The organism is Spirosoma profusum, from assembly GCF_014699005.1.
GTDB lineage: Bacteria > Bacteroidota > Bacteroidia > Cytophagales > Spirosomataceae > Spirosoma > Spirosoma profusum.
In genome coordinates, this window is the sequence record NZ_JACWZY010000007.1 from 173,015 (window position 1) to 288,357 (window position 115,343).

The window sequence follows — 115,343 nt, forward strand, 5'->3', positions numbered from 1 at the left end:
TGCCGTTCGGACAGCGCACGGTCCTGTAAACGGACTAACTGTTACGATAGCTGTCATGGATTTCAACTTTATCGGCGGCTCGATGGGTTCGGTAGTTGGTGAAAAGATTGCCCGCGCTATCGATCACGCTATTCAGAACAAAACGCCGTTTCTGATGATTTCGCGATCTGGTGGTGCCCGGATGATGGAAGCTGGTTTCTCGCTGATGCAAATGGCCAAAACATCGGCCAAACTGGCCCTGCTCGACAAAGCCAAATTGCCTTACATTTCGCTCTTGACTGATCCGACAACAGGTGGCGTAACAGCTTCCTACGCTATGTTGGGTGATTTCAATATCGCGGAACCAGAAGCCCTGATTGGTTTTGCCGGTCCACGTGTTATCCGCGAAACGATTGGAAAAGATTTGCCAAAAGGCTTCCAAAGCGCCGAATTCGTCCTCGATCATGGGTTCCTTGACTTCATTGTCGATCGGAAAGATTTGAAAGACAAAGTATTAAGTTTGTTTAAAATGCTCCTGTAGCATTGGGTAGAGGGGTAAGGGCATGGGGTACCCACTTCTGCCCAATGCCCAATGCCCAATGCCCTCTGCCTTATGCGTCTCGTATCCCACCCGGTGCTCTGCAATTACTACGTGACGTATCGCTGCAATGCGAGCTGTAGTTTTTGCGACATCTGGGAGCGGCCTTCGCCATACGTTACGTTAGAAAGTGCCCGACAGAACTTCCGCGACCTCAAAAAACTAGGCGTCAGGGTTATTGATTTTACAGGCGGGGAACCTTTACTGCACCGCCAACTGCCCGAATTGCTTCAGGAAGCCAAGCAACTGGGCTTCATCACGACCGTTACAACCAATGCCCTGCTTTACCCCAAACAGGCGGAACGACTCCGGGGGCTGGTCGATATGCTTCATTTCTCGCTCGATTCGCCGGTGGCAGAAGAACACGACCGCTCTCGTGGCGTTACGTGTTTCGATAAAGTGATGGAATCGATTGCGATTGCCCGGCAATTGGGCGAACGCCCTGATATTCTATTTACGGTTTTCGAACGTAACGCGCACCAAATCAGGCAGATGCACGAAGAGATTTGCCTGCCCAACGATTTGGTCCTGATTCTCAACCCTGTTTTCGAGTACAATACGGTTGAGACCGGCGAACGTTTTACTGATACTACGTTACGTCAATTGTCGGGATGGGGGAAACAGAAAAATGTGTATCTGAACGAAGGATTTATTCAATTACGTCGGGATGGTGGCAATAAAGTCGATGACCCCGTTTGTCGGGCAGCCAGTACTACTATCGTTATTTCGCCCGAAAATAAAATTGTGCTGCCCTGCTACCATCTAGGTCTGAAAGATTTTCCAATCGACAATAATCTGTTTAACCTGTATCGTTCTGAGGAAGTTCAGAAACTGGTAGCGTTGGAAGGACGACTACCCGGTTGTGAAAGCTGCGCGATTAATTGTTACATGCAGCCTTCTTTTGCCGTGGAAGTGAACAAATATTTCTGGCAGGCGCTCCCCAGTACATTAAAATATAACTGGGTCAAAGGTACCTGGAAACAGCTTTTTTAACCTTTTTGTCATTCTGAGGTACGAAGAATCTTAAAGCGTCTTTACACTCAGGTAAGGATACTTTAAGATTTTTCGTACCTCAGAATGACAAAAAGGTTAAAAAAGACTTGAATAGACTTCTCACTTTTTCACAATTTTCCGCACAACCGACCGCCCAGCTACATCGGCACGTAGCACGTACTGACCCGGTGATAAGCTATCCATACTAATAACCTGTTCATGTTGCCGGGATGCTTTTTTGAAGCTTAACTCATGAAGATTTCGACCGCTGTTATCAAACAGTTGCAAACTGGCGACACCGGGCCGACTGGTTTGAATTACCACCTGTAACCGGTCATCTACTGGATTCGGAAAGACGGTAAGTGTTACGTCAGCGTCAGAAAATTCTGAAATGGCGGTGATAATGGCTCCTTCCATAGCAGGCTCATACGTCGGAATAGTGCTGGGCGTACCGGCTTTGTCTTCAACAATTAGTGAAATTTCCTGCGTCGTCTGACTGATGAGAACACCGTTCCGGTATTCAAATATGACGATGGCAACGCTATAGTTTCCCTGTTGCGTCGGGGCGTCCCAGGTTAACTCGCCGGAGCGATTATTGAGTTTGAAAATTCCTCTTCTTGTTACGTCGTTAGGAAATTTATAAGAAGGCACCAACTGATACGTACAGGCATCTTTGAACGTACTGGTCAGCACTTTAGCCAGCCCATATACCAAACTATCGCCATCCGGATCGGTCGCTTTTAAGGAAAGAACTGCCTGCTGATTCACACCGATCCTAAAAGCTTCGGGTAAGTTCGGTGTTGGCGTTTGATTTGGAGTTGCTACGTTGGTCGAAAACGTTGTACTGAGTGTAAATAGCTGATTATTAGCGTCTGTAATATTGTTGTTCACTGTCCGATTGGCAAGGGCGACGGTCAGGTTATAGTTGCTTGGACCGGGGTAAGTGTGAATAATGCGATAGATATTTATGCTTGTTAATTTATCCGCCGATGAAACTCGGCTTTGGCGTATCACTTCACTAACGGTCCCATCGCCAAAACAAAGACTTATCGACGTAGCTGCGTCCGAAGCTAATCGTCCGGCGATATCATCCATACTGATCGTCACTATAATCTCGTACGTAAGTGCTGAGCCGGAAACCGGTTTGACCTGAATATGGCCACCTTGTAAATGCGTAGCCTGAACGGTCTGAATACTCAATAGGAGTATGAGCAGGGATAGAACGATTTTCATGAAGTTAAGGGGAATGTCAGTTTTATCCTGATAACTCAAAATGGACACATAGCCATATAAAAGTTTTCAACTATTTTGTAAATGGTATTTGTGTACCTTTCTGACCATGTTATACACTGCCGAACAAGTCGCTCAATTGCCTGCCGAAGGATTCCGCTACGTGCTTACCACACTCAATGACAACGTACTAACCGTTACGTTAAATCGCCCTGAAAAAAAGAATGCGCTCCACCAACCAATGCTTGCGGAACTGGCGTTTGCACTGGCGTATGCCCACTACGTTCCCGACGTTTGGATGGTAGTGTTGGCCGCTGCGGGCGATACGTTCTGTGCGGGCATGGACCTGAGAAGCCTATCTATTGACGATTTTGAAAGGAAAACAGTGCCCGAACCGGCTGGTCCTGTTCGGCTTGGTGAGTTGATGGCTGGTCTGCATAAGCCGTGCATCGCGCGTGTGCAGGGACCAGTTTATGCGGGTGGATTTTTGCTGGTGGGCGGTAGTACGTACGTAGTAGCGGCAGATTCTGCTACGTTCAGTTTGCCAGAAGCGAAACGGGGGCTTTTTCCGTTTCAGGTGCTGGCGGTGCTACTTGAACTTATGCCTGCACATACAGCTCTCGACCTATGTCTGCGGGCTAAAACGCTTACAGCGGAGAAGGCCCACCAGGTTGGTTTGGTGAGCAACGTAGTGGCTAAAGATGAGCTAGATGAGGCCATTACGTCGTTGATTGACGAATTAAAACAGTTTTCGCCGACCGCATTGCAGTTTGGCTTACGGGCTTACCAGCAATTAAAAAACCTGCCATCGGGTGAACAGCAGGCTTATTTGTACGAGCAATTTCAACAACTTCAGCAGACGCCCGATGCCAAAGAAGGTATGGCTGCTTTTCTGGAAAAACGCCCCCCGAAGTGGCGAGGACGCTAATTATTGTTTCGGCAAATCCGGGCAATTTTCTTTTCGACGTGTGTCGATAATGGTCTGAATTTTCCAGTTTCCGCCCATTTTTACCAATGTAAAGGCATTGACGCCACAGTGGCTCTTATTACCCTGATAATAAAATACATAGGGTGTCCAGGCTGTTGCCATCTCAGCGTCGATTTTGATTTCCATGCCCGAAAGTCGTTCATCGAGGGCACCCGCTTTCGCCTTGCCAATGGAATTGATAAACCCGGCAATCGCTTCGTCACGTACTGATACGTCGCCTTGTTTGTTGACTACAGTTTGGAGCCGGGCGCTGGGCGTAAATAACGGTTTCAGCATCGATGAATCGGCTTTTTGCATGGCCTGAAACATGGTGTTGATGGTTGTTTTAACCGCAGTTTCGTCGGTAGACTGGGCGAATAATGCTGGACTAGCAAGCAGGCTGATGAAGAGCAGCGACGTTTTCAAGGCAGTAGCGGGTTTATGGAAAAGCCATTTTTGTTATGCTGAGGAACGAAGCATCTTAACGTTTCCTTACTTACTTGTTTAGAAACGTTAAGATGCTTCGTTCCTCAGCATGACAAAAATAATGCTCTTATTTTAACCTAAATATACTGATTTAGAATCATTTCGTACAACTCCTGCTTACCGCTAAGCTGCTTGGGCTCACCGTTGCTCAGGGCATATTCGCGCAAATCTTCAAGCGTAAGTTCGCCTTTTTCGAATCGAGCGCCTTCGCCGGAATCGTAGCTGGCGTAGCGTTCCGAGCGTAGTGATTTGTATTTCGATTTTCCCAGAATGGCTTCGGCGGCAATAGCGGCACGGGCGAACGTATCCATACCACCGATGTGGGCAATGAAGATATCTTCGAGGTCGGTAGAGTTCCGGCGGGTTTTGGCGTCGAAGTTGACACCGCCTGATTTTAGACCGCCCGCTTCCAGAATAACCAGCATCGCTTCAGTTAACTCGTAAACATCCACAGGAAACTGGTCGGTGTCCCAACCGTTCTGATAATCACCCCGGTTGGCATCGATGCTACCCAGCATGTTGTTGTCGGCGGCAACCTGTAATTCATGGGCAAACGTATGGCTGGCCAACGTAGCGTGGTTCGTCTCTACGTTCAACTCAAAATCATCCTGTAGGCCGAAACGGTTCAGAAAACCAACCACCGTAGCCGCGTCGAAATCATATTGGTGTTTGGTTGGCTCCATCGGTTTCGGTTCAATGTAGAACGATCCCTTGAAACCTTGTTTGCGCGCATAATCGCGGCTGATTTGCAGGAATTTACCAAGATGCTCCTGTTCGCGCTTCATGTTCGTATTCAGCAGCGACATATAGCCTTCCCGACCTCCCCAGAAGGTGTAGCCCCGCCCGCCCAATTCGATGGTAGCGTCGATGGCGTTTTTAACCTGCCAGCCGCCGTGAGCCAGTACGTGGAAGTCTGGATTGGTAGAAGCACCGTTCATGTAGCGCTCGTGCGAGAACAGATTTGCTGTTCCCCAGAGCAGCTTTACGCCACTGGCAGCCTGTTTCTGCTTGGCGTAATCGACAATTTTGCGGAAGTTGTTTTCGAAGTCGGCGTTGGAGTTGCCTTCGGGTGCTACGTCGACATCGTGGAAGCAGTAGTATTCCATGCCGATTTTGGTAATGAACTCAAAAGCAGCATCCATCTTGTCGTGGGCAGCGGCCAATGCATCTTTATTGGCATCCCACGGGAAGTGCTTTACGCCCGGCCCAAACGGGTCGGCGCCGGTGCCGCAGAAGGTGTGCCAGTAAGCCGTAGCGAACCGGAACAAATCTTTCATGGGTGTGCCCAGAATGGGACGATTCGCATCGTAGAATTTGAATGCCAGCGGGTTATCAGATTCGCGACCTTCGTATTGAACCGGTTTATCCAGAAAAGAGAAATACGTTTTTTCGCCGAGGGTTAACGTAGTACCAGACATGTGAAAAAAAGTTGAGGTAGTAATTGCTTGAGAAAAGCCAAAGGTAAGTAGTCCTTACTGTCCTGGCAAAGTTACGGATTTTGTGTATCAGTAACTTTGTTTGATACGTTCGATAAGGCTGGAAGTAGAATATCCCGGCACCAGTGCTACTGTTTCAACACGACCTCCACGAGCCAGCACCAGATCGGAACCTACGATGGTAGCCACCGTATAATCATTACCTTTCACCAGTACGTCGGGCTGAACAGCCTGAATGAGTTCGAGTGGAGTGTCTTCGCCAAACAACGTAACGGCATCCACAAATTCAAGCGCGGCCATGAGTCGGGCGCGGGCATATTCATTGACTACTGGACGTAGCGGCCCTTTAATGCAGCTTACCGACGTATCGGTATTAAGCCCAAGAATAAGCTTGTCGCCCAGGTTCCGGGCTTTTTCTAGATAGTCGATATGGCCGAGGTGAACGATGTCGAAACAGCCGTTAGTAAACACAATCTGCTGGCCTTCAGCCCGCCATTGGTTGGCCTGCTCAATAGCCTGTTCACGCGTAAGAATCTTGGATTCGGTCATTGGAATAAATCAAAACTCGATGTTGAGCCGTTCAAGAATGATAGCTGGATCCTGTTTTTGATGAAGTACAGCGATAATTAACACAAGGGTATTGATTTCATCGACTACGTAGTAAATGGTGTACGGAAATCGGCGAAGATGCGCCCGTCGGACAAACAGCAAATGTTCCTGATATAGATAAGGGTTGCTGGTGAATAGTGATTCCGTGAATTCATAAGCGTCGAGCCACTGGAGTCCTGATTCGGGATTACGCTTTATCAATTCATCAATGATTCTATCGCGGTCAAGGTCAGCTTGTTCTGTAAAGACAACTCTAAATTTATTTGGGCCATCCATACTTTAAGCGAATACGACGCGAAGCCTCTTCTGCGGAAATTCCGGTTTCAGGATGGGCTTTATAATGTTCATAACGTTTTAGCAGAAGTTTACTCAATAATGACTGATAGTCAGGGCTATTGGAGTCTGTTTCTGATTGCTCCTGTAAAAACAGACGAACTGTTTCCAGCAATTGTTGTTGCTGGTCTTCAGTCAGTTCATCAATTGATTTATGCAATTCTTCTGCGACGCTCATAGTCGTTCATCTTTTTACAAATATAGCGACTACTGTTCCAATTTAATGGCTTTCGGGTCGTCTAGTACGTCGGGTAACGTAGTGGTTTTGTTACGTCGAAGGAGAACGACGAGCAGCGCCAGAATACCCAAAATGATAATCATGATGCTCGAAACGCCGTGAATGAACGTAGCCAGAATCTGCCCATCCTGAGCGGTGAGATTATACAACAGGGCGACCTGACCTACCAGTAAGTGAAACGAACCAATACCGCCCGGTGTAGGTGCCGCCATGCCCAACGTACCAACTACAAGGATGGTGAGGCCGGCCAGCGCACCCAGATTCTCTGTGGAGGGCAGGGCAAAGAATAGCGTATATGACATCAAGTAATACATCGTCCAGATAAGCACCGTGTGGAAAATAAACGTACCGGGGCGACGTAGTTTGCGAACACTTAGCAGCCCGTCGAGCAAACCTTTCAGAAAACCACTTACTTTCTGATAGAGTGGATGCTTGCCCAGCGCTTCACGATAACGGTTGAAAAGAAACCAAACTAATACGCCTAGTCCCAGCACCACGGCTGCACCCAGGATCAGCAAGTTTGATCCACTTGAACCCTTGGGTAGTTTGCCGCCCAGAAACTCCATGAAAAACTGGCTCAATCGGTCAAACTCCAGCACGAACGTAGCACCCAGCAGTAAAATCAGCATGAGTAAATCGAACAAGCGTTCGGCCACAACGGTACCAAAACTCACGTTAACCGGAACCGGAGCGCCGGACCGTCCCGACAAGCGATACAACGTACCACAACGAGCCACTTCACCCGCACGGGGCAGAGCCATATTCGCTAAATAACCAGTCAGTACGCTCACCGTAGCTTCCAGCGAAGTAGGACGTTGAGGCACAACCGGTTCCAGCAGAGTACGCCAACGCTCTGCGCGGCTCCAGTGCGCTACGATGGTCAGCACAGCCGACAAGAGTACCCAGCGGTAATCGGCGGCCTGTATTTTTTGCCATAAATCTCCCGCGTCGAGATGACTTTGCTGAAACGTAAAATAAAGTAGTCCCCCGGCGATGGCCAGTGAAATGAGGTATTTTAGGATATTTTTGAGATTCATACCGAACGTAACGCGGCATCAAAGCAGCGTGTATAAAAAAACTCCGTTGCAAAGTAACGGAGTTTCAGCCAAAAGGATGGTATTATTAACGTAAAGGCTTACCGAGCGGCTCTTAAAAAGAGCTGTAAAGTTTCTATGAATGCGTCAGCTAACCATACAACCCTATAACCCTACAATTTACAACTTTCTAATAAACCGCCATTTCAGGCTCAATTTCCCGCGCCCAGGCGTGAATGCCGCCTTCTAGATTGTATAAATTGTTGAAACCATCCTGTGCGTACAAATACTGCGCTACGTTGTCCGAGCGGATACCATGATGACAATACACCACAACAGGTCGATCTGTAGGAATACGCTTGCGATTGTTTGGAATCATGCTCACCGGAATCAGTACAGCTCCATCTAAATGGCACATATCATATTCAGGTCGTTCGCGTACATCCAGTAAGAAAATATCTTCGTTCAGTGCCAGTCGATCGGCTAATTCTTGTACCGACATTTTTTGAGGGCCCAATTCACCCGGACTGGATTGCGAACTGGTCGAAATTAATCCTTGTCGGGCTAGTTCGACGGCATCGCTACGTCGTTTGGTTTTGATTTTCTGTTGATTCATCGTCAGCAAATCAATCATGAACAGGTGTTCGCTCAGGGTTTGGCCAATACCAGTAATAAGTTTGATGGCTTCGCTGGCCTGATACGTACCAATCACGCCCGGTAAAACACCCAATACGCCTGTAACGCTGCAATTCGGGATTTCAATCTCGTTAGGATATTCCGGAAACAGGCACCGATACGTTGGCCCCAGGCGTCCGTCGCCCAGGTCGGCGTTCAGGACGGCAACCTGACCTTCGAAGCGATGAATGGCCCCATACACAAACGGTTTCCCGAACGTAACGCAGACGTCATTGACCAGGTAACGTACCTTGAAATTATCGGTGCAGTCGATCACTACGTCGTACCCTTCGATGATAGCGCGGGCGTTGCTGATGTCGAGTACCATGGTATACGTATCGAAGTGAAGCGTAGGATTCAGCCGCTTTAAATGGCTCACGGCCACTTTGGCTTTGGGTTTACCGACTTCATCGGTTGTGTACAGCACTTGCCGCTGTAAATTGCTCAGGTCTACTACATCGGGGTCGATAACTCCGATGGTTCCTACGCCAGCCGCCGTCAGATACAGCAACACTGGGCACCCCAGACCTCCCGCTCCAACCACCAGCACACGAGCATTTTTGAGCTTCAATTGACCAGCAGGACCGATTTCGGGTAGATTGAGGTGTTTCTGATAGCGTTGCTTTTCAGCGGGTACTAACGACGTCGCTTCCATGGGAGTAGAAAATAGAGTCAATGCACGGAAAAGGTGCATAAAACAAACAGTTTTAAGGGAGCAAAAATTGCATACGGAAAGGCGTAAACGCAAATAATTGTAGGTCGACGATAATCAGATTTTAGTATGCGGTCGTATTCACTTTTCCGTAAAATACTACAATAAAGTCTATTCCTTAACGGAACGTAGTATTGATGTGTTCTATTTTTTAGTACTATTGCCCCGACAAAATCCAAACGATTCTTAACTATGAACCATGTGCGTTTTTCGGCAGCAGGTAGTATCGGATCTGCCCTGCTGGCCCTTACGTTAACACTCAACGCGAATCCCACTCCTCAGCCGCAAAAAGCAGTAAAAGATGGCCCCTGGGAGAACATTTTCGACGGAAAAACCCTGAAAGGATGGCATAACTACCTGAAACCCGGAGAGCCGATATCCGACAAATGGACGGTTGACAATGGAGCCATTCACCTGACTGCCGGTAGAGCTGGTGACCTGGTTTCTGACAAGGAATACGGTGATTTTGAGTTGGAACTGGAGTGGAAAATTGCTGAAGCTGGCAACAGTGGAATCATCTACCACGTTCATGAAGACCCTAAATTCAAAGCTACGTATCAGACCGGCCCCGAAATGCAGGTGCTTGATAACGAAAAGCATCCAGACGCTAAACAAGGTCGCGATGGTAACCGTACGGCCGGTGCACTGTATGACATGCAGAAACCTATTACGCCTAATGCCGCTAAGCCAGTTGGCGAATGGAACAAGGCTCGGTTGGTTGTTAAAAAAGGCCATGCTGAGCAATACCTGAACGGCAAAAAAACGGCCGACTATCCAACCAGCGGTCCTGAGTGGGATAAAATGGTAGAGGAGAGTAAATTCAAAGGTTGGGAAGGCTTTGGGAAGTATTCATCCGGTCATATTGCGCTTCAGGATCACGGTAACAAAGTCTGGTTCCGCAACATCCGGGTTCGTGAATTGTAACAACGGTAGAGACAAGGCATGCCTTGTCTCCTGACCGGATGGTTTTTGCTGACGCACAGGAGACAGGGCATACCCCCGCAACGGCGGACCGGTCTCTACAAAACACAAACATTATGCAACGCCGAACGGCCCTCAAAACCCTAACTGGTACGGCGCTTACCTTGCCCGCCCTGACCAATTCGTTTGCAAGCTCCATGACCTCATCTGAATCAACTGCCCCGCTGCTGAAAGGACGTATCAACCACGCGGTTTGCCGCTGGTGTTACAGCAAAATTCCGCTCGATGATCTTTGCAAAGCTGCGAAGGATATGGGCATTGTCGGTATCGATCTAACCGGTCCCAAAGAATGGCCTACACTGAAAAAATACGGCCTGACCTGCTCCATGCCGCAGGGCGCTGGAAAGGGTATTTTAGAAGGATTTAATGACCTGAAACTACATGACGAACTGGTAGCCAGCTACGAAGCAATTTTTCCGCAACTGAAAGAGGCTGGTTTGAAATCGGTAATCTGCTTTTCGGGCAACCGCCGGGGTATGAGCGATGAGCAGGGCATGGAAAACTGCGCTGTTGGCCTGAAACGTCTGATGTCCAGCGCTGAAAAGCATGGTGTTACGATGATTATGGAATTGCTCAACAGCAAAGTTGACCATAAAGATTACATGTGTGATCACAGTGCCTGGGGCGTTGAACTTTGTAAGAAAGTTGGTTCGGAGAATTTCAAACTGCTGTACGATATCTACCACATGCAGATCATGGAAGGCGATATCATACGTACCATTCGAAATAATTACCAGTATTTCGGGCACTACCATACCGGTGGCAATCCCGGACGTAACGAAATCGATGAGACGCAGGAATTGTACTATCCAGCGATCATGAAAGCCATTGTCGATACGGGCTACAAAGGCTTCGTGGCGCAGGAGTTCATCCCCAAACGCGACCCACTCACCAGCCTGAAAGAATCAATTGCGATTTGTGATGTGTAGCATAGTGTATGGAGTGGAGGGCATAGGGTAAAATCAATTCTTCACCTTTACCCTCTGCCCTATGCCATTTTATAATTCTTGTATTCTCCTATTCGCCAGCCGGTTAGTTTCTCGATGAAAGTCAGGAAACGGACGCGGGGCGAATATTTTTTTTGGCGGGTGTCGAATGAAAACTGCCAGTTCTGACGGTCGACGCGGGGCTGCATTACCGCGGGGTGCTTGCCTGTAAACGGAGCCAGTGAGTCGATGCCGCTATAATCGAACGTTTCAAGTGATTGGTGAGCCTGCTCGATGGTGTCGGCCCGGTGCCAGAATCGGTTAGCGTACCGAAGTCGTTTTTTCTGCGTTTCAGGCGGTTTGACCCAACCGTAGTGATAAATGTAGGCGTCGATTAGTTTGATCTTTAGCTTCTGATTATCGCGGGTGCGGAAACCCTGCGCGTCTTTATACGACGCTACGTTGCCCGTGTTCCGAATCACCCGAATTTCGCGCCGATACCACCGCCGGGAATCACCAACGTAGCTGTACGAGCCATAAAAATGAACGTAGTTAAACAGCAATCCTTCTACGTTTTTGTCATTCTGATACGTTTGCATCGCTTCCCGAACAACAGGTATTGAATCTTCATGCAGTACTTCGTCGCCCTGAATATAAAAGGCCCAATCGGCGTCGGCCGAAACGGCTGCGAGGGCTTTGTCGGTTTCCTGCGCCAGTACGCGTCCGCCCGCGTGTGACTGAGCACTTTGATCCCAGACGGTGTGAATGATACGTATCTTGTCGGACGGGATGGATTGAATCAGTTGCAACGTATCATCGTCGGATTCGCCAACGGCAACAACAAATTCGTCGCAAAGGGGCAGAACCGACGTAATGGCTTCTACAATCGGGTAATCAAATAAAACGGCATTACGGATAAAACTGAATCCGGCTACTTTCATACAAACGAGCGGGTTGACTTCGACCCGGTAAAGATACGTTCGTTTTCTGTTGCCGTGGACCAGATTGATGAGCGATCTTCCATAGGAGGGAAGCGGGTTCCGGTTATAGAATCAAGTTGTGGCGAATAATCTAGAATTACCCTATTTTTTGGGGTTCTGTAAGTTTTCACTTCATGACGAGTACTAATGGGTAAATGTCTGGTAGCATGAGTGAGCTGGAACAGAACCTTATATTTAACAAGTGGCTTGCCCAGCATAAGGCACTACTCTTTAAAGTAGTACGGTCTTACGCTCGAACGTCCATGGATCAGGATGACCTTTTCCAGGAGATCATCATTCAGGTCTGGCATTCTATTCCAAGCTTCAGGCAAGAGTCTTCCAATACCACCTGGATTTATCGTATTGCCCTGAATACGGCTATTAAATGGGTCAATAAAGAGCGTAAACATACCCATACCAATCAACCGCTTGAGCACCTACAGCCTATCTTATTTGAGTCAGTCAGCCAGATTGATGAACGACTCACCTGGCTCTATGAGGAAATCTATAAACTCGACGAAATTGATAAATCCCTTTCCTTACTGTTACTGGATGGGTTTAGCTATAAAGAAATGGCCACTATTCTTGGTATTTCGGAATCAAATGTTGGGGTAAAAATCAATCGAATCAAGAAACAGCTAATCACTAAGTCTAAACAGCAGGATTATCATGGAATTTGACGAATTGCAAAAAATCTGGGATTCTCAGACCAAGGAGCCACTCTGGGTTATTAATGAAGAGGCATTAAACAGGCATATTCTAGCCCAAAAAAGCCAGGTTCATCATATTACCAATAAAAGTGAACTGGTTTTAACGTACGTATATATAGTGGCTGGTTTTTCTTTGTTTGGAGTCAATATAGTTAACAATTCAGCGAATTTGTTCATGTATCTGCTGGCTGGCTGGACGTTGGCGACTGGCTTGTATAGTTTAATCAGTCGAATTCAGCGATTAAAAAGGGAACATGAATTTATTGATCGTTCCATGCTTGGCGAGTTAAAACATGCGCTCTCAATAGCCACCTACCAGGTTCGTCTTTCCCGCCTGATGCGCTGGAATATGCTGCCTATTATCACTTTTTGCCTAATAGGTGTTTGGGAGAGCGGGAAATCAGTCTGGCAGGTGCTGGGTCTATTACTCCTTTTTGGGGCAGCCTACTTTGTGAGCGGCTGGGAACACAGCATTTACAAAGGTAAAAAACGAGAACTGGAGAAGCTGCAAAAAAAACTTCAGGAAGAAGTGGTCACTCAATAAATCACTCGCCGAATTACGACAACCAAAACGGATTACACCAACTAAAACTAGTAAAACGACTATGGCAGACTATCAGGCAAAATCAACCAACGCATTATCGTTCGTTTTGACACAAGACGACAAATTAATTGGAAAACTTTCCTACAGAAGTTGGTTCAAGTTTAATGCATTACTCGAACTGGCAAACAACTCGGTTTATCAAGTTGAACCTAAAGGGTTTTGGGGAACAACGATTGAACTAAAAGAAGCCAGCAAAGTGCTACTAAAATTCAATATGAATTGGCATGGTGAGATTGTTGTTCAAACTTATTTTAATGGCCTTGAGAAAGGTTATCTTTTTAAGCACCAGGGTGTTTTTAAAGAATCATTTACACTAGTGGACCCAGAAGGAATTGAGCTTTTAGTCATGAAGCCCCATCTGAAATGGAACCTGATGAATTATGAATACCAGCTAACAACGTCGGATAGTTTTGAATCTTTTCCGAATAAAGAAATAATTCTGCTGGCTTCGTTACACTGTGCAAACTATTATATGTCAATGATGTCCGCGATGGTTGTAACAGCGTGAAATAGCCTGTTACGGTTTACTGGGCTTTCAATACGTATTGTGCCAGTACGGGGAAGTGGTCGGAGAAGGAAATACCTGATAAGGTCTGGCACGTTTTAATCTGCCAGTGGTGGCTAACAAATTGCTGGTCGATGCGGGCACAGTAGGGGTGCCGATTCAGGGTGAAACCAAGTCCCTGACCCGCTTCCTCAAAAGCATTTTGGAAATTCTGACTCAACTTTCCATACGAATAACCAATGGGCAATTCGTTGAAATCACCACATATCAGAACCGGATAACGACTGCCTACTACATAGGATTCGACTTCTGATAGCTGCTCATTCCGGTTTTCGAAACCTTCTTTCAAGCGGCTGAAAATATCCGCAAAAGCCAAAAAAGACTGGCCAATATTTCCGGCTTTTAGCGATTTTATCAACTGGTCCGTTCGAACACCCATCGACCACAAATGCACATTCACGACCCGAATTGTATCGTTTCCATAAGCTATATCAGCGCAAAGGAAACCATTGATTTCCGGGCCGTTAGGTCGATTCCAGATGCGGCTGTATTTTCTAACAATCGGGTAACTGGAGAACAAAGCCAGTCCAACTTGCCGATCTTTTTCGAAGCAGCTTAATTTCTCAAGCTTATTGACGTATTGACGCTCGATGAGCACATTCGGCGAATACTCCTGAAAGCAGGCAATATCGGCTTTCAGCGCCGTTGGGTCGAAGCCGCGCCCATGTGGGTTGAGCAAAAAGGTTTCGCTGTTGAAACTCAGTACGTTCAGCGGTTGCCCGTTTCCCGTATTCAGTTCGCCATCGCTGTTTCCAACCAGGCGTTTCGCCACGACAAACGAAAACAAGACCCAGATTAAACCAGCTGTGGCAACCAGCGACTGTTTTTTGTAGAATAGATAAAGGCAGGCTGCGAATCCGCCAACTACCGCCAGGGGCAAACTCATCATAATGAACCCTGTCAGCCAATGGTCGATCATCGGATAATAGCAGAAAGCCATCGTGAAAAATAGATAGCTCAACAGGGTATAGGCAACCGGAAACTGCTTGTATTTGCTGACAACGTAGTGTACAACTTCCTGTAACCCACTTCCCGAACGTAGTATGGCTGGACGTAGCAAATCCCGAAATTCAGTAGACGTAGTCATGGTTGTATTTGTTGAGAGGAAGAAAATGGAACCGAGAAGCCAGTACTTATTTCACTTCGAAATGGGCGTCACCTATTTTGAAGCCTTCAGTAAATAACTCTACATTATAAGTTCCTGGTTTATAAGGAGCTTCACGCCGGAGAAGGATGTCAACCCGTTGGTCGTTATTTTCGAACGGCACCGACTGGCGGATGCTGTAACCGAGTTCTTGACCGTCGAATGTCAGGATGCCTCCAAAGCCGCTTTCACTTACGACGGCTCCATTGGCATCGGTCAGGCGGACGTAGATATCTTTGTTCGTTTTCGAAGCTACCGGATTCGACGGCATGATGAACGTAAATTTCAGCCGGTCGATGCGCGACGATTTATACGAACCACCCCGGCGCTCTTTTCCGTTAGCCGCCACGGCCAGCACTTCCAGATTGACCGCTTTCATGGCTGACGCTAACGTCATTTTGTCATGTAAATCAGCGTTTTCCTGCGAGTAATCGACCAGCGTTTTGGAGAGAGCGGCCTTTTCCTGTTTTAAGCCTGCGTTCTCATTGAGAATCGTTTCTTTCTCCTGTTCGAGCGTTTTAGTTCGACTGAGCAACGTACCGTTTTCGGCTTTCAGCGCACGCACATTGCTCTCATTCTGAGCCAGAAAATTCTTGTAATCCCTGATTTTGAAGTTGTACTGCTGAATCGAAAAGCTTAAATCGTACTTCAGTTTCTTCTTGTCGGCCTCCAAGTGCCGTTTGATACGTTCCAGTTCAACCACGCTGCCACCCAACTGCCGCGCTTCGATGATTTTCTTATCCAGTACGGTCGAAATGGAGTCAAGGCGGGCTTGTGTAACGGCGAATTGCTCGACTTTAGTCGTCAGAAGTTTCTGAACTTCAAGCGTTTCGTTGCGGGAGCCGAGAAACAGGTAAGCCAGCAAGGCCAGTATACCCAGCAATGCGCCAAGTATCATATTTGTGGCGCCCGAACGATTCGTTGCGGCCTGCATTTCCATAAAATCTTTTCAGGTTGTATGCCACAAAGCAACAACATCAAACTTAAGCTCGACTTAAGCTGACTTTAAAATGACCTTAAAATGTCTCAGAACAGGAAAGGATAAAGGTAAACGTAGTGCCTTTTGGTCCAGAATTCACTTGAATAGACCCTTTATGAATTTGAGTAACCTGCCACACTACGGCGAGACCTACGCCGTGTCCTTTGCTCGATTGAGCCGTTGAATTACTTCGGAAAAAAGGTTGGAAAACATGAGGCAAATCAGCTTCCGGTATCTGCGGGCCTTCATTAAAAACCGACACTGTTATCCTTCCTCCTTTCGAACGGAAATCGACGTTGGCGGTGCTGGTTGGCGAAAATTTGCAGGCATTGTCGATCAAATTCATGAGCAAAACCTTCAACGACGCCCGGTTTCCTGAAACAATCAAGGCTTCTTCTTCGTCCGGAAAATCGGGAAAAGTGAGGTTAATTCGATACGTATCGTGCCATTCCTGTACCTGCGTTTTGGCTTCCCAAAGCAACTCATCGACTCGAACCGACTCAAACGGCAACGTATCAACCCGAATCGACGTATTGGCCAGCTCCAGCAACGTATTGGTTAACTGTGTCAACGTACGCGTGTCTTCCTGTAGTGAACGTAACGTTCGTTCATAAACGTCGGGGTTGCGTTTCTGGATCAGTGCTACGTCGATTTGCGAATTGATTTTCGTGAGTGGGTTTTTCAGTTCGTGTGATACGTTGGCAATGAACATTTTCTGCGTAGTCAGCGCCTGATCAATGCGGTCGAGCAGTTGATTGAACGTAGCGACGAGCAACCCGATTTCGTCGGAGCGGTTCGGGTGTTCGACGCGCTTTTCCAGATTGGCCGGATAAATCGTATTGACCTGCTGAATAATTCCCGACATAGGCGCCAGTGCGCGGTCGGCAAAGACCCATCCCGAAACACCCAGTAGCAGAATAGCGACCAATATCATGACCAGCAAAATCTTTTTGAGATCATCGAGAGCTTCTCTTCCAGCCTGATCAATGCCACTGATAATCACCCAATTACTGGCTTTATTGGAAGTCAAATGAATGGCTACGATCTGATACTCATTTTTACGCAGATATAACGTCTGTTGGGCCGAGTCGAGTTGCGGAATAAACTGCTCGTGAAACTGCGTGTTGGCCGGATTGCTGCTAAACAGAACCTGTTTGGTTTTCTGGTTATAGACCGTAATGTTCTCTGATAATAAAGGCTCTTTGTCGGATGCGTCGATAACACGTAGTACCGTTCTATCGGTTTGCTGGAGATCGAAGAGGAGAGTAGTCGTGGTAACGGCGCGGTCCTGAAGGCGTTTGAAGAACCGTTTTTCGAGGTAAAGTTTACTGAAGAAATAAACGCCAAGTGAGAAAAACAGCAACACCAGCGTTACAAGAGCGATGAATTGGTATGTAAGTCGGGTCCGAATATTTACCATTACGCCACAACTTTTACGACGTAGCCCATACCGATCTGTGTATGAAGCAATTTAGGCTCGAAATCCTTATCAACCTTTTTACGAAGGAAATTGATGTACACTTCAATGATATTCGTGCCCGTATCGAACGTCAAATCCCACAACCGTTCGGCCAACTCCACTTTGGAAATAACCCGTCCCTGATTTCGCAGGAAGTATTCGAGAAGCTGAAACTCCTTGGCTGTCAGCGTAATTTCTTTACCGGCACGTATCACCTGTTTGGTATCAGGATTTAATTCCAGATCGGCAATTTTCAGCAGATTGGTCGATTGTACCAAACCACTGCTACGTCGCGTGAGAGCTCTGACTCTGGCCATCAACTCTCCAAACTCGAACGGTTTCACTAGATAATCATCGGCACCGGCATCGAGTCCCACGATTTTGTCGTCAGTAGTACTTAGTGCTGTCAGCATCAAAATAGGCGTTGCTACGTTCGCTTCCCGCAGTTTTCGGCAAAGCTCGAGACCGTTAAGTCCGGGCAGAATAATGTCGCTGATAATCAGGGCATAGCTAGAGCGGGTAGCCAACTGAAAACCCATGTTTCCGTCGTACGCAATATCGACGTCCCACTGATGTTCTTCTAGTCCCTGTCTAATGCTCTGAAGCGTTTTAACTTCATCTTCGATCAGCAGAATTTTCATAATACCGCTATTTCCCCGCCCGAAAGTAGGTAAATAACGTAATAAACAGGTGTTTTAGGATGTTTATCGATGGATCGGTGCAGTTAATCCGGTCGCTTTTTTGTCATCCTGACGATAGGAAGGACCTTAAAGCATCCAAACTTGAGCGCATTGAAAACTTAAGTTGCTTCCGGCTTCATCAGCATGACAAAAAAGTCCTAGAAACGTACCATTTTCCGGCTGATGGGCTTGCCATCGGCATTGAGCTGGAGCATGTACGTACCGGGCGCCGTAGGTAGTGAGCTGACGGGAAGCGTTTCCTGATGCTCACCGGGTGGTTGATTCGGCCAGATCAGCCGTTGCACGCTACGTCCGGCAGCATCGGTAATCAACAGTTGAACGGTGGCACGTTGGGCCAGTTGGTAACGTAGCGTTACGTTATCGGATGAAGGATTGGGGCTTACTGTTACAGTAAATTCATTTTCTGGTTCTGCCGCCAAAGCCAGTGCGCCGATACCCAGAATCTCATTATCCATCCATTCCAGACGGTTTTTGACCCAGGTTTTTAGAAAATCAATTTCCTCCTGATATGTCCCACCGACGAAACCATTCGGCCAGACGTAAACGCCGATAACTGGCCACTTTTCGAAATTGCGCGTACGTGCTTCGGTCAGTACGTTGGCTACCGAATCGATATAGGTGTGAATACGATCTGTTCGGAGTACACTTTTACGTAGCGTCTGGTATTTAGTTCGCACTTTCGTAACGAATACTTTATCACTCAGGAGCTTATCCCACCAGAAGGGTGGCTGAAAACCATCCTGTGGGCAGGCGCGCGTGAAGTCGAAAATCCAGCCTTTGTAGACGCTGCCCGGACAATAATTGACGTTTCCGTAGGTTAGGTTGTAATCCCAGATTGGCCCCATGATCAGCTTGCCGCCCCTGCTGTTCCGGTCTTTGTAAAAGAACGTACTGATTCGATAGCCATCAACGTTTTTGCAGAGTTCTGTGAGCAGCAAATAATCGACGAAAGAATCGTCGTTGATGTATTTTCGATAACCCGTTAGCGAATCCTGAAACTGAGCCCCATTCAGCGCATTTTCAAAATCAGTTATAAACTGCTTCGCATATTGAAACTGCTCCTCGGCCAGGTCTTCCGGTTTCGGACGGTCGATCAGCATTGAAATCGGTTTTCCACTGCCACTAAGGTAAGAGGATGTCCAGGAGCGGGACGCAGAGCCTTCCGTTTTATCAATCTTGAAAATGTACCCACCTGTCAGCGCATCTCCTGTTATATCCGTTTTTTTGATGTTACTAACGTCGACTCGATTTTTATCGCGCTTTATCTTCTCGAACAGGATATAAATTCCGGTATAATTCCCGTTTAAGATCACTTCACAATAGCGATAACGGGGTGTATAAAACTTGCTCAGTTGGCGATTCAGATCGTAGGTAAGCGTTTCCCGGATGAGCGTTTTATCATTATACGTAGCGTTGAGCACCCAGTCGGCCTCAGCAGGCATGCCCAGCACCGAAGCATTCACTGAATTCAGGCCCGTCGAATCGCGTAATTCAATACCATAAGGCTTCTTGGGAAACAGCGTTTGTGACGTAGAGCCGCGCAGTTCAATACCAATTTTACTGGTGAAAGAAGGCTTGTCTGTTACGTTGTTACGTTTCCCCGCACCATTGTCGATGATACGTAGGTCAGCAACGATTTTTGGTTCATTATAAATCGTCTGGCCGTTCGTATTGATAAGCAGTATCGGTAGATTCGATGATGTAAGTGTTTGAGCAGCAGTCGTAAACTTAAGAAATACGGAGCTAATTAATAGAATCAGTAAACGAGGTCGCATAACGTCGGTGCGAAATTTAGTCTATAAACTTACAACTATTTTCTTGGATAAATTGGGTTAGTAATAAAGCTCTTTAAACTTTAATCCGAGCGTTTTTTTTGTCATTCTGACGAAGGAAGAATGACAAAAAAATGAAACTGGGAGTTTGTAATTGAAAGCTTAAACAACCCTAACTTTAAAACCGCACCATTTTCCGGCTGATGGGTTTGCCGTCGGCATTTAATTGAAGAATGTACGTACCAGGTGCCGTGGGCAGCGAATGCGCAGGAAGTGTTTCTTCGTGATCTCCCGCAGCCTGGTTGGGCCAGGTCATCCGCTGCACGCTACGTCCGGCGGCATCGGTAATCAGCAGTTGAACCGTAGCGCGTTGCGACAAATTGTACCGTAGTGTTACGTTATCGGTAGATGGATTGGGGCTGAGTGTTACGTTGAAATCTGGAATCAGTTCGGTACCCAGCACCGACGAGCCAAAGGGAACGATGGCCTTGTCCATCCACTCCAATCGCTTCTTAACCCAGCTTTTCAGGAAGTTGATCTCTTCCTGATACGTTTGCCCGAGCAAATGCGTTGGTCCAATGGGGACGCCAATAATGTCCCACCGCTGGAAATTGCGGGTGCGGGCTTCGGTCAATACGTTGGCTACCGAGTCAATGTAAGCGTGAATACGTTCGGTTTTCAGTACGTTGGTACGTAGCCCCTGATACCTGCTACGTACGCTGTTGGCAAACCGTTTGTCGGTCAGGAGCCGGTCCCACCAGAAAGGCATTTCGAAAACATCGTCACCGCAGATTCGGGTGAAATCGAACGACCAGCCTTCGGGCAAATCGGCCTGGCAATAGCCGACGTTACCAAAAGCGAGATTATAGTCCCAGATTGGGCCCATGACTAACCGCCCATCTTTCGAATCGCGATCTTTGTAAAAGAACGTGCTGAGTCGATACGCGTCGATGTTGTGGCAGATTTCGTTTATCAGCAGGTAGTCGACAAATGAGTCTTCTTTGATGTATTTCGGATATCCTACCGTCGCATCCTGATACTTAGGACCTGCCAGCGCGTTTTCGAATTCAGTTACGAATTTTTTAGCGTACAGAAACTGCTCTTCAGTCAGGTCTTCAATTTTGGGTCGTTCAATCTGGATATCGACGTCGATACCATTCGTTTGCTTCGTCGACGTCCACATTCTCGATTCTTCGCCCGTGTATTTGTCAATTTTGAAAATATAGCCGCCCGTTACGGCATCGCCCGAAATGTCGGTTTTCTTGATACTACTGACGTCGACCCGGTTTTTGTTCCGCTTTATTTTTTCAAACAGAATATAAAGACCTTCGTATTTGCCATTCAGTATCAGTTCGCAGTAGCGATAGCGAGGTACGTAATATTTGCTGATCTGGCGGCCTAAGTCGTAAATGAGTGGTTCGCGAATCAGGGTTTTATCGACATACGTAGCATTGAGCACCCAATCGGCTTCGGAGGGCATACCCAATATGGATGCATCGACAGAGTTCGCGCCCGACGCGTCGCGCAGTTCGAAACCGTAGGGCTTTTTCGGAAAATCCTGCGACGTAGAACCGCGCAGTTCAATACCGATTTTACTGGTGAAAGAAGGCTTGTCTGTTACGTTGTTACGTTTGCCCGCGCCGTTGTCGATGATACGTAAATCACAGACAAGTTTGGGGTCGTCGGGAATGGATTGCCCATTGGTATTGATAAGTACTATGGGCAGATTCGACGTAGTGAGCGTTTGGGCATACGTAGTAAGTTGTAATCCAACGCTGAGTGTGAAAAGAAAGGAAAAGAACCGCATATATGCCTGTTTCGGTTTTTTCCTATAAAAGTAAGTCTATTTTACCAGATAAGTGGAACGTAGAAGTGTACGAATGAATAGCAAATAGCGGAAAATGAGTTCATAATTAACTCTTTATAGATTTCGCTTCATTTTTTAAGTACATCAAACGCAGCTGTAGCCAGCACATTATCCCAGTGAAACGTCAACTCGCCACCGGCTGCGGTTTCCTGAATACTAATTGTAAACTGTTCGCTGCGATTTGTTGTCGTCTTTACCGGAATAACAACCTGAGCGAAATCTTTGCTTCGGTTTGGATCAGTTGGCCAGGATTTAAGATCGGTGCTGAAAATGAGCAACCATTTGTCTTTTTGAGGGATCGAATAGAGGCTGTACTGGCCTTTGGAAATAACTGTTGTGCCAATTCGGATTTGATTGTCAAGGCTTAGTCGCGTTGGGCTACCGGCGCCTGTTCGCCAGATCGAATCATAAGGAACGACTCCGCCAAATATCACGCGCCCTCGTTTATAGGGCCGTCCGTAAGACAATTCAATGTTCGCCTGTTTAACCGTAGCCCGAATGGTTTCAGTAGGTGAAGGAATCCCAATACCGGGCGTTTTTGCCATCCGTTTTGCCAACGGTTCAATGTCAATTGGTGGGTGCTTCGTTACCAAATAATTCCAGGGTGTTCCGATGCCATTTACCTGCGAAATTCGACCTTCCTGATTAACATTAAGTTTAGTGTATTCGAGAAAAGGGCCACCGAAAATGATGGTATCTTTAGCCGAGAAGTGAACACCAATGTCGTAAACGCCAATCCGGTGATTGATCATTTTTAACGGTATTTTTGATTTCCCGGATTTTGCTAATCGCAGGCAATTCCACTCCATCAATGAAATAAAAGGCACCCAGCCTCCTACAAAATCGACCGTTTTTGTGGCATGTCGGAAAATTGTTTCGGCTTTTCCTCCCCGCTCTGAATTGTAATACGTACACGTATCGTTTCGGCAGTTCATGTTTAACCGATATTCGAATGCGCCTGATTTTGCCTGATAAGGAACAGAGCTGTTCACCGGATTCATGGCGTTGACATTGAATTCCCGTATGGAGCCGTCCGGATGAAAATGGATGCTGAACTCACCAATGTAATCTTCAGGTACTCGAATAAACGCTTTTCCGTACAGGTGATTATTGATCATGGTATACGTCTCCACCAGAACCGTGTCGACACCCATACGCCCAATAAAAGAAGCTGTATACGGCTGATTGCCCTGGCTGATTGCATCGGCAGAGATCAATAAGGAAATGCTGAATAGTATGGCAATGGAACGCATCTTTAAAAAGAATTTGTAAAAAACGATTCAAAGTTGCGGTTCAGTCGATACGTATCATTGTACAAATGCGACATTCTTAAGCCATACTACTTCTGTGTGTTTAACAAAAGAGGCTGCCTAAAAGACAGCCTCTTCCCAATTGTACATAACTAACTTTCACTACGCGTGTTGACGCTCGTGTTTTCCTTCCCGGATTTCTTCAATCATCTTCCGGTTAAACGCTGGAATATCGTCGGGCTTTCGACTCGTGACCAGGCCCTGATCGGTCACTACTTCTTCGTCAACCCAGTTGGCACCGGCATTTTTCAGGTCGGTCTGGATAGACGGGTAGGAGGTAAGCTTACGGCCTTTCACTACGTCGGCTTCGATGAGCAAAATTGGCGCATGACAGATCGCGGCCACTGGTTTCTTATTTTCGAAAAAGTGCCGGACAAACTGAACGGCTTTAGGATCAGTACGTAGTTTGTCAGGGTTCATTACGCCACCGGGTAGCAGTAATGCATCATACTGACTGGGATCGGCACCGGCCAGCGGTAGATCGACGGGGAACGTATCACCCCATTCTTTTTCGTCCCATCCTTTCACTTCGCCACCTTTCGGTGCAATAAGGTGTGTGGTTGCTCCGGCGTCCTGTAAAGCCTGCCGGGGTTCGGTCATTTCAACCTGTTCAAATCCATCGGTCAGCAGAATCGCCACCTTCTTTCCCTTCAATTGTTGCTGCGTTTCCATACTACGTTGAAAAATATGATTACATAATAACAACTCATTGGAATGGAGAAGGTTGGCAAAAAGTACGATATTGTTTTATCAGGAGACGCTTATTTAGAGCCAGTCAAAGGCAGAACAGCCGCTTATTTTCTCTTGTTTTGTGTATATTTGGCTAAACAATAACTACTATGGTACAGGCTTCTGCTTCTGCCCTTCCTCAAACATTCGATGAGTTCCTGAACTGGGAGCCCACCGACGGCTATAAATGTGAATGGAACGATGGGGAACTAATCCAGTCTTCGGGCAAGAAGAAAAAGCAGTACTTTATTTACGGTATTCTCAATAAGTTGTTTTTTAAAACAGGGTATATTGTAAAAGGTATGTTAATGGCCGAACCCGATGTTATGCTCACGTCGATTCAAATGCGTCGACCTGACATAGCTTACTTTACTTACGAACAAACAGAACGTGGTCGTCAGGGTGAAGATGTGATTCCGGCTTTTGTGATTGAGATTTTATCAGAAACGGATCAGGCTTATCGAATCGAAGAGAAAATCGCTGAATATTTCAAAGCGGGCGTGCAGGTTGTCTGGAATATCAACCCTGAACATGAGGTAGTTTACGTATATACCTCCCGTAAGAACGTAATGATATGCCTGGAAAATGACGTTTGTTCAGCGGCTCCGGTTCTTCCTGATTTTTCGCTTACTGTCAACGAATTATTTGCACCCTCCGTAAGCTAATCGGCTTTATTGCAGTCAGCTTACACATCGTACAAATTACCCGCCAGATACTTCATCCCCGAATCGCAGGCTACTGTTACGACTGTTTTGCCCGGCCCAAGTTCCTGAGCGAGCTGCACCGCAGCCGTGATGTTCAGCCCACTCGACGTACCGGCAAAAATACCTTCTTCCCGCGCTAATCGACGGGCCATCTGGCGGGCATCGGCTTCTTCAATCGGGCGTACTTCATTGTAAAAGTCAGGTGTGAGTAGGGGAGGCACCATCCCAACGCCAATTCCTTCGACATGGTGCGTGCCCGGTTGTCCTTTGGAGAGTAAAGGTGCTGATGCGGGCTCAAGAGCCACTACGTTCGTAGCCTGACCAGCTTCACGTAACGCCATCGAAACGCCCATAATCATACCCGCCGTACCGACCCCACCGCAGAACGCATCAATTGGGCGATTCAACTGCACCAGTATCTCGTCGCCAATGTGTTTGTACCCCTTTTTTGAATCCGCATTGTTGAACTGATCGGTGAAGTAGGCATCGGGACGCTGAGCCATCTCACGTGCTCGTTCGCGCATGGACGGGATCAGATCGGGCGTGATTTTTCCGCCTTTGCTCGGCATGATAACCAGGTGCGCACCAAACGCCCGCATGGTCTGTAGTTTTTCTTTCGCAAACGCATCCGACGTAACAACCTCAAATCGATACCCCTTCACCGCGCACACGAAAGCCAGCGACGTACCAGTGCTGCCGCCGGTGCACTCAACGACGGTCATTCCGGGACGTAGCGCTCCACTACGTTCGGCTTCTTCAATCATGGCCAGCGCCATGCGATCTTTGTAGGAGCCGGTAGGGTTGTAGTATTCCAGTTTAACAAATACGTCGGCGCTTCCCGGACTTACTACGTTATTAAGCTTTACGAGCGGTGTGTGGCCAATGGCCTGAAGTGTATTGGCTGCAATTGGAGGGGATGAATGCATTATACTAGTCGGTTGGCTGGCAAGGTACGTAGTACATCATGAAATGGACAACTAAATTTTTCGAGCGGACAGAAATCGTCTCTGTGCCGTTACGTCTAGTATCCAGCCTGAAAATTTAGCCTATTTTAATCTGGATGACCGCTCCCTCAAAAGTAAGACGCAACGCTAAGTAAAAGGTTGACTAACAGCAGGAAGTGAATAACTTGTGTACACGCCAATACAGTTTTAACCTGACTGCTTTATGAACAAACGCTATTTTTCTCAGTCGCTTTTGCTGAGTGCCCTGTACGGTTTGCCAATTTGCGCTTTAGCGCAGGCTAACTACGTAGTGAATAACTTCGGCGGCAATAATACTACGTTGGGTACTTTCAATACGTTACTCGGGCCATCGGCGGGTGGTACCACCATTACCGGCGACCGAAGTACGATTGTGGGCTATAACGCGGGCCGTTCCATGACATCAGGAGCCAGAAATAGCTTTTACGGCGTGGATGCTGGTCAGCAGAATAATACGGGAAGCGATAACGTGTTTATTGGTCACGAAGCTGGTCGGCAAAATACAACGGGCTATTATAATACGTTCATTGGCCGGGGAGCGGGCTTATCTACCAATACAGGATATAACAATACGTTTTTAGGAGGCCTTGCCGGACGGTCGAATACAACAGGGACTAGCAATGTTTTTATAGGCTATTTTACCGGATACACCAATACCTCAGGCTCGCAAAATGCATTCGTAGGGAATGGTGCAGGCGAATATAATACAACAGGTTCCGGCAATACCTTCACTGGTTATGCTGCTGGCTTTAAGAATACGATTGGCAGCAATAATGCCTTTGTGGGATACGGCACAGGTCAGAGTAACACGACGGGCAATTTCAATACGTTCATGGGAAGTGGAACTGGTATTTCTAATACGACTGGTGTCAAAAATACCTATATGGGTTTTCAAGCTGGCTATTTCAACAGTACAGGTAGCCAAAATACGTTTGTAGGCCATAATGCAGGCAATTATACTACAGTAGGCAACAATACTTTTGTTGGGTATCGATCAGGTTACAATAATACTACCGGTCAGAACAATACATTTTTTGGTATCCAGGCTGGCTACAACAATACCACAGGTAGCAACAATATTCTAATCGGGCCGAACTCAGGCAGCGCTGTGACGACGGGCAACGATAACGTACTGATTGGTGGGGAGGCCCAGGCAGGCGATGGCGTTGGAGCACATCACGTAATAATCGGTGGAGAAGCTGGCGGGGGGCTTTGGGCGGGTAATAGCAATACGTTCATCGGGCATCAGACAGGTGCTGAATCGGCGGAACTTCACCACGCTACGGCCATTGGTGCGGGTGCTAAAGTGCTGATTAGTAATGCGGTGGTGCTGGGCAATCACGCCAATGTGGGTATTGGTACGTCGGCGCCTACCGCCCGACTGCATGTACGTAGCGAACAGGCGAATGAGTCAGGTATGCGTTTTGAAAACTTAACTAGTCAGAGTCCGGCGCAGGTGCAAACCGACCAGTTTCTGACGGTGAATGAGCATGGCGACGTAATGAAAGGGCATTATCAGCTACGTATCAATAACGCGAATGAATGGAGCGACAACGTTTTTTCGTCAACGTATCCGCTACGTTCGCTACCTGCCGTATCCGCTTATATCGACCAATACGGTCATTTGCCGGATGTTCCCTCGGCTGGTCAGATGGTGAAAGAAGGTGTAGATTTAGTTAAGATGAATGCTACGTTGTTGGCCAAAATTGAAGAATTGACGCTTTATAGTATTCAACTAGAAAAGTCTAATCAACGGCTGGACGATCACGATAAGCAGCAGCAGACCCGGATTGATACGTTGGAGAAGCTGGTGAAGCAGTTGCTGGAAAAGAAATAATGAGGTAGCCTGGACGGCCACGTCCGGGCGAGGTATTAGAGCAAAAATCATACTACCCGGACGTGGCCGTCCAGGCTACACTACGTTACTTCCCCTGATTCAGCAGCGCTTTCTCGACTTCTTCCTTATAATTTCGCCCAAGTGGAATTTGCTGATTATCAGTCAAGATGAGCCGGTTTCGTTCAATACGTGTTACGCGGGATATAGCTACAATGAACGACTTATGCACACGGATGAATCGACTTTCCGGGAAAATATCATGCATGGCTTTGATCGAACCCTTGATGACGATTTTGCCGCTTGACGTATGGATAATAGCGTAGTCTTTTAGCCCCTGAATGTATGTTACGTAGCTGAAATTCAATTTGATACGTTGTACACCACTTTTTACAAAAACCGAATCGTCTTTCGATGAATCGGAACTTGTTTCAGAGCTGTTTTCAAGCTTCGTGTTTTGTTCTTTCAGCGATAAAAAGTCGCGGATTTTTTCGATGGCTTGCAGGAAGCGAGGGTAAGCAATCGGCTTGAGCAGGAAGTCAATAACGCCCAACTCAAAACCCTCGAAAGCATAATCCCGGTAGGCCGTTGTGAAAACCGTGATAGGTGGCTGCGTGAGCGATTTTAGAAAATCAATACCATTCATGCCGGGCATCTCAATGTCTAGAAACAAGACGTCGGCGTCATTATTTTCCAGATAGGTCAACGCTTCGCGGGCATTACCAAACTGGCGTAACGATTCCACAAAATCCAGACGACCTAAATAACCTTCCAGCACTTCCCGCGCCAGTGATTCATCGTCAATAACTACGCATTTTAACATCATTATCCGATTGTTTTGTCATGCTGAGGAACGAAGCATCTTAATGTGTCTTTACACTCAGGTTCAGATGCTCTAAGATGCTTCGTTCCTCAGCATGACAAAATTGCTCTTCTAATTCACAATCCGATTCAGCGTATAACTTAAATAATCATCACCAACGCGCATCTTTCGTTGCTGGTCGAGGATGAACAATACGTTGTCATCGCCTTTCAACAGATAGACTGATACGTCGGGTTTGTCGGGATCGAGTTGATAGACAATGGCTTCCGGTTCTGTTTTTGTGCCTTTGACGATGGACCATTTTCCTTCGCGGGCGGCCTGTCGATTCAGTGTTCCCAACAGGTGATATGTTGTCGGCTGATGCGTAACGGAATCCTGAAAAAATGTTATGGCCCATTTCACTTTCGTGCACTCCGGCCGCTCAGGATATTTCCAGTCTTTAGCAATTTCGGAGCAGGGAAAACGGCCAGCAAATACGCCCACTACCAACGGTCCACTGGCAATTGGCTTGCGCGAATTTGATTTCGACGGTACGTTCGCCAGTCGGGCCTCCTGCGCGTGGATGCTGTTCGCCAGCGTGAAGAAAAAACCCAGCAACAAAAAAGATAATGTCGGCTTCATAAGTCTGGTGATTACTTCCGATTCAACGTATAACTCCAGCCAGCATGGCCGACCATCAGTCTGCCTTGTGGGTCCAGCAAATGAAGCAAATTATCGTCCAGCCGGGCGAATGATAAACTGGTTTCAGGTGTATTTGAATTGAGTTGATACGTCTCTTTATTGGTCGCATCTTTTCGACTTATCCAGTTTCCTTCTTTGGTCAGACTGGTCCCGCCATTCCGGAATCCGGTCGTACCAGGCTGGGTCATGCCATATGTATAGCTTAGCTTATAAAATGTAGGATTTTGATTGCGAGGGTCGCGCCGAAGTGCGAGATTCCACTTAATAAACTCGCAATCGGCGTTGGCCGGTATCGACAGCATCGTTCGCGGAATCATGTCGCAGGGAGTGCTGGCTACAAACGTAGTAGGATCGGGTGATGTTCTGCTTGCCTGTACAAAACAGGCTGCCAATAAAATGAACGTGCTGATTTTAAGCGTTTTCATAGAATTATCATTGTTTTTCTAAAGTCCATAAATCATTGCTGTACACAAATTCAGGATGGCTGATATCCTGACCACCATACTTACCACCAGTCATATAAATTTTGCCCCGATGTACACAGGCCGCAATCCCCCCACGCGGTGACCAGGGCGCGAGGTGCTCCCGCCAGTTACGCCCGTCCGAACTGACCAGCACTTGACTGCTGAACTGTCCGTTCCGGTTGCAGCCCAGCAGCCAAATCTGGTTGTCGAGCACAACGGGTTCATAGCCGAAAATCTGTTTTCCTTTCACAATCTCCCTTGTTTCCAACTTCCAGTTCAAGCCATCTGTCGATGACCAGACATCGTTATTGAGCAGGTAAAGTTTGTTACGTAGTGTGACAATGCGGCTGTTGCTACGTTTGCCAAATGGAAGATTGTCTTTCGCTTTCTGCCAGTACACGCCATCGCCCGAATTCCAGATGTCGGCAAATTGTGTCTGGCTGTTTTCGCCACCGATGATCCAGATTTTGTTCTGGAACACAAACGGATGATAGAAAAACCGCTTGGGTAGATTGCTTTGTAAAGCCATTGTACTCCAGCGTTTTAAGTCGTATGTCTGGTAAATCTCAGACCGAAAGACGTAGCGTTCGATGTTTCCTTCAAAATGCCCGAGACCCAGAATCGATTGGTTGAACTGAACGTAGTCCAGAAAAGCCAGATTATTAAGAGCGTTCGGAAGCGACGATTTTTGCCAGTCTTTACCATCCGCTGAAAACCAGTTTCCGTCGGGATGAAACACCCACAACGTATCACGGTGACTGAACATCTGGAAGTTGTAATTCTTTTTCCAGGGGCCTTCTTCGAGCGTTTTTTTCCAGGTATACGTAGCGTGATTTGATACGTTCACTACGTCGGTTCGCTGGAGAAGGGTTGCAGCATTAAGAAATCCAGCCACCATCAGAAAAGCCAGTAATACGTTCATTGGCGTTTTCATAATCCATTGATAGTTAAATTGTCGAAACTTCTCACTCTGCAAATTGAATCGACAGGGCCGCCCGATACGTATCAGTCTTGTCTTCCGTCTGGAGCGTATAGCGTCCGGGATAAAGTAATTCCAGGCGTTTGCGCAGGTTGGTCAGGCCAATTCCACCTTTCTGATCTCTCACTTTTGTTGTCGGTTTGTTGTTTTCAACCGTCATTTCAACTCGGGTTGGATTCAGGGTCAGCGTGCTACGTAGCCACGAATGTTCGGCCTGTTTACCTACTCCGTGTTTGAACGCATTTTCAATAAGTGGCAGCAATAGTAACGGGGCTATGGCCTGCCCATTTGGTTGCCCGTTGATTTGCAACGCAATGTCGGAATGGTCGCCACAGCGTATTTTTTCCAGTTCGATGTAGTTCTGTAAGTACCCGATTTCCTTTTCGAGCGGCACCTTTTCGTCATCGCTGTCGTAGAGCATATATTCCATCATTTCCGACAGTTTCAGGACCATATCCGGGGCCAGATCCGATTTTTTGAGTGTCAGAGCGTACAGGTTATTCAGTATGTTGAACAGAAAATGCGGATTCACCTGTGAGCGCAGGAAATTCACTTCGGCCTGCAACTGTTCCACCGCGATTTTTTGCAGCATCCGTTGTTGTTCGTACCAGTCGATGCTCAATTTCAGTGGCACCATCAATCCCAGATACCACAACGTACTGAAGAAATTATACGATAGCGTTTCAATCCAGTTCTGGCTCCGAAAGGGGTTAATGACGAAACCATAAATGATGTAATCGTAAAAAGCCTGGACGAGCAGATAGCCCAGAATTGAGAGCAGCACCAGCCCAAAATAACGCCAGTAGCGCCCCGTCAGCAGGTAACGCGGCAAAAAGTAATGCAGGTTGAGGTACGCAATGGCAATGAGCAACACGATGCGCACAATCACACAGGCCGCAAAATAAGGTAGCCCAGCTTTATAGATCAGGTATCGTTTCTCGTACAGAAAGAAACCGGTAATCAGCACCCAGTAGGCCGTGTGAACGAGCGCGTACTTTACGGTCGTCGTCCGGTTCGAAAGCGGGATTTTTACAGTTCGGTCTAGGAAGTCCATAGTATCTTTTCGTACGTAGTAGCCTGGACGTCCAGGCTACAAATGCACTGTAAATGAACGTAAAAGAAAAACGTACTAAAAATTATATCGACCAACGGCACAAAAAGTAGAGGAACGAAAAAAGCCGCTGTCACTCGTCTATTTTTCTGACCGTTGGTCTACTATTTTTTGCGATGAAATTTCACCTTCGTTGCTTTGCTTACACTATTTACTGATGGACATACATCTCAAAACCAGTTCGCTATGAAAACCCAACGATTTATACTGATTCTCGCTACGTTGTTTGTTACGTTGCCGGGATTTGGGCAGGACAAAAAAGTAGGTGGTCCCTGCGAAGGCTGCGAAGCGATTCACGAAAGTTCGGTTCCGTTCGCTAACCTGCAAGCCGTTGTTAAACTACCAGATGCTACATGGGAAGGGAAAAAGCCGCTGGGTATCAACGGCGTTGTCTATAAGGCAGATGGTAAAACACCTGCGCCCGACGTTGTTATTTACATCTATCATACCGACGAAACCGGCCATTATACGGCGAAAACGGGCGCTCAGGGTTGGGAGAAGCGACACGGCTCCATTCGGGGATGGATGAAAACGAATGAAAAGGGTGAGTATAAATTCGTTACGTTACGTCCCGCTCCTTATCCCGGCCATTCCGATCCGGCACATATTCACGTCACAATAAAAGAACCGGGTTTGAATGAATATTACATCGACGAATACCTGTTCGACGATGACCCGCGTCTCACGGCTGACCAGCGACAGAAGCTGGAAAATCGGGCTGGCAGTGGGATTTTAAAACTCAAGGACGTCGGTACTATGTACAAAGCTGAACGTAATATCTACCTCGGCAAAAATATCCCGAACTACCCGACGAACCAGTAATTGATCAGCCTGTAGAGACAGGGCATGCCCTGTCTCATGACCGGAAGGTTTTGCGATTGCTGACGCACATAAGACAGGGTATGCCCTGTCTCTACGGATACGTATTGCCTAAAATATCTCCTCACTCATGAGACGCTACGGTCTTCTCCTGCTTTTGATAATTCTCAGAATTTCAGCCGCCAAAGCGCAGTATGCTGATAGCCTGCGGGTTGTGCAGGGTGTCGTAACGGATTCACTGACGGGCAAATCCGTTCCTTTTGCAACGGTTTCGGCGTTTGCGCAAGGCAAATTGATCAATGGTACGTTGACCGATAGTTTGGGGCGATTCCGGATCGAAAATCTGCCGAATGATACGTATCACGCTACGTTTAGCGCTGTGGGTTATCGAACCGTTCAAACACCCATTTGGGTACTAAATTCTGAACACGCGACGGTTGACCTGGGTACTGTTACGTTACGCCAGGATGCGCAAAATCTGAAAGCGGTGACGGTTAGGGGGCAGAAACCGTTGATCGAAAATCGAGTCGACGGCATTACGTTCAATGTCGAAAGCCTGCCGTCGATTGCCGGGAGCAGCGCGTCGGATATATTGCGCAAAGTGCCGTTGCTGTCGGTCGATGCCAATGGCGGTCTGTCCATGCGTGGGAGTTCGCATATCCGGTTGTTTATCGACGGAAAACCGTCTGAGATTTATGGTTCGTCGGTAGCTGACGTACTGAAAACCATTCCGGGTGAAAGTATTATTAAAGTTGACGTAATTACCCATCCGTCGGCGCGTTATGATGCCGAAGGAACCGACGGCGTAGTAAACGTTATTACGCGCAAGCTGCGAAATAATGCTACCAACGGTAACATCAGCGGAGTGCTGGGCAATCGGAGTGACGTAGTGATGGCCGATATGCAGAGTAAGCGCAACAAATGGCTGGTAAAGATGGACGGTTACTACCAGACGTACTGGAATCAGAATGGTTCTGTGCTGACTCGCGAAACGAATCAACTTCGAGTTGTTCAGCAGAACGAAACGCGCAATACCGGTACGTTCGCCGTGGGTGGAATTAACGTATTGTACAGTCTCGATTCTACAAAAACGCTCAACGCTGGGTATCGAATTCGCTACATGCCCAACCAGACAAGCCTGGTTTCAGACAATTTTCAGTCGGAAAAGGGAATGCTTTTACCAACATTTCAGCGCCAGATTTATACGCCTTCCGATGTCAGTGGGAATATTTTTACATCGGGATATACCGGTACGTCGAAAGATAAACGAAAAGAATTTTCGATACTGGGTACCTATTTCGTTGCGAATAACGACAACCGCTACGTCCTCTCTCAAACTGACAACGACGTATTACCGTATGGAGAAAATTTCGACAGCCATACGCTGAACCGCGAACTGATTCTTCAAACCGATTATAGTCAGACGTTTACCAACAAATTGAAGTGGGAAACCGGCGGAAAATTTTATGGGAAATACATCGACAGCGACAGCCGATTCGGGATTTATGACAGTCAGAACGTAACGTATCGGAATGATCCGTTACGTTCGAATGTGTTTACGTATCGAAGTGGCGTGTATGCAGCTTACACAAATCTGAATTTCCAGGTAAAGAATTGGCAGTTCATGACCGGACTTCGGTATGAAGTGACGGCGCTAAGTGCTACGTTCAAAGAGGTACCGCTACGTATCCCGCCGTTTCAGAATCTGATGCCTAACGTATTGATTAGCAAAAGTCTGGATAAGAAATCCACGCTAAAACTGGGGTATTCGACAAAACTGGTACGTCCCTACTTTCAATTCCTGAATCCAACGGTCAACAACAGTGATTCGCTCAATGTTCAGTCAGGGAATCCATATCTGCAACCCGAACTTACCCGGCGGTATCAAATCAGTTATTCCCGAAATGATCCGATGTTATTTTCAGACGTAGCGCTGTTTTTCAACAATAATCAGAACAGCATCGAATCGATACGTACTGCCCGGGCCGACGGCGTTTTTTATACGACGTGGCAAAACGTCGGGCGTAACCAACGGCTGGGAATGTCAGTGAATCTGAACTGGAAACCCACTCCGAAAATTTCGCTGGGCACTACGTTGACTGTTCAGTACGTAAAGCTGGAGAGTCCGGTGATGCTGCTACGTAACACCGGACTGATGCGTCAGTTGGTTCTGAATTACAGCCACAAACTGCCCAGAAACTTCAGCATTGATTTTTACGGCTTCTTCGATGGCAACAACCTGATGTTGCAGGGTTATCGTTCTGGCTGGAAATATTATAGCCTGACATTCAGCAAGAAATCGGCGAACGAGCGGTTCAACGTAAGTCTTCGGATGGATACGCCACTCACTACGTATACGTTCATCGACGAAGAAATCCGAACCGAATCATTCCGGCAATTAACTTCGAATCGTTACCAGAATCAGAATATCCGGCTTACGTTTTCGTACAAACTCGGCAAAAAGGAAATCAAAGGCCCACGCGTGCGGCAGGCCGAAAACCCTGATTAATACGTAGTTGTTTTGTTACACAAAGCGTCGCTTTTGGGCCTAAAAACGGTCTTTAAAGCGACGTTTTTTCATTATGCGACATCCGTACTAATCTGTGCGACGAAATCACTAACACGTTCCTGACGTTTCAAGAGACCTTTGTCCCATTCCTTTTAACGCCTAGACAAAGGCTTTTCTAACAATCAATTTTCATGAAAAAATTAGTTCTATTCATCAGCGTTGTAGCTGCTACGTTGCCCCACACACTTCAGGCACAAACTAAACCAACCAACCGAAAACCAGTTAGTTCAGTCTCGCCTACTAACTCCACGCAGCCAGTACCTACCCGTACTACAACGGCTGCGACCCCTGCAAAACCTGCTACGTATTCGGCACCTGCGACCCCGTTACGTACAAGCACTACGTATCAAACAACCGCCCAACGACCAATCGCGTCAACCAGCACAAACGAAAGCCGTTTTCGATTGGGTTTTCGGTTAGGCGTTAACTCGACGAGTATCAGCGGTTTCGATTTTTCGTCGGTTGGTACGGGGCTTCAGGCCGAACGCGTAACGGGTTTTCATGCCGGTATCATTTTTAACATGGGTGGCCCTAATTTCTCCGTGCAGCCCGAAATTCTGTTCAGTCAATACGGTATCCGGATGACGGCAAAGCCTGATTATCTGCAAGTAAAGTACAACATAGTGGAAGTTCCTGTGATGCTGAAAGCCACTTTTGGACAGTCGGATCTACGGGTTTTTGTGAACGCCGGGCCGGTTGTTACGTACACCCTGGGCGGAACGGTTTCATTTGTGAATGGTAGCCAATCGGGTTCGCAGGAAATCGATATGACGGGTTCGGGTCGATTGTCGTATGGCGCAGCGGCTGGTACGGGCATTGCGTTGAAAGCTGGTCCTGGCTCGTTTATCGTGGAAGGACGCTTCACATACCTATTCTCGACCAATGAGAATAAAGACAAACTTAATCCCCAGAGTCTCATGGGTTCCGTCGGGTATCTGATTCCGTTGGGAGGCCGGTGATTCGTTTGTTTCCGCTATCTGCTACGTTATGTTTCCCTGGAGAACCTTTTTTCAATATCCCTGGGCGGTGTTTTTGCTTATCGTGTCCGCTTTTCTGCTGGTAACCTCAAAATGGCTCTGGACGCATTTGCATTAAGTATTACGTAGGGTAGGCTTCGACCGGCTACGTAGTAACAACTGGGTTAGTCGCTGGCGCAACTCCGACAGCTAGAGCCTGTTGAGGCCTACTAATGCGACATGTGTGCTACGTTATGCGACGAAATCGCTAACCCCTAGCTGACCGTTTTTCGAACATTTGTATATGAATCTAACCGCCCCAACGCGGGCAATGCAATTCTCATTTTCATGAAAAAACTAATCACCTTATTCATCTGTATCATGACCGCAACAATCACCCAAACCCCCGACGCACAAGCTCAGTCTACGGATGAGCAACCATTTCAGGACATCCTTTCGACCATGCAAAAAGGCTGGAACGCCAAAAGTGGTCAGACGTTTGCCTCCGTTTTCGACAGCAAACACGACTACGTGGTTGTCAATGGAATTTATCTGTCAGGTATTACGCCTGAAGCCAATGCACACGGCCACCAGCAGCTTTTCAATACGGTATACCGAACGAACGTTTTAATCCTCAAACTTGACAAAATACGGTTCGTCCGGCCCGATTTAGTGCTGATGCACGTACTGGGTGCTACGTATGAACAGGGGAAGACCGTTCCGGTTGATCCTGCGGTGGTTATCAGTATGTTAGTCGAAAAGAAAAACGATATTTGGAAAGTAGTTTCATTTCATAACTGCAATATTGAAGTGTCGAATGAGCCAGATGCCCCGAACAAAAGTCCGATTCCGTTCCAGGCTATGTACGCTACGTGGTATAAGCATTGAGGAATTCTGGGTATGAACGGGCTGAAAATTCTCATGCTTCTCGTCGGTCTGCTGCCCTCCTTAACCTACGCTCAGGTTAAGGAGGGAGCCGTTTATGTTGTCGATACCAATCGTCAGGTGCACGATCTGGCAGCCAACACGACGCTGTTTATCGACTCATTGGGTACAAAAACGGTAGATCAACTGGCTGATAGTCAATTCGACAGACTGTTTCAACGATTTGCAGGACCTCAAAAAACGTTTTCTAAAAAAATCAATTACTGGCTCCGTATTCCCATCAAAGCATCGGCTCCAGTGCAGGGCTGGTGGCTGCTGATCAAAACATCACCGAACATCTACGGGTACTATGCCCAGTGGGAATATATGGATGTTTATTCCGTTGATTCCATTGGGAAGATCTCACTAGTAGGCGTTGGGGGAGTGTTACGTCCACGGTCCCAAAAAACCGCCAAAGTGGGCGCTGGTCTGTCGGCAGTGCAGTTATCACTACCAGCGGCTAAAACGCAAACGCTTCTAATTCGATTACGAAACGATTTTTCCAATGGGCTTTCGCCACTCCCCGAACTCCGCAATCCGGTTGTTGGCATCCCCGCAAACCCGTATGTACAGCTCGGCTACGGCCTCAGTGCCATAGCGGCCATCATGAGTTTGCTTTCGTTCTTCTTCCTGATTTTTATCCGCGAGAAATCGTATTTGTTTTTTGGAATTTATCTGTTTCTGCTGTCCTTTCATTACCTGATTATCGATCCCAGTCTATCATTTATTAACACGTTCATTCCTGAACATCCACAACTTGTTTTTTACTTTTTTCATCTGTTTACCACCAGTGACGTTTTCTTTTTTCTCCTGTTTGGTCGATACTTTATCAATCTGCCCCAACTGTCGACCCGTGTCGATTTATTTCTGAAATGGCTTATTTGGATATGGGGTGTGGTATCAGTGGCCGAGTTAGTTCTGATGATGGTATACAGGGAAGGCGTGCTATTTCCAATCGGCTTTTCGGTTTTATTGATTTTGATACTAGGCTTATTAATTCGGATAGCCTTCTTCAATAGCATATTGGCCCGATTCTACGTGGCTGGTGCTTTGTGGCTGCTCGTGTTTTCGGTAATGGGGTATTGGTGGGAAAACGGATATATCAATCCGGGCTTTAATCCGTGGCCCGTGGCGCAGGTTGGCCAGATGATTATCTATTTGATTGGCCTGGCTTATAAAATCCGGCTGAATGAACGGGCCCGCGCCGAAGCCGAACGTATTAAAGAAATCGACGCCATCAAATCGCGCTTTTTCGCTAATATCTCGCACGAGTTCCGAACTCCGCTGACGCTCATTCAGGGGCCGTTAAAAAAACTGGAAGTAACCACAAAATCGGGCGCTACGTTCCCGACGGACGTAGTAACCCGGCAATTGAAAACCATGCGACGTAATACCGACCGTCTGCTGGAACTGGTCAATCAGTTGCTCGATTTGTCAAAACTCGATAGCGGAGCCATGCAGCTTCGGATGGTTCGGGGCGATGTGATTCAACTGATAAAAGTCATTGCGGGATCGTTCGATTCGATGGCCGAACGTAAACGTATACACTACTACGTTACTTACCCCGAAACAACCATGTTAGGCTACCTGGACCGGGATAAACTGGAGAAGATTGTCACGAATTTGCTGAGTAACGCCTTCAAATACACACCCGAAGGCGGTACGGTAGCGGTACGTGCCGAGATTGATGAAAAGCGGTTTCGACTATCGATTGAAGATTCGGGACCGGGTATTGCCCAGAAAGAACTGGAGCAGATTTTCGACCGATTCTACCGCGTCGAAGCCGTTGAAAGTGTTGGGAGTGGCATTGGTCTGGCGCTGGTAAAAGAATTGATGGATTTATACCGGGGGCAGATCAGCGTCAGCAGCGAACCGGGCCGGGGCAGTCGTTTTAAAATTAGTCTGGCTATAGACGCAGCCTCTTTTCGTCCCGATGAAATCATGGCCGACGTAGCGCTGAACGCAAATCGGGACGTAGCATCTATCGACCTGTACGATGAAGAGGAAAGTACCGGGGTTGCTCCAACAATTCCGTCAACACCAAATCTTCCAGTGGCGCTGATTGTTGAAGATAATACCGATTTACGTCAGTTTATTGCCGAAAGTATTGCCGGACACTACGTAGTACTCGAAGAAAAGTCAGGCACAGAAGGCTGGGAATCAGCGCTTTCATCCATTCCCGACATCATCATCAGCGACGTAATGATGCCAGTCCTGGCCGGGCCAGAAATGAATGGGTTTCAGTTGACCGAAAAACTCAAGAAAGACGAACGTACCAGCCACATTCCGGTTATTCTGCTAACGGCCAAAGCGGGCCACCAACACAAGCTCGAAGGGCTGAAAACCGGCGCCGATGATTACCTCACCAAACCGTTCGACGCATCGGAACTGCTGATACGTATGGAGAACCTGATTGCTCAGCGACGACTGCTACGTAAGAAATTCGCTGGACAGATAGTATTGAAACCCAGTGACATAACCGCCGAAAGTACGGATGATCGTTTCCTGCAGAAAGTAATGTGCACGATTGAAAAACACCTGGCCAACGAAGATTTCAACGTAGAGAAACTGGCCGACAGCGTAGCGATGAGCCGCAGTCAGCTCCACCGTAAATTACAGGCGCTGGTCGATAAATCGCCCAGTGATTTACTACGTCAAACACGACTATTTCGGGCGAAAGAACTGCTCCAGAAAAAAGCGGGTGTCCCCTCCGAAGTGGCGCATCAGGTAGGTTTCAGTAGTCACACCTACTTTTCCAGAGCCTTCCGCGATGAGTTCGGCATGAGTCCCAGCGAAGTTTGACTACGTAAGGTGAATTATGGATATTTTAAAGAATATATGGTTGATCAATAAGGTATTATAGAAATTTTTGTCATCCTGACGAAGGATGGATCTTGAAGTTTCCTTATTCGAGGGCAAAGAAACCTTAAGATCCATCCTTCGTCAGGATGACAAAAAGTAACTACCTATTATTTACATTACGTAGTGATCGGCTGGCAAAAACGTAACGTATTACCATCGGAATCCGTTACGTAGAACTCGCGTGTTCCCCAACTCTGATCGATTGGTCCCTGATGAACTGGCGAATTTTCTTTACTCGACGTATCGAGTCCGCGCGCAACGTAGTACTGAAATAACGCATCGACATCCAGCACGCGAATGTTCGCTACGCTGCCAAATAACGTATCGCTTTCCAGCACAGTCAGTTGTAGTTCGGCCACTCCGTTGACTAAATCGATCACCCAATCGTTGGCCGTCGCTTGTGGGTATTTGACCGAAAAGTCAAGAATGCGTGTGTAGAACGTAACGGCTTCGGGCATATCCCGGCATTTGAACAACGGTATCAGTTTCATTGACTTTAATCAAACCAGAACGATTTCCAATGGGGCTGTTGCAGTTTATACGTTCTGAAATAACCTCTCTGCATAGTTAGGTCGGCGGATGATAATATGAGTAAATCCTGGTTATGGCTTGTCATTTCCTGAGCATCGAGCGGGTTGTACATAACGATTTCTTTTACAGTCAATTCGCTCGAAAACTGTTCGAAATACAAATTATAAGCCTGGCCATATGGTTCATAATAGTACCGTTTTACGCTACGTATGCCAGGCTTATAATCCTCCCAGACAGAAATCAGCGAGGTCGGATAATGCCCTGTTCTGATGCGGAACCCTTCGATATCGTCAATGAGTTTTTTACTTTGGCTGATGATGTAATTTCTACTGAAATCGGTGGCTGGTTTCAGTAAACTAAAGCGGACTAAAAACAGTATAACGGGTATAAAGACCAGATAAAGTGGTACGTAACGGAACGTAGTGTTACCATCCAGCTGCTGAATTCGGGCGATTGCTTTTCGTGCAGAATACCCGAACGCAACGAACAGGATAATACCCAGCGAAAGGCTGCCACTGATAAAAGCACCGGTAGCCGCTCCCAGCGTAACAAAACACGAAATAACCAGCGCAATGAACGCATAGGTTTTGATTTCGTGCGGTTGCTTTCGGCGATTAATACGTTGGGAAATCCCCCAAAACAGCCCAACCGGAATGAATAGCAAGCCGACTATTGAGGCTAGCTGAGTCATGACGGAAAGGCTCACGGAAAAACCGTCGTATTCACCAGGAAAGCAAGGCAAAAAGATGAATAACGCAGCTAATAGAATGATACCAGCAATTCGAACCAGATGCTTATTCATTGGGCGAACCGTCTTTCAACTCAATAATTGACGTAATTCTACATCCTGTTCATTCAGAAACCTAATCGGTAATGTGCCTTCTTTGTTAGGTGTATTTTTATCGGCACCGGCCGCCAGCAACAATCGAACACATTCGATTTGATTATGCCGGTTTTCGGGACCACCAAACTTAAAACCATGAACGGCCCAAAGCAGCGGTGTGCTGTCAAACTCAATACAACGTCTGTTGATTTCAGCGCCCGCTTCAATCAGTCGCTGCACGAGTTTATCCCGCCCCGTCCACGCTGCCCAGTGCAAAGGTATTCCGCCGTAACAGCCCGGATGATTGATCGCAGCACCTTTTTCGATGTACAAAATGCCTACTTTCTCCGCATGTAGGCTGGCTGCTGCAACCAGTGGCGTGTCTCTATTGTCAACCTGCTCATCCCCATTGACGTTAGCACCATATTTCAGGAAGATTTTGGCCATCTCTACGGCTTCCTCATCCGAATACGTACCGCTCATCACGCCATCGCAGATTCGGTGCAGTGGGTGCGCGTTTGCGGTATTTTGGTCATCATAAGGAATCCCTTCGTTGGCGAGTTCCGGGTTTTGCTCGAGCGCTTGCTGGATAGCGCCCAACTCCTTGTTAGCGATAAGATTACGTAACGTCATGATTAGTTGTTGTTTACTGTCAAGCAGCGAGCTTGCCATTAGTAGAAGCAATACTACGTCCTATAAAACGTAACCTTTTTACGTTGTAAATTTTTATATCAGCCAGTCTGTAGACGCCATCCGGCAAAGCTCAAATCCGTATGTAAATCGCCGGATTTTTGAGAAGCTGGATTTCAGCGATACGTTCCTTTGATACCAACTACATCCAGACTGTTTTGCGAAACGTATTCGCTACGTGCCGATCTTCAACGGGATAAATCTGTTCGTCAATGATCAAATTGAGATTCGCCATTTGACTGATTTTCTGCGCTATCCTGGCCATCGTAGCTCATTCATTTGGTTCGCAATCAAGACGATGGCCGAAACTAAGAAGATTGCCATCGGGATCTTTGACGTACATTTCCCGAATATTCCAGGATTGGCTCTGTGGCGGTGCTATGATAATTGCGCCTTTAGACACAATGGTTTTATAATAGGCATCAACATCATCGACAATCAGGCAAACCCATGATCTGGAATGCCCGTCTGAACTGAAGAAAATTTCAACTCCATCTTTCTCCACGCCACCAAAAGTAGGTGGAGACTCCCACTCCCATTTTTCGTCAAAGCCCAGAATGTGGGTGTAGTAAGAAAGGCTGCGGCTTATATCTGATACGTAGAGAACAGGCGTCGTTTTTTCCAGTTTCATAGCTTATGCCGTTTAGTACGCCCAATACTAAACGGCTAAGTACATAACCTTTTTACGTTCTGGGAAAAAGGTACGTAGCACGCACGGTAAACAATCCCTACTACGTACTAAGTACCCAAGTACTACTAGTTTAGCGTATTTTGTGTCAGATTTTTTTGTCATGCTGACGCAGGAAACAGCTTAATGCTGGAAACAGTAAGATGCTTCCTGCGTCAGCATGACAAAAAATATTCTAATATATTTTCACCGACCTACTTAACCCCACTACGTCAGATTCACGTATCTGATTTTACTGTTACGTTAAATCAGAAACCCTTACAGTTCCGAAAATTTAGAATCGGAACTGTAAGGGTTTCACTGGTCGAGAAATGCCACCTTTAGATATATACACCAAACTCTTCACCTATCGTTTTGAGCGCCGTAATACGTTCTGGTGAAGGTGGCCCTTGCGGTGCTGGCGGCAACATCATCATATAGGCTGGTTTTGCCAGGCTTGGGTGAATGAAAAATTGCTCGAAACCAGCGGGTGCAATTGTTAGTACTACTTTTGCCGTAGCTGTCAACACGTTGAAACCATGTGGAATGTTTTTGGGCATCAGTACGTAGTCGCCGGGTTTAGCCGTAAACTCATGATTGCCGATATTGAACTGGATGGAACCATCGAGCACGTAATACGTCTCGTCTTCGCGAGTATGGGTATGGGTCGGTGGTTCGATACCGGGCTGAAGCGTCATTTCGAGCTGGGCATAGCGACCGTCGGTCTGCTCACCATCGACTAATACGTTTACCAGAGCGCAGCCGTACCAAAAAGTGTTTTGTAATGTGTTGGCCTGCCTGGTGACGGGCGACATAATTTGTTGTTCAGTCATGCGTATTTGTTGGTTAAAAGAGAAGCGCGCCAACAGCGTTTTCCTAAGTCTGTTGCGACGTAACAAAAGTAGGCCGCTACCGGTCGGGCGAGGAACGTGTATGTCGATGAAACGGAAAAAGCTGCCCCTGAACTGACGCGAGAATAAATTATAAAAGCCAGGCCAACGTATTGCTGCCACCGATGGTTGATGTAGAGCCTGATCGAACTTTTGGAATTAATCCCAAAATGAGTGTTTCTGTCATGCTGAGGAACGAAGCATCTTAATGTTTCCTGACGATCTAGTTAGGGAGTTTTAAGATGCTTCGTTCCTCAGCATGACAAAAAAAGCTTCTCAACAAAAGTTTAAACAGGTTCGTAATTAAGCCGTTTCGCTAGTCGAGCGTTACAGATTGGCTTTGGTATTAATGGCATTCATGACCATTTCGATTGCTTTCGCCACAATTTCCGGATTATCATAATGAATCATGTGACCGCTTTGCGGATCAAGAATAAATTTCGAGTTGCCGGATAACGTAGTAAGTGACTGTAGTTGACTTCCCTTTTCGGTACGTATCGTCTTCCATTGCTCATCGGGCGTTCCCGGCGGTTCGCTAAAGACTGAGGATTTTTGGCGGTGGTCAGGTAGATTGTTGCAAAAAACGACGTAGCGATATTGCCTGGTTTTCCTTATTCCGTTTGTAAGGATTTCAGCGGGTTCATCGAAGCGGCTTTGAGGGCCTGATAACTAACCGTCAGTAAAGCAATAGTGATGGCCAACACGCCTGCGACCGCAAACATCCACCATTTGATTTCGATGTGGTAGGCATATTCCTGTAGCCAGTTGTCGGTGGCCCACCAGGCGATTGGAAAGGCGATGCCGTTGGCAATCAGCACCAGTTTCAGGAAGTCTTTGGAAAGCAACGTAGCGAGATTTACTACGCTGGCTCCCAGTACTTTCCGTACGCCAATTTCCTTGATACGTTGTTCGGCCGAGTAAGTTGCCAGGCCGAAAAGACCCAGACAGGCGATGAAAATGGTAGCCAGCGCCACCCAGATCAGCAGGGTTTGCCGACGGGCATCTTCCAGGTAAAACCGCGCTAGTTGCTGATCCAGAAAATGATATTCAAACGGATCATCCTGATCGGCGTTTACCATAACGGTCTTCAGTTTTTCCAGCGTTTCGGGAATGTTATTGGCGTCGATACGCGCCGTGTAATAATCGATATGATGGATTGGGTTATTAATATGAGCCAGTATGAGTGGCTCAATCCGGTCATGTAGCGACTGAAAATGAAAGTCTTTCACAATCCCGATCACCCGCGCTTTGAAGGGCGTATTGTCTTTGTTAACAGGTTCAAATCCGCCCCCTCGTTCCGACACGAGCGGAATCTCCACCGGTTGGTCCGAAGGCTCGTTGATGTTCAGCAATTTAGCCGCCGTTTCGTTCAGAAGTACGGTTGATGAATCGGCTGGATTGGCAAAGTTTCGTCCCTTCAGCAGTTTGACGTCATACGTTTTGGTAAAGTCTTTATCAGCTCCAAACAGGTATGATACGTTCGTATTATCCGTATGACCTTGCGGATTGATTTTAACCATCCGAATCGTTTTCCATTCGCCGGGTACACGAGACGTAGCAGATACGTTTTTTACTGACGGAATTTTCTCCATTTCTGTTTTGATGGTTTCAAACCGGTCGCGGGCGGCACGGGTGTTGACATCGATGACTACCATCAAATCTTTATTGAAGCCAAGATTGGTCGTATTCATAAAACGAACCTGCTGAAAAAGGACGATGGTACCGACAATGAGGACCGTCGATAAGGTGAACTGGAAAACAACTAGCCCTTTTCGCAAACTCAGGCTACCACTATGCTTTATTTTTAGCCCTTTCAGCAACAAAACCGGCTTAAAACCTGACAGAAGAAATGCTGGGTAACTTCCTGATAATAAACCGATAATTGCAGTGGCGGCAATGGCCATACCCCAGATTCGATAGTTGGTTCCAAAACCCAGCGAAAGCTGCTTGTTGGTGAACTGATTGAAAGAAGGCAGCAGTACATTGACAACCAGTAACGACAACGCAAACGAAAAACTGGTAACCAGTAGCGCTTCAAACAAAAACTGTTTCACCAGATTGCTACGTTCGGCACCAATCGACTTTCGGACGCCAATTTCCTTTAACCGATTAGAAGCTCTGGCGGTCGATAAATTCATGTAATTGATACCGGCAATGCATAAAACAAACAGAGCAATAAACGAGAAGATATTGATGTAGAGTAGATTACCCTGAGGGATAGCCTCTACGTTGGAATTTCGTGCCCCATCCAGGATGCCTTCCGAACGCAGGTGAATATCTTTCAATGGCTGTAGGCTATACGACAGGCTGGTGCCTATTTCTGGTTTGTAATTGGCGAGAATTAGATTCGTCATCTTGGCCGAAACAGATTCCGAATTTGTATTGGGTTTTAAGAGAACAAAGACTGAAAAGGACGAAGACGACCAGTCGCTTGCCATCGTTTGCTTGTAATAATCAGCATTGTAAAAGGAAGCATCCGAAATGACCGAATTGAAATCGAAACTTGAATTGCGCGGGTGATTTTTTAAAATACCAGTTACTTTCAATGGGGAATCCATAAAGCCAAACTTGAGCGTTTTGCCCATCACCTGCGTTTTGTCAAATAGACGCATCGCCAGATCTTCATTGAGAATGATCGAGTTTGGCTCTTTTAAAGCCGTATTTTTATCGCCTTCCAGCAAAGGGAAATCAAACAGTTGCAGGAGATTTTCATCGGCAATCGTAACGGTTTCCTGAAAATTTACCGGATTTTCGGGATTGATCAGATTGGCTCGTCCGGTTCGTCGAATGCGGGCTGTTTTTTCGACTTCAGCAATGTTTTTCTTTGATTCCTCGGCCAGTTTATAGCTTCCTGCCGCAACAGTTGTGCCCTCGCCTTTTACGTTTTTATGCTCGATAACCCGGTACATGCGGCTGGCATTCCGGTGTTGCTGATCGAAGGTGAGTTCATCGAACAGATAAAGTCCAATGAGCAAAAAACAGGAAATGCCGAACGTAAGACCCGCTACGTTAAGGGCAGTGTAGAGTTTGTTCCGGCTAAGGGTTCGGAGGCTGATTTTGAGATAATTACGTAGCATAACAGGATGTAGGGCTGAGGTTCGACACTTCGATTGATAATAATCTTCACTACGTTGCCGCCGTCGCACAAAAGGCGGCATCACCGATACTACGTCGAGCAGGTAACGTAGCGTGGCCTGAGTTGGCCCTGCCCGCTCATACCAGTACGTATACAGTTCGTCTAAATCGCCTTCCACCTCCTCCAATGTATCGTCGGGATGGAATTGGGCCAGCAGCCAGCGGGCAAAACGGGGCGGGGTGGGTTGCATAGGGCAGGGAGTAAGAGCAGGAGGGGGGGGCGGGTTTACCCAATGCCCCTAACCCTCTGCACTAAGCTATTCACTACGTAGTGATTTCACCGGATTTACCAGGGCGGCTTTGATGCTTTGGTAGCTGACTGTCAGTAACGTAATGATCAATGTTCCCATACCAGACATGGCAAAAATCCACCACGATACGTTCGTATGATATTCGTATTTCTGTAGCCAGTTCGACAGGAAATAATAAGCGGTAGGCGTTGCAATGGCGAAGGCGATAAGCACTAACAAAACAAACTCCTGAGAGAGCAACCGCCAGATTGTCAGAGCCGATGCGCCGAGTACTTTGCGAACACCGATTTCTTTGGTACGTCGTTCGGCCATGAACGAGGCCAGGCCAAACAAGCCCAGACACGAAATGAATATGGCCAGACTGGCGAAAAAAGAAGCCAGCTTACCAATACGTTCTTCAGCTGTAAACTTGAGCGCGTATTCTTCGTCGGCAAATTTGTAGTCGAACGGTACGTCGGGTACTACAGCTTTAAAGGTTGCTTCCAGTTTTGGTAAAGCCGTATGAAGACTGACTTGAGGATTAATTTTGACCAACATCCATCGCTTTGTCCCCTGAATCGAGAAAATGGTAGGACGAACCCGCTCAAACGGGGAGGCCATTACCATATCTTTCACAACGCCAAGAATGGTGAAAGTGCCTTTTTGCCAGTGTTCGGAACGGACTTGTTCGCCAACTGCATGTTGAATTCCCATTACCTTCATCGCCGATTCGTTAATGATCAGCCCCGATGAATCGCTTCGGAATCTTCTGGAGAAATCCCGCCCGGCTATAAATTGCCAACCCACTGCTTTCCCGTATTCAGCAGAAATCCGGATTGTACCAAAATCATCGCTCATCGTGGGTGTTTTTCCCCGCCAGTCAAAGCCCGTATTGTTTGATCCTTCGTTGGTAAGTGGGTACGCGGATTCCGCTACCTCGGCCGCGACACCGGTACGTAGCAACTCGTCGCGAAGCACGTTTTCCTTTCCCAGAAACCCGTTTTTAGGAAAACTCAACAAGCCTTTTCTATCGTAACCAACCGGTCGATTTTTAGCCAGTTGAATCTGCTGGTACACGCTGGCGGTACCAATAATCAGGGCAATCGAGATGGTAAACTGAAATACTACCAATATTTTGCGGGAAGCAATCGCCGAGTGCCATCCCGACGGAGAGCCCGAACTGTATAATCCTTTAAGCGTTTTAACTGGCTGGAGTGACGACAGGTAAAAAGCCGGATAACTCCCTGCTAATAAGGCGGTAAACAGAGTAAACGTAATGCAGGCCAGCCAGAAAATGGGATTGACCCACAAAATCACGATCTGTTTGTCAGCCACTCGATTAAACCAGGGTAATGCGAGCTGAACCAGAACCAGACAAAGGCCAAAGGCAACCATGGATACCAGTACAGACTCACTTAAAAACTGACTTGTTAATTGGGCACGTACCGAACCAATCGCCTTGCGGATTCCTACTTCTTTAGCTCGTTTTTCGGAGCGGGCGGTCGATAGATTTGTAAAATTGATGCAGGCTAACAACAGGACAAATAGACCAATTACGCCATAAAATAAGACGTATTTCATGGGCTCGCTCGTTACGTTTGCCCCATTTTCAAAGGCTGAAAACAGGTGCCAATTCGACATCGGATGCAGAAATACTTCGGGTTTGGAAGCCGCGTTCTCTGCCTTCAAATGAGGAAGCATAACTCCTTTTATACGGGCCGATACCTGTTCGAATGTCTTGTTAGGTGCGATCTGGACATAGATCGGGAATGATTTGTCGCCCCAGTTATCTCTGGCGTCTTTCACCCATGTATTCAGCGAGCCATACAAGTCAAACGGAGCAATATAGGAGGTTCCCCGAAATTCAGAATTGGTGGGCAAATCTTCATATACGCCAGTTACTTTTACGTTCACCTGCGTATCGATGGTAACAATCCTGTTTATCGGATTTTCGTCGCCAAAGAGTTTTTTAGCAAGCGTTTCCGTGAGTAAAATCGTATTCAGCTCGTGAAGCCCAGCTCGACTTCCCTGTACCATTCTCAGTGTAAGTAGTTCAGGAGCACCGGCCTCCATGAATCGCCCCGACTGATTGAACTTTGCGTCGCCACTGGCAATAATGTAATTCACTGGTTTTGTTGACAGTACGACGTACGAAAACTCATCACCAAAAGCAGTTTGAAGCTCCGTTCCAAGAGGAATAGGGCTCGACTGTCCGCCCGTTTCTTTTCTGCCGTCGAACCACTCATGACGCATTACCTGGGCAACGCGGCTATAGTTTTGGTGATACTGATTGAACGTCAGTTCGTCGTAGATCCATAATCCAATTAACATCGCCACGGCCATGCCGACAGCTAACCCACCAATGTTGATGGCAGAATACACCTTGTTTTTTGCGAGATTTCGCCAGGCGATTTTTAAATAATTTCGAATCATTATAGGATGTAGACTGGATGCGTTTTGATGGTAAAGTTCTCGTTTTCGTCGCCTTACAAAGGGCGGCAGCACCGATACTACGTTGAGCAGGTAACGTAGCGTCGCCTGCGTTCGGCCTGCCCGCTCATGCCAGTACGTATACAGTTCGTCCAGATCACCCTCCACCTCCTCCAACGTATCGTTGGGGTGGAGCCGGGTCAGCAGCCAGTGTGCAAATCGGGGTGGGCCATTGGATACGTTCATCGCTTATTCGCTACGTAAAGACTTGACCGGGTTCATCAAAGCGGCTTTGATACTCTGGAAACTCACCGTCAGTAAGGCGATGCCAATAGCTAGTAAGCCCGCTATGGCAAAGACCCACCACTCAATACCGATTTTGTAGCTGAAATTCTGTAACCAGCGATTCATTACGTACCAGGCCATGGGCGATGAAATGACAATGGCAATGAGCACCAGCTTGAGAAAATCCTGCGAGAGAAGTCCAACAATATTACTCACGCTGGCTCCCAGCACCTTCCGGACGCCAATTTCTTTGGTACGTTGTTCGGCCGTAAACGCTGCTAATCCGAATAGCCCCAGGCAGGAAATGAAAATGGCCAGAAACGCAAAGTAATTCGCCAGCTCTCCCACCATAGATTCGCTCTTGTATAAATTCTCGTACTCGGCATCCGCAAATTGATAGGAGAACGGGAATTTCGGGTTCATGCGCTTCGCCAGTGACTCCAGACTGGCCATCGCCTGACTGGTTTGACCAGACTGAGTACGTACCAGAATATTCGTTTGTGTCGCATTTGGAGCCAGACGAAGAATTAGCGGCTGAATGGGGTCATGCAATGACTGAAAATGAAAATCCTCAATTACGCCGACAATCTTACCGGGCCGTTGCCACATGGTGAGCGGTTGCCCAATAGGATCTTTGTAGCCAATGCGTTGCAGGGCGGCTTCGTTGATGAGGTAGTTGGTTGTATCCGTACTGAAATCTTTTGAGAAATCGCGGCCTTTTACCTTTACCTTCAGCGTTTTGACAAAATCGTAGCCAACGCTGGTTTGCGTAAACTGGATGTTTACATTCGGGTCTTTACCGGTCCACGTCACCCCTCCGGTGCTACTACCTAAGTTGATCGGTAACTCGCCCATATACGACACGGCCTGAATGCCCGGCATTTGCTGAAGTTCGGCCTTAAAAGTTTCATACTTCGTACCTAATTCGCCATCGGCGGGTACGTAAATCAGGTTTTCGCGGTCAAATCCAAGGTTTTTGGTCTGTATATAGTTTACCTGTCTATAGACCACAATCGTCCCCACAATGAGCAGCATGGATAGCCCGAACTGGAACACCACCAGCCCCTGCCGGAACAACCTGGCACCTGACCCAAATTTAAGCGAGCCCTTCAGCACCCGCACCGGATTGAGCGACGATAGGAACAGGGCCGGATAACTGCCTGCTACAATGCCTGTGAGAAATGTCATACCCAGTAAAATAAGCCAGAATGTGTTGTCCGTCAGGTTGAGGCTAACGTGCTTGCCAGTCAGCAAGTTAAAGGCGGGAAGTAGCAGGAAAACCAGCGCCAGTGCAATCCCGAGCGCCAGCACTGTTAGCAGCAATGCTTCGCCCACAAACTGCCCGATAAGCAGCCCACGCCTGGCACCTATCACTTTTCGAACGCCCACTTCCCGCGCCCGCCGAGCTGAACGGGCGGTGGCTAAATTCATGAAGTTGATGCAGGCAATCAGTAACAGAAATACCGCCACGATACCGAACAGCCGCACATATTCGATACGTCCGCCTGATTGCTGTCCGTTCTCGAAGTTGGAATACAGGTAAGCTTCCTGATACGGTTGCAGAAACAGTTGAATATCGAACTGCTTAGGATTCAGTTTCTTATCAAGCTTTCGCATCAGGAATCGCATTTTAGCTTCCAGATTCGCTACGTTGGCGTCGGGTCGGAGCATAATACGCGTACGAGGCCCGTTATTTCCCCATTCTTTCATCCAGGAATTCCGCTCCAGACAGTCCTGCCAGTTGAGCAGAAAATCGTATTTCGTTGATGCATGATCTGGTAAATCTTCGAAAACGGCTGTTACCTGATAATCCCTGTTGTTGTCAATCCGAATCGATTTACCGATGGCTTGCTGGGGCGTATCAAAATACGTAGCAGCCACTTTACGAGAAATGGCCAGATTGTTAGGTGCGTTCAGGGCCGTTTCTGCGGTTCCGGCCAACAACGGAATACTGTACATGTTAAACCAATCGGCTCCCGCCCAGCGACCGGTTTCTTTGACCGCTTTATCACCCACAGCAAAAGTGAGTTGGGCGTCTGAGCCAGTAAAACCTGCGGCATACACGATTTCGGGAAATAGCTTCTTCAATTCATCGGGTAAGAGGCCAGGCGTACCTTTGCCCGTTCTGATTTTACCGTCGTAAAATTGCCGCTCCAGCACATTGTATAGCTGCGGACCGTTGGCATGGTAGTTATCCACACGCAACTCATCCTGTATCCACAGGAAAATCAGCAGACTACAAGCCATTCCAAGGGCCAGACCCAAGATATTGATGGTCGAAAAAGCTTTGTTGAGAACAATGTTTCGCCAGGCAATTTTCAGGTAATTGGACAGCATAGCCATATTTGTTGGTTGTTCGTATTGTTGTTTATTGTTGCTGCGACGTAGTACGAACGGCGGTAACACCGATACTACGTTGAGCAGGTAACGTAGCGCGGCTTGTGTTGGGCCCGCCCGCCGATACCAGTACGTATACAGTTCGTCCAGATCGCCTTCCACCTCCTCCAACGTATTGTCGGGATGGAGCTGCGTTAAGAGCCAATGGGCCCAGCGAGGTGGGGTTTGTTGCATAGGGTTCGGGTTGGGCATTGGTAGAGACAAGGCATGCCTTGTCTCTATAGGGTTCCTCGCTATTCACTACGTAAACTTTTGATCGGGTTCATCAACGCAGCTTTCATACTTTGGAAACTGACGGTTAGTAGCGCAATTCCTACTGCCAAAAGGGTAGCTAGGGCGAATACCCACCAATCCAGTGAAATCCGGTATGGGAAATCGTTCAGCCAACTATTCATTGTCCACCAGGCTACGGGTATAGCGATAACGGAAGCGATGAAAACCAGCATGATAAAATTCCGCGAAAGCAGCCCCACGATCGTAAGAGTGCTGGCTCCCAGTACTTTTCGGATACCTATTTCTTTGATCCGTTGCTCCACACTGAATGCGGCAAGCCCAAACAATCCCATGCAGCCCACAATGATGGCCAGGACCGCAAATAGCCAGAGCAAATCGCTCAGCTTTTCTTCGGTGCTGTACATTTTTCCGTAGGTTTCGTCCATGAACTTATAATCCAGGGGGAAATTAGGTGAGAATTTGTTCCAAACTGTATTGATATAGGCTATCGTTTTCGGCATATCGGCCTCTCTTACCTTGATAGCCACTTTAAACAGTTCCTGTGGCACCATGTGAATCACAGCTGCTGTGACTTTCTCATGAAGGCTTTTGTAGTGAAAATCCTTAATCACCCCTATTATTTTCCCCTTTTTAATCGGGTCAGTAGTGTCGGCTGGCGTCCATTCATTCCAGTTTATTCGCTGACCCAACGCTTTCGCGGGAGAGCTAAAGCCAAACTCCTTCACCGCCGTTTCGTTGATGATAAAGGCTTCCCGCACATCTGTCGACATATCTTTAGAAAAGTCTCTGCCTGCAATGAGTTGAAGGCCAACTGTTTTCAGGTAGTCATGGTCGCCGACAAACATGTTTACCGAATAATCTTTTCCTGCATTCTTGCCCGGAAGCGTAACGCCATCGCCAGCAAACTGGTCGCCCGGAAGTCCATAACCTGATGTAACCGCAATCACATTGGGGGAACGTCTGAGTTCGTTTTTAAAGGCTTCCAATCCTTTCCCAGCTACATCACCCTGCGCTTGGAAATAAATGAGTTGTTCCTTGCTGAACCCCAGATCCTTATTGTTCATATACCGGGTTTGCCGGAACACAACAAGGGTCGAAATAATAAGCAGTGAAGAAAGTGTGAACTGTACAACGACCAGTGCCTGGCGGAGCCAGGGTGTGCCATTACGGGAGAACTGTATGTTTTTCAACACCTTCACCGGCTGAAAACCGGATACAATAATGGCTGGATAGCTACCCGCTAATATGCCCACCAACAGCGTTGCCCCGAGCAGCAACAAGCCCAACTGCGAATTGGTGAATGGGTTAAAAACTATTGCTTTGTCGGTGAACCTATTCAAGGCCGGAACGACGATAAACAAGGCGATCACCGCAATAACCATAGCGATCAGTGATACCAATATCGTTTCGCCCAGAAATTGGAAAACAAGTTGCCGACGTTCTGCGCCAATTACTTTTCGTACACCAATTTCTCGGGCTCTCCTGAACGAGACGGCTGTAGCCAGGTTGATAAAATTGAAACAGGCAATGACCAGCACAAACAGCGCAACGATCATCAATGCATTGACATAGCTTTCATTGCCACGGATGGCATTGTCGAATGTAAAATCAGCCGAACCAAGATGGATATCATGGAGCCGCTGGAAAAAAGGCAGCATGACCGCATCGCCGGGTTTGATGATATTGGCTTTTACATGCGTCTGTAACTTGTTCTGCAATTGCTCAATATTGGTTCCCGGTTTTACTTTCACATACGTATAAAACTGGTTCCAGGTCCACCTCTCCATTCGACTCGGTGGTATACCCACGCTGGAGAATGACATCAGGTACTGAAAATTCAGATGAAAATGATCTGGTAAAGGCGCCAGTACACCTTTTACGGTGTAATCAAACGTATTGATTTTAATGGTTTTACCAACGGGGTTCTCCTTGCCGAAATACTTTTTTGCTAGTTCGCTGGTAAGAAGAATTGTTCTTGGAATATCAAGAATACCAGCGGCCGTCCCACTTTCCAGGGGCAGCGCGAACACCTGAAGAAACGACGATTCTACAAACCAGCCTTTGTCTTCATAGTTTTTTTGGTTGCCCAGTTCCATCAGAAATCGGTCGGGAGACATCAATATCCGGGTAGTTGTATCGACTTCAGGATATTGTTGCTGCAGGAACGTAGCGTAAGCCGGAGCAACTACCGCTGCCTTCGTAGTTGTATTGTCTTTGGTACGTTCGGTATAAATGCGGTAAATCTTCTCGCTGTCAGGAATCGATTTGTCGAACTTCCACTCATCCCAAACAAACAGACCGATTGCCAGACAGCCAACCATACCGATAGCCAGCCCAGCAATATTAATGGCCGAATACGCTTTATTGAGCAGCAGGTTTCTAAAAGCGATTTTAAAATAATTCCGGATCATAAAAGGGCTAAAAGTTGAGGGTTCGTATTGTTGATTATTTGTTTTCCTGCTCCGCACAAAGGGCGGTAGCACCGATGCTACGTTGAGCAAATAACGTAGCGTGGCCTGGGTGGGGCCTGTTCGCTCGTACCAATACGTGTACAGCTCGTCCAGATCCCCTTCCACTTCCTCCAACGTATCGTCGGGGTGAAATTGAGTCAAGAACCAACGGGCCCAGCGAGGTGGACGAATGCCTGATTTCATACACCACCCAATCGAAGGGTATTAGGCGGTAGCAATTGCCAGAGGTCCTGGCGTAGTTGCTGGATTTCCTGCAAGGCCCGACTTCCCAGTGCCGTCACACGAAACAGTCGTTTTCGGCGGCCACCCCGTTCGGTCGTTGCTCCACCCAATTCAGATCGAACAAATCCTTTCTCTTCCAGCCGAATGAGCGTGTTATGGACGGTTCCGAACGTAACGATACGTCCTGTGTGCTCTTCCAGCGCCTGGCTGACCGTAACGCCATAGCCTTCGCCATCCAGAATGGCGACCATCAGTAAAACAACCTCTTCAAATTCACCCAAATACGTCCGACGCATAAGCTTAGGTCATTAGTCTATATTTTATCGTACAAATCTATTGCCAGATTTCAGAACTCCTATAAAACGACTGGAAAGGCCATTTTGCTACGTAGTAGTGATGATTTGTATGTCCGTAAATGGACAAAAGTTGTCCGTGGCAGGACAACTTTTGTCGAGATTTTTGAAAAAATTTTCGACCTCTTCAAACAAACGCTGGCGCTACGTGTTCTATCTATGTGAGTCGCTGATAGACGGAGATGCTGTGAAAGGCACCTGCTTTTTTCAAATGAACCGATCTACCAAGCGAACCAAAAAGCCAGGTGACTTCGCGTCGTCTGGCTTTAGTTTTTTGCGGAGGGCATGGGGGTAAGGGCATAGGGTGACGTTGATTTTACCCTATGCCCTTACCCCCATGCCCTATGCTATTCACTACGTAAACTTTTGATCGGATTGGAAATGGCCGCGCGAATCGACTGGAAACTGACGGTGAAAAAGGCAATGAGAGTTGCTAGTGAAGCCGTTGCAATGAACATCCAGAGGCTGATGTCGATCCGATACGGGTAGTTCTCAAGCCATTTGTCGATGGCGTAATAGGCAATTGGGAAAGCAAACAGGAAGGAGAAGCCGACCAGTCGTAAGAAGTCAGAGGAAAGCAATTGGACGATGCTGCTCACCGAGGCTCCCAGGACTTTACGAATACCGATTTCCTTGGTACGTCGCTCGGCGGATAGGGTAGCAAGCCCGAACAATCCGATGCAGGAAATGAAGATCGTCAGGATGGCACCGAAAAGCATAATCTGTTTCCACTTAGCTATCGATTCGTATTTTTTCAGGTTGTCTTCATCAAGAAAACTATACGAATACGGACTGATCGGAAACAATTTTTTAAACGTCCGTTCGATTGCCTGGAGACTTTCTGTTTCGGTATTAGGTTTTATTTTGATAAATGCTTTCCCGAAATCGTTTTTCGGTTTCATGGTGAATAGCTGCGACTTAATCTTTTGATTAATAGGCACGTAGTGGTAATCTTTCACCACGCCGACAACCGTATATTTTTCGGGTTTTTCTCCCGCGAAGAAATTGACTGCCTGACCAAGCGGGTTTTTCCAGCCCGCTTCTTTCACAAAGCTTTCGTTTACCAGCACCGAATGCGTTGAATCGCCAGGGAAATCGGCTGAGAAATTACGACCCGCCAAAATTGGAATTTTAAACAGTGGCAGGTACGTTTCATCGACGGTTTCATATGCGAAAGAAAGTTGTTTTTCATCGCTGCCTACTTTGGCAATCGTTCCCCAGAACCCTCCATTTTTCGGTGCTACTTCGACAATGGACGGAAATTGTTGCAACTCATCTTTCAATAAACGTGCTTCACTACGTGTCAGACCCGATTTGCCCACTACCACCATATGGCTGTCGTCATAGCCTAAGCTTTTTGTAGTCAGAAAATTAAACTGGGAATAGATCGTCAACGTAGCAACAATAAGAACTGACGCCAGCGTAAACTGTAGCACAACGAGACTGCGTTGCAGGTAATTCTTGCCCGTAAATTTGAATCGACTGTACAAACTCTGAACCGGGTTGTATCCCGATAACACGATTGCTGGATAAAATCCCGCCAGTAAGCCAGTGATAATGAATAATGCTACGTATCCGATAATCAGTTTTATATCAAGCAGATACGAGAAGGTTAGTGCTTTATTCGAAAGCTGATTGAACGTAGGTAATACGAGAATCACCAATAGAACCGCCAGGGCAAAAGCGATGAAACACAGCAGAAATGATTCGCCCAGAAACTGAATAATCAACTGGCTACGTCCTCCGCCAACCACTTTCCGAACGCCGATTTCTTTTGCCCGTTTCAGCGATCTAGCCACGGTCAGATTGACGAAATTGATACAGGCAATGATCAGTACGAACAGCGCAATGCCCGACAGAATATAGGAAAATGTGGGGTTACTTTCATCGGCAAGACCGTTCGTAGCGGGCAGGTCCGTACTTAAGTGCATGTCTGTGAATGACTGAAGCGAATAGACTGCATTGCTCTTCATGTCAAACTTTTTGCGCATTTCCACAATCGTGTTTTTGGCGTCAGCCTGATAAATCTGGTTCATTTTAGCCTCAACAGCTTTGATATTCGCATTGGGTGTCAGCAACACAAACGTATTGAGGAAGACGCTGAACCAGTTCTCGTTATCGGCAAATTCTTCACTCGGAACGATTTTGGGAAGCAGTACGTCGAATTTTATGGATGAGTTCTGCGGGCACTTAGCCGCCACACCCGTTACGGTAAACGGCTCAAACTGATCGTTCTCCTTGATGAGTACTAGTTTCCCAAGCGCATCGGTCGTACCAAACTGTTTTTCGGCCATATCTTCCGAAATAACCACTGTTTTCGGGCGTTGCAAGGCTGTTTTTGGATCACCACTCAACAAGGGGAAGCTAAACAGTTGAAAAAAATCGGGATCGGTAAAGAACACCTCCTGACTCTTGACGTCATTACCCTGCTTCAGGTCTTTCCGATTGGATTCGAAACGGACAAACGATTTAATTTCAGGTACACCAGCCGCGAACTTAGGCCCCTGAAAAATGCCGGTGTTAGATTGGAAATTTTCCGGTTTACCAGCCGGCGTGTAGTCACGACTTGTAATACGATACAGATTTGGATTATTGGCATGAAATCGGTCGTAGCTCACCTCGTCTTTGGTGTAAAGCATGATCAGCATAGCGGCTGCCAGACCAATACTGAGGCCCACTACGTTGATGATGGAATACGCTTTGTTAAGTGTCAGAGTACGTAGGGCGATGGTCAGATAATTACGTAGCATAGCAGGATGTAAGAATGAGGGTGATGGGTATTCAGAGGATTTGTTGGTACGTTGGCGCGCTTTGAAAAAATAAGGATTAACGTAGTGAAGTACCGCCCAGACAAACTCGCGACGAGCTTTACCCGCACCAACTTCCATAGTACGTTTGTCAAACACTTCGTGCAAGTCTCCCTGTACATCCTCCAGAATATGTGGAGACAGGCACGTTTCCAGGAGCCAATCGGCCCAGCGGGGCGGAGTAGTTTGTTTTTTCATGCCTTATCCACCTATCAATTGAAATTTCCCCGGCGGAATAGCCTGCCAAAGTCGGCTGCGCATTTCCTGAATGTCGTTCAACGCCCGGACACTTAATGCTGTGAGTGTGAAAAAACGCTTTCGACGACCACCACGCTCGGCGGTAGCTCCGCCCATAGTTGAGGATAGGAATCCTTTTTCCTCAAGCCGGTACAGCGTAGCGTGAACGGCACTCATGGTAATAGACCGCCCCGTCTGTTGCTGAATCTCTTCCCAGATCGTGACCCCGTAAGCATCGGTAGTACAGGCGGCTACTACCAGCAAGACAAGCTCTTCAAATTCACCTAAAAAAGCCCTGCGCATACGTATCCGTTCGTTAAGGATGATTAGTTGTAATTTTGCAAAACAAATCTCCTGCCAGAAATAAAAAAGCCTTTTTAAAACAAACAGAGGTATGTTCACTCCGAAACCATTGTCCGAAATCGTACAATGGCTGTTCAATGACGGACAAGTTTAGATGGCTAGTTTGGGGAAAGAAGAAATACAGAATCCAGAGCGCTGGCGAACGGGATATATAGTCGCTCACTACTTCTTCCAAAGCTGAGGCTTTTACACGTATTGACCTGGCATCGGTTCGTGAATCGGTCAAAGCCGTGCAGATGGCTGGGGTGATCACTTCGTCTACGTGAGCGTAGCGCAGGAGCCTACACATATCATGCGGACGTATCAACAGGTACGTAGCATCGGCGAAAGTCTGGTTCGGCAAAGCGGCCTGAAGGGAAGTTTTCTTCGGCCCTGGTATGTAGTGGGACCTGGTCACTGGTGGCCGATTCTGCTATTGCCGCTTTATTGGCTGAACTTTTCCCACTGTTCGTTAGAAAACCCGCGCTTTAGGTTTGGTTACATTACCTCAAATGCTACGTTCCCTGATAGACGCCATCGAAACGACGCCCCATTCATTGATGATTTACGAACTTGAGGCCATACGTAGCGCCCAGCCCGACAACGTAGCAACGATGCCGCAAACGATGTAAGCGCATCGTTTTTATCAACTCACCTGATAGAGCTGAATATTGTTGCCGCAGGTGTCGTTCAATACCGCCAACGTAACCGTGCCCATCGGCGTTGGTTTCATGCTGAACGTAACGCCCAGATCGACTAATCGCTTGTACTCACTCTCGACATTATCGACCTGAAAAGCGGCCAACGGAATTCCTGCGTCAAATAAGGCTTTCTGATACGTCTGGGCAGGCGTAAATTCCATGGGTTCCAGTACAATTTCGGTACCGTCCTGCTCTTCTCTGGAAACAACCGTCAGCCAGCTGTGTTTGCCCATCGGTATTTCCGTTTTTTTAATGAACCCCAATACGTTCGTGTAAAACGTCAGGGCTTTTTGCTGGTCATCGACCAATACGCTCAGCAGCTTGATTTTCATGAAGAATTTGTTCGTTAGCTGAGGCAAAGGTCAGGCTAAATGTCGAAGGAAGGCTCTTCAAAATTGCTTTTTTGGGCGTAAGCGGTCGGCGTAAAACCCGTGTATTTTTTGAATAGGCCGATGAACGTAGTGATGCTACTAAAGTTGAGAGCGTAACAGATTTCAGTTGTCGATAATCCGCTCTTTACCAATTCTCTAGCTTTGATGAGCCGTTGTTCGGTGCGGTACTGATGAGGTGTACGTCCATAGCATTTTCTGAACAATCGAATAAAGTGAAATTTCGACAACGATGCTTCATGGGCAATAACTGACAGATTGATAGGAGCGCTTAAATTGCTGTCAATGAATCGTTTAGCTTTCACGATCCGCCGGACTTGGTATGCCTGCGGAAAATGTTGTTTCCGAATACTCAGAACCTGCTGTTCGTAAAAAGTCATGGTGCATATTACTTCAAATAATACGTTCGGACAAGTCGCATAGCCTCTTTCTCATCCTGGGCGCAAACGTTGCAGAACGTACCAATACCATTGACAGGACCTTCATACTGCCAGGAAAATGTTTTCTGATACGTTGCCTTATCGTCGACTACTTTTAATCGGTCGCCCATCGGTATTACGTTCAGAACGAGCTTGTTGGGGAACTGCACTCGAAAACCATTGCCAATGGAAGGCATTGTTTTGCTCAGGAAAGTAAGCCTGGTTTCTGTTCGGTTTTTGCCGTAGACGTAATAAATATCACCACGTTGGCCGTCTTTAGCCCAAAAGCTTACTTGTTCATAGGTGTCGGTGCCGGGTTCGCCAAAGGAGAAATTAGCTACTTTCATCTGAGCGTTCGCCAGGGTTCCGACAAGCGTACTGAAAAGAAAAATTAACGTTGATTTCTTCATGTACATGATTCGTATTACGTGATGGTTGCTATAAGAAGTAACTAACGTAGCGACACTGTGTTTTGGAATACCGCCTGATAACTGGATTCGCCGGGTTGCCGACAAAAGCGATAGATTAGCAACGTAACGGCCGTAATCTAATAACGACATGCCTAAATTAGTACTCATTTTCAGCGTATTACTACGTATATTATTCCTGCCTGAATACCCCGCTACGCCGAACGCTACGTTGCCTGCGGACAAACCTCTGCAAGCCAGTGACATCGTTTACGTACACGCTCCAAACGGACTGACGCTACGTAAAACGGCAGCGAAAGATGGCGCTAAAGTAGCGCTGGTGCCTTTCGATGGATCACCACTTACCGTACTTTCTCCGCCCGAACCAGGTGTACTGTATACAGCCGAAACAATAGGTGCTTTCGCGGTGAAAGGTGGCTGGGTAAACGTAAAAACGAAGACAGGCCAGGAAGGCTATCTATTCGAAGGGTATCTGTCGCGGTATAAACCACTAAACACGGAAAAAATAGATGGCGAGGTTTCAATGATCGATGCGTTTTACCGGACGATTTCGCCAGTAAAAGGCAAACGCACTACGTTGCCGAAAAAGGAGGGAACCATCGAGCGGTATCAATACGTCTACACCGACGGAGCGCGTTTTGAAGAACAACAGTATGAAGGGGGCATTACGCAGTTTCTGGAACTGCCCAAAGAGAAATTTACCATGCCCGAAGTGCTGGTGCTTTTCCGAGCCTTGTGGTTTCAAAAAGAAAAAACGACTGCTACGTTCGATGCTGCCAAACAACGGCTGACGCTTGATTCGGAAGGTGGTTATTCGCAGCTAATTATCCAGCCAAAAGGAAATCTGTGGAGCCTTCAGTTTTCTACGGCGGACTGATCGAAATGCCCGGACAGCAAGATGCTGTCTGGGACATCGGGTGCTGCAACCGACAGGCTCTGGCTGTCGGGGCCTTTCAATTCACCTCAATTTCATCAACCGCCAATTGCGCTGTTCTGCCGGGATTCCGTAGTCCCGCCGGTACGCGCCCGACTGAGTGGGCAATGATACGTACGTAGCGTGCGGTGGTCTGTTCAAAAGAAAATGGAATTCGGACAATGCCCCGTTTGCCTCCTTCAGCGGCATTGGTTTTGGTAGTCAGCACTGGTCGATACGTTTTTCCATCTTCCGATACGGAAACGTCGACCTGTTTGGGCAGGCAGATGTTCCGAGCCGTGTACTTCAGAAAACCAACCCGTACGGTTTCGACAGACTGTGGCTGCCCCAGGTCGATAACAGCATTTAGGTCGTTCGAAAACGCGACAATGCCCGCTACTTCGTAACCGCCCATGCCGCAGGTCGTGCCGTCGGTAAGGCTGTAGTTTCGGTCGGGACGTCCGGCAGTCGGGGCATTTAATAGCGTGTAGGGTTTGCCGGTGGCTTTCGAGACGATAAATTCTTTCTGCACCTTGGCCGGTTGGCTCAGCGGTTGTCCTTCCTGAAACGAGGCCACACGTAGCGTTGTCGATTTCTGGAGCAGAATCGGTTTCTCGTACCGTGGCGATTCACCCGTTGGAATGCTACCATCGAGACTATAGCGAATATCAGTTATAAATTTTCCGGCCGATAATGACACCTCTACGTTACCTTCTGCCGTGGGTTTTCCGGCCAGTGCTACGTCGTAGAGGGTTCGGGAATAGTTCGTATTGAGATTAGTTAATCGGTTAAAATGGACAGCGAGTCGGCGGGTGAAATCATCGTAATTTTTCTGCGCTAACGGCGTCCAGGCGACTTCGGCCAGGGCAGCAGCGCGCGGCCAGAGCATATACTCAAGTTGCGTGTGTGTGCTGATGTATTCTGTCCAGATGTTTCCCTGTACACCCAGAATGTAAGCGGCTTCGGCAGGCGCTAACTCGGCAGGCGTTGGATTATAGTTGTAGACTTTGTCCAGCGGTAAATAACTGCCGAAGCCGGTTGGTTCCTGAGCGGGATCGCCCTGAAAATGATCGAAATAGCAAAACTGACCAGGTGTCATGATTACGTCGTGGTGTTGTCGGGCGGCTTCGATGCCTCCCCGAATACTACGCCAGCTCATGACTGTAGCATTGGGCGATAAACCACCCTGCAAAATTTCGTCCCAGCCAATGATACGTCGCCCTTTCGACGTAACGAATTTGTCGATACGTTTGACGAAATAGCTTTGCAGACCATTTTCGTTACGTAGTCGTAGGCGTTTGATAAGTTGCTGGCAAAAGGCGCTTTTTCGCCAGACCACCTTTGGGCACTCGTCGCCCCCGATATGGATGTACTTCCCTGGAAATAAATCGATTACTTCTGTTAATACGTCTCCCAGAAACGAAAACGTTTTTTCGGTTGGACAGAATACGTCATCGAATACGCCCCATTTTGTTGAGACTGTGTAAGGGCCGGGTGTACAGCCCAATTCTGGATAAGATGCCAGAGCTGCCAGCGCGTGACCGGGCAGTTCAATTTCCGGCACTACGTTAATGTATTTGGTAGCCGCATAACGTACCACTTCCCGAATTTCGTCCTGCGTATAGAAGCCGCTGTAGGGTTTTCCATCAAAAACCTGCGGGTCATGATCGTCATAATGTCCGACAATGGTTTCGCGTCGGTGCGCGCCTACCTGCGTCAGTTTGGGATATTTTTTTATCTCGATACGCCATCCCTGATCATCGGTTAGGTGCCAATGAAACTGATTGAGTTTATGCAAGGCCATCAAATCGAGATACTTTTTGATGTACGTTACCGAAAAAAAATGCCGACTCACATCAAGGTGAAGCCCTCGATAGCCATAGCGCGGACTGTCCTGTATGCGGCAGGCGGGAATGGGTAGGGCAAGGAGCATGGAACGTAGCGCGGGAGAAGAATTTGGTGGTAATGATTCCCTGCGCCGTGCCCCTTGCTCACTGCTCAACACTACCGGCGGCAACAACTGATAAAGCGTCTGGACAGCGTAAAAGAACCCTTTGGAACTGCGCGCTTCGATCATGGCCAGCCGATCTGTTACGTTGATTCGATAACCCTCTTCGTGGAGTGTAGTGTCGGTTGAGGGCGAAAATTCAATTATGTTGCCGCTGGAAATCAGCTTATTCGTATTTCGAACTGGTACGTTCAGACCAGTACTCCGGTTAAGTTGCGTGGCGAACGTATCGGCAATGGCCTTCAGTTCGGTTTGGGCAAACGGTACCATAATGACGGTCGAACGGTCGATAATGAATTCACCCGTGCGGGGATCGAGTTGGGCTGGACGAGGAATAATAGTATAACGGTCGACGGATTGGCAGTACGTAGCGGATAGAGTAGTAAAAAAGAAGAGTACTAGCAAAAGGGCACGCATAATTCACTGGGGAATTTATTGTCATTAACGGCCAGGAAGGGGCAAGAGTTATCAGGAATAGTACGTAATGAACGACCAATCTTGGCAAAACCTGACCATACCTGACTGTAAATGAAAACGTTTACGCTCATCCACAAAATCTACCGCTGATGTAGTTTGACAAATAAAATTCATTTCACTACTGTATATTGCATAGTTCCTTGTAAAACACTAATGCTATGAAACAAATAATCACTATGCTGCTTCTATCCGCTACGGTGCTGGCTTGTTCGGACGGAGATCTTAAAATTGCTGTTACGGATTCAGATGATACGTATGAGTTTTCCGCCAAATACGATAAAAAGAAAACCCAGCGTGTGCAGGATTTTATCAATCAAAAAATGGCTCCCGGCAGCAATGTGACGGGTGATCATGTGGATATTACCACTACGCTGGATGATAACACGCGGTTCGAACTGGAAGAATATCCGGGAAAAGTGCGGATTAAACTTGATAAAGAAGATAATACCGAAGCGTCCTATCGACGTGTCAAGGCCATGTGTGAGGGCGTTAAACGTATCGTTGGTGGAAAATGAATAAAACCCCTAAACCCCCTTCAGGGGATTTAGGGGTTTTGACGCCCACTCACAACATTTTCGCACCTACAACCTGTCCAGTATCCATCCGCTGTACGTAGACAAGAACGGCACTTTGCTCAGGAGATAAGTCAGGTGGAGCAACCAGTGTTACGTTGCCCGTTACGCTGGTTACGTCGAGAGTTTTGAACTGCCTGACAATGTTGGTGTTGACCAGTGTTTTGCCACCGTTTTCTCCATTTCGTACAGCCGTCCGGGCTTCCTTCTGCACTAATGCTACGTTGACGCGATATGGCCCCGCAGCAGACAACGTATACCGAACGGACACCTGATTATCTTTTCGGCTAAGGTTTCCAACGACGCCGATAAACGCTGATGGCGGTTGCTGTTGGATGGTTTTAATGGCTTGTTCAATACGTCCCCGCTGACCGCCTACGATGTTCTGCTGCCCGTTTACAACGAGTTGGGGAGTATAGGTTTGTGTTTTTAGAGTGCGATCATACTGCCGTTGTCGGGCGGTGTAGTCTTTTGAGCTAAACGGGTCTTGCCAACCCAGTCGATTCCAGTAATCGACGTGGAACGAAAGGCCATAAACCGCTTTTCCTGTTCGTGCGGCCTCCTGAGTGATGTCTTGCAGCGCTTTATCGGCAGCCGGACAACTGGAGCAACCCTGTGAAGTGAACAACTCCAGAACGACCACCGGCTGAGCGGTTGGCTTTACCGGCTTAGCAAGCGTAACGTAAGTCAGTAATCCGAGCAGAGTCAGAAGGTTGAATTTGATGTACATAATTGATTGTCTGATTTATAAACCAACGTAGTAATCGTAGCCACGTTCGGCCCAGAAGTCGCGGGGACGCGTATCGGCGAAGAACATCCGACCGATACGTTTCAGATTTTTAACGCCGTATTTGACCGGAATAATCAACCGCAAAGGCGCTCCGTGTGGGGCTGTAATCGGCTGGCCATTCAGTTCGTAAGCCAGTAAGGTTTGTGGGTGTAAGGCGCTTTCTATATCAATACCAACGTAGTACTCTTTATCGGGCGTTTCAAGACCGACGTATTTGAAAAGATCATTGGTATTGTCTGGGTTAGGCACGTTGCCACTGTGCGTACCAAGTTTGTATTTTTCCATGAAATCCGATAGCCGTGCTCCCGCCCAGTGCTGCACCTGACTCCAGCCTTCGATGCACTTGAATTCATAGACAATTTCGTGTTTAGGCAGTGCTTTTACATCGTCAACTGTAAGTAGGAGAGGGGTAGCATTTGCCCGGTCGATTTGCAGTTTCCAGCCTTCAGGGATGGGCGATTTTATACCATCATAACCATTGATACGTGCCTGTTTCGCGGCTGCCTCCACCGGAAATGTGGGTATCAGATGCGTATCACTGAAATACGTTCGGGCAATAGCTTCGTTTACGTTTAATACGTTACGTAGCGGTCGTTTTATGCCCTGCGCACCCACACTGTTTTTAACCCATTCATACACCCCAAACGGTACAGCAGACGCCAGTGCAAACCAGCCAAATGCCTTGATCATTCGCCGACGAGCGATCGATTCCGGGATATTATCTTCCGGTAATTGGGGTTCGGCGGATTTAGGTTTTGCAGACTGACTCATGATAAGGCGGGTTTAATTGGTGGCGCAACTGGCTCGACTGGCGAATCGATTGGTTTCGTTGGCGTATCAGGTTGATCATCAACAGGTTTGTTCATGAGTGGGCGGTCAGGGTCGTTCGGCTTTACGATTTCAAATCCGGTGACCATCGACTGAAAATTGCTCCAACCGGCGCGGATTACCTGCACAATATGTATAACGAAAAAAACAACGTAACCGAGCGTTAAAATGAAGTGTTCCAGTCGGGCTGCCTCATACCCACCAAGAAGACTCGTAAGCCAAGAAAATTGGGTTGGTTTATAGATGGCATAGCCCGTAAATACTGACCCGACGCCCATGATCATAATGGAAAAGTAAGTAATTTTTTGCGCACCGTTGTACTTGATAAACGGAGGTTGTGTTTTACGCAGACCCAGATCGTAAAGCGTTACCTGAATGGCCTCCCTGAATGAATTCCGGTCGGGTACCAGATGACGCCATTCGCCAGAAATGAAGGTATATCCAACGTAGAGAACACCGTTCAGGATGAAGAGCCACTGGAACACAAAATGCCAGGCCATACCTTCGGCCAGCCGACGTTGTACACCTAAAAATTTATAGAATCCGTCAGGAAAAAATGAAATCAACGTATAGTCGCCAATTTGGATTTTATAGGGATCATAAGCCCAGTAGATTAACAATCCGCTCCAGATCATAACGAACAGAACCGGGAAGTTTATCCAGTGAAACCACCGAATGGCCAGGGGATGTTTATGAACGATACGTTTCATGCAAAAGGAGGGTAAGTAATAATGTATATACTAAATAAGCACGGCAACTGGATTGGATAACCTTATTGAGTTTTTAGAATCGGAATACTTCATGAGCATCATAACAGCAGTAAGATATAGCTAAGTGCTGATTATCAATTTGTTCATGTATTTTAGCGCAATTGACCTCAACAGGCGATATGGCTTTTCTGCGAATAATATTTTTCCTTTGGAATAGCCTTCGCTATAGGACAACCGGTTGCGCACCCGCAGGCTGAAAAACTGGTGGAGTTAGGCCCGAAAGCGTTTATTCTGGAAGACCCGACACTTCAACTGACCTTTGCACAGGTCGCTTCGAAGCCCGATTCGGCTTTCCGGCTTAGTCAGCAACAGAAACTTAATTTTGGCCATACCACCTCGCGAATATGGCTAAAATTCCATGTTGAAAATACGTTGATCGATCCGCTTTTCCTACTCTTCATGACGCAGGATGCTGACGTTGTGGATCAATACGTTATCAACGAAAATGGAGCGATAACCGAACATCATTCAGGTGTGCTACGTCCGTTCGAAAGTCGTTATTTTTTGACCAACACGGTGGTTTTACCGCTTGGACAGCGTCCTCGAACGGTGTTTCTGGCCCTTCGCGACGACAATATTCTTCATTTTTCAGTACTGCTGGCCCCCATTCGGCCAATTGTGAGCCATCTCCAGAAAGAAACGCTCTTTAACGGGGCCGTTATGGGACTGATGCTGGTGATGGTCATTATCAATCTGTTCGTGTATGGTCTCGTTCGCGACCGGGTATACCTGCTTTACGCCGTTTACGTAACGCTCTCGTGCATGACCTTTATGTCGTATGAAGGGCTACTGTACGATTTGTTATGGCGGTCGATTCCGGCACTGAATAATGGACGGTTGTATCTGCTGATCACCGCTATAACGTTTGCAGCGGCTATCTGGTTTTCAATGAATTTCCTGCGTACCCGCGAATTCCTGCCCGGATTTTACCGCTATTTCATGGGGTTACTGAGTCTGGTTGGGCTCATGACGCTGCTACGTCTCCTCGACGTGCCCGGCCTGGAACGTATCTTTTATGGGCTTACGTTGCTGGGGTTTGTGTCGTTATTTGTGCTGGGAATACGAACGTATCGTCAGGGGTATAAACCCGCACGATACTACCTGCTGGCCTGGAGTTTTTACATTGCCGGAGCCATGACCAGCGTGCTTGGCCTGCTCGACGTACTGAAATTTACTAATCTTTGGGTAGTGTATGGTTATCAGGTAGGAGCGGCTATGGAAGCTATTCTGCTGACGCTGGCCCTGGCCGATCGGCTGCAAACGTATCAGGCCGAATATCAGGCCGCTCAGCAACTGGCGCTTCAGCGAGCGAGTGAAAATGAAGAACTGTTTGCCCGAAATAACGAACTGTTAGCCCAAAAACTAAATGAAGAACATCGGCAGGAGCCCATGCCCGATGACATGCGGAGTCTGTTGCGAATCATGAAAGAAGATCGGGAGCGGATTCGTAAGATTGCCATTCCAACACTCGACGGTATGCTGCTTTTTCCGATGAGCGATATCACCCGACTCGAAGCTGCCGGAAGTTATACCAACATTCATTTATCGAATCAGAAAACGGTGCTGGCTTCACGAGGGCTGGCAGATTTCGAGCACTTATGCGCAGATGGAGAGCCTTTTTTCCGAACCCATAAGTCGCACATTGTGAACCTGAATCACGTAGTGAAATACCTGCGTGGCGATGGTGGTCAGGTTGTTCTGGATAATGGGCATATCATAGACGTTTCCCGGCGTTCGAAGCCTGAACTGATAAAACGGCTTACAGGAGAAGAATAAACGCTACGTTCCTTGTCTGGCCAAACCCGGTTTATTCTGTAGAAGACTGCGTTTCAGGCAGTCTTTTTTAGCCTGTCATTGACAAAATCCCTCCGTTACTAAAGTCAATCCCTCCGTTGCTCAAATCTGACTGGTTATTCGGGAAAGGTAAAAGCAATTTTGATACGTTTTCAGGCGCTACGCGATCAGAATCACGATACGTAGGCCTGGTTTCTATCCACACCAAATACACAAGTAGTCAACCGATCAATCAAAACAAAATGTATCCGCTATGAGAGCCATTCTACTGATGAGTTTACTTGGGCTAACATTACTCACGAGCTGCACCAGATCGCTCTACCATGTATCATCGGTCCAATCGGAACAGGTCAAGCTGATGGATAAGGATTTTACTTCCGACAATGAGCATTTGAACGTAGTATACGACCTGTGGGAAGAAGGCGGAAGGATGCGATTCCTGCTGTTAAACAAAACCGACAAGCCAATATATATTGACTGGTCGAAAAGCTTTGTGATTCGGAACGATACCAAAATCGTTTACAGCCCGCTGGCGCTGGTCTCCAAAAAAGCTTATGTAGATACGGTTCGATATACGTATCAAAATGCCCACGTTGAACCCCTCAGAGTAACGGCACGAGGTGTAAAACAGATGGTAATTCCAGCTAAAACGTTGTATGCCATCGCTGATTTGCCGCTTGGCCAAGCCGTGCAGTACCCGAAAACAGATAAGAAGGTTTTCAATTTTACAAAGGAAAATTCACCCCTGCGCCTGACTCACCAAATAGCCTATACGTTCGATCCGACACTGGCGAATGAGCAATCTGTTGAACATTCGTTCTGGTTAAGCAGCCTTGCTGTCGTTCGGAATGGCGAGCTGATTCGTCAATATGGTTCGCTGGAGAAAGGTCAACCCAACGCATTTTATGTCGTTGAAAAACGCCCTTCTACTCCGAAAACAATTGTGCTGGCAGTTACTACTATCGCTGCCGGTACTGGTATTATGCTTTTGATTTTGGATAACATGCTCAAGTCCTTAACACTTTAACCAGGAAGCCAGACGTAGTGCGGAGAAAATCCTAACTTGCCGAAAAACGCAAGTATGTCTCTTCAAACCCTCGATACAGGCTTTTTTAAATTAGATGGCGGGGCTATGTTCGGCGTAGTGCCGAAACCACTCTGGCAACGATTAAATCCTGCTGATGAGCAGAATCGGTGTACCTGGGCCATGCGCTGCCTACTCTATGAAGCCGGCAATCGGTTGCTGGTGGTCGATACGGGTATCGGCGATAAGCAGGACGCTAAATTTTTCGGTCATTACGATCTTCACCGTGGCGACGGACCGGGCGATGCTACGTTGCTCGGTTCCATTCGGGAAGCCGGTTATTCAGAAAAGGACGTAACGGACGTATTGCTCACGCACCTGCACTTCGACCATGTGGGTGGCGCCGTTAAACGTAGCAATGAAGCGCTATTACCTGTTTTTGCCAACGCTACGTACTGGGTTCACCCGGCGCACTGGCAATGGGCAGTCAACCCGAATCCGCGCGAAAAAGCGTCGTTTCTCCGCGAAAATATTCTGCCATTGCAGGAAAGCGGTCAACTTACTTTTCTAACTGAAAAGCCGTTTCCTTTCGCGGATATCGAACTGCTTTACGTTGATGGGCATACTGAGAAAATGGCCCTCCCGATTTTTCATATCAATGGACGTACCGTTGCCTACATGGCTGACCTGATTCCATCGTCGGGACATATTCCGTTGCCTTATATTATGAGTTATGATATGCGCCCGCTGCTGACGATGGAGGAGAAAACGCAGGTGCTGCAAAAAGCCGCTGCCGAAAACTGGATTCTGGTTTTTGAACACGATCCCGTAGTTGAAGCTGCTACTGTTGAGATGACTGAACGAGGTGCTCGGTTGAAGGAGACGGGGAAATTAAAGGAATTGCTGTAGATCAATAAGCCGAAATTGTCTGGCCCAAGCTGGAGCTGAGCCCAGATACAAACCAACCATTGATACGTAACGTTATCAGATCAAAGATAGCTGCGTTTATGAAAATTGGTTTGGTGTTATCGGGAGGTGGTGCGCGGGGAATTGCACATCTGGGTGTTATTAAAGCCCTTCAGGAAATTGGTATTCAGTTCAATCAAATTGCCGGTACAAGTGCTGGGGCTATCACGGGAGCTTTTGTTGCCCAGGGTTACTCGCCCGACGAAAGCCTGAAAATAATTGAATCGTCTTCGTTTGTCCGGCACATCCGGCCCGCCTGGAATCGGATGGGGTTGCTACGTATCGACACGATTATTGAGATGTATAAAAAATACATCCCGCACGATACGTTCGAGGAGTTACAGATTCCTTTGCACGTAGTAGCCGTTGATCTAAATGCTGGTGAGCAGGTCGTTTTCGATCAGGGCGAGCTCATCCGGCCGGTGCTGGCGTCCTGCTGTCTTCCGGGTATTTTTGAGCCGCTGCTCATCAACAAGCGGCAATTTGTGGATGGGGGTGTTTTGAACAATTTACCCGTCGATACCATTGAAAACAAGGTTGATTTACTGATTGGGTCGCATTGCAACGTACTGGGACCACGAAAGCCCATTCGGTCCATGCGGGGTGTTATCGAGCGAAGTCTGGTATTAGCTATCCAGAGTAAAACGAAAGATCGATTTGCCAAATGCCAGGTGTTAATTGAACCCCCATCGCTGGCTGAGTACAGCACCACGGATATTAGCAAAGCGCGTGAGTTGTTCCGGATAGGTTATCAGTACACGCGTTCTATGGCAACCGAAATCGAAAAAGCGCTCGGTCGCCCATCTATTGAACTAACGTAGCACCAACGCGTATTCAATATCACACTACGTAGTAACTGAGCCGGGATGTCCGGCTCAGTTATTTTTTTATCCGGCTATCGAGAAAATCGGCCTGCCCAGACACTCAGCTACGTTTGTAACTCAGCTATGAGATGGTAAATCTGGTTTGTATTACGTTAGGTAGCGCCGAATGTAACTCCGTCAGGCGCTGGCTGTCGGGGCCTATCAGTGTTTAAATCAAGTATATACGAATACTCCCAAACGTTCAGATGGATTTTCGACCGCTTATATAAAAAAATGATTCGCAGTGCAACGTATTGTTCAGAGAAGTTGTCTTTACCTTCTTGCCTAAAAATAGGTGTTGTACTATTCTAATTTCTGGTCATTTGTGCAGAAATTACTTATGAGTATTTTATTCTGTCTTTTTGTATCCTACGATTTGCGATAATTCGAAAAGAGTGAAAAAACTGTGTTTTACGGAATAATATTCTAATTTATTGCATATATGGGATATTACTGTTTGGAAAATAAATTGTACGAAAAATTTGTGTTATCTTTTTTTACTTATAGTTTTGTAGATAGAAAATTATTTTCCAACCTAATTTTTGATGTACTATGAGTAGAATTCTATCAGTAAGTTTCCTGCTGGTATGCTTGCTCTGGTCGACTGCATGGGCGCAGGACCGACGCATAACAGGTAAGGTTACATCTGCCGAAGACAACCTGCCTCTGCCAGGAGTTTCAGTCGTGCTAAAAGGCACAACAAGGGGCGCCAACACCGACGCTGCGGGCGCTTACAGCATTGATATCCCTTCTTCTGGGGCCGCTACGCTCGTATATAGCTTTGTGGGCGTCGCTACTCAGGAAGTTGCCGTGGGTAACCAGTCGGTAATCGATGTAAAACTGGTTTCGGACAATCGTCAGCTTTCCGAGGTCGTTGTAACAGGAGTTGGCGTAGCAACCGACAAACGCAAACTAGGCATCGCCGTTGAGTCCGTTTCATCAAAAAACTTACCCCAAACGCCAACTGCCTCTATTGATCAGGCACTTGTTGGAAAGATTGCCGGCGCACAGATTTCCAGTGGCAACGGTACGCCCGGTGCTCCGGTAAATATTGTGTTGCGCGGGATTAACACCATTAACCGGGGTACGGCGCCCATTCTGCTGATCGACGGCGTGCAGGTCGACGCGACTAGCTACGACTCGAACGGGAATCTTAACAACAACCCAACAGCCCTGTTGAGCAGCATTGATCCCAACACTATCGACCGAGTCGAGATTGTGCAGGGAGCGGCAGCCGCTACGTTGTATGGCGCCCAAGGAGCTAATGGCGTTATTCAGGTATTCACCAAGAAAGGAAAATCAGGTAAGCTGAATATCGACGTATCATCGAGCATCACACGTAGTGAGTATCTGAATATAGGTGGTCTGGCCAAAGCGCAATCGCATGGTTTCATTGTAGATGGCAGCAATAACGTGATTGGTACGTCGGGTAAACCACTGGCGCTCGATCCAAACACCCTGCTTTGGAGTGAAAACGTGCAGTATAACCCGCTCGATGTCAATAACAAAGCTGATAAGCCTTATACGGCCAATCTGAAATATTACGATCACTTTAATTATTTCTTCCGCCCGTCTAATACGTATAATAACAGCATCGCGCTGACCGGCGGAAGCGATAAAATTGACTTTGCCATTTCAGCTTCGAATAACCAACAGGAAAGTAACGTCATCGACAACGGAAATTATCAGCGTAGTAATTTAATGGCAAACCTTGGCCTCCAACTGGCTAAAGGGTTGACATTCCGAACTATTACGCAATTGGTGTACACCAAAAGTAGCATCAAAACCAATGACCGATTGATTCTGTATGCTATCAATAACGCTCGTCCATTTGCTGATTTTTCGGCCCTCGATACCGATGGAAATCCGGCCGTTTATTACGGTGATGCGGTTGGCGTGAACCACAACAGCCCAAGTTTCTGGCAGAAGTACACCCGAAATGATGATAACAAAGTTGACGTGATTCAGAACTTCAACCTGAATTACGTCGTCAATAAGTTTTTGACGCTGGATGCTAAGTATGGGATCAACTACTCCAAACAGGATGTTGTAACAACCTATCTGAATCAGACCCAGAATCGTAACGTTCGGGCGTTGACCAATACTCAGTATCAGGGGGGGAATTTTGCTACGGATCCTGCCGGTGAAATTGATAACAATAGCCTGACAACCAGCTATCAGAACTTCCTGGCCAGCGCATTTTTCAGCACTGATTTTCAGAACGACTTTAAGCTGAATATTCCAATTCGGACGTCTACCCAGGTTTCGTTCGATTATCGGAAACGGAACTTCCGGCAGTTTTACACCTACATTCTGGGGCTGCCTGCCTATGAGCCATTCACGGCCTCGCATGGATCGACGTTTAAGGTCCCAGGACCTACGCCGGCCGCAGCAGGATTTGCCGGACTTCCCGGTGGCGGTGACTACACAGAGCCATTTATTACGTACGGGTATGTAGTGAACCAGCGGATTGATTTTGGTGACCTCGCTGGTATTTCAGGCGGTTTCCGCACGGATTACTCGTCGGCCTTCGGTAGCGGTTCCAAGCCGTTTACGTTTCCACGGGGCGATGCCTATTTCCGGTTTTCGGCGCTGAAATTCTGGGAAAACAGTTCGATTGCCGGATTTTTCCCCGAGTTTAAGTTACGGGCCGCTTATGGACAGGCTGGTATTCAACCCAGGCCCTTCGACCGCTATCTGATACTGAACACGACGACGCTCGGTTCGACCAGTTCGTTCTATACGCCAGCTAATCAGCCAAACCCGGCGCTGGACGTAGAAGTATCGTCAGAATTGGAAGTAGGTGCTGATTTGGCCCTTACACCGTCGAAAACCTCAAACTGGCTGAGCAGCCTTCGCCTGTCGGCAACGTACTGGAGCCGCTCAACCGACAACGCTATTTTCGACGTGAGCGCGGCTCCGTCGTCGGGAGTCAACTCGATTAAGGACAACGCGTTCTCGCTGGCCTCGAACGGCTTCCAGGCTTCGTTGAATGCTACCGTGGTTCGCACGAAAGATTTCTCCTGGAATCTGACCACAAATTTCGGTAAGCAGACATCGAAAATTACGGCGGTTAAAAACAATGCCGAAGTGGTGGTGCTGTCGAGTGCAGGTAGCTCGAACTACGTACTGAAAGCTGGTGAGAAAATTGGCCAGCTCTATGGATACGTATCTATTAATCGGGTCGATGCTACCGACGTAAACGGCAAATTGTACATTCCTGCCGATCAGCAGTCGCAATATACAGTAGCCAGCAATGGCATGGTAGTTAATAAAGCGACCAAACAGCCGTTCTTCTCGGCCGACAAATATAGCTTTGGCGACCCGAACCCAGCTTTCAATATGTCGTTTATTAACGAGTTCACGTTCAAGAACTTCCTGACGTTTGGCTTCCAGTTCGACTGGGTACAGAGTAGCCACATTTACAACCAGACGAAAGAATGGATGTATCGCGACGGTATCCACGCTGATTACGCCAATCCATTGACGATTGATGGGCAAACCGGTGCCTGGACGGCCTTCTACCGGGGCGTGTATGCGCAGCGCGCTGCCAACGGCACGAAGGATTATTTCTACGAAGATGCGTCGTTCGTGCGGCTGCGTAACGTGCAGGTTGGCTTCGACCTGAGCCGGGTTGTGAATCTGCCGGTGCTACGTCGGGCACAGTTGGTGCTGTCGGGTCGGAATCTGCTGACCTTCACCAAGTACACCGGCTTTGATCCCGAAATCAGTTCGGGTACGGGTAGTTCGGCCTGGGATCGTGGTACTGATCACAACACGATGCCGAACCTACGTTCGTATCAGGCTACGCTCAATATTGGGCTCTAATTTGTCTAATCTTCAATGACTTATCAATGAAAAAGATACATATTTTAGTTGCCACGCTGGTGCTGGGCTTTGCTACGTCCTGCAAAGAGCAGTTAGACGTGAAAAACCCAAACCAGCCTACAGTTAGCAGCGCTAATACCGAACAGGGTGTTATTAACCTGGCGCAGGGCGGAGTCTACATCAATGGTTCAAGGGAAATTCAGCAAAGCCTGTACGACGGTGTGCCTGGTTATTTCTGGTCGGGAGCGATGGGCGTTCATGAACTCATGGGCGACATCATCGGCGAGGAAGCCGCCAATCAGTTTGGTAATCAGATCGGCGCACCCGATTATGTCATTCTGGACGATGGTTCTAAAGTACTCAATCCGAACGCACCAAATACGCAAATCGCGCTGATTCGTCAGGTAAACGTGAATTCTAACCAGGGCGCCAATCCGCTATTCCATGAATGGTGGTACATGTATTCGCTCAATAGTCAGATGAATAAGGTGCTGGAACTGGCTGATCAGGTGTCGTTTACAGGCGACGCGGCCGCCAAAAAAGCCACTATTCAGGCGTGGGCTTATTGGTGGAAAGGCTTTGCCTACTCGCACCTGGGGTCGATTTACTACGCAGGTATCATCAACAGTGCGAGCAACGGTACCAATGGCAACTACGTCAGCAAGGAGAAGCTGATTGAAGAAGCCAATACCAACCTGGACAAAGCCGCTGCGTTACTGGCAACTACTTCAACGGATTATACGGCGCTGATGGGCCGCCTGATTCCGAGCTTCAATCAGGTTGGCAAAGGGGGCGTTCCAACACCCGATATGTGGAAGCGGAACATCAGCACCCTGAAAGCGCGTAACCTGCTGGTTAACACGACAACCAAAGCTATGACGGCGGCTCAGTGGAACCAAGTGTTGACATTAGCTAACAATGGCATCACGGCTACAGATAATGTCTTTACTGGGCGATCAAACCAGAGTGGCGACTTCCTGGCACCCCAAACAGGTACGGTGGCCGCTAAAGCGACGGGCGATCCGTCGGGCGGTGCTACGTATAAAATCAGTGAGCGTTTAATTCAGGATTTCAAAACCGGCGATCAGCGACTGGCCAACAACTTCACCCAACGGGCCTCTCCCTGGATTGGCGAAAGCAGCCGGGGCCATACCTTCAACACGCGCTGGGCGTTAGTTGATGGTGGTAAGAAAACGGCTGGAGTGTATACCTACAGCGATCGGGCTCCAGGAGGTACCGAACTATATCTGGCCGGGAGCTATGAAGAGAACGAACTGATGAAAGCCGAAGCGTTAATCAACACCGGTAAAATCGAAGATGGTCTGAAGTCAATCGACGCCGTTCGGAAAGCCCAGGGCGCTGGTATAGCCGCGGTGGCTGGTACGAACCTGACGCTCGATCAGGCGAAAGAAGAACTCCGTCGGGAGCGTCGGGTGGCGCTGGCCTTCCGGAGCCTGTCGTTCTACGATGCCCGTCGCTGGGGCGTTATCGAAGACGTCTCAAAAGGAGGTGGCCGTAAGGGCGCTGTAATTATCGATAAAGCCGGTAAGCTCAATACCAATAGCACGTTGAACTATAACTTTCTGGATTACTGGGATGTACCGGATAACGAGTTGAAGTACAATGCGCCAGCTGCGAACAGTGCTCCAACCACGAATCCAAAGCAATAGATTTAATTAATTCATTCACTTTTGAGGCTCTCCAACGTAATGGAGAGCCTCATTTTTTGCTACTATAAATTTGCATTACGAATAATCAATTTTTGTCATTTAGTTGCATCAAATGAATGCCTACTGACGTAACATTAAAAGGAAGTTTAGACCGAATCAGATAAAACAAAATACTATTTGCATAATACAGCCTAAATCGATAACAGGATATGGGTATATTGTTACCGGGCTTATACAATCGTGATTATTTTTTTCGTTTGAGAGAATACCAGCTTACTTCGCTTTTTTAGTATATTGTTTGGCCTAAATGGACTAACTCAACTCTAACGTCTTTACTTGAACTGAATATCTTTACATGAGAAAATTTTACAGCCTTATTTGCTGGTCAGTTTTATTAGCCATACTACCGGGCTGGCTGCTGGCGCAAGGGGTACGTATAACAGGTAGAGTTACGTCTACGCAGGATGGTCAGCCAATTCCCGGCGTAAACATCGTGGTGAAAGGCACCACAAACGGTGTCAGTACCGACGCTAATGGGAATTACACCATCAACGTACCGGACAATTCTGCCATTTTGCTGCTCACGTCCATTGGCCTGGTAACGCAGGAGGTAACGGTAGGCAACCGGACGGTCATTAACGTCCAGATGCAGGAGTCTATCAATGAACTGGCTCAGGTGGTCGTTACCGGTTATAACACGACTCAGAAGAAAGATATCACCGGTTCCATTGCATCAGTTTCTCCCGAAAAATTCAAGGACATTCCCATAGCCAGCTTCGATCAGGCGTTACAGGGGCAGGCCGCCGGTGTGCAGGTTTCGCAATCGTCGGGTACGCCCGGTGGTGGATTGATGGTACGTATTCGAGGTAATACGTCGATTTCAGCCAGTAATCGCCCTTTATTTATCGTCGATGGGGTGCCCGTTGAGGACGGTGCATTGACCGGACGCGATTTTGGTGGCCAGACTGACAATGCCTTCTCGATGTTCAATGCCAACGACATTGAGTCGATGGAAGTGTTGAAAGATGCATCGGCCAAAGCGATTTACGGTTCGCGGGCTGCCAATGGCGTAGTGGTCATAACCACCAAGCGCGGTAAAGCTCAGAAAACTTCGTTTACGATTGATGTGCAACGCGGCCTGTCGGAAATTATCCGTCGGCCCGATCTGATGAATTCGTCTGAACTGCTGGAGCTTCAGCGGGAAGCCGTAGTCAACGCCGGGCAAGATCCTGATAAGTTTGGTTTGATAAAAGGTGTAACTGATGGGCAGAATACCGATTGGATAAATTCCGTTCTACGCCGTGGGGTTTTCCAGCAATACCAGTTATCGACACGAGGAGGTAACGACCGCACGCAATTTTACATCAGTGGCAGCTATCGCGACGAAGAAGGTGTTCAGCTAAACAGCCAGTTTACACGCTACACCGGTCAAATCAAACTTGACCACAAAGCTACGTCGCAGCTTTCGTTCGGGACGAACATAACTATCTCGCATGTGAAGAACAAGCGGGTGAAAGGTGACAATTTTCTGGACGGTGTGTATTCGGGAGCTATCAAGAGTCTTCCGTATTATTCACCCTATAACGAACAAGGTCGGCTTTATGGCCCCAATGACCCCGAATATGCTGGTTTCCCGAATTTTAACCCGGTAGCGCAGGCTTTGCTGCCTCGTTTCAATACGTATACGGACAAACTACTGGCGGGCGTGTATGCCGAGTATGAATTCATTCAGAACCTGCGTTTTCGTTCGAAACTTAGTATCGATTATAACAACGTAATAGAAGACCAGTACGAGTCTTCCCAGACGGCTATTGGGGGGTACCTCGAAAACGTAGGTGGGCAGGGATATGGTGTTTTTAGCACTATTACACTGGCTACATTGATCAACACCAATACGTTAACCTATAATTTTCAGACGGCTGAGAAGCATCACTTTAATACGTTACTTGGTTTTGAGGTGCTGCAACGTACCGAACGTGGTGGAAATGTACAGGGACGTTTGTTCGCCAGTGATGATTTTACTTACATCAATTCGGCAGGTATTGTCGATCAGGGTGGATCAGGTGTTGCGAACAGCGGCCTTTTGTCCACGTTTGGCGAGCTTCGTTACGATTATAACGACCGATATCTGGCTACGTTGACTGCCCGCTACGACGGCTCATCCCGTTTTGGTCAGAGTCGTCGCTTCGGTGTGTTCCCATCGGCATCGGTGGCCTGGCGACTGTCGGGTGAGCCATTCATGGAACAGTTCCGTTTCCTGAACGAACTGAAACTGCGTGCGAGTTACGGCTTCACCGGAAATGAACGCATCGGCGATTTCCAGTTTCTGGGTACCTGGGCGTCTAATACGTATAGTGGCGCTACGGGCGTAGGACCAGCTGCGCTGGCAAACCCAACGCTTCAGTGGGAACGGACCCGCGAAGCCAATATTGGCTTTGATGCGTCTTTTTTCAACGGTCGATTTAGTGTTACGGTCGATGCTTATGACAACCTGACCGACAAACTCCTGTTTGCACAGCCCATTCCTCAGACTACCGGATTTGGCGCGGTTCAGGGCAACATTGGTAAAGTATCAAATCGGGGTGTTGAACTTACTATTTCAACCGTCAACACAAATAGCGCTGTTCGCTGGACTACCGATTTGAACCTATCCCATAATGAGAACAAAGTTGTGGAACTAGCCAGTAAGGAACCCGTTTTCCGTGGCTACCAGGGGAATGGCGTTTCAAACACAAACGTAATTCTACCCGGCCAACCACTCGGTACGTTCTGGGGTCTTAAGTTTTTAGGCGTTGACCCGGCTACTGGGAATGCGATTTATGATGATAAAAACGGCGACGGACGTATCTCACCCGATGATGGACAGGTAATTGGCAATGCACAGCCCAAGTTATATGGTGGATTGACGAACAAAGTTTCCTGGAAAGGCATTGATCTGAGCGTATTTTTTCAGGGTTCCTACGGCAACAGTGTACTCAATTTTACGAACGTAACACTACTTAATACCGGAACTGATTTGCAGAACAATCAGTCGCGGCAGGCGCTGAAACGCTGGCGAAAAGAAGGTGATATTACGAGCGTACCGAAGTATGTTTATCAGGATACGTACAACAACTACCTGAGCAGCCGCTTTCTGGAAGATGGTTCATTTATACGACTGAAGAACGTAACACTGGGCTACAACCTGCCGAAAAAGTGGGTAAATAAAGCTAAAATTACCAATACCCGGATTTTCGCGTCGGCTACTAATATCTGGACATTGACCCGCTATTCGGGGCCTGATCCGGAAGTGAGCACACTCGATGGATCAACGACAGCACAGGGCATCGACTTTTTTACGTTACCGCAGGTTAAAACCGTGATCGTGGGCCTGTCTTTAATTTTTTAATTCGCGTTGTGAGCGAAATCTGAACATGACTCAATTCATTCGATATAGTCTTGCCATACTGCTGATTAGCCTGGCTTCCTGTCAGCAGGTACTGGAACCACAACCCACTACGTTGCTGGTCGACAATCTGGTTCTGAACGAACCCAATGACGTACAGCCCGTTCGTATTGGGCTTTACAGCGCCTTAAGAGGTATGTCGGCTCCCAACATCATGGCTGGCGATTTTACGGCTGATTACGTTCAGGCCAACGGTACGTTTACAGACAATATTGAATTTGGGACCAAACGTATCACCGCAACCAATGGCATTGTTAACGCGCTATGGGGGAGCATTTATAATACTGTATACGTAGCCAATTTTATTCTGGAGAAATTGCCCGCCATTACTAATATATCGGATGCTACCCGCAAAACGGTAACGGCCGAAGCTCGTTTCCTGAGAGGCTGGGCCAACTTTATCGGGGCGTATACGTATGGCGACATTCCGAGAGTAACAACGACTGATCCGGTAACGAACCGGACAGTGCCGCGTGTAGCAAAGGCTACGATTCTGGCGTCGGTACTCGAAGATTATCAGGCTGCTTTGGCCGACCTGCCCAACGTAACGTCGGCCTCGACAAATGCTACGAATAACGCTACGTATCTGAACAAAGTAAACTGTCGGGCGGCAATGGCGCGGTATTATTTATACCTGAAAAACTGGGTACAGGCAGAAGATTTATCGACGCAGGTAATTAATTCAAATGTTTACAAGATTGAACCGGAGTATGCCAACGTCATCACGAAAGATTTTATCAGCGAGTCAATTCTTGAGGTTGGATATAATCTTTCTGATGACCCGGGTACGAGCGCCACTAGCCTGAATAACATACTGGTTGGTCGTCGGGAAATTATTCCCTCGAATCAGTATGTTAGCCTGATGATTTCGGCTGAATCTGGTACGCGTCGGGAAACCATTACGTTCGATGCGCAGCAGCAGCGCGGGAACGACAATGGCTGGACTGTTCGGAAATACGGAACGGCTTCTGAAGATAATAATAATATTGTGTTGATGCGCCTTGCCGAAATGTACCTGATTCGGGCTGAAGCCAGAGCGCAGCAGAATAAAATAACAGGCGCCAACGGAGCCGTTGCCGACCTTAACGCACTGCGAGCCAGGGCGAAAGCTCCCGTTGTTGCATTGACGGCCCAGGGCGACGTACTATTAGCGGTTGAGCGCGAACGTATCTACGAACTGTCATTTGAAGGACATCGGTGGTATGATTTGGTACGTACAGGACGGGCGCAGGCCGTCCTGTCGGCGTTTTCGCCCAACTGGAACAACCGATTCGAGCTCTGGCCCATCCCTCAACCGGAAATTCAGCAAAATTCGGCCCTGACGCAGAATCCGGGCTATTAACAATCAGAACCAAGCGTAGCGCATTTAGTCGATTTGACGAGTATGAAACATATAGACAAACAGCATTTTTCGTTTTCCTCTGGCCGCTGGCTGCTGGTGCTGCTTACTGTTACGTTGGCAGGATGGGGAATCAGTGGTTGCGAGAAACAGGATCTCGACAAGACATTCGATGGGCCTTACTTCGTCCGCTTTACAGACACGACCCTAACCTATAAAGAAAGCTATAGCAAACCCATCACTATCCAGGTGCATAATGTCGGTCCACAACTGACGGAGGCAATTACCATCAATTATACGGTGAGTGGAACCGCCCGCGAAGGCAAAGATTACACCATCGTAGGCACGAAAGGGAAAGTGGTCATTCCGGCCAATAAGAGTACGGGAACTATCAGTGTGAAATTGATTAATAACGCCAACAACATTCTGGAGTCGCATTCGCTGAACTTTACGTTGACTAGCGTCTCGCCGGCTTCGTTGCAAGTTGGCTTTGGGAAAGGTGAAGTGCCAATAGGTAAAGTCTTTAAACTGATTATTCAGGACGACTGCCTGTTTGGAGGATCTTATACAGGAACAAGTCGGCTAGGTAACCAGAACTACACGGTTTCAGACGCAGAAATTACCAGCACCGATTGCAAGACCTATACCTTGAAAAACTGGAACATCGCTCTCCTGGATTTTAATGCCATCAAGCCAACGCTCACCTTTGTCGACAATGGCGATAATTCACTGACGATACCATCCCAGACAAACACAGAATTAAGCTCAACCGACCGAATTTCAGGAACAGGGGCCTGGAATCCGATTGACCGCAAAATCACGCTGAATCTTCAGCTTACGGTTCGACAGACTAATGGTAGAGATACTACGCTAACGTTCCCGCAAACCTATACACCCCAGTAAACTTGTAGAATCGATACAATCGATTCGCTAAATGAATCTGAACCATGCGACAACTACTACGTCTTCTCATCATTCCAGGTATTGTGTGGGTGCTGGGCGGTTGTACCGAAAAACTGGAACCCAAGCCTGCTACGTATTCGCAGATTCTGACCGGTACTGACAAGAAAACCTGGCGGACGGTTTCGTTTCAGATTATTGATGATGGACAGGCTTCGCCGGTGACTCCGATCACGCAAAGTGGTGTAGATAATTGTATCACAGACGACCTGCTCACGTTCTACGCGAACGCAGAGCATAAGCTGGAGGCCAGTGAAGGGGCATCGAAGTGTACCTCAACCGATCCTGATATTTATGTGACAGATTCGTGGGCACTGGTTAATGCCAACGCTACAGTGGAATTTTACCTGCCTGTACTGAACGGTAAATATCCCTGGACCATTAAAAACCTGACGGCTAGCTCGTTGACTGTCGAATATTATTTTCAGGATATCAACGCCAGTTACCGATTTACCTTAAACTCAACTACAAAATAACGCTGCTACATCCGCAGCTAAACGTTTATCGACAAAGCGCACAGGTGCTACGTCATACATGTTCCTCAACTAACCAGGCGTATGTTACGATTATTACTCAGTTTGCTAGTGTGTGCGTTTTTGTCCACCAGCGTAAAGGCGCAGACGCCCGTTCGTCAGCAGTGCGTAACCATGGAAATGGACAGCCTGTTACGTGCCAAACACCCGGAACTCGGTACTCTAAACGATTTTGAGCGGGATTTGCAGTTGAAAATGCTCGAAATCAAAAAGAAAATGCAGGCTGGGCGGTTAGCCGCTACAGTCATTACTATCCCGATTATCGTACACGTTGTTCACAATGGCGAAGCCATTGGCTCCGGACGTAACATCAGTTTGTCGCAGGTGCAATCGCAGTTGGCAACGCTGAATGAAGATTTTCGTCGGAAAGTAAATACACGTGGATTCAACAGCAATCCAGTCGGGGCTGATATAGAGATTGAGTTTTGTCCTGCAATCGTGAACCAGCAGGGTCAGACGATAGCCGAACCCGGCGTCGACCGCATTAATGGCAACCGGGCCAACTGGAATCGGAACGATATTGAAGGTGTACTGAAACCCAGTTCGTATTGGGACCCGGATAAATACTACAATGTTTGGGTGGTCGATCTGAACGAACCTGTTGCGGGCGGTGGCTCGGTATTGGGGTATGCACAGTTTCCCACCCAGTCGAATCTGCCGGGGATTCCAACCTCGGCTCCGGGTAGTACCGACGGGGTTGTTATCGATTATCGCTCGTTCGGGAATTCCGAAAAAGGCAACTTCGCAACCATGCGTGCTACGTATAATTTAGGGCGTACGCTTACGCACGAAACTGGTCACTGGCTGGGACTTCGCCACATCTGGGGTGATACCAACTGTGGTGATGATTTTTGTGCTGATACCCCGCCACAAGCGTCGGAAAGCCGGGGTTGCCAACCTGATCGGGTTACGTGTGGGAATCGTAACATGGTGCAGAATTACATGGATTATTCCGACGATGCGTGTATGAACATTTTCACACTTGACCAGAAAGCCCGTATTCGTGCTGTGATGGATGTCAGCCCGCGCCGGAGTAGCCTTCTTTCGTCGAATGTATGTGGTACGCAGGTAGCAACGAAACCAGTCTCAAATTTTCGTACCGAAACACGCCGGGTCCTGTTAGGTGGGCAGGTTCGCTTTACTGATTTGTCGGGTGGTTTCCCGACGAGCTGGAGCTGGACGTTTGAAGGAGGAACACCATCAACCTCTAACCAGCAGAATCCGGTTGTTACGTATAACCAGCCCGGAAAGTTCAAAGTGACGCTTGTTACGTCGAATGCGGCTGGTCAGTCGGACCCGCTTGAGCGAGTCGAATACATTGAAGTGCTGAATCAAGGCCTTTGCGCAGAAATAACCAATTTCAACGGTACGCCAACTGTGCTGGCCGAGCCCAACGGACGCGGCTACGTAGCAGGGCAGAACAGCAAGCAAAGTCAGGCCGTTTCCGAGTTTTTTGATAACTCACTCGGATACAGCAATCTGGCTGGAACCGCAATACGTTTCGGAGTGGCAAAAGCTGCCAAAGGCGCAGCCACAGAAGCAGTGGTGACGGTAACTGTATGGAACGGGCGTGGCTTCCAGAACGGGCCGGGTGCTATTCTAGAGCAGAAAGATGTTCCACTGAAAGACATCCTAAACGACGTAGCAGCTAACCGCCCCACCGTCGTTACGTTCGACCGGAACGTACCGTTGAGCGGACTACCTTTCCACATCGGTGTTACGTTGCCCTACGTAGCGGGCGATACCGTTGCGTTAGTGACGACCAAAAATGGTGAATCGCTCTTTGCCACCGCCTGGCGGCAGAACAGACAGGGTAACTGGCTTCGTTATGCCGATAGTCTCGGCCTGAACGTAGCACACAACGTAACGGCGCGCATCGGTATGAAAACGTCGGTACAGGTAGCCGCATCAGCCATATTTATAAACCCCGGCGAAACTGTTACGTTAAATGCCCGTGGAGCCGGAATTTATAACTGGTCAGGAGCAGGCCTGAACACGAACTTGGGTCCGCAGGTAGTGGCCAGCCCCACACAAACGACGTCTTATACCGTTTCGGGTTCCGGTTCGGATTTGTGTAGTACATCGGCAGTAGTCACCGTCAATGTCCGAGCGGGTACCGTTACGTCCAACACACCCCCGTCGGAGCAAGCGTTACTAGTAACGCCCAACCCCAGCGATGGTCAGATGATGGTGTCGTTCACCAGCCCGCTACGTGGCGCCCTGACGCTCGGTGTCAGAAACGTAAACGGAGCCGAACTAGTACGTCAGAATCATCAGAAAACGGCCGATACGTTCCAGCAAGCCCTTGATATACGAAACGTAGCAGGCGGCTTCTATTTTGTCGAAATCAGGATTGGGGAGCAGGTATTCCGAAAACGAGTTGTGAAACACTAAACGTAGCGGGGCCGGATTTCTAAAATCCGGCCCCGCTACGTTTAGTGCTTAAAGAATGAAGCTTTACAAAGATTTGAAGCTAATCTTTACGTTCCCAGATTCTACCATCACCCAACGCAAAGCGTTCTTCCTCGATGGAAATTAATCCGAAACTAATCGCCAGACGTAATCTGTTCTCGGGGTTGTCAGAAGCCGGAGGCATACTACTTTCCCATCGGCCACAAGCATAAGGGTAGTCGCCTTTTCTACAGGAAGCTTGCCTTAAAGAAATAAAGACACCGGGGCTAGGGCTTGCTGCAAAAACTGGATAAGCAGAATAATACAGAAATTCCTTGTTAAGGTTTAGATGCTGCACTTGTAATGGGTTCATCTCTATCTTGTATTGATCTTCGATAACCTGCCTTACAGAATCAATTGAGTGCGCTTTGTTATTGAAATAGAAGCTTACCCCATAAATAGGTGCCTGTTTCGGAATATTTCTAACGCTTGGACTCTCCCAGCCTAGACTATCCCAATTTACCATATGCCAATCAAAATACCAGATAGTACGAGCAGTAGCCGCACTATCTATATATTGCCCGTCGGTAACGTATTGAGCGTGTTTTGTACTAAGAAGTTCTCCTAAACTAAGTGGAAAGCTTACTTCCTGCCCTATCAAAGTTGCCTTGAAGGGAGATGTTTTGAACAATTGCTTTTCCTGTGTGCAACTTGCCAAAAGCATAAGTAAAAATGCGACCTTCTTCATTGATTGGTTGGGCCTATCTTTTCCGTCAGTATGGAAAGATTAAAACTTTCCATACTGACGGTTTTTGATTACCCAATTCCCATTTTCGTTTTTCAAGTTGAAACGAGCAGTAGCGTTACCAGCGTGAAAAATGAAGAAAATGGTTGCAGAATCATTAGTAAAGAATTTTATAGAAGGTATACTTACATAAAATTCTTTGGGATGTTGTTCATGTATTTGATATACATCTCCTGCCACTGATACAACTTGCGCTGGCTTACCGGCAAACGTGAATTGCTGATTGTGTTTAACAGCAATACCAGTGATTAACTTGAGTTGCTGATTGCCAAAGTCTTTTATCAGTTCCGCTTCTAATGGTTTGTCTGCCAAAACACTCTGAACCACATTGACTGTATCTTCAAGATTGAGTTCACGACTATCTTCAGTTTTTTTTGTGCAACAGATTGATGCCAAAACCATTAAACCCAAAATGAATTTTCTCCCGAAAAACTTCATTATCATTGCGATGGTCTTAATTCGGTTTTTGAAATCAATAAGTAATTGATCCGATATTTATGATCGCTTGCATTGGTCGGAATTTCATAAAACTTATTTGTTATATTCTGCCAAATTGCCGGTGAATTATTGCCCAACCAACTTGACCTCTTTGTAATTCAAAAAGACCTGTTAATCCACTACCTCGAAAAACTATTGAAACTTTAACATTCCCTTCTGGCATCACTTTGAACATAGGCACTTGCCCAAAAAATTTGCCTGGAAACTTGGCTCTTATTTCATCCGTAGTCGAATCATAAGATACTATACTCACGACTTGGTTATTAAACAATAACTGAGAGTTAGGGTGTATATTCTCTCCAACAACCAGCTTTAATTGTTTTTCTTTAAACTCATTTTTTAATTTACTGACTAAAGGTGGATCATCCAACACTTTTTGAATTATTTGAACAGAATCAGATTGACTGATTGAATCATTGTTTTTTTGTTCATGAGAACACGAAAGAATAAATAGGCTCAAAAGTGGTAGGATAATTGATTTCCAAAACCTAAGCGGTTGGTCTATGTTACTTCTCAAAGAATCTGTAGTCATAATTGCCAGCGTTATTTTTGGTGATTATAGTTCCAAATGCCATAATTTCCATACTATCTCCAAACTCATAACCAGCTTCAGAGATGTTATTTTGGGCTGCTCCCCAATGAGTAAATTCGTGAAGCAAGGTTACAGCAAGTAAAAAAGCTGTAGCTTGTTGAGTACTCTTTAGATTTGCCTGTTCTAGCCCTCTCACAAAAGATATTTCGATTTCCACTGTCCATTCGGGAAAACCTGGACAAGTGCAATGGCCTTTTGCTTTATTACCATATTGAGATTTTACATCTTGGATGAGAATACGAGGACCTCGACCGACTGTTAATAAATCTAATACCTTACCAGCAGAATAGCCGGTAAAATGCATAATGGCTTCTCTGACTTTTGTATCATTAGCTACAATCGTTGGTAGACTGCGGACGAGATTTGCAAATCTCGGATATCTTTGTTGATCTTCCAGACTCATTATAAAAGCATTACTACCATCTGGTTTGGTACCGTACCGGTCAACATGGTTCCGTACATTAGCTCTGGCATTTGGGAATTCATTAAGTACCGCTATTTCCTCGGCAGTGAAAGTAATGCCTCTATAAGCCATATCCCGGTAAAACTTTATTCTAGAGGCTTCTTCTGCCGATTGACCAATAGGGAGTCTGAAATTTGGGCGTCCAGAAGTTGTCGGTCCGCCTGGCATTCCTATACCGCCACCTCCTCCAGTAGGCGATCCTGTGCCACCTCCTCCGCTACCACCGCCCCCATCTCCTCCGCCACCACCCCCGCTTCCTCCATTACCATTACTTGCTGGACCGCAGCTGTAGAAAACCAGATCTACTATTTTTCCAGTGTTGCAATCAAGAACATAATCTATGCAGGGAGTCACATAAACACACTGTACACCACTGCTAGAAGAACCTGTTGGATCACTTGACGGTGCTCTTAGATTGGTATATAATCGGCAACTTGGTACGATTTGCATACCTTGCCCAGGATATTCCCAATAGAGTTGCATCTGTGCTCCGCCCGAATATTCAACGTAGTCAATGGTAATATCATATTTCTGACCCGCATTCAGGTAAATACTACCCTGCATCCAAGTGGGTCCATGCCCGTTCCAGTCATCTATTAAGAGCTGGTCATTTATCCAGAGTCGCGTACCGTCGTCGTTATTAATTTTAAAGGTATAATTACCACTGACGGGTGCTTCGACCTGTCCAAACCAGCGTACTGAAAAACCATCTTCGTTGACTACTCCCGGTACTGGTGAGCCACCCCAAGTGAAATTAAGTTGTGCATCGGTGCGAACGGTTACCGGATTCTGAGCGAGGTCCGTACTGTTTGTGTAGAAGCCTAATAATCCGTTGCCTGTACCACAGCCACTTGATGGCGGGTTCGGATTTGAAGGCGGATTAGATTGGCCAGAGCTTAAGTTGCAGCTGGTGGTGAAATTGATAGATATTTGATTTCCACCCTGTGTTGCCGTTCCGGTCATGCTACGTCCTGTTCGTGCATCGCCGGGAAACGTATAGGTGGCTAGGTTGTTAGCATTTACTGTGCCGGCGAATATGCCCGGCATGACTACGTCAATCGGTGAACCATTGCCACCCGTAAACTGATATTGCAAGACGCCAGAGTTGCAATCGTAGCCCATAATCTGGAAGGCCAGGCTTCCACCTGAAGCTGGTGGATTGGGAGTACTGGGCGGATTTGGGTTGTTGGGCGGATTGGGATTGCCAGAACTGAGGTTGCAACTGGTCGTGAAACTAATTGAAACCTGGCTGCCCGACTGATTGGCATATCCGTTAACACTACGTCCCTGACGCGCATCGCTGGGGAACGTGTGCGTCGATACGTTGTTGGCGTTTATCGTACCGGCGAATATGCCCGGTAACGTCAGGTTGATGGGAGAACCATTACCGCCTGTCATTTGGTATTGTAATACGCCGGAGTTACAGTCATAGCCTACAATTTGGAAAGCCAGACTCCCGCCCGACGGTGGATTGGGATTGCCAGGTGGATTAGGCGAAGTGGGCGGATTGCCACCCCCAGAACTCAGATTACAACTCGTGGTGAAATTGACAGAAATCTGGTTGCCTGATTGATTAGCATTCCCACTCACGCTACGTCCTGTCCGGGCATCACCGGGGAAGGTGTGCGTTGATACGTTGTCGGAGTACATCGTACCGGCGAAGATACCGGGCAGTACTACGTTGATGGGCGAACCGTCGCCCCCGGTGAATTGGTATTGCAACACGCCCGAGTTGCAGTCGTAACTCACAATCTGGAAGGCTAACGCCCCGGCGCTACGTGCACCTTTATTTGAGTGTGCTATGTTGTTGCCGGTCACCGTTACGTTCAGACGCGACTTATCGACAAACAGGCTGTTGGCATCGGCTAATCCATGACCACGTAGCAGACGGAATTCGTTTTTAGAGCCAGCTTTCGTGAAATAACCCTTTAGTATATACGTAGCGGTTGGTTTTTCAGCTGAGAGCTCTGTGCCGACATAGTCGACGTAATCGCCACCGGTTTGAACAAAGCCTTCTGGGAGCAGTACTTTCAGCCGAAACGCATTGGAGCCGGCCGTTGTAAATAATAGCGCAGGGCTGATGTTAAGATAGTGCGCGACAACAGTAATCGTGAGTGGTTCGCCTACAGCTATCTGCTGCTTGTCTGCTTTCAGGGTGAAACGAATGGGGTCATTCGTTTGTGGACGGCCTGGGAATTTTGGAGTGAGTGCGGACTTTACAGCTTCTCTGGGGTGCTCTGGCTTTTTAGGATAATCACCACTGTGAGTAAATGACAAAAGGAAAAAGGTGAGCACCGGAAGTATTCTAAAAAGGAATACGGTTTGTACGCGCAGCAAGTACTTGTTTCATCATGGAATAAATGGGCAGGTTTTAAGAAGAGTAAAGGTAAATTTTATGAGCTATTAGGATATTATTAATTACTATAAAATGATATATATGATTACTTAAATGTCTCCAAGATGATGATACGAACTATGAAATGAATCATGCCTATCTATTTTGACTCAGATTGTATGTTGCTTCTTTATTGTATTATTTGATTATTTAGAAACTATAAAGCCGTTTTAACCTTCAATTGTAAATTGAAAAATGGTTTTTTTGTCATTCTGACGAAGGAAGAATCCTGAGGTTTCTTTGCTCTTAAATGAGGACACTTTAAGATTCTTCCTTCGTCAGAATGACAAAAAAGCCTACTCATGAAAATTTCAAATACGTAAATAATTCCAAAAGCAAAACGGCACTGAAAGACTTCGGTGCCGTTTGTTTTGAGAGAATACTATGTGTCTTTGTCAGACTAAAACAATCAGCCAAACATATTTTTAGCCTTAATACCCCGCGTTTTGAACCAACTTCTTGTTCGTGTCAATTTCTCGTTGTGGGATAGGAAGTACTAAATTATTGGCGTTAGCAGGAGCTGTACCAACGGCTGTACCGTTCCGTTTGAGTTCTGGTAAGAGCTGTCCTTCAAAGGCTAGTTCCAGTCTACGTTCACGCGCAATCGCATCCAGGTTGAGTTGGGCTGCGGTTAATGGCGTCGCTTTGGCCCGGCTTCGAATCAGGTTTATATCGGCCAGCGGAGCTGCGCCAACGCTGGTGTTCAGACGGAGATTGGCTTCTGCCCGAATTAAGTACATTTCGGCCAGCCGAACTACTGGAACGTCGCCAAACTGGTCGTTAAATTTGCTGGTGAATGTATTGATACTGGCCTTATTAATAAATTGACCACGTACGTCATTGGCTTCATACAACTGTAAAAAAGCCTGTTGCAACCGAATATCACCCCGTCCCTGGTTCAGCGTAGAGGCAAAAAAGGTGTTGAGATCGTTAACGCCGTCCTGTTCCGATACAACCAACTTGAAAATTACTTCAGATTGGTTTGTTGCATCGGCGAATGCATCCCCAAAATTACTGGTCAGTTGGTACGTTCCCGACGTGATTACCCGATTGGCTGCATCTCGAGCAGAAGCATAGTTTTTCTGCTGGAGATAAACCCGTGCCAGCATAGCCTGGGCCAATCCTTTTGTAGCAAAACCAGTTCCGTTTTCCTGCTTCTCCGGTAACATCGATTCGGCCTTCGTCAAATCGTCCAATACTTGCGTATACACTTCGGCAACCGTATTGCGTGCCCGATAATCGGCATCAGATATGGCTTGTGTTGGCGTAAGCACTAACGGCACACCTGGATTCTGAGCCGGAGTGCCATCGTTCCAGTCCTTCGCATATGCTTTGACTAGTTCAAAATATAACGCGCCCCGAATAAAACGGGCCTGTCCTTCAATATTCCCACGAGTTGCTTCCCGTACTTTACTTAATGCAGATAGTACGTTATTTGACATATTAATGGTGTTATAACCAAATAGCCAAAAATCGCGCACGACGGTGTTCGACGTAGTAACTGCTTTCTGCGACAACTCAGACATGGCAGAGTACGTACCGGCAAAAACAACATCCCGATTATTCCCTAGTAATTCGCTGATGTATTGAATACCACCACCGTACAGATTGATGTCGCTCAGGCCATCATACGTACCGGTTAGGGTTATAATAACATCCTGTTCCGTATTAAGTGCCTGCGATGCTTCAATACTTTGCGTGGGTGCAACATCCAGACGTCCGGCGCAGGCTGTGACAAGCGCAGTTGTCAGCCCCGCGTAAAACCAATTTTTTATGTATCTGTTCATGACTGAAAAATGCATAGTGGAGTATGTGGACTAAAAACCAATGTTGATACCGCCCGTAATGGTACGTGCCTGTGGAGACGAGTAGAAATCGTATCCCTGAGCAATGTTCGTCACCGTGTCATCAGCATTCACCTCAGGGTCCCAGCCGGTGTATTTAGTGAACGTAAACAAGTTTTGGCCCGTCAGAAAGAGACGTACCGAGTTTAATTTGACCCGGTTAATCAGCGATTTAGGCAGGTTGTAGGCTAACGTAGCGGTACGTAGCCGCACAAAACTTCCGTCCTGAATGTAGCGGCTGGAAGCTTGTGAACCGTTGGCCCGATAGAACCGTGCTTCTGGTACGTTCGTGTTGGGGTTTGCTGAAGTCCACGCGGCTAACTGATCGGCAGTTTGGTTGTCCTCGTAAATCCCGTTAGCCGATGAGTATTGACCCACGCCAAAGAAATTGATTTTGTTACCAAAAATACCGTTGAAAAATACGGTCAGGCTAAGCCCTTTATAACTGAACGTATTGGTGATGCCACCCGTCCATTTGGGCAATGCATTGCCAATAATAACACGCTCGGCCTGATTATACGTATTCGTAGTAGTCCGATCTACGGTTCCATCAGCAGCAGTTGTATTCTTATACCATAGCGCATCGCCATTGGCTGGATTCACCCCTGCATATTCGCGCGTGAAGAATACACCCAGCGGCTGACCTTCTACAGCCCGACTCATGGCCTGAAAACCACCTTCAATAACCTGCCCTTGCAGGTTGGTAATTTTGTTTCTGTTCGTAGCAAAATTCAGACTCGTTGTCCACCGGAATGCACCTACCAGGTTTTCGGTGTTGAGCACAAATTCAAAACCCTTATTTTCCAGATTACCTACGTTGCGAAATTGTGTAGCAAAGCCACTCGTACCCGGTACGTTCACGCTCAGTAACAACCCAGAGGTAAGTTTCTGGTAATAATCGATTTCGCCATTGATTCGATTATTGAGGAAACCAAAGTCGATACCCACATCGACCTGATCCGTTGTTTCCCATTTCAGATCGGGGTTAGCTAATTGAGAAGGGCGTTGACCGGGCAAACCAGCGTACTTGGCGTCGCCGGTAAACAAACCCAATTGCGGGAAATTCTCAACCGATAGATTCCCAGCCGTTAGAATTTCAGCATTCCCCGTCCGACCGTAGCTGGCCCGTAATTTCAGGAAGCTAATCGAGTTATTGTTCTTCAGGAATTCTTCTTCTGTTAGCACCCAACCTGCCGAAACCGCCGGAAAAAACCCATAGCGACTGTTACGTCCAAATCGGGATGAGCCATCGATACGTGCACTAAGACCAACTAAGTAACGGTCGGAAAGCTTGTAATTCGCCCGTGCAAAATAAGACAGGAACCGATAGTTCGACTGGGTAGACGTACCGTCGCTTTTTACGGCTGCACTGGCAATCTGCTGATACGCATCCGACGGGAAATCCCGGCCTTCGATGAAGTTGACGTTACGTTCCGATTGCTGGTACGACATTCCTAACGTAGCATCGATGACATTACGTCCCAGTTGGGTCGTGTAGGTAAAGAAATTATTCGTGTTGTAATTATCGACGCGGTTGTAACGATTCTGCCCAAGCCCTTGCGGAGCGCTGGAGTTACGTGCCGTTTTGCTGTTCCAGTACCGTTCTTCCTGCTGATTCAGAACATCGAGTCCAAATTCTGAACGGAACGTAAGCCCTTTCATAATCTGCAACTGACCATAAATGCTGCTAATACTCCGATAAACCGTTGTATTGAACTTCGTGTTGCCGAGATTAATACGTGGATTGTAATAAAGCGGTATAGTTGCATCGCCCGGCGGGGTTCCGGTTTCCAGGCCCGTTTCTGGGTCTGTAGATGGCGTGAGCGGAACCAACGCATTGAGTTGCAGTGGATTGTCGAACTGACGGTCGCCTGCAATGCGTTTATTGAGCGTGCGGGATATACTCGTATTAACGCCTACTTTAATCCGACTGGAAACCTGGTGATCAATATTTATACGGCCTGTATACCGATTTAGCGCGTTTCCAATCAGAACGCCTTTCTGATCCAGCAGTTGCCCCGAAATGTAGAATGATGTTTTTTCATTGCCTCCATTCAGGTTTAAATCATACTGCTGGAAAGGGGCATCCTGAAAAGCCAGATCTCCCCATTTAGTATCGACCTGATTTTGCGTACCGAACGTACCAAGCGATTGCGCGTTAAAGAAATCTTCAATATAGGTTGAATATGAATCGGGATCTGCCGGATCGATTTGGCTGATACGGTCGCGATTGGCTGCCGCCCGACGGTAAAAGCCTACATATTCTTCAGCATTCATGAACCGAACGTTATTCGTTGGCGTACTGGCGCCGTATTGAGCGCCAAAATTGACGTTTGTGCGACCGGCCTTTCCTTTCTTGGTCGTAATAAGAATAACGCCATTGGCCGCCCGCGAACCATAAATAGCCGCTGCTGAGGCATCTTTCAGAATATCAATCGACTCAATATCCAGTGGATTAATATCTGCCAACGGGTTCGTCTGAGCACTGTTGATGCTGAGGTTTTCGGTGGTAATGGGAATGCCATCAACAACATACAACGGCTGGTTCGATGCCGATACCGAAGATTGACCACGTATGTTGATTCGAACAGCCTGTCCTAGCTTACCTGATCCTGCATTTACCTGAACGCCAGCGGCTTTTCCCTGAATAGCTTGGTCAAACGTAGTGACGGGCTGGTCCTGGATATCAGCAGGACGAACCTTGGCGATGTTGCCGGTCAGGTCCCGTTTAATTTGTTGACCATAACCTGTCACGACCACTTCATTCAGGTTGCGTACGTCGGTTGCTAGCTTTACGTTGATCGTTGAGCGATCGCCGACCCGTTCTTCAATGGTCGAAAAACCAATAAAGCTGTAAACCAACGTAGCATCGTTATCAACGCTGATGCTATAATCACCACTGGCGTTGGTTAACGTACCAACTGTTCGGCCTTTTACTGTGATCGATACGCCCGGCAAGCCCGAGTTGTCGTCCGACGTTGAGACCCGGCCCGTAACCGTCCGGGTTTGTGCGTAGCTCACCTGCGTAACCAGAAAAAGCAACGGCAGAATGATACGTAGTAGTTTACTCATAAGTTTGAGTTGGTTAAATTGAATGTGTGCGCAAAATAATCAATATTGGCAGATATTAAATTGACATTAATTGCGGAATTTACTGTAAAGAAGTGACATATTAGAACGATACAGGAATATATTAGGAATTTGCAAAATAATGAAAGGTAAAATGCCTGTTAGACGTAATACATCAATAAAGTAACAGCTTAATCCTTGGAGCTATGTTATTTTTTATTTCCCTGAAAAATTGAATCTACAACACAAAAATCACCAATTAATAATCAGAAAGTTAAACCTTAAACTACTCGGCACAGTCAAACGTTTATAAGGCAAATGCCTTCCCGAACAACGACAATGAACCGCCTGTTATCTCTCTCTTTGTTACTTATGCTGCTGGCGACTGGGGTGTACGCCCAGGTGCAGTATACAACCGAATCGCCCCGCGTGGATGATGTTAACGATCCCGACGTAACGATTAAGCGCGTCGAGCTCACCGAGCAGTATACCATTATCTACATGAAATTTGAAAAGGTAGGAAGTAAACCTTCTCAAAATCGTCAATGGCCATTTCCAATCCCACTTCCTAACGGTGGAAGCTTGGGTGGGAATACCGATCCTGATAATATTGGCTTCCAATCGTCATCTCGCCTGTATGTAAATCAGGGTGAGCGCTCCTATAAACTCATTCGGGCTGAAAATATTCCTTCGGAAATGCGTCGGCAAGTTCCGCCCGGACAACGGGTTGATTTTGTAGCTTATTTTGAACGAATAGACCCGGGTTATACTACGTTTGACCTGTTTGAATGTAAGGATTATCAAACTAAGACGAGTAAAGTTGTCTGCTTCAATTTCTGGGGGGTGCATATTATCAATCCCAAAAAGAAGGAACCATATGCACAGCGCACACCGAAAACACCTGCGCCAGTTCCGCCAAAAGAGCAGCCCCGGTATACGCCCCGCACCAAACCGGGTGTAGGTACCGATACGCCTACAGACACACCTAAACCGTCTCAACCAGAAGAGAAACCCGCTCCAACGGCGGTTGCTATCAATGGTGTGACACGTAGCGCCAAGACGAAAGAGCCGATTGTAGCCACCGTTACGTATCGGCTTATTTCGGGTGCTGAAGCCGCTGGCGATGATCCGGCTGACTCGGTCGAAAGTGTCAGTCCGACGGGTAAATACCGCATTCCTATTGAGCGTCGGGGTGTTTACGCCGTAACCGCTTCGGCGAAAGGGTATTTCAGCCAGAGTGATACGTTGGCAACGAACCGCGTGGACGTAGCACGCGATTTTAATCTCGTTCCAATCGAAGCTGGAGCAAAGATTACGTTGAAAAACATCTATTTCAACGTATCGAAATTCGACCTGATGCCGGAGTCGTACCCTGAACTGGATCGACTGGCTGGTGTGATGCAGTCGAATCCAAGCATGAGTATTAAGCTTGAAGGGCATACGGATACGGTGGGAGATTTCGATTCAAACGTAGAACTATCGCGCAACCGGGTCAATGAAGTAAAGCGGTATCTGGTCAGTAAAGGAATTAGTGCTTCCCGAATCGAAACGATAGGGTATGGCCCTTCGCGGCCCATCAACACCAACAAAAGCCTGAAAGAACGCCCCGAAAATCGCCGGGTCGAAATGGTAATCGTGAAAGCATAAACATAAAGGGTTGTTTGTTGTTCCAAATACGCGAAGCAGTTTTTGTCATGCTGACCAGGGAAGCATCTTAAAGATTCCACACTATTCAGTAAGGAAAACTTAAGATGCTTCCCTGGTCAGCATGACAAAAATGACTTTCGCTGGAACAAGAAATATGATGAAACAACCCTTTGATCTTGACGTAATGCTGGCCCGAATTGAGGAGGCCATCCGTCCATACCCGAAGGCCGCCATGTTCGATTTAGTTGAACGGGGTTATGATACATTGTTCGAGCAGTTGATTTCGTGCATTATTTCCATTCGTACACTCGATGAAACGACTATTCCGGTATCGCTGCGTTTGTTCGAGAAGGCTCGTACGCCAGAGCAACTTCTGACACTCGATATACCAACACTAACACAAATTCTTTACGGCACAACGTATCCCGACCAGAAAGCCTACACCATGCGCGGCATCGCCGAACGTATCATGAATGAGTTTGGAGGAACCTTACCCGCCGATTTCGATACGTTGATTTCGTTGAAAGGAGTAGGACCGAAGTGCGCTAATCTGGCGCTGGGTGTAGCTACCGGACAGGCCGCCATCAGTGTTGATATCCACGTGCATCGGGTGGTGAACCGCTGGGGTTTTGTTCAAACCAAACAACCCGAGCAGACGCTGAAAGTGCTGGAAACCAAAGTGCCACATGAGCAATGGGTAAATATCAATCGGCTGTTGATGCCCTTTGGCAAACACATCTGCACCGGTACGTTGCCTCACTGCTCGACCTGCCCGGTACTGGATTGGTGCGAGCAGGTTGGTGTCGAACGCCATCGCTGAACGTAGCACTATTGTTCACCCTCTGTCAGGGCTTCGCGGAGGCTGGCTAACGTAGCGCGGCAAGCCTGGTCGAGTTGCTCGTATAATGTAGTCTGTTGCTCAACAGCCTGTTCGGCTACAGTTTGCGTACTTCCCGATTTGGTTAAATCGCTAACCGTAGGGCTCTTCGGCTGAATGGGGACGAACATCCCTCCGTTGTCGGCGATTAAATCGGTTAACGTAGCGCGATAACGCCCGTATTTCGGTTCAATCGTCAATGTATACCGGACGCTCTGCTTACCAAGTGGATAAGACGCTTTTACGAACAGAATGTTATGTTCCTGATCGAAATGTACTTCCGTGTTTGAGGTATTACCGTATTGATCATCAGCCCATATCCGGGCATGTTCCATAATTTTCTTCGCCGGTCGCTTGCTGTCCTGTAGCTTGATAATTTCCTGATACTGAACCTGTCCGGCTTCATTGGCTGGAAGCTGAACCTGGGCGAAAAGAGTTGCCGAATAGCAAACTAGTAAAGCAAAAAATATAGCCTTCATATACGTAGTAACAAATCTGAGATCACCACCCGAGCAAAGTTGACACCTATCTTCCAGTTCCGAAAGAATTGCAAAAATAGCCAGACATCACCAGAAATGCTTACCGAGTTTCGGCTCCGACAGGCTCTGGCTGTCGGAGCCGCGTTAAACAAATATCCGACCCGGCGGTTGTTTTTGATACGTATCAATCCTGACTTGTATGCCAAAACTGATTTATGACGTAGCGGCTTCGCTCGATAATTTCATTTCCCATTCCGACGGCTCGATTGACGGTTTTCTAATTGACGGTGAGTTTGTTAACGACTTTCTGGAACGTATCAAATCGTACGGTGTAGCACTGATGGGCCGCAGAACGTATCAGTGGGGTTACGCATATGGTTTGCAGGAAGGCGAACCGGCCTATACGCAGGTCAATCCCGATCTGAAGAACTACATTTTCTCCAAAACCCTTACGTTCGAGCCGGGCCAGTTGGTTGAGGTAATTAGCCACGATGAGATTGATTTCGTCCAAAAACTGAAAGCTGGCGATGGTGGAACAATCTGGCTTTGCGGAGGTGGCGAACTGGCCGCTACGTTGCTGGATGCGAAACTAATTGACGAGTTGGTTATTAAACTCAATCCGGTCGTTTTGGGCGAAGGTGTACGCCTTTTTGGCTCAAGTACTACCAACGTTACGTTGCAATTGATTGAGTCGAAGGCATACGAGAACGGCTTGATGTTGCTACGTTATCAGATTACTTATTAGTGAACAAATTAGTGAACAAAACCGCTTTTAATCATGAATAATCAGGAACTGAGTAACGAACTCAATTTGCAGTTTACAGAATTGCTACGTATGCTTTCGTCCTTGAGCGAAGAAGAATTGAATCAGGTACCGTTCGAGGGAAGCTGGACAGCCGCGCAAGTTGGGGATCATCTGTCGAAAGGGTACAATATATTACCAATTCTGAGCGGAAATACTGAGCCGGCAAACCGACCTATTGATGAAAAACTAGATGGAATACGAGCGGTGTTCCTTGATTTTTCGACCAAATTGGAGTCGCCCGAAGAAATTGTGCCCGATGGTGGCCCATTTGAAAAAGCTGAACTAATCGGTCGATTGACCACACAAACGCAGTTACTGACTTCTTTCGCGCAACACAATGATCTGACACTGGTCTGTCTGGACAGCGAATTGCCGCAAATTGGTACGTTGACGCGGTATGAGTGGCTTTCTTTTATGGGAATTCACACGCAGCGGCATATTCACCAGTTGCAAAAGATCATTCAGCATCTGAACAATGCACTATTGGCCACGCGCTGAGGGAATAGGCATTGAGGCTGGCGAAACGACCATTTTCGTGCGTAGGCTAGGGGCTGGATCTCCTTGGCCAAAAAGGAGTCTCTTGATACAATGAACCAGACAATTAAGCCGGTAAATAAAGACTTAACCCGCTTTTAACCAGAGCATCGCTATATTCGTGTAGACTAGGGTTAGGTATGGATAATCTGGCAAAAGGGCAGTTTTTCGGCGTATCAAGAGACGAACTTTCTATTAATGGATTGACCCTCGTGCAATCGGCATACCATAACCTGCAAGGTTGCCCCTGGCACTACCACGAAAATGCTTACTTCGCGTTTACCACCAGTGGCACCCTGCTCGAAACCTATAAGCAGAAGGAAATTGCCCTGAGCGCGGGTTCACTAACCTATCATCATAGCCAGGAACCTCATTACAATAGCCGCTACTCCTCTTTTGTATCGGCCTTGCATGTCGATATTGACGATAGCTGGTTTAATCGTTTGGACATCCCGAAATCCCGGCCCGAAGGCTTGCTGGAATTAGGCTCTCCCGATCTGAAAATTCTGTTTGCACGCCTGCTGGCCGAAACCCGTCAAAACGGAACCGAGAAAAAGCTCAGTGCGGAAAGTCTGGTCGTGATGGCTTTTAGTCAGCTGAGCCGGTCGAGAGAATATACCGACCGCAAGCCCGCCTGGCAATCCAGAATTCAGGAAATGTTGTACGCCCACTACGACGAAAACCTCAGCCTGACCCACCTTGCCGCTCAATTGCAACTCCATCCGGTTTACCTCTGTCAGCAATTTCCGAAACTGTTTCAATGCACATTGGGTGAATACGTACGCAAAATCAAAATTGAGAAGGCGACGCAGCACATGATGGCCAAAGAACCGGTATCGCTTACGGAACTGGCTTATGCGTGTGGATTTTCCGATCAGAGCCATTTTACCCGCGTTTTTAGGCAGCAAACCGGGCTTACACCCATGAATTTCCGCCGACTGATCCGGTAAATTCGACTACACCTTAATTCTATTCTATTTTTTCGTTGATGACCGGGGCAATTTCGAGCCGAAAAGCACTGGATTTACAAACCTGTTAACACCATGAACAGAAATCGATTTATGACGGCGCTACTCACCCTGGCGGCTACGCCGTCTCTGGCCAGAATTAAGAACATATTCCAACGTTCCAAAGGATTTAAAATTAATGCGGGTGAGGGTCGAAAACACGGGCATATCAAGCTCAAAGGCGTCAATGTCAACGTACTGGATGTGAAAATTTCGGGTAGTGATACCAATGGTGACCTGGCCATATTTGAGCAAACCTCGCTCTCGCCCGGACGCGGGACGCCGTTGCACATGCATCCGGCACAGGATGAAATCTTTTACGTATTGGAGGGAAACTACGCTTTCCAGGTTGGCGATGAGAAATATCGGCTAACGGCGGGCGACAGTATTTTCTTGCCCCGACAAGTCCCCCACGCCTGGACACAGATTGCTGAAAAAGGAAAGATGATGGTGATTCTGCAACCGGCCGGAAAGCTGGAAGATTTCTTCGTAACGATGGCCGCGATGGATCACGAACCGACTAAAGAGGAAGTTGCTACCGTATTCAGTAACAATGAAATGAAGGTGGTAGGACCGCCATTAAAGATCGAGTAACGTAACGACTATTTATTGAGATACGCTGATAAACGTAGTACAATAAGATGACTCAAATTTAGCGCTGGTAAGCTCGAATAGCATAAAAGCAATGGTTATTTGCTCAACCCGTGTTTGTTAGGCAGCCCAAAACAGATCCAGTGCGGTCTTTACGAGTTCGGGTTGGTCTTCAATGGCGACGTGACTGGCAAACGGTACGTTAAAAAATGCTGAATCAGCGATATGATCGGCCAACTCGGCAGCGCTTTTTCTTGGGAAGAAATCATCTTTGTCACCACGGATTATCAGCGTCGGACAACGGATTTGTTTCACCATCTCGCCTGGATAACCAGTGGCAGGCGACGTATCAAGCCACATTTCACGGATTGCTTTTGCCGTTACGCTGAAATCAATGGCAGGATTAAGCCGTTGATAATCGTTGTACGAATCCGGCAGTCGTTCACGCCAGCTTTCGGGCGAAACTTTTTCAAAACGCTCTTTTGACGCAAGTACATCGGCCTCACTCCAGGTGCCGCCAATCGTAATCAATTTGTCAATTGGGGTAGTGCCGGAAGCCGCCATCCGATAGCCGACAATACCGCCATCGCTAAAACCTAAAATACTTACTTTTTCGATGCCTAACGATTGGATGAGTGCTTCTGCATCGCGTTGCATCTGGGCATACGTCAGCTTGGCCGTACCCAACGTAGATTTTCCCTGACCACGACCATCAATGGCGATCAGCGAAAATTTGTCGGCCAAATAAGGCGTTATCGGATTGAAGTATTCGAGATGGCCAAATCCGCCGTGTAATAACAGCAGATAAGGTTTTTCGGGATTTTTGATCTCCTCGTAATAGATGTTGGCTCCCTCGATTTCAAAAAACTGTCCAGATTCGTGATCAAATTTCTTCATGAGTCATTTACTGATTATTACGTTCAGGCTGGTACGTAACGTAGCAAAACCAGGCCTGCTTTGTATGTTTTCGTCGCTACGTGTTTCAGTTGAGGGAGGGAAAAGCTGTTGGGGAAAAGTGCTTTACCTTCGCCCAATACCACCGGACAAACGCGAAGATGATACTCATCAATCAGCCCGGCTTTCATCAGCGATTGTGCCAGCGAAATACTGCCCCACAACACCATATCTTTTCCCGATTGCTCTTTGAGCGAACGTATCGTTTCGACGGCGTCTTCGCTGATTACCGTAGCCGGTTTCCACTTTCCCCAGGGCGCTTGAGTTAGCGTTTTTGAAAAAATGAGTTTAGGCGTCTCGTTTAAGCGATCGGCAATAATCTCGGTATCCGTTTTCGCTTCCGGCCAGTAATCGACGAACATCTGATACGTATTCGCACCCAGCAGAATTGTATCAATACTGTCCATGAAGTCGAAAAGGTCCTGATCGGAATCCTGACTCAACTCCGGGGCCGAAAAAAAATCAATTTCGCCTTTGGGGCCACCTGCATATCCATCGATGGTTACCCATTCCTGAAGAATCACTTTTCGCATAAGCTTATGGAACCGCTCCGGCGGATTGGCAGATTTTTATGATGGTTATGATATAAACTGAACCTGTTCAATTTTTTGTCATGCTGAGGCACGAAGCATCTTAAAGTATCCAGACCTGAGAATAAGGAGACATTAAGATGCTTCGTACCTCAGCATGACAAAAACACGCATTTTGAACTCCTATTTAGTTTATTTCTTATCGAGAAGCGGGCGCGGGTCGAACAGGACTTTGATCGATTTTACCTTTCCGGCTTCGGTGACGTACCAGCCGCTGCTGAAGATTTTCGGGCCGCCCATGTCGATGTTATACCATAGACAAACATCATCGCCATCGACGAAAACTTTCTCTATGTCGTATTTGAACTTCATTTTCTGCATGTCCTGAATGTAAACGTCGCCCCCATTGCGGGTGCCCATTACGCCCACGAACGACATGTCATCGGCGAGTAAATCGCGGGCGGCTTCGAAATCTTCGTCATTCAGTGCTTCAATAAATGCCAGCACAGTTTCCTTCGCCTGGGTTATGGTTGTCATGAGTAAGCTGATTGGTACTACGTTAAAGTATAATAGATACGCCGGCTTTTTGTTTTCGATGCTACGTAAACCGATCTGACTGTGAAGCGTTTATAGTAGATATCGAAACAATTGTAATATGGCTAGAACGGGCACGATAGTATGGCAGGCAATACAATGGACAGGATTGGAACATTTCAATCTTACTACGTTGACAGATGGCTTTCTGGCCGAAGGGCGATTAGTTGGAGTCGATGAGGACGTAGCGTATACGTTTCAGTATCAGATTCGTACGGATAGCCAGTGGCGAGTTCTGGAGGTAATTATCTATACGGACGTAGTGAATCAGGTACTGTTTCACCTGACTGCCGATGGAAAAGGCCACTGGTATGATGAGTCAGGTGCTACGTTGCCGGAGTTGACGGGCTGTATCGATGTCGACCTGACGTTAACGCCTTTCACCAATACGTTACCCATCCGACGACTACAATTTTTGCCCGAAAAGTCGGAGCCAATTAAGGTCGTTTATATTGAATTGCCAGCTGGAAAAATTAGCCCGGTCGAGCAGTTTTATACGCAACTAGCTGCCGGTACGTATCGATTCGAACAGCCCGCTATTGACTTCGTTGCTGAACTGGCCGTCGATGCAGATGGGCTAATTCTTGACTACCCGGATTTGTTTCGACGTATTACGTAGTGCCAACAATCAGCGTATTGGCTGGTTACTAATGAACAGGATTCGAACAAAAACGTAGGTAGACTATGGTTAATGCACATCCATTCCAGATCAACGTACCACAATCAGTTCTCGATGATTTGAAAGAGCGCCTGGCCGATACGCGCTGGCCGGATGAGATAAAAGGTTCCGATTGGGATTATGGCACCAACCTGGATTATCTAAAAGTACTGACCAATTACTGGCTCAATACGTTCGATTGGCGCAAACAGGAAGCTATGCTCAACCAGTTTACGCAGTATAAGGCGAACGTTGACGGGCTGGCTATTCATTTTATCTACGGAAAAGGTAAAGGTCCTAACCCGTTGCCGCTCGTGCTGACTCACGGATGGCCTGACTCCTTTTTTCGGATGTACAAAATCATTCCGATGCTGACCGACCCTGAGTGGTTTGGCAAAGACCCCGCCGATTCGTTCGATGTTATTGTGCCGACATTTCCGGGATTTGGTTTTTCCGATAAACCTTCTAAACCCGGCTTCAATCTGGGACGCGTGGCCGAACTCTGGCATAAACTAATGACTGATACGTTGGGCTATCAGCATTACGTAGCGGCTGGTGGCGATGGCGGAGCGGCTGTGTCGGAACTGCTCGGGCAGAAATATCCTGATTCGGTGCTGGGTATCCACCTGACCGACGTAGCGTTTCAGGCGAGTTTGAACGCTGATCCGAAAACATTTACGGAAGCGGAGAAAAAATATTCGGATCGAATGCAGCAAGTAGGTATGCAGGAAGGCGCTTATGCCATGCTTCAGGGCACCAAACCCCAGTCACTGGCCTATGGGCTAAATGATTCGCCGGTTGGGTTGGCGGCCTGGATTATCGAAAAATTTCGCACCTGGAGCGACTGCGATGGCGATCTGGAAAGCGTTTATACGAAAGATGAACTGCTCACAAACATCATGATTTACTGGATCACGGAATCGATAGGTTCCTCGATTCGAGGCTATTATGAAGAAACAACCCAGTCGTCGTATAAGCCGGGAGGTCGGGTAAACGTACCAGTCGGGATGGCGGTTTTTCCGAAAGACAATCCACCGCCACGCGAGTTTGCCGAACGGGGCCTGAATATTCAGCGATGGTCCGAAATGCCGCACGGCGGGCACTTTGCGGCTCTGGAAGAACCCGAAGCACTAGCCGATGAGTTTCGCGCTTTCTTCCGGACGCTACGTAAGTAATTAAATTAATGTTTGTTATGCTGTTTTTTTGTCATGCTGAGGAACGAAGCATCTTAAAGCATCCTTGCTAGTTCGTTTAGATACGTTAAGATGCTTCGTTCCTCAGCATGACAAAAAACAGCATAACAAAAGCTAAACAACTTGTATGTCAGTGCTTAATCAACAAAGACATGAATTTTTCAAAAGTATTTGACATCATAACCCCACTCATGATTCTTGCCGGTATGGGGGTTATTATGATTGGTTACGGTTTCGTCGATATGAAGCGGGAAAACAACGTATTACAGTTTATTTTCGGAATTCCCATTGCGCTGGGCGCGGCCGGAGTTCACTTTCTGATACGTCGGGCGGTAGGGTATAAAACGTTGACTATGTGGATTGTCGAAGCCATAATTGTCCTCTTTCTCGGCTACGTGTATTCAAAGTCGTAACTGGTGCTGATCAGATTTGAATCTTGCAACGATTGGTTTGAATCGCGCAACGTATCGCCCCGTATCGTCGGCTACTTTTGCTTCTGATTTTATAGAACCAGCGTTAACAAAAAGTACATGAACGTATCAAACAATAAAATTCTGATTACCGGTGGTGCATCTGGTATTGGCCTGGGCCTGACCGAGCGATTTGTGCAGGAAGGAAACACGGTCATCATTTGCGGTCGTCGCGAAGAGGTGCTACGTGACGTAGCCGCAAAATTTCCATCCGTTATCACCCGAACCTGCGATTTGTCGCTTGCCGACGAACGGCTGGCTCTTTGCCAGTGGATTGCCGACGAACACCCTGACCTGAACGTACTGGTCAACAATGCGGGCATTCAGCAGTGGATGTCAATCACGGACGACGATTTTATGGAGCGGGCGAAAGATGAAATCACTGTGAACATCGAAGCGCCACTACACCTGACGTCTTTACTCGTCAAATTGCCTTCGTTGACTGCTATTCTGAACGTAACGTCGGGGTTGTCGTTTGCACCGTTAGCCAAAGTACCCGTTTATTCGGCTACGAAAGCATTTTTTCACTCCTTTACGTTATCACTACGTCATTCCCTGGCTGCTAAAGGCATTGACGTGATCGAGCTGATTCCGCCCGCGCTCAATACCGATTTGGGTGGAAAAGGTATACACGACCATGCTCCGCCGGTGAGTGGTTTTGTCGACGCCATTTTTGAGCAGTTGAAGCAAGGTAAGACAGAATTGACCTATGGCACCAGCGAAACCAGAGCCAACGGGTCGGCTGAGGACCTGCGCAACTGGTTCAACCAGATGAATCCGTCTGTCTGATTTAAGTAGCTTTATATTATAAGAAAACCGCCCTGTGGAAACATCAACCCACAGGGCGGTTCTTTTTTGCTGGGGTGTTCGTTAAAAAGGCCGGTCAGGATACTTTTAACGACTATGAAGATATACATGCGCTTCCTAGCTGTTGGCATTACGTTGCTGACGACCTTGTCGGTTCAAGAGGTTAATGGCCAATCGCTCAAAACTCGTACGCACATTATTCACCCGCTGAAGCTGGAGCAGGTGAGTGTGAACGACCTGTTCTGGAGCCCGAAGCTGAAGGTCTGGGATTCGAAAACGGTGTACGACGTATTCGACAAACTGGAAGGAAATTACGAGCCCGACCGCAAGGATTTGATTGAAGAAAAAGCGAAATGGGGCCGGACACGTAACGCTTTTCTGAACTTCGATCTGATCGCGCAGGGCAAGAAAAATACGGGTCAACACGACGGCCCGCCCTGGTACGATGGTCTGGTATACGAAACCATTCGTGGAGCCGCTGACCTCCTGGCCGAATATCCCGACCCGAAGCTGGAAACGAAAATCGACGCCTACATCGACCGTATCGCTGCTGCTCAGGCCGTTGATCCGGATGGCTATCTGAACACGTACACTACGTTGGTGAAACCCGATCAACGGTGGGGTACGAATGGCGGAGACGATAAATGGCAGCACGACGTGTATAACGCCGGCATGATGATCGAAGCGGCTGTGCATTATTACAAAGCGACGGGCAAAACCAAACTGCTCGACGTAGCAACCAGGTTCAGCAACTTCATGTATAAGGAAATGGGGCCGTTCCCCAAGAAGAATGTCGTTCCCGGACATGGCGGACCAGAAGAAGCCATTCTGAAGCTGTATTGGCTTTTCAAAGACGAACCCACGCTGAAATCGAAAATGAGCGTACCAGTAGACGAAAAGCAATATTACCAACTCGCTACGTTCTGGATTGAGAACCGGGGTAATTACGGCGACAAAGACGGTCGGCACGCGCGCAAAAGTGACGAATCGTACAACCAGGATCACATGTCGGTGTTTCAGCAGAAAACCATTGAAGGTCACGCCGTTCGTGCTACGTTGCTGGCAACGGGCGTAGCGGCTACGGCGCTGGAAAACAACGACCCGCGCTACGTTGAAACCGCTGATGCGTATTGGGACAATATGATTGGTAAACGTATGTTCATCACGGGTGGCGAAGGAGCTATTGCCGACGGTGAGCGTTTCGGGAAAAACTATTTTATGCCTGAGTCAGCTTACCTGGAGTCCTGCGCGGCCATCGGCTCAGCGTTTTTCAGCCAGCGTATGAATCAATTGGAAGCCGACGGAAAGTACGTTGACGAATTAGAGCGCGTGCTGTATAACAACCTGCTGTCCAGCATATCACTGAAAGGTGACAACTATTTTTATGAAAATCCACTGGTGGCGACTGACCACAAACGCTGGGCCTGGCATAGCTGCCCCTGCTGTCCGCCGATGCTGCTGAAAATGGTTTCGGCCATGCCGGGTTTCATTTACGCGTACGACAAAGATGCCGCTTACGTGAACCTGTTCATCGGCAGTCAGGCCGACATGATCGTTGCTGGAACCAAAGTTAATTTGAAGCAGGTGACGCACTATCCCTGGAAAGGCGAATCGGTGATTTTAGTCAATCCTGAATCCTCGAAATCGTTTACCATGAACGTGCGGATACCAGGCTGGGCACACAGTCAGGAGAATCCGTTCAACTTGTACACGTCCGCCGTAAATGATCCGATTACGCTGAAAGTGAACGGGAAGGACGTAGCAGTGCAGCCGAAAAACGGCTACGTAGCAATAAACAGGACCTGGAAAAAAGGGGACCGAATTGAATTGAACCTGCCCATGCAGCCACGTATCGTTTCGCCCAGTGATTCGATTCAAACGATTAAAGGGAAGGTGGCGCTGGCATCCGGCCCCATCGTGTACGGGCTGGAAGGTGTTGATAACCCAAACCTCAACGACGTTACGTTACCCGCCAATACTCCGCTGACATTGACTTACAAATCTGACCTGCTGAACGGCGTCAACGTAATAACGGGACAGGCGACGGATAAAAACGCGAAGCCTACATCGTTCACCGCCATTCCATTTTATACGTTTGGCAATCGGGGTGTTCACCCTTATAAAGTGTGGGTAACGAGAACGGAAAAGTGAATGTTGCGATACTAAATCTAGCCCCGTCATACCAGAATGAAATTGCCAGAAGAAAAGAAAAAATTATTGGATAATATTATCTATGATTTAAAAGAAATTGACAATGTAAAAGCGGTTGTTTTAGGCGGTTCTTATGCGGTAGGAACTGCCACCGCCACATCTGATCTGGATATTGGTATTTATTATTCTAATGCAGCGCCTTTTTCAATAGAGTCTGTAAAATCTATTGCTCAAAAATACGCGGTTGAAAAGCCGACAGTTACCGGGTTTTACGAATGGGGACCGTGGGTAAATGGTGGCGCCTGGATAAAGACAAACCATGGAGAGGTAGATTTCCTCTACAAGAATATTGAACAAATAACGTCAACGATTGAAAACGCAAAAAACGGTGTTTGGGAAAATCATTTCGAACAACAGCCTCCTTATGGTTTTTCGTCCATCATTTTTTTAGCTGAAACGCAAAGCTGTATCTCTTTATATGACCCGGATAGCGTGATTGGAAAGCTAAAAAAGGCGATTCTGATTTATCCGGAAAAACTAAAGAAATCGGTTGTTCAACAATCCTTATGGTCTGCGGAATTTACTATTTGGCAGGCTGATAATTTCGCTAAAAAACAGGATGTTTATAATACAATTGGTTGCCTGACCAGAGCTGTTAAGAGTATAGTAACGGCTCTCTTTAGCATAAATGAGCTATATCCTATGGGTGATAAACGGGCGATTGATATTTTAGAAAAATCAAACCAGATTCCTGAAAAGTTTAGAGAAAAAATTGACACTATTTTATGCGCCGATAAGTATGCATTAACAAATAACGTAACACGTTTAAAGTCACTTTTTAGTGAGGCCGTAAATCTTGCAACTGATATGTACAAACCGTATTATGATTTATAAAATACTGCGGATTTTATGTACAGGAAATGCTGGAATTTTCTTGTTACTAGTGCAATTATCATTTTTTGACTTCCAGCACTTTTTGTTGAATCGAATTGACTACAAACTTAATGCTGAAACTAGTTGACGATCTATGAAAAATAATTGGTTGGTTTTAGTAGGCTGTGTGCTGTTTTCGTTTGTCCTGAAGGCGCAGGAAAACAGGGTGCGAGAGCCTAGAACAAACGTACCGTTGGACTCGATTCGGTTGAGCGATCCGTTTATTCTGGCTGATCGCCAAACAAACACGTATTACATGACGGGGACGGGCGGACTACTTTGGAAAAGCAAAAATCTAAAGCTTTGGGACGGCCCCTACAAAGTCACACAAACCGACCCGAATTCCTGGATGGGCCCCAATCCGATGATCTGGGCTGCCGAAATTCACCACGTTAAGAATAAGTACTACTATTTTGCTACGTTCACCAATCGGGCCGTTAAAATCGATACTGTGAAAGGAAGGGCTATCGAACGGCGGGCCTGCCACGTACTGGTCAGCGATAAACCCGACGGGCCATACGTACCCATGCAGGATGCTACGTATCTGCCCGCTGACATGCCCACGCTGGATGGTACGTTGTGGGTCGATAAAAACGATAAACCGTACATGGTTTATTGCTACGAATGGTTGCAGAATCTGAACGGAACCATCGAGAAAATCGAGTTGAAGCCAGATTTAAGTGGTACGTTAGGTAAAGGCGAGGTGTTGTTTCGGGCCAGTGATTCACCCTGGAGCCGTGAGAAAGACGACAATGGAAAAGATCGTCCGAACAAAGTCACCGATGGGCCATATCTATTTCACACAAAAACGGGTCGGTTAGGGATGATCTGGACCAGTTGGATTTATGACGTGTACACGCAGGGCGTTGCTTATTCGAAAAGCGGTACGTTAGATGGCCCCTGGATACAGGAAAAGGAACCTATTACGCCGGCGAACTACGGTCATGGCATGTTATTTTACACTTTGGATGGTAAACTCCTGATGTCCATTCACAGTCATAAAAGCGTAAATGGACGTACTTTCCGTTTTCCGCATTTGTTTGAGGTAGATTTGTCCGGCGATAAACTGGTTGTCGGAAAGCCATATATACCTTAGGATTAAGGTGAATTGTTTTTGTCATCCTGACGCAGGAAGGATCTTGACATATCCTAACCTGAGAATAAAGATACGTTAAGATCCTTCCTGCGTCAGGATGACAAAAAGTACTCTCGAATTAAAGTTTATACAGATTCATAGACAAAAGATATGCGTAAGCTGGTGCTGGTTTGTTTCCTGTCTATTTATTCAATCGCTCTGATTGCCCAGAAACCCGTACCGGTCAAACCGCGCATTCTCGTCAGTACAGACATCGGAGGAACAGACCCAGATGACAATCAGTCGATGATTCATTTATTGATGTACAGTGATCGGTTTTTGATTGAGGGACTTGTTTCTTCGCCTTCGTATGGAGAAGGGTCAAAACAAGAAATTTTACGTACCATTGATCTGTACGAAAAGGACTTGCCGAAGCTAAAAAAACACGTAACGAATTTCCCAGCGCCCGATGCATTACGAGCTGTCTGCAAACAAGGGCGTCATGGGGCTGCACCCTATGCTGGGTACACCACTGCCACTGAAGGGTCGGACTGGATCATAAAATGCGCTAAAAAAGAAAGCAGTCAGCCGCTCTGGGTGCTGGTGTGGGGTGGCCTTGAGGACGTAGCGCAGGCGTTACACGATGCGCCCGAAATTCAAAAGAAAATCAAGGTTTATTGGATTGGCGGTCCTAATAAAAAATGGAGCGTTAACAGTTATGCCTACATCGCGGAATATTTCCCCGATCTCTGGTTTATTGAAGTCAATTCGTCCTATTATGGCTTTTTTTCGAATAACGGCGTTCCTGATAGCTTACAAAGCAAAAATTATTACGACCGATACATTCATGATGCTGGGTATTTAGGTAAGGATTATAAGAATAATCGCTACAAAGGGAATGTTAAAATGGGCGATACGCCTTCATTGCTTTACATGATGGATGGTGATCCCAATAATCCCTCAAGAGATAACTGGGGCGGTAGTTTTGAAAAATTTACTTACAGCCCAAGGATAGTTTTTAATCGCGTTACCACCACTGCCGATACCGTAACCGTCTATTCAATTGTAGAATTACATTTTAAAGGACCTCAAATTAATATTCGTCCGGATTCTGCCTGTTTTACTATGGCCGTTCAGGCAGGAATTGGCGAACAGAAATGGAATGGGTATTATCTGGGTAACGGTAACTACGCCATAAAATATGCGCCCAAGCAAACAGAAACGCTGACCTACAAAATCACTTCGAGCATACCCGGTTTTCAGGAGCAACGTGGGCAGTTAGTAGTCGATAATAGCTGGCCCGGTAAACCACGTACTACCAATTACAAACTAGGCGCCAACTGGTATACGGATCGAAAAAATCCAGCCTTGTTTGATGGTATCTGGCAGGGTGCCAAAACAGTGCTGAAATGGCGTAACGAGGTTTTACTGGACTGGGCAAAACGATGGAAATGGCTTCAATAATAAGAAACTTATAATTTGTCATGCTGACGCAGGAAGCATCTTGGAGTCTCCAAACACTCAAATAAAGATACTTTAAGGTGCTTCCTGCGTCAGCATGACAAAAAATAGCAATCAATTCCCAATTATTTCCGCACGATGCGCTAATCCCCAATAGTGCAGTTCCTCAATCACTTTCTCCAGCGACAGGCCGTGGGACGTAATGGTGTATTCGACGGTAGGAGGGAACGTATCATGGACGCTACGTGTCACCAATTTATTAGCCTCTAAATTTTTAAGTTCTTTCGACAGTGTTTTGTCGGTAATGCCGACCACTTCGCGGGCTAGCTGCTTAAAGCGTTTAGGGCCGGATGATAAAGCGAACAAAATCAGCAATTTCCAGCGTCCTTCCAGAGCCTCCAGCGCATCTTTAATGGAGAGTATATTCTTGGGACATCCTCCGTTTATCAGCATCATGTTACGTTATTTGCGTGGTACGTTACTATCATATCGGATAGCGCTATCCAAACTGGAAGTGCTTTCGATTGGCTAGCGAAGGTACCTACTTTTGGGCCATCAGCGAAACATAATATGATGGCAAACAGACAAAAACCGTCAACAATTCTGCATGGAGCTCTTTGGGTTGTGCAGGTGCTTTTAGCAGCCAGTTTAGTCTGGTCGGCCTGGATAAAACTTGTCTGGCCAATTGCTCAACTGGCAGCTATGTGGCCCTGGGTGGGTCAGATTCCCGCTACGTTGGTCAAACTGACTGGAATTGTGGATTTTCTGGGCACAATTGGGTTGATAGTACCCTCATTGCTACGTATCCAGCCAAAACTTACGCCTATAGCCGCTGTTTGTATACTTGTGCTAATGATTTGCGCCAGTACGTTCCATGTGCTACGTGGCGAAGCATCGGTCATTGGCGTGAATAACGTTTTTGCGCTTCTTGCTACGTTCGTAGCGTGGGGCCGATTTATGAAAGCGCCGATTCCCGCAAAATGAAACGGCTACAACAAACAGAGATTCAGTTACAAACCTGAAATCTGGAGTACAGAGTTTTGCTGAATAAACAAGCTATAGTTATGACTACCAATCAACCTCGTCGATTTAAAACGATCAGCGAATTTCATCAATTCAGGGGGCTTCCTAAACCGGAACATCCGCTGGTCAGCGTGATTGACGTAGCGAATATGCGGCATCTGCTCGATAAGGAAACCAATATGGTTTACGATTTTTATACCATTACCCTTAAACGGAATTTCAATGCCCGGATGAAATACGGTCAGCAGGAATACGATTTTGATGAAGGAATCATGTTCTTTTTAGCGCCAGGTCAGGTGCTCAAAATTGAAGCAAAAACCGGTGTAGAATTACAGCATTCGGGATGGATGCTATTGTTTCATCCCGACTTTTTGTGGAATACGCCGTTGGCTAAAAGCATCAAGCAATACGAATACTTCGATTATGCGGTGCACGAAGCCCTGTTTTTGTCTGAGAAAGAAGAGACGATTATTTCCGACATAATGCAGCGTATTCAGCATGAATATCATTCCAATATTGACCAGTTCAGCCAGAGCGTGATCATTGCTCAAATGGAGCTACTATTAACGTATTCCGATCGGTTTTACCACCGCCAGTTCCTAACCCGAAAAATCTCGAACCATCAGATTCTCAATCGGCTGGAAACTCTCCTTGCCAACTATTTCAACAGCGACGATTTAATTGAAAAAGGCCTGCCCACAGTTCAGTCGATAGCTGACGCCCTGAACGTATCACCCAATTATTTAAGCGGTTTGCTTAAAGTCCTGACGGGGCAAAGTACCCAGCAGCACATACACGATAAACTGATCGAAAAGGCTAAGGAAAAGCTGTCCACTACTGATTTGTCAGTCAGCGAAATTGCCTATACGTTAGGCTTCGAGCATTCGCAATCGTTCAGCAAATTATTCAAAAGCAAAACGACGCTTTCTCCGCTGGAATTTCGGCAATCGTTCAACTGAGTTATCAGCCTGTCTTTACCCCTAAAGTCGCCCGCGACCCCGGCCCTGAAGGGGTTATTGTAGCTGTTTCGTTACGTAGCTCGAAACGGCTACAACAACCATAGATTCGGCTACAAGCGCCAGTCCCGGCATTTCGACTTTTGTACAAACAAAATCGAAATAGATATGAACATTGTCATAACCGGTTCATTAGGCCATATCGGCAAGCCGTTGACTGAAGATTTAGTACAGAAAGGCCATTCCGTTACGGTAATTAGCAGTAAGCCAGAAAAGCAAAAAGATATTGAAACCCTAGGCGCTACGTCGGCAATCGGCTCTCTGGAAGATGTCGACTTCCTGACTGCTACGTTTGCCGGGGCCGACGCCGTTTTTTTGATGGTGCCGCCCAGTTTTGCTGAGGTTGATCAAGTAACGTATTACCGCAGACTTAGCAACAACTACGTACAGGCGATTTCGCAGACGGGCGTAAAACGAGTTGTTCTGCTGAGCAGTTACGGGGCGCATTTACATAAAGACAGTGGATTCATTCTTGGCGCTCATCATGCCGAAAATATTCTTAATCAGTTGTCGAATGTAGCCATTACGTTACTACGTGCGGGTTATTTCTACTACAATCTGTTCGGCTTTGTCGATATGATAAAAGGCGCAGGTTTTATGGGTGCTAACTACGGCGGGGATGATCACATGGCGTTGGTTTCTCCGCTCGATATTGCAGTTGTTGCTGCGGAAGAACTCGTGAAACCTATTGGCCAAACCATACGATACGTAGCCAGCGACGAGCACACGGCCAGCGAGGTTGCCCAAATTCTGGGAGCCGCTATTGGTAAACCGGATTTGCAATGGCTCGTCCTGAGCAGCGAACAAATGAAAGAAGGTATGGAAAAGAGAGGATTACCGCCACACGTTATTGCCAACTTTGTGGAGTTAGGAGCCAGCCTTCACAGTGGAGCCTTGCTGGAGGATTACGAAAAGTACAGACCCGTCTTGGGCAACGTAAAGCTGGAAGATTTCGCTAAGGAATTTGCCGCAACGTATCAGAAAGAGTAATTCTTGTGTATAAAAAAGGCAGGCCGTAAAAGGCATATCTTAAAAAATTAACCTTTTGCGGCTACCGCTTGTCCCTGCCGGATACGGGTGAGGGTTTCGCGGGATACGCCCAGGTAAGAGGCTACCATGTGTAAGGGCACGCGCCGGAAAATGTCGGGATACGTATCGATAAAATACTGGTATTTTTCCTCGGTGGTAGCACTGATGTTCATTAAGATTCGTTTCTGGGTAACACTGATATTTTTTGTTATCAGCTTTTCGGAGAATGTGCTTATCTCAGGAATGGCCGTTCGCAGGGCTTCGA

Annotated in this window: 102 protein-coding genes (2 of these 102 running past the window's edge); 46 read left to right on the plus strand and 56 right to left on the minus strand. The window is 47.3% G+C overall.

Annotation, left to right across the window (positions count from 1 at the left end):
* Both accD and IC229_RS10885 read left to right on the plus strand, forming a co-directional pair.
* Positions 1 to 520: the 3' portion of an acetyl-CoA carboxylase, carboxyltransferase subunit beta gene (gene accD / locus IC229_RS10880; RefSeq protein WP_190886992.1), read on the plus strand. 323 nt of this gene lie to the left of the window's left edge; only the last 520 of its 843 coding nucleotides appear in the window; the start codon falls outside the window, past its left edge; the stop codon is at positions 518 to 520.
* A gap of 72 nt (positions 521 to 592) precedes the next feature.
* On the plus strand, positions 593 to 1,570 hold the full coding sequence (locus IC229_RS10885; protein WP_190886993.1) for a radical SAM protein: 978 nt from the start codon (positions 593 to 595) through the stop codon (positions 1,568 to 1,570).
* 120 nt (positions 1,571 to 1,690) lie between these two features.
* Here IC229_RS10885 and IC229_RS10890 read toward each other — a convergent pair whose 3' ends face one another.
* On the minus strand, positions 1,691 to 2,803 hold the full coding sequence (locus IC229_RS10890; protein ID WP_190886994.1) for a T9SS type A sorting domain-containing protein: 1,113 nt from the start codon (positions 2,801 to 2,803) through the stop codon (positions 1,691 to 1,693).
* A gap of 106 nt (positions 2,804 to 2,909) precedes the next feature.
* Between IC229_RS10890 and IC229_RS10895 the strand changes: the two genes are divergently transcribed.
* A complete protein-coding gene (locus tag IC229_RS10895; RefSeq protein WP_190886995.1) occupies positions 2,910 to 3,728 on the plus strand; it encodes an enoyl-CoA hydratase-related protein in 819 nt (272 codons plus the stop codon).
* On the opposite strand, the gene IC229_RS10900 is transcribed toward IC229_RS10895, so the two are convergent.
* The 7 genes from IC229_RS10900 to moeB all read right to left on the minus strand — a co-directional run bounded on the left by IC229_RS10900 (position 3,729) and on the right by moeB (position 9,233).
* Positions 3,729 to 4,193, minus strand: a complete 465-nt coding sequence (locus IC229_RS10900) for a nuclear transport factor 2 family protein (RefSeq protein WP_190886996.1) — start codon at positions 4,191 to 4,193, stop codon at positions 3,729 to 3,731.
* A gap of 137 nt (positions 4,194 to 4,330) precedes the next feature.
* Positions 4,331 to 5,671: a xylose isomerase gene (gene xylA, locus IC229_RS10905; RefSeq protein WP_190886997.1), complete on the minus strand. Its 1,341-nt coding sequence runs from the start codon at positions 5,669 to 5,671 to the stop codon at positions 4,331 to 4,333.
* Positions 5,672 to 5,758: 87 nt separating this feature from the next.
* The gene (rfaE2, locus tag IC229_RS10910; protein WP_190886998.1) at positions 5,759 to 6,238 is read right to left on the minus strand and encodes a D-glycero-beta-D-manno-heptose 1-phosphate adenylyltransferase; all 480 of its coding nucleotides are present in this window, start codon (positions 6,236 to 6,238) and stop codon (positions 5,759 to 5,761) included.
* Positions 6,239 to 6,247: 9 nt separating this feature from the next.
* Positions 6,248 to 6,574, minus strand: a complete 327-nt coding sequence (locus IC229_RS10915; protein WP_190886999.1) for a type II toxin-antitoxin system RelE/ParE family toxin — start codon at positions 6,572 to 6,574, stop codon at positions 6,248 to 6,250.
* A complete protein-coding gene (locus IC229_RS10920) occupies positions 6,558 to 6,809 on the minus strand; it encodes a hypothetical protein (RefSeq protein WP_190887000.1) in 252 nt (83 codons plus the stop codon). Before IC229_RS10920 ends, IC229_RS10915 begins: the two co-directional genes overlap by 17 nt.
* 29 nt (positions 6,810 to 6,838) lie before the next feature.
* Positions 6,839 to 7,906 carry a lysylphosphatidylglycerol synthase transmembrane domain-containing protein gene (locus IC229_RS10925; protein WP_190887001.1) on the minus strand — a complete coding sequence of 356 codons (1,068 nt, stop codon included), beginning with the start codon at positions 7,904 to 7,906 and terminating at the stop codon, positions 6,839 to 6,841.
* Positions 7,907 to 8,093: 187 nt separating this feature from the next.
* Positions 8,094 to 9,233 carry a molybdopterin-synthase adenylyltransferase MoeB gene (gene moeB / locus IC229_RS10930; protein ID WP_190887002.1) on the minus strand — a complete coding sequence of 380 codons (1,140 nt, stop codon included), beginning with the start codon at positions 9,231 to 9,233 and terminating at the stop codon, positions 8,094 to 8,096.
* A 249-nt stretch (positions 9,234 to 9,482) separates the two neighbouring features.
* Between moeB and IC229_RS10935 the strand changes: the two genes are divergently transcribed.
* Complete coding sequence (locus IC229_RS10935; RefSeq protein ID WP_190887003.1) at positions 9,483 to 10,214, plus strand: 3-keto-disaccharide hydrolase; 732 nt, start codon at positions 9,483 to 9,485, stop codon at positions 10,212 to 10,214.
* Between the two features lie 113 nt (positions 10,215 to 10,327).
* Complete coding sequence (locus IC229_RS10940) at positions 10,328 to 11,200, plus strand: hydroxypyruvate isomerase family protein (protein ID WP_190887004.1); 873 nt, start codon at positions 10,328 to 10,330, stop codon at positions 11,198 to 11,200.
* Positions 11,201 to 11,259: 59 nt separating this feature from the next.
* On the opposite strand, the gene IC229_RS10945 is transcribed toward IC229_RS10940, so the two are convergent.
* Complete coding sequence (locus IC229_RS10945) at positions 11,260 to 12,138, minus strand: glycosyltransferase family protein (RefSeq protein WP_190887005.1); 879 nt, start codon at positions 12,136 to 12,138, stop codon at positions 11,260 to 11,262.
* Positions 12,139 to 12,344: 206 nt separating this feature from the next.
* Between IC229_RS10945 and IC229_RS10950 the strand changes: the two genes are divergently transcribed.
* From IC229_RS10950 to IC229_RS10960, 3 genes are all read left to right on the plus strand, one after another.
* A complete protein-coding gene (locus IC229_RS10950) occupies positions 12,345 to 12,857 on the plus strand; it encodes an RNA polymerase sigma factor (protein ID WP_190887006.1) in 513 nt (170 codons plus the stop codon).
* Positions 12,847 to 13,431: a hypothetical protein gene (locus IC229_RS10955; protein WP_190887007.1), complete on the plus strand. Its 585-nt coding sequence runs from the start codon at positions 12,847 to 12,849 to the stop codon at positions 13,429 to 13,431. Before IC229_RS10950 ends, IC229_RS10955 begins: the two co-directional genes overlap by 11 nt.
* A gap of 61 nt (positions 13,432 to 13,492) precedes the next feature.
* Positions 13,493 to 13,999, plus strand: coding sequence for a hypothetical protein (locus IC229_RS10960; protein WP_190887008.1), 507 nt, complete (start codon positions 13,493 to 13,495; stop codon positions 13,997 to 13,999).
* Between the two features lie 16 nt (positions 14,000 to 14,015).
* On the opposite strand, the gene IC229_RS10965 is transcribed toward IC229_RS10960, so the two are convergent.
* The 8 genes from IC229_RS10965 to IC229_RS11000 form a co-directional block, all read right to left on the minus strand.
* Positions 14,016 to 15,143: an endonuclease/exonuclease/phosphatase family protein gene (locus IC229_RS10965; protein ID WP_190887009.1), complete on the minus strand. Its 1,128-nt coding sequence runs from the start codon at positions 15,141 to 15,143 to the stop codon at positions 14,016 to 14,018.
* Positions 15,144 to 15,189: 46 nt separating this feature from the next.
* Positions 15,190 to 16,140: a hypothetical protein gene (locus IC229_RS10970; protein WP_190887010.1), complete on the minus strand. Its 951-nt coding sequence runs from the start codon at positions 16,138 to 16,140 to the stop codon at positions 15,190 to 15,192.
* A 76-nt stretch (positions 16,141 to 16,216) separates the two neighbouring features.
* Positions 16,217 to 17,599 carry a sensor histidine kinase gene (locus tag IC229_RS10975; protein ID WP_190887011.1) on the minus strand — a complete coding sequence of 461 codons (1,383 nt, stop codon included), beginning with the start codon at positions 17,597 to 17,599 and terminating at the stop codon, positions 16,217 to 16,219.
* On the minus strand, positions 17,599 to 18,279 hold the full coding sequence (locus tag IC229_RS10980; protein WP_190887012.1) for a response regulator transcription factor: 681 nt from the start codon (positions 18,277 to 18,279) through the stop codon (positions 17,599 to 17,601). Before IC229_RS10980 ends, IC229_RS10975 begins: the two co-directional genes overlap by 1 nt.
* 197 nt (positions 18,280 to 18,476) lie before the next feature.
* Positions 18,477 to 20,114, minus strand: coding sequence for a CotH kinase family protein (locus tag IC229_RS10985; protein WP_190887013.1), 1,638 nt, complete (start codon positions 20,112 to 20,114; stop codon positions 18,477 to 18,479).
* Between the two features lie 175 nt (positions 20,115 to 20,289).
* Positions 20,290 to 21,918 (minus strand): CotH kinase family protein, encoded by a 1,629-nt coding sequence (locus IC229_RS10990; protein WP_190887014.1) that lies wholly within the window; start codon positions 21,916 to 21,918, stop codon positions 20,290 to 20,292.
* A gap of 128 nt (positions 21,919 to 22,046) precedes the next feature.
* On the minus strand, positions 22,047 to 23,231 hold the full coding sequence (locus IC229_RS10995; protein ID WP_190887015.1) for a DUF2911 domain-containing protein: 1,185 nt from the start codon (positions 23,229 to 23,231) through the stop codon (positions 22,047 to 22,049).
* A gap of 159 nt (positions 23,232 to 23,390) precedes the next feature.
* Positions 23,391 to 23,960 (minus strand): type 1 glutamine amidotransferase domain-containing protein, encoded by a 570-nt coding sequence (locus IC229_RS11000; RefSeq protein WP_190887016.1) that lies wholly within the window; start codon positions 23,958 to 23,960, stop codon positions 23,391 to 23,393.
* A gap of 167 nt (positions 23,961 to 24,127) precedes the next feature.
* On the opposite strand from IC229_RS11000, the gene IC229_RS11005 reads away from it, so the two are divergent.
* Positions 24,128 to 24,682 carry a Uma2 family endonuclease gene (locus IC229_RS11005; RefSeq protein ID WP_190887017.1) on the plus strand — a complete coding sequence of 185 codons (555 nt, stop codon included), beginning with the start codon at positions 24,128 to 24,130 and terminating at the stop codon, positions 24,680 to 24,682.
* A gap of 20 nt (positions 24,683 to 24,702) precedes the next feature.
* Here IC229_RS11005 and IC229_RS11010 read toward each other — a convergent pair whose 3' ends face one another.
* The gene (locus tag IC229_RS11010; RefSeq protein WP_190887018.1) at positions 24,703 to 25,647 is read right to left on the minus strand and encodes a PLP-dependent cysteine synthase family protein; all 945 of its coding nucleotides are present in this window, start codon (positions 25,645 to 25,647) and stop codon (positions 24,703 to 24,705) included.
* A gap of 241 nt (positions 25,648 to 25,888) precedes the next feature.
* Here IC229_RS11010 and IC229_RS11015 point away from each other — a divergent pair, with 241 nt between their 5' ends.
* A complete protein-coding gene (locus tag IC229_RS11015) occupies positions 25,889 to 27,541 on the plus strand; it encodes an autotransporter outer membrane beta-barrel domain-containing protein (protein ID WP_190887019.1) in 1,653 nt (550 codons plus the stop codon).
* A gap of 85 nt (positions 27,542 to 27,626) precedes the next feature.
* Here IC229_RS11015 and IC229_RS11020 read toward each other — a convergent pair whose 3' ends face one another.
* The 5 genes from IC229_RS11020 to IC229_RS11040 form a co-directional block, all read right to left on the minus strand.
* Positions 27,627 to 28,364, minus strand: a complete 738-nt coding sequence (locus IC229_RS11020) for a LytR/AlgR family response regulator transcription factor (RefSeq protein WP_223833954.1) — start codon at positions 28,362 to 28,364, stop codon at positions 27,627 to 27,629.
* 108 nt (positions 28,365 to 28,472) lie between these two features.
* Complete coding sequence (locus IC229_RS11025) at positions 28,473 to 28,982, minus strand: copper resistance protein NlpE N-terminal domain-containing protein (protein ID WP_190887020.1); 510 nt, start codon at positions 28,980 to 28,982, stop codon at positions 28,473 to 28,475.
* Positions 28,983 to 28,993: 11 nt separating this feature from the next.
* Complete coding sequence (locus tag IC229_RS11030; RefSeq protein ID WP_190887021.1) at positions 28,994 to 29,467, minus strand: copper resistance protein NlpE N-terminal domain-containing protein; 474 nt, start codon at positions 29,465 to 29,467, stop codon at positions 28,994 to 28,996.
* Between the two features lie 7 nt (positions 29,468 to 29,474).
* Positions 29,475 to 30,440: a kelch repeat domain-containing protein gene (locus tag IC229_RS11035; protein ID WP_190887022.1), complete on the minus strand. Its 966-nt coding sequence runs from the start codon at positions 30,438 to 30,440 to the stop codon at positions 29,475 to 29,477.
* Between the two features lie 31 nt (positions 30,441 to 30,471).
* On the minus strand, positions 30,472 to 31,539 hold the full coding sequence (locus tag IC229_RS11040) for a sensor histidine kinase (protein WP_190887023.1): 1,068 nt from the start codon (positions 31,537 to 31,539) through the stop codon (positions 30,472 to 30,474).
* 243 nt (positions 31,540 to 31,782) lie between these two features.
* Between IC229_RS11040 and IC229_RS11045 the strand changes: the two genes are divergently transcribed.
* From IC229_RS11045 to IC229_RS11065, 5 genes are all read left to right on the plus strand, one after another.
* Entirely contained in the window at positions 31,783 to 32,418 is a 636-nt protein-coding gene (locus IC229_RS11045) for a dioxygenase family protein (RefSeq protein ID WP_190887024.1), read from the plus strand.
* Between the two features lie 127 nt (positions 32,419 to 32,545).
* Complete coding sequence (locus IC229_RS11050) at positions 32,546 to 34,924, plus strand: TonB-dependent receptor domain-containing protein (protein WP_190887025.1); 2,379 nt, start codon at positions 32,546 to 32,548, stop codon at positions 34,922 to 34,924.
* Positions 34,925 to 35,115: 191 nt separating this feature from the next.
* Entirely contained in the window at positions 35,116 to 35,943 is an 828-nt protein-coding gene (locus tag IC229_RS11055) for a porin family protein (RefSeq protein WP_190887026.1), read from the plus strand.
* 345 nt (positions 35,944 to 36,288) lie between these two features.
* Positions 36,289 to 36,828: an SgcJ/EcaC family oxidoreductase gene (locus tag IC229_RS11060; protein WP_190887027.1), complete on the plus strand. Its 540-nt coding sequence runs from the start codon at positions 36,289 to 36,291 to the stop codon at positions 36,826 to 36,828.
* Positions 36,829 to 36,840: 12 nt separating this feature from the next.
* Positions 36,841 to 39,666 carry an ATP-binding protein gene (locus tag IC229_RS11065; RefSeq protein WP_190887028.1) on the plus strand — a complete coding sequence of 942 codons (2,826 nt, stop codon included), beginning with the start codon at positions 36,841 to 36,843 and terminating at the stop codon, positions 39,664 to 39,666.
* Positions 39,667 to 39,842: 176 nt separating this feature from the next.
* On the opposite strand, the gene IC229_RS11070 is transcribed toward IC229_RS11065, so the two are convergent.
* The 17 genes from IC229_RS11070 to IC229_RS11145 form a co-directional block, all read right to left on the minus strand.
* Positions 39,843 to 40,217 carry a bleomycin resistance protein gene (locus IC229_RS11070; RefSeq protein ID WP_190887029.1) on the minus strand — a complete coding sequence of 125 codons (375 nt, stop codon included), beginning with the start codon at positions 40,215 to 40,217 and terminating at the stop codon, positions 39,843 to 39,845.
* 5 nt (positions 40,218 to 40,222) lie between these two features.
* Complete coding sequence (locus IC229_RS11075; RefSeq protein ID WP_190887030.1) at positions 40,223 to 40,948, minus strand: hypothetical protein; 726 nt, start codon at positions 40,946 to 40,948, stop codon at positions 40,223 to 40,225.
* Positions 40,949 to 41,074: 126 nt separating this feature from the next.
* Entirely contained in the window at positions 41,075 to 41,713 is a 639-nt protein-coding gene (locus IC229_RS11080; RefSeq protein ID WP_190887031.1) for an ankyrin repeat domain-containing protein, read from the minus strand.
* 199 nt (positions 41,714 to 41,912) lie between these two features.
* Entirely contained in the window at positions 41,913 to 42,035 is a 123-nt protein-coding gene (locus IC229_RS35710) for a hypothetical protein (RefSeq protein ID WP_262893387.1), read from the minus strand.
* A 6-nt stretch (positions 42,036 to 42,041) separates the two neighbouring features.
* Positions 42,042 to 42,401 carry a glyoxalase superfamily protein gene (locus IC229_RS11085; protein WP_190887032.1) on the minus strand — a complete coding sequence of 120 codons (360 nt, stop codon included), beginning with the start codon at positions 42,399 to 42,401 and terminating at the stop codon, positions 42,042 to 42,044.
* 377 nt (positions 42,402 to 42,778) lie between these two features.
* Entirely contained in the window at positions 42,779 to 43,270 is a 492-nt protein-coding gene (locus IC229_RS11090; RefSeq protein WP_190887033.1) for a cupin domain-containing protein, read from the minus strand.
* A 668-nt stretch (positions 43,271 to 43,938) separates the two neighbouring features.
* On the minus strand, positions 43,939 to 46,653 hold the full coding sequence (locus tag IC229_RS11095) for an ABC transporter permease (protein WP_190887034.1): 2,715 nt from the start codon (positions 46,651 to 46,653) through the stop codon (positions 43,939 to 43,941).
* A 66-nt stretch (positions 46,654 to 46,719) separates the two neighbouring features.
* Positions 46,720 to 49,368, minus strand: coding sequence for an ABC transporter permease (locus IC229_RS11100; RefSeq protein WP_190887035.1), 2,649 nt, complete (start codon positions 49,366 to 49,368; stop codon positions 46,720 to 46,722).
* Positions 49,369 to 49,371: 3 nt separating this feature from the next.
* A complete protein-coding gene (locus tag IC229_RS11105) occupies positions 49,372 to 51,978 on the minus strand; it encodes an ABC transporter permease (RefSeq protein ID WP_223833955.1) in 2,607 nt (868 codons plus the stop codon).
* A 59-nt stretch (positions 51,979 to 52,037) separates the two neighbouring features.
* Positions 52,038 to 54,692 carry an ABC transporter permease gene (locus tag IC229_RS11110; RefSeq protein WP_223833956.1) on the minus strand — a complete coding sequence of 885 codons (2,655 nt, stop codon included), beginning with the start codon at positions 54,690 to 54,692 and terminating at the stop codon, positions 52,038 to 52,040.
* Entirely contained in the window at positions 54,689 to 55,027 is a 339-nt protein-coding gene (locus IC229_RS11115) for a PadR family transcriptional regulator (RefSeq protein ID WP_190887036.1), read from the minus strand. Before IC229_RS11115 ends, IC229_RS11110 begins: the two co-directional genes overlap by 4 nt.
* Positions 55,028 to 55,431: 404 nt before the next feature.
* A complete protein-coding gene (locus tag IC229_RS11120) occupies positions 55,432 to 58,089 on the minus strand; it encodes an ABC transporter permease (protein ID WP_190887037.1) in 2,658 nt (885 codons plus the stop codon).
* A 3-nt stretch (positions 58,090 to 58,092) separates the two neighbouring features.
* Positions 58,093 to 58,431 carry a PadR family transcriptional regulator gene (locus tag IC229_RS11125; RefSeq protein ID WP_190887038.1) on the minus strand — a complete coding sequence of 113 codons (339 nt, stop codon included), beginning with the start codon at positions 58,429 to 58,431 and terminating at the stop codon, positions 58,093 to 58,095.
* Between the two features lie 13 nt (positions 58,432 to 58,444).
* Positions 58,445 to 58,888, minus strand: coding sequence for a hypothetical protein (locus tag IC229_RS11130; protein ID WP_190887039.1), 444 nt, complete (start codon positions 58,886 to 58,888; stop codon positions 58,445 to 58,447).
* Positions 58,889 to 59,116: 228 nt separating this feature from the next.
* Entirely contained in the window at positions 59,117 to 59,503 is a 387-nt protein-coding gene (locus tag IC229_RS11135; RefSeq protein WP_190887040.1) for a VOC family protein, read from the minus strand.
* A 35-nt stretch (positions 59,504 to 59,538) separates the two neighbouring features.
* On the minus strand, positions 59,539 to 59,940 hold the full coding sequence (locus IC229_RS11140) for a helix-turn-helix domain-containing protein (RefSeq protein ID WP_190887041.1): 402 nt from the start codon (positions 59,938 to 59,940) through the stop codon (positions 59,539 to 59,541).
* Positions 59,941 to 59,948: 8 nt separating this feature from the next.
* Positions 59,949 to 60,557, minus strand: a complete 609-nt coding sequence (locus tag IC229_RS11145; RefSeq protein WP_190887042.1) for a hypothetical protein — start codon at positions 60,555 to 60,557, stop codon at positions 59,949 to 59,951.
* Between IC229_RS11145 and IC229_RS11150 the strand changes: the two genes are divergently transcribed.
* Positions 60,538 to 61,284 (plus strand): SH3 domain-containing protein, encoded by a 747-nt coding sequence (locus tag IC229_RS11150; RefSeq protein ID WP_190887043.1) that lies wholly within the window; start codon positions 60,538 to 60,540, stop codon positions 61,282 to 61,284. The genes IC229_RS11145 and IC229_RS11150 overlap by 20 nt on opposite strands.
* 76 nt (positions 61,285 to 61,360) lie before the next feature.
* Here IC229_RS11150 and IC229_RS11155 read toward each other — a convergent pair whose 3' ends face one another.
* A complete protein-coding gene (locus tag IC229_RS11155; RefSeq protein ID WP_190887044.1) occupies positions 61,361 to 63,745 on the minus strand; it encodes a glycoside hydrolase family 20 protein in 2,385 nt (794 codons plus the stop codon).
* 218 nt (positions 63,746 to 63,963) lie between these two features.
* On the opposite strand from IC229_RS11155, the gene IC229_RS11160 reads away from it, so the two are divergent.
* Entirely contained in the window at positions 63,964 to 64,320 is a 357-nt protein-coding gene (locus IC229_RS11160) for a hypothetical protein (protein ID WP_190887045.1), read from the plus strand.
* Between the two features lie 49 nt (positions 64,321 to 64,369).
* Here IC229_RS11160 and IC229_RS11165 read toward each other — a convergent pair whose 3' ends face one another.
* Genes IC229_RS11165 through IC229_RS11175 form a run of 3 tightly spaced genes read right to left on the minus strand, consistent with a single transcriptional unit; the run spans position 64,370 to position 66,705 of the window.
* On the minus strand, positions 64,370 to 65,107 hold the full coding sequence (locus tag IC229_RS11165) for a DUF1223 domain-containing protein (protein ID WP_190887046.1): 738 nt from the start codon (positions 65,105 to 65,107) through the stop codon (positions 64,370 to 64,372).
* 15 nt (positions 65,108 to 65,122) lie between these two features.
* A complete protein-coding gene (locus IC229_RS11170) occupies positions 65,123 to 65,938 on the minus strand; it encodes a molybdopterin-dependent oxidoreductase (RefSeq protein WP_190887047.1) in 816 nt (271 codons plus the stop codon).
* On the minus strand, positions 65,935 to 66,705 hold the full coding sequence (locus tag IC229_RS11175; RefSeq protein WP_190887048.1) for a cytochrome b/b6 domain-containing protein: 771 nt from the start codon (positions 66,703 to 66,705) through the stop codon (positions 65,935 to 65,937). The genes IC229_RS11170 and IC229_RS11175 overlap by 4 nt, the downstream gene beginning before the upstream one ends.
* 264 nt (positions 66,706 to 66,969) lie before the next feature.
* Between IC229_RS11175 and IC229_RS11180 the strand changes: the two genes are divergently transcribed.
* The 11 genes from IC229_RS11180 (at position 66,970) to IC229_RS11230 (ending at position 85,581) form a co-directional block, all read left to right on the plus strand.
* Entirely contained in the window at positions 66,970 to 68,541 is a 1,572-nt protein-coding gene (locus IC229_RS11180; protein ID WP_190887049.1) for a 7TM diverse intracellular signaling domain-containing protein, read from the plus strand.
* 271 nt (positions 68,542 to 68,812) lie between these two features.
* Positions 68,813 to 69,586, plus strand: coding sequence for a hypothetical protein (locus IC229_RS11185; protein WP_190887050.1), 774 nt, complete (start codon positions 68,813 to 68,815; stop codon positions 69,584 to 69,586).
* A 54-nt stretch (positions 69,587 to 69,640) separates the two neighbouring features.
* Positions 69,641 to 70,492 (plus strand): MBL fold metallo-hydrolase, encoded by an 852-nt coding sequence (locus IC229_RS11190; RefSeq protein WP_190887051.1) that lies wholly within the window; start codon positions 69,641 to 69,643, stop codon positions 70,490 to 70,492.
* Positions 70,493 to 70,590: 98 nt separating this feature from the next.
* Entirely contained in the window at positions 70,591 to 71,370 is a 780-nt protein-coding gene (locus IC229_RS11195) for a patatin-like phospholipase family protein (RefSeq protein ID WP_190887052.1), read from the plus strand.
* A 594-nt stretch (positions 71,371 to 71,964) separates the two neighbouring features.
* Positions 71,965 to 75,240, plus strand: a complete 3,276-nt coding sequence (locus IC229_RS11200) for a SusC/RagA family TonB-linked outer membrane protein (RefSeq protein ID WP_190887053.1) — start codon at positions 71,965 to 71,967, stop codon at positions 75,238 to 75,240.
* 26 nt (positions 75,241 to 75,266) lie between these two features.
* Complete coding sequence (locus tag IC229_RS11205) at positions 75,267 to 76,910, plus strand: RagB/SusD family nutrient uptake outer membrane protein (RefSeq protein WP_190887054.1); 1,644 nt, start codon at positions 75,267 to 75,269, stop codon at positions 76,908 to 76,910.
* Positions 76,911 to 77,265: 355 nt separating this feature from the next.
* A complete protein-coding gene (locus IC229_RS11210) occupies positions 77,266 to 80,298 on the plus strand; it encodes a SusC/RagA family TonB-linked outer membrane protein (RefSeq protein WP_190887055.1) in 3,033 nt (1,010 codons plus the stop codon).
* 25 nt (positions 80,299 to 80,323) lie between these two features.
* A complete protein-coding gene (locus IC229_RS11215) occupies positions 80,324 to 81,697 on the plus strand; it encodes a RagB/SusD family nutrient uptake outer membrane protein (protein WP_190887056.1) in 1,374 nt (457 codons plus the stop codon).
* Positions 81,698 to 81,739: 42 nt separating this feature from the next.
* Positions 81,740 to 82,597, plus strand: coding sequence for a Calx-beta domain-containing protein (locus IC229_RS11220; RefSeq protein ID WP_190887057.1), 858 nt, complete (start codon positions 81,740 to 81,742; stop codon positions 82,595 to 82,597).
* A gap of 44 nt (positions 82,598 to 82,641) precedes the next feature.
* Positions 82,642 to 83,130, plus strand: coding sequence for a hypothetical protein (locus IC229_RS11225; protein ID WP_190887058.1), 489 nt, complete (start codon positions 82,642 to 82,644; stop codon positions 83,128 to 83,130).
* A gap of 81 nt (positions 83,131 to 83,211) precedes the next feature.
* A complete protein-coding gene (locus IC229_RS11230) occupies positions 83,212 to 85,581 on the plus strand; it encodes a M43 family zinc metalloprotease (protein WP_190887059.1) in 2,370 nt (789 codons plus the stop codon).
* 79 nt (positions 85,582 to 85,660) lie between these two features.
* On the opposite strand, the gene IC229_RS11235 is transcribed toward IC229_RS11230, so the two are convergent.
* The 6 genes from IC229_RS11235 to IC229_RS11260 form a co-directional block, all read right to left on the minus strand.
* On the minus strand, positions 85,661 to 86,326 hold the full coding sequence (locus IC229_RS11235) for a hypothetical protein (RefSeq protein ID WP_190887060.1): 666 nt from the start codon (positions 86,324 to 86,326) through the stop codon (positions 85,661 to 85,663).
* 39 nt (positions 86,327 to 86,365) lie between these two features.
* The gene (locus tag IC229_RS11240) at positions 86,366 to 86,821 is read right to left on the minus strand and encodes a hypothetical protein (protein ID WP_190887061.1); all 456 of its coding nucleotides are present in this window, start codon (positions 86,819 to 86,821) and stop codon (positions 86,366 to 86,368) included.
* Positions 86,822 to 86,921: 100 nt separating this feature from the next.
* Entirely contained in the window at positions 86,922 to 87,413 is a 492-nt protein-coding gene (locus IC229_RS11245) for a hypothetical protein (protein ID WP_190887062.1), read from the minus strand.
* The gene (locus IC229_RS35920; RefSeq protein ID WP_190887063.1) at positions 87,388 to 90,231 is read right to left on the minus strand and encodes a PA14 domain-containing protein; all 2,844 of its coding nucleotides are present in this window, start codon (positions 90,229 to 90,231) and stop codon (positions 87,388 to 87,390) included. Before IC229_RS35920 ends, IC229_RS11245 begins: the two co-directional genes overlap by 26 nt.
* Before the next feature lie 531 nt (positions 90,232 to 90,762).
* Positions 90,763 to 92,118 carry a RagB/SusD family nutrient uptake outer membrane protein gene (locus IC229_RS11255; RefSeq protein WP_190887064.1) on the minus strand — a complete coding sequence of 452 codons (1,356 nt, stop codon included), beginning with the start codon at positions 92,116 to 92,118 and terminating at the stop codon, positions 90,763 to 90,765.
* Positions 92,119 to 92,148: 30 nt separating this feature from the next.
* On the minus strand, positions 92,149 to 95,247 hold the full coding sequence (locus IC229_RS11260) for a SusC/RagA family TonB-linked outer membrane protein (RefSeq protein ID WP_190887065.1): 3,099 nt from the start codon (positions 95,245 to 95,247) through the stop codon (positions 92,149 to 92,151).
* Positions 95,248 to 95,583: 336 nt separating this feature from the next.
* Between IC229_RS11260 and IC229_RS11265 the strand changes: the two genes are divergently transcribed.
* Together IC229_RS11265 and IC229_RS11270 are read left to right on the plus strand one after the other, a co-directional pair.
* Positions 95,584 to 96,891 (plus strand): OmpA family protein, encoded by a 1,308-nt coding sequence (locus tag IC229_RS11265; protein WP_190887066.1) that lies wholly within the window; start codon positions 95,584 to 95,586, stop codon positions 96,889 to 96,891.
* A gap of 157 nt (positions 96,892 to 97,048) precedes the next feature.
* Positions 97,049 to 97,711 carry an endonuclease III domain-containing protein gene (locus IC229_RS11270; protein WP_190887121.1) on the plus strand — a complete coding sequence of 221 codons (663 nt, stop codon included), beginning with the start codon at positions 97,049 to 97,051 and terminating at the stop codon, positions 97,709 to 97,711.
* 8 nt (positions 97,712 to 97,719) lie between these two features.
* Here IC229_RS11270 and IC229_RS11275 read toward each other — a convergent pair whose 3' ends face one another.
* On the minus strand, positions 97,720 to 98,247 hold the full coding sequence (locus tag IC229_RS11275; RefSeq protein ID WP_190887067.1) for a DUF4468 domain-containing protein: 528 nt from the start codon (positions 98,245 to 98,247) through the stop codon (positions 97,720 to 97,722).
* 39 nt (positions 98,248 to 98,286) lie between these two features.
* On the opposite strand from IC229_RS11275, the gene IC229_RS11280 reads away from it, so the two are divergent.
* From IC229_RS11280 to IC229_RS11300, 5 genes are all read left to right on the plus strand, one after another.
* Positions 98,287 to 98,466, plus strand: coding sequence for a hypothetical protein (locus IC229_RS11280; protein ID WP_190887068.1), 180 nt, complete (start codon positions 98,287 to 98,289; stop codon positions 98,464 to 98,466).
* Positions 98,447 to 98,992: a dihydrofolate reductase family protein gene (locus IC229_RS11285; RefSeq protein ID WP_190887069.1), complete on the plus strand. Its 546-nt coding sequence runs from the start codon at positions 98,447 to 98,449 to the stop codon at positions 98,990 to 98,992. The genes IC229_RS11280 and IC229_RS11285 overlap by 20 nt, the downstream gene beginning before the upstream one ends.
* A 33-nt stretch (positions 98,993 to 99,025) precedes the next feature.
* Positions 99,026 to 99,550, plus strand: coding sequence for a DinB family protein (locus IC229_RS11290; protein WP_190887070.1), 525 nt, complete (start codon positions 99,026 to 99,028; stop codon positions 99,548 to 99,550).
* 176 nt (positions 99,551 to 99,726) lie between these two features.
* Positions 99,727 to 100,536 (plus strand): helix-turn-helix domain-containing protein, encoded by an 810-nt coding sequence (locus IC229_RS11295; RefSeq protein WP_190887071.1) that lies wholly within the window; start codon positions 99,727 to 99,729, stop codon positions 100,534 to 100,536.
* Between the two features lie 93 nt (positions 100,537 to 100,629).
* The gene (locus IC229_RS11300) at positions 100,630 to 101,187 is read left to right on the plus strand and encodes a cupin domain-containing protein (protein ID WP_190887072.1); all 558 of its coding nucleotides are present in this window, start codon (positions 100,630 to 100,632) and stop codon (positions 101,185 to 101,187) included.
* Positions 101,188 to 101,304: 117 nt separating this feature from the next.
* Here IC229_RS11300 and IC229_RS11305 read toward each other — a convergent pair whose 3' ends face one another.
* From IC229_RS11305 to IC229_RS11315, 3 genes are all read right to left on the minus strand, one after another.
* Positions 101,305 to 102,081: an alpha/beta fold hydrolase gene (locus IC229_RS11305; RefSeq protein WP_190887073.1), complete on the minus strand. Its 777-nt coding sequence runs from the start codon at positions 102,079 to 102,081 to the stop codon at positions 101,305 to 101,307.
* Positions 102,082 to 102,104: 23 nt separating this feature from the next.
* Entirely contained in the window at positions 102,105 to 102,671 is a 567-nt protein-coding gene (locus tag IC229_RS11310) for a dihydrofolate reductase family protein (protein WP_190887074.1), read from the minus strand.
* Between the two features lie 189 nt (positions 102,672 to 102,860).
* The gene (locus tag IC229_RS11315) at positions 102,861 to 103,205 is read right to left on the minus strand and encodes a nuclear transport factor 2 family protein (RefSeq protein WP_190887075.1); all 345 of its coding nucleotides are present in this window, start codon (positions 103,203 to 103,205) and stop codon (positions 102,861 to 102,863) included.
* Positions 103,206 to 103,323: 118 nt separating this feature from the next.
* On the opposite strand from IC229_RS11315, the gene IC229_RS11320 reads away from it, so the two are divergent.
* The 8 genes from IC229_RS11320 (at position 103,324) to IC229_RS11355 (ending at position 112,013) form a co-directional block, all read left to right on the plus strand.
* A complete protein-coding gene (locus IC229_RS11320) occupies positions 103,324 to 103,881 on the plus strand; it encodes a putative glycolipid-binding domain-containing protein (protein WP_190887076.1) in 558 nt (185 codons plus the stop codon).
* A 65-nt stretch (positions 103,882 to 103,946) separates the two neighbouring features.
* Positions 103,947 to 105,095 carry an epoxide hydrolase family protein gene (locus IC229_RS11325; protein ID WP_190887077.1) on the plus strand — a complete coding sequence of 383 codons (1,149 nt, stop codon included), beginning with the start codon at positions 103,947 to 103,949 and terminating at the stop codon, positions 105,093 to 105,095.
* Between the two features lie 170 nt (positions 105,096 to 105,265).
* Entirely contained in the window at positions 105,266 to 105,526 is a 261-nt protein-coding gene (locus IC229_RS11330; RefSeq protein ID WP_190887078.1) for a hypothetical protein, read from the plus strand.
* Positions 105,527 to 105,643: 117 nt separating this feature from the next.
* Positions 105,644 to 106,372 (plus strand): SDR family oxidoreductase, encoded by a 729-nt coding sequence (locus IC229_RS11335; protein ID WP_190887079.1) that lies wholly within the window; start codon positions 105,644 to 105,646, stop codon positions 106,370 to 106,372.
* Between the two features lie 114 nt (positions 106,373 to 106,486).
* Positions 106,487 to 108,541 (plus strand): glycoside hydrolase family 127 protein, encoded by a 2,055-nt coding sequence (locus tag IC229_RS11340; RefSeq protein ID WP_223833957.1) that lies wholly within the window; start codon positions 106,487 to 106,489, stop codon positions 108,539 to 108,541.
* A 36-nt stretch (positions 108,542 to 108,577) separates the two neighbouring features.
* Positions 108,578 to 109,435, plus strand: a complete 858-nt coding sequence (locus IC229_RS11345; protein WP_190887080.1) for a nucleotidyltransferase domain-containing protein — start codon at positions 108,578 to 108,580, stop codon at positions 109,433 to 109,435.
* A 133-nt stretch (positions 109,436 to 109,568) separates the two neighbouring features.
* Positions 109,569 to 110,570, plus strand: a complete 1,002-nt coding sequence (locus tag IC229_RS11350; RefSeq protein ID WP_190887081.1) for a glycoside hydrolase family 43 protein — start codon at positions 109,569 to 109,571, stop codon at positions 110,568 to 110,570.
* A gap of 150 nt (positions 110,571 to 110,720) precedes the next feature.
* Positions 110,721 to 112,013 (plus strand): nucleoside hydrolase-like domain-containing protein, encoded by a 1,293-nt coding sequence (locus tag IC229_RS11355; protein ID WP_190887082.1) that lies wholly within the window; start codon positions 110,721 to 110,723, stop codon positions 112,011 to 112,013.
* A gap of 111 nt (positions 112,014 to 112,124) precedes the next feature.
* Here the strand turns inward: IC229_RS11355 and IC229_RS11360 are convergent, their stop codons facing one another.
* Positions 112,125 to 112,463 (minus strand): winged helix-turn-helix transcriptional regulator, encoded by a 339-nt coding sequence (locus IC229_RS11360; protein WP_190887123.1) that lies wholly within the window; start codon positions 112,461 to 112,463, stop codon positions 112,125 to 112,127.
* Between the two features lie 117 nt (positions 112,464 to 112,580).
* On the opposite strand from IC229_RS11360, the gene IC229_RS11365 reads away from it, so the two are divergent.
* From IC229_RS11365 to IC229_RS11375, 3 genes are all read left to right on the plus strand, one after another.
* Positions 112,581 to 112,994, plus strand: coding sequence for a DoxX family protein (locus tag IC229_RS11365; protein WP_223833958.1), 414 nt, complete (start codon positions 112,581 to 112,583; stop codon positions 112,992 to 112,994).
* Between the two features lie 80 nt (positions 112,995 to 113,074).
* Positions 113,075 to 113,992 carry a helix-turn-helix domain-containing protein gene (locus tag IC229_RS11370; RefSeq protein ID WP_190887083.1) on the plus strand — a complete coding sequence of 306 codons (918 nt, stop codon included), beginning with the start codon at positions 113,075 to 113,077 and terminating at the stop codon, positions 113,990 to 113,992.
* A 165-nt stretch (positions 113,993 to 114,157) separates the two neighbouring features.
* Positions 114,158 to 115,039 (plus strand): NAD(P)H-binding protein, encoded by an 882-nt coding sequence (locus IC229_RS11375; RefSeq protein ID WP_190887084.1) that lies wholly within the window; start codon positions 114,158 to 114,160, stop codon positions 115,037 to 115,039.
* Positions 115,040 to 115,086: 47 nt separating this feature from the next.
* Here the strand turns inward: IC229_RS11375 and IC229_RS11380 are convergent, their stop codons facing one another.
* Positions 115,087 to 115,343: the final stretch of a Crp/Fnr family transcriptional regulator gene (locus tag IC229_RS11380; protein WP_190887085.1), read on the minus strand. It continues 334 nt past the right edge of the window; the window shows 257 of its 591 coding nt (coding positions 335–591); the start codon falls outside the window, past its right edge; its stop codon occupies positions 115,087 to 115,089.

Excerpts from the sequence above, each read along its gene's own strand:
- IC229_RS10885 (WP_190886993.1), top strand. The coding sequence starts at position 593 with ATGCGTCTCGTATCCCACCCGGTGCTCTGCAATTACTACGTGACGTAT.
- IC229_RS10890 (WP_190886994.1), bottom strand. The coding sequence starts at position 2,803 with ATGAAAATCGTTCTATCCCTGCTCATACTCCTATTGAGTATTCAGACC.
- IC229_RS10895 (WP_190886995.1), top strand. The coding sequence starts at position 2,910 with ATGTTATACACTGCCGAACAAGTCGCTCAATTGCCTGCCGAAGGATTC.
- xylA (WP_190886997.1), bottom strand. The coding sequence starts at position 5,671 with ATGTCTGGTACTACGTTAACCCTCGGCGAAAAAACGTATTTCTCTTTT.
- rfaE2 (WP_190886998.1), bottom strand. The coding sequence starts at position 6,238 with ATGACCGAATCCAAGATTCTTACGCGTGAACAGGCTATTGAGCAGGCC.
- IC229_RS10915 (WP_190886999.1), bottom strand. The coding sequence starts at position 6,574 with ATGGATGGCCCAAATAAATTTAGAGTTGTCTTTACAGAACAAGCTGAC.
- IC229_RS10920 (WP_190887000.1), bottom strand. The coding sequence starts at position 6,809 with ATGAGCGTCGCAGAAGAATTGCATAAATCAATTGATGAACTGACTGAA.
- IC229_RS10925 (WP_190887001.1), bottom strand. The coding sequence starts at position 7,906 with ATGAATCTCAAAAATATCCTAAAATACCTCATTTCACTGGCCATCGCC.
- moeB (WP_190887002.1), bottom strand. The coding sequence starts at position 9,233 with ATGGAAGCGACGTCGTTAGTACCCGCTGAAAAGCAACGCTATCAGAAA.
- IC229_RS10935 (WP_190887003.1), top strand. The coding sequence starts at position 9,483 with ATGAACCATGTGCGTTTTTCGGCAGCAGGTAGTATCGGATCTGCCCTG.
- IC229_RS10940 (WP_190887004.1), top strand. The coding sequence starts at position 10,328 with ATGCAACGCCGAACGGCCCTCAAAACCCTAACTGGTACGGCGCTTACC.
- IC229_RS10945 (WP_190887005.1), bottom strand. The coding sequence starts at position 12,138 with ATGAAAGTAGCCGGATTCAGTTTTATCCGTAATGCCGTTTTATTTGAT.
- IC229_RS10950 (WP_190887006.1), top strand. The coding sequence starts at position 12,345 with ATGAGTGAGCTGGAACAGAACCTTATATTTAACAAGTGGCTTGCCCAG.
- IC229_RS10955 (WP_190887007.1), top strand. The coding sequence starts at position 12,847 with ATGGAATTTGACGAATTGCAAAAAATCTGGGATTCTCAGACCAAGGAG.
- IC229_RS10960 (WP_190887008.1), top strand. The coding sequence starts at position 13,493 with ATGGCAGACTATCAGGCAAAATCAACCAACGCATTATCGTTCGTTTTG.
- IC229_RS10965 (WP_190887009.1), bottom strand. The coding sequence starts at position 15,143 with ATGACTACGTCTACTGAATTTCGGGATTTGCTACGTCCAGCCATACTA.
- IC229_RS10970 (WP_190887010.1), bottom strand. The coding sequence starts at position 16,140 with ATGGAAATGCAGGCCGCAACGAATCGTTCGGGCGCCACAAATATGATA.
- IC229_RS10975 (WP_190887011.1), bottom strand. The coding sequence starts at position 17,599 with ATGGTAAATATTCGGACCCGACTTACATACCAATTCATCGCTCTTGTA.
- IC229_RS10980 (WP_190887012.1), bottom strand. The coding sequence starts at position 18,279 with ATGAAAATTCTGCTGATCGAAGATGAAGTTAAAACGCTTCAGAGCATT.
- IC229_RS10985 (WP_190887013.1), bottom strand. The coding sequence starts at position 20,114 with ATGCGACCTCGTTTACTGATTCTATTAATTAGCTCCGTATTTCTTAAG.
- IC229_RS10990 (WP_190887014.1), bottom strand. The coding sequence starts at position 21,918 with ATGCGGTTCTTTTCCTTTCTTTTCACACTCAGCGTTGGATTACAACTT.
- IC229_RS10995 (WP_190887015.1), bottom strand. The coding sequence starts at position 23,231 with ATGCGTTCCATTGCCATACTATTCAGCATTTCCTTATTGATCTCTGCC.
- IC229_RS11000 (WP_190887016.1), bottom strand. The coding sequence starts at position 23,960 with ATGGAAACGCAGCAACAATTGAAGGGAAAGAAGGTGGCGATTCTGCTG.
- IC229_RS11005 (WP_190887017.1), top strand. The coding sequence starts at position 24,128 with ATGGTACAGGCTTCTGCTTCTGCCCTTCCTCAAACATTCGATGAGTTC.
- IC229_RS11010 (WP_190887018.1), bottom strand. The coding sequence starts at position 25,647 with ATGCATTCATCCCCTCCAATTGCAGCCAATACACTTCAGGCCATTGGC.
- IC229_RS11015 (WP_190887019.1), top strand. The coding sequence starts at position 25,889 with ATGAACAAACGCTATTTTTCTCAGTCGCTTTTGCTGAGTGCCCTGTAC.
- IC229_RS11020 (WP_223833954.1), bottom strand. The coding sequence starts at position 28,364 with ATGATGTTAAAATGCGTAGTTATTGACGATGAATCACTGGCGCGGGAA.
- IC229_RS11025 (WP_190887020.1), bottom strand. The coding sequence starts at position 28,982 with ATGAAGCCGACATTATCTTTTTTGTTGCTGGGTTTTTTCTTCACGCTG.
- IC229_RS11030 (WP_190887021.1), bottom strand. The coding sequence starts at position 29,467 with ATGAAAACGCTTAAAATCAGCACGTTCATTTTATTGGCAGCCTGTTTT.
- IC229_RS11035 (WP_190887022.1), bottom strand. The coding sequence starts at position 30,440 with ATGAAAACGCCAATGAACGTATTACTGGCTTTTCTGATGGTGGCTGGA.
- IC229_RS11040 (WP_190887023.1), bottom strand. The coding sequence starts at position 31,539 with ATGGACTTCCTAGACCGAACTGTAAAAATCCCGCTTTCGAACCGGACG.
- IC229_RS11045 (WP_190887024.1), top strand. The coding sequence starts at position 31,783 with ATGAAAACCCAACGATTTATACTGATTCTCGCTACGTTGTTTGTTACG.
- IC229_RS11050 (WP_190887025.1), top strand. The coding sequence starts at position 32,546 with ATGAGACGCTACGGTCTTCTCCTGCTTTTGATAATTCTCAGAATTTCA.
- IC229_RS11055 (WP_190887026.1), top strand. The coding sequence starts at position 35,116 with ATGAAAAAATTAGTTCTATTCATCAGCGTTGTAGCTGCTACGTTGCCC.
- IC229_RS11060 (WP_190887027.1), top strand. The coding sequence starts at position 36,289 with ATGAAAAAACTAATCACCTTATTCATCTGTATCATGACCGCAACAATC.
- IC229_RS11065 (WP_190887028.1), top strand. The coding sequence starts at position 36,841 with ATGAACGGGCTGAAAATTCTCATGCTTCTCGTCGGTCTGCTGCCCTCC.
- IC229_RS11070 (WP_190887029.1), bottom strand. The coding sequence starts at position 40,217 with ATGAAACTGATACCGTTGTTCAAATGCCGGGATATGCCCGAAGCCGTT.
- IC229_RS11075 (WP_190887030.1), bottom strand. The coding sequence starts at position 40,948 with ATGACTCAGCTAGCCTCAATAGTCGGCTTGCTATTCATTCCGGTTGGG.
- IC229_RS11080 (WP_190887031.1), bottom strand. The coding sequence starts at position 41,713 with ATGACGTTACGTAATCTTATCGCTAACAAGGAGTTGGGCGCTATCCAG.
- IC229_RS35710 (WP_262893387.1), bottom strand. The coding sequence starts at position 42,035 with ATGGCCAGGATAGCGCAGAAAATCAGTCAAATGGCGAATCTCAATTTG.
- IC229_RS11085 (WP_190887032.1), bottom strand. The coding sequence starts at position 42,401 with ATGAAACTGGAAAAAACGACGCCTGTTCTCTACGTATCAGATATAAGC.
- IC229_RS11090 (WP_190887033.1), bottom strand. The coding sequence starts at position 43,270 with ATGACTGAACAACAAATTATGTCGCCCGTCACCAGGCAGGCCAACACA.
- IC229_RS11095 (WP_190887034.1), bottom strand. The coding sequence starts at position 46,653 with ATGCAACCCACCCCGCCCCGTTTTGCCCGCTGGCTGCTGGCCCAATTC.
- IC229_RS11100 (WP_190887035.1), bottom strand. The coding sequence starts at position 49,368 with ATGAACGTATCCAATGGCCCACCCCGATTTGCACACTGGCTGCTGACC.
- IC229_RS11105 (WP_223833955.1), bottom strand. The coding sequence starts at position 51,978 with ATGCAACAAACCCCACCTCGCTGGGCCCATTGGCTCTTAACGCAGCTC.
- IC229_RS11110 (WP_223833956.1), bottom strand. The coding sequence starts at position 54,692 with ATGAAATCAGGCATTCGTCCACCTCGCTGGGCCCGTTGGTTCTTGACT.
- IC229_RS11115 (WP_190887036.1), bottom strand. The coding sequence starts at position 55,027 with ATGCGTCGGACGTATTTGGGTGAATTTGAAGAGGTTGTTTTACTGATG.
- IC229_RS11120 (WP_190887037.1), bottom strand. The coding sequence starts at position 58,089 with ATGAAAAAACAAACTACTCCGCCCCGCTGGGCCGATTGGCTCCTGGAA.
- IC229_RS11125 (WP_190887038.1), bottom strand. The coding sequence starts at position 58,431 with ATGCGCAGGGCTTTTTTAGGTGAATTTGAAGAGCTTGTCTTGCTGGTA.
- IC229_RS11135 (WP_190887040.1), bottom strand. The coding sequence starts at position 59,503 with ATGAAAATCAAGCTGCTGAGCGTATTGGTCGATGACCAGCAAAAAGCC.
- IC229_RS11140 (WP_190887041.1), bottom strand. The coding sequence starts at position 59,940 with ATGACTTTTTACGAACAGCAGGTTCTGAGTATTCGGAAACAACATTTT.
- IC229_RS11150 (WP_190887043.1), top strand. The coding sequence starts at position 60,538 with ATGCCTAAATTAGTACTCATTTTCAGCGTATTACTACGTATATTATTC.
- IC229_RS11145 (WP_190887042.1), bottom strand. The coding sequence starts at position 60,557 with ATGAGTACTAATTTAGGCATGTCGTTATTAGATTACGGCCGTTACGTT.
- IC229_RS11155 (WP_190887044.1), bottom strand. The coding sequence starts at position 63,745 with ATGCGTGCCCTTTTGCTAGTACTCTTCTTTTTTACTACTCTATCCGCT.
- IC229_RS11160 (WP_190887045.1), top strand. The coding sequence starts at position 63,964 with ATGAAACAAATAATCACTATGCTGCTTCTATCCGCTACGGTGCTGGCT.
- IC229_RS11165 (WP_190887046.1), bottom strand. The coding sequence starts at position 65,107 with ATGTACATCAAATTCAACCTTCTGACTCTGCTCGGATTACTGACTTAC.
- IC229_RS11170 (WP_190887047.1), bottom strand. The coding sequence starts at position 65,938 with ATGAGTCAGTCTGCAAAACCTAAATCCGCCGAACCCCAATTACCGGAA.
- IC229_RS11175 (WP_190887048.1), bottom strand. The coding sequence starts at position 66,705 with ATGAAACGTATCGTTCATAAACATCCCCTGGCCATTCGGTGGTTTCAC.
- IC229_RS11185 (WP_190887050.1), top strand. The coding sequence starts at position 68,813 with ATGAGAGCCATTCTACTGATGAGTTTACTTGGGCTAACATTACTCACG.
- IC229_RS11190 (WP_190887051.1), top strand. The coding sequence starts at position 69,641 with ATGTCTCTTCAAACCCTCGATACAGGCTTTTTTAAATTAGATGGCGGG.
- IC229_RS11195 (WP_190887052.1), top strand. The coding sequence starts at position 70,591 with ATGAAAATTGGTTTGGTGTTATCGGGAGGTGGTGCGCGGGGAATTGCA.
- IC229_RS11200 (WP_190887053.1), top strand. The coding sequence starts at position 71,965 with ATGAGTAGAATTCTATCAGTAAGTTTCCTGCTGGTATGCTTGCTCTGG.
- IC229_RS11205 (WP_190887054.1), top strand. The coding sequence starts at position 75,267 with ATGAAAAAGATACATATTTTAGTTGCCACGCTGGTGCTGGGCTTTGCT.
- IC229_RS11210 (WP_190887055.1), top strand. The coding sequence starts at position 77,266 with ATGAGAAAATTTTACAGCCTTATTTGCTGGTCAGTTTTATTAGCCATA.
- IC229_RS11215 (WP_190887056.1), top strand. The coding sequence starts at position 80,324 with ATGACTCAATTCATTCGATATAGTCTTGCCATACTGCTGATTAGCCTG.
- IC229_RS11220 (WP_190887057.1), top strand. The coding sequence starts at position 81,740 with ATGAAACATATAGACAAACAGCATTTTTCGTTTTCCTCTGGCCGCTGG.
- IC229_RS11225 (WP_190887058.1), top strand. The coding sequence starts at position 82,642 with ATGCGACAACTACTACGTCTTCTCATCATTCCAGGTATTGTGTGGGTG.
- IC229_RS11230 (WP_190887059.1), top strand. The coding sequence starts at position 83,212 with ATGTTACGATTATTACTCAGTTTGCTAGTGTGTGCGTTTTTGTCCACC.
- IC229_RS11235 (WP_190887060.1), bottom strand. The coding sequence starts at position 86,326 with ATGAAGAAGGTCGCATTTTTACTTATGCTTTTGGCAAGTTGCACACAG.
- IC229_RS11240 (WP_190887061.1), bottom strand. The coding sequence starts at position 86,821 with ATGAAGTTTTTCGGGAGAAAATTCATTTTGGGTTTAATGGTTTTGGCA.
- IC229_RS11245 (WP_190887062.1), bottom strand. The coding sequence starts at position 87,413 with ATGACTACAGATTCTTTGAGAAGTAACATAGACCAACCGCTTAGGTTT.
- IC229_RS11255 (WP_190887064.1), bottom strand. The coding sequence starts at position 92,118 with ATGAACAGATACATAAAAAATTGGTTTTACGCGGGGCTGACAACTGCG.
- IC229_RS11260 (WP_190887065.1), bottom strand. The coding sequence starts at position 95,247 with ATGAGTAAACTACTACGTATCATTCTGCCGTTGCTTTTTCTGGTTACG.
- IC229_RS11265 (WP_190887066.1), top strand. The coding sequence starts at position 95,584 with ATGAACCGCCTGTTATCTCTCTCTTTGTTACTTATGCTGCTGGCGACT.
- IC229_RS11270 (WP_190887121.1), top strand. The coding sequence starts at position 97,049 with ATGAAACAACCCTTTGATCTTGACGTAATGCTGGCCCGAATTGAGGAG.
- IC229_RS11275 (WP_190887067.1), bottom strand. The coding sequence starts at position 98,247 with ATGAAGGCTATATTTTTTGCTTTACTAGTTTGCTATTCGGCAACTCTT.
- IC229_RS11285 (WP_190887069.1), top strand. The coding sequence starts at position 98,447 with ATGCCAAAACTGATTTATGACGTAGCGGCTTCGCTCGATAATTTCATT.
- IC229_RS11290 (WP_190887070.1), top strand. The coding sequence starts at position 99,026 with ATGAATAATCAGGAACTGAGTAACGAACTCAATTTGCAGTTTACAGAA.
- IC229_RS11295 (WP_190887071.1), top strand. The coding sequence starts at position 99,727 with ATGGATAATCTGGCAAAAGGGCAGTTTTTCGGCGTATCAAGAGACGAA.
- IC229_RS11300 (WP_190887072.1), top strand. The coding sequence starts at position 100,630 with ATGAACAGAAATCGATTTATGACGGCGCTACTCACCCTGGCGGCTACG.
- IC229_RS11305 (WP_190887073.1), bottom strand. The coding sequence starts at position 102,081 with ATGAAGAAATTTGATCACGAATCTGGACAGTTTTTTGAAATCGAGGGA.
- IC229_RS11310 (WP_190887074.1), bottom strand. The coding sequence starts at position 102,671 with ATGCGAAAAGTGATTCTTCAGGAATGGGTAACCATCGATGGATATGCA.
- IC229_RS11315 (WP_190887075.1), bottom strand. The coding sequence starts at position 103,205 with ATGACAACCATAACCCAGGCGAAGGAAACTGTGCTGGCATTTATTGAA.
- IC229_RS11320 (WP_190887076.1), top strand. The coding sequence starts at position 103,324 with ATGGCTAGAACGGGCACGATAGTATGGCAGGCAATACAATGGACAGGA.
- IC229_RS11325 (WP_190887077.1), top strand. The coding sequence starts at position 103,947 with ATGGTTAATGCACATCCATTCCAGATCAACGTACCACAATCAGTTCTC.
- IC229_RS11330 (WP_190887078.1), top strand. The coding sequence starts at position 105,266 with ATGAATTTTTCAAAAGTATTTGACATCATAACCCCACTCATGATTCTT.
- IC229_RS11335 (WP_190887079.1), top strand. The coding sequence starts at position 105,644 with ATGAACGTATCAAACAATAAAATTCTGATTACCGGTGGTGCATCTGGT.
- IC229_RS11340 (WP_223833957.1), top strand. The coding sequence starts at position 106,487 with ATGAAGATATACATGCGCTTCCTAGCTGTTGGCATTACGTTGCTGACG.
- IC229_RS11345 (WP_190887080.1), top strand. The coding sequence starts at position 108,578 with ATGAAATTGCCAGAAGAAAAGAAAAAATTATTGGATAATATTATCTAT.
- IC229_RS11350 (WP_190887081.1), top strand. The coding sequence starts at position 109,569 with ATGAAAAATAATTGGTTGGTTTTAGTAGGCTGTGTGCTGTTTTCGTTT.
- IC229_RS11355 (WP_190887082.1), top strand. The coding sequence starts at position 110,721 with ATGCGTAAGCTGGTGCTGGTTTGTTTCCTGTCTATTTATTCAATCGCT.
- IC229_RS11360 (WP_190887123.1), bottom strand. The coding sequence starts at position 112,463 with ATGCTGATAAACGGAGGATGTCCCAAGAATATACTCTCCATTAAAGAT.
- IC229_RS11365 (WP_223833958.1), top strand. The coding sequence starts at position 112,581 with ATGATGGCAAACAGACAAAAACCGTCAACAATTCTGCATGGAGCTCTT.
- IC229_RS11370 (WP_190887083.1), top strand. The coding sequence starts at position 113,075 with ATGACTACCAATCAACCTCGTCGATTTAAAACGATCAGCGAATTTCAT.
- IC229_RS11375 (WP_190887084.1), top strand. The coding sequence starts at position 114,158 with ATGAACATTGTCATAACCGGTTCATTAGGCCATATCGGCAAGCCGTTG.